This window comes from Paenibacillus sp. CR_12 (assembly GCF_041953985.1).
Taxonomy (GTDB): Bacteria; Bacillota; Bacilli; order Paenibacillales; family Paenibacillaceae; genus Paenibacillus_AQ; species Paenibacillus_AQ lautus_A.
In genome coordinates, this window is record NZ_JAVFHO010000009.1 from 1 (window position 1) to 115343 (window position 115343).

Annotated in this window: 105 protein-coding genes and 1 riboswitch (1 of these 106 running past the window's edge); of the genes, 21 read left to right on the forward strand and 84 right to left on the reverse strand. The window is 52.7% G+C overall.

Annotation, left to right across the window (positions count from 1 at the left end; genetic code table 11):
* Window positions 1-412: 412 nt before the first annotated feature.
* Window positions 413-1294: a nucleotidyltransferase-like protein gene (locus RB297_RS25775; RefSeq protein ID WP_375121775.1), complete on the reverse strand. Its 882-nt coding sequence runs from the start codon at window positions 1292-1294 to the stop codon at window positions 413-415.
* Between the two features lie 185 nt (window positions 1295-1479).
* Between RB297_RS25775 and RB297_RS25780 the strand changes: the two genes are divergently transcribed.
* The gene (locus RB297_RS25780) at window positions 1480-1845 is read left to right on the forward strand and encodes a YgzB family protein (protein ID WP_009594056.1); all 366 of its coding nucleotides are present in this window, start codon (window positions 1480-1482) and stop codon (window positions 1843-1845) included.
* A 130-nt stretch (window positions 1846-1975) separates the two neighbouring features.
* On the opposite strand, the gene RB297_RS25785 is transcribed toward RB297_RS25780, so the two are convergent.
* The 20 genes from RB297_RS25785 to uptA all read right to left on the reverse strand — a co-directional run bounded on the left by RB297_RS25785 (window position 1976) and on the right by uptA (window position 17392).
* Entirely contained in the window at window positions 1976-3625 is a 1650-nt protein-coding gene (locus tag RB297_RS25785; protein WP_375121834.1) for a glycosyl hydrolase family 18 protein, read from the reverse strand.
* A 188-nt stretch (window positions 3626-3813) separates the two neighbouring features.
* Window positions 3814-4233, reverse strand: coding sequence for a peroxide-responsive transcriptional repressor PerR (gene perR, locus RB297_RS25790; RefSeq protein ID WP_009594041.1), 420 nt, complete (start codon window positions 4231-4233; stop codon window positions 3814-3816).
* An 87-nt stretch (window positions 4234-4320) separates the two neighbouring features.
* Window positions 4321-5640: a DUF4097 family beta strand repeat-containing protein gene (locus RB297_RS25795; RefSeq protein ID WP_375121776.1), complete on the reverse strand. Its 1320-nt coding sequence runs from the start codon at window positions 5638-5640 to the stop codon at window positions 4321-4323.
* A gap of 57 nt (window positions 5641-5697) precedes the next feature.
* Window positions 5698-6315 (reverse strand): hypothetical protein, encoded by a 618-nt coding sequence (locus RB297_RS25800; RefSeq protein ID WP_375121777.1) that lies wholly within the window; start codon window positions 6313-6315, stop codon window positions 5698-5700.
* Between the two features lie 196 nt (window positions 6316-6511).
* Window positions 6512-7225 (reverse strand): MgtC/SapB family protein, encoded by a 714-nt coding sequence (locus RB297_RS25805; protein ID WP_375121778.1) that lies wholly within the window; start codon window positions 7223-7225, stop codon window positions 6512-6514.
* Window positions 7226-7273: 48 nt separating this feature from the next.
* Complete coding sequence (locus tag RB297_RS25810) at window positions 7274-7732, reverse strand: GNAT family N-acetyltransferase (RefSeq protein WP_096776969.1); 459 nt, start codon at window positions 7730-7732, stop codon at window positions 7274-7276.
* 216 nt (window positions 7733-7948) lie between these two features.
* The gene (gene gatB, locus RB297_RS25815; protein WP_192570574.1) at window positions 7949-9388 is read right to left on the reverse strand and encodes an Asp-tRNA(Asn)/Glu-tRNA(Gln) amidotransferase subunit GatB; all 1440 of its coding nucleotides are present in this window, start codon (window positions 9386-9388) and stop codon (window positions 7949-7951) included.
* Window positions 9389-9418: 30 nt separating this feature from the next.
* Window positions 9419-10876 (reverse strand): Asp-tRNA(Asn)/Glu-tRNA(Gln) amidotransferase subunit GatA, encoded by a 1458-nt coding sequence (gene gatA, locus RB297_RS25820; protein ID WP_009594131.1) that lies wholly within the window; start codon window positions 10874-10876, stop codon window positions 9419-9421.
* 20 nt (window positions 10877-10896) lie between these two features.
* Complete coding sequence (gene gatC, locus RB297_RS25825; RefSeq protein ID WP_009594109.1) at window positions 10897-11184, reverse strand: Asp-tRNA(Asn)/Glu-tRNA(Gln) amidotransferase subunit GatC; 288 nt, start codon at window positions 11182-11184, stop codon at window positions 10897-10899.
* 174 nt (window positions 11185-11358) lie between these two features.
* Window positions 11359-11739, reverse strand: coding sequence for an ATPase (locus RB297_RS25830; protein ID WP_096776966.1), 381 nt, complete (start codon window positions 11737-11739; stop codon window positions 11359-11361).
* A gap of 211 nt (window positions 11740-11950) precedes the next feature.
* Window positions 11951-12727 (reverse strand): hypothetical protein, encoded by a 777-nt coding sequence (locus tag RB297_RS25835; RefSeq protein WP_096776965.1) that lies wholly within the window; start codon window positions 12725-12727, stop codon window positions 11951-11953.
* Complete coding sequence (locus tag RB297_RS25840; protein ID WP_375121779.1) at window positions 12724-13647, reverse strand: ABC transporter ATP-binding protein; 924 nt, start codon at window positions 13645-13647, stop codon at window positions 12724-12726. Before RB297_RS25840 ends, RB297_RS25835 begins: the two co-directional genes overlap by 4 nt.
* Window positions 13644-13838 carry a PLDc N-terminal domain-containing protein gene (locus RB297_RS25845; protein WP_015737460.1) on the reverse strand — a complete coding sequence of 65 codons (195 nt, stop codon included), beginning with the start codon at window positions 13836-13838 and terminating at the stop codon, window positions 13644-13646. Before RB297_RS25845 ends, RB297_RS25840 begins: the two co-directional genes overlap by 4 nt.
* A 36-nt stretch (window positions 13839-13874) precedes the next feature.
* On the reverse strand, window positions 13875-14084 hold the full coding sequence (locus tag RB297_RS25850) for a hypothetical protein (protein ID WP_009594077.1): 210 nt from the start codon (window positions 14082-14084) through the stop codon (window positions 13875-13877).
* Window positions 14081-14419 (reverse strand): YxlC family protein, encoded by a 339-nt coding sequence (locus RB297_RS25855; protein ID WP_096776963.1) that lies wholly within the window; start codon window positions 14417-14419, stop codon window positions 14081-14083. The genes RB297_RS25850 and RB297_RS25855 overlap by 4 nt, the downstream gene beginning before the upstream one ends.
* Entirely contained in the window at window positions 14403-14960 is a 558-nt protein-coding gene (gene sigY / locus RB297_RS25860; protein WP_096776962.1) for an RNA polymerase sigma factor SigY, read from the reverse strand. The genes RB297_RS25855 and sigY overlap by 17 nt, the downstream gene beginning before the upstream one ends.
* Before the next feature lie 237 nt (window positions 14961-15197).
* Window positions 15198-15389, reverse strand: coding sequence for a hypothetical protein (locus RB297_RS25865; protein ID WP_009594128.1), 192 nt, complete (start codon window positions 15387-15389; stop codon window positions 15198-15200).
* Between the two features lie 180 nt (window positions 15390-15569).
* Window positions 15570-16208 carry an MBL fold metallo-hydrolase gene (locus tag RB297_RS25870; RefSeq protein ID WP_015737464.1) on the reverse strand — a complete coding sequence of 213 codons (639 nt, stop codon included), beginning with the start codon at window positions 16206-16208 and terminating at the stop codon, window positions 15570-15572.
* 2 nt (window positions 16209-16210) lie between these two features.
* Entirely contained in the window at window positions 16211-16777 is a 567-nt protein-coding gene (locus tag RB297_RS25875) for a thioredoxin family protein (RefSeq protein WP_096776960.1), read from the reverse strand.
* Window positions 16778-16780: 3 nt separating this feature from the next.
* Window positions 16781-17392 carry an undecaprenyl phosphate transporter UptA gene (uptA, locus tag RB297_RS25880; protein ID WP_096776959.1) on the reverse strand — a complete coding sequence of 204 codons (612 nt, stop codon included), beginning with the start codon at window positions 17390-17392 and terminating at the stop codon, window positions 16781-16783.
* Between the two features lie 163 nt (window positions 17393-17555).
* Here uptA and RB297_RS25885 point away from each other — a divergent pair, with 163 nt between their 5' ends.
* Entirely contained in the window at window positions 17556-17870 is a 315-nt protein-coding gene (locus RB297_RS25885) for a hypothetical protein (RefSeq protein ID WP_009594078.1), read from the forward strand.
* A 238-nt stretch (window positions 17871-18108) separates the two neighbouring features.
* Here RB297_RS25885 and RB297_RS25890 read toward each other — a convergent pair whose 3' ends face one another.
* From RB297_RS25890 to yyaC, 5 genes are all read right to left on the reverse strand, one after another.
* Complete coding sequence (locus RB297_RS25890; protein ID WP_375121780.1) at window positions 18109-20268, reverse strand: O-antigen ligase family protein; 2160 nt, start codon at window positions 20266-20268, stop codon at window positions 18109-18111.
* 364 nt (window positions 20269-20632) lie between these two features.
* Window positions 20633-21823, reverse strand: a complete 1191-nt coding sequence (locus RB297_RS25895; protein ID WP_176502548.1) for a class I SAM-dependent methyltransferase — start codon at window positions 21821-21823, stop codon at window positions 20633-20635.
* A gap of 27 nt (window positions 21824-21850) precedes the next feature.
* On the reverse strand, window positions 21851-22543 hold the full coding sequence (locus RB297_RS25900; protein WP_375121781.1) for a DUF6483 family protein: 693 nt from the start codon (window positions 22541-22543) through the stop codon (window positions 21851-21853).
* Window positions 22544-22883: 340 nt separating this feature from the next.
* A complete protein-coding gene (locus RB297_RS25905; protein ID WP_192570566.1) occupies window positions 22884-23675 on the reverse strand; it encodes an alpha/beta fold hydrolase in 792 nt (263 codons plus the stop codon).
* A 106-nt stretch (window positions 23676-23781) separates the two neighbouring features.
* Entirely contained in the window at window positions 23782-24321 is a 540-nt protein-coding gene (yyaC, locus tag RB297_RS25910) for a spore protease YyaC (protein ID WP_192570565.1), read from the reverse strand.
* 178 nt (window positions 24322-24499) lie between these two features.
* Between yyaC and RB297_RS25915 the strand changes: the two genes are divergently transcribed.
* On the forward strand, window positions 24500-24727 hold the full coding sequence (locus RB297_RS25915; protein ID WP_015737472.1) for a DUF1128 domain-containing protein: 228 nt from the start codon (window positions 24500-24502) through the stop codon (window positions 24725-24727).
* Between the two features lie 106 nt (window positions 24728-24833).
* Here the strand turns inward: RB297_RS25915 and RB297_RS25920 are convergent, their stop codons facing one another.
* On the reverse strand, window positions 24834-25553 hold the full coding sequence (locus RB297_RS25920; protein WP_213580976.1) for a pirin family protein: 720 nt from the start codon (window positions 25551-25553) through the stop codon (window positions 24834-24836).
* 65 nt (window positions 25554-25618) lie between these two features.
* Complete coding sequence (locus tag RB297_RS25925) at window positions 25619-26623, reverse strand: asparaginase (RefSeq protein ID WP_096776952.1); 1005 nt, start codon at window positions 26621-26623, stop codon at window positions 25619-25621.
* 281 nt (window positions 26624-26904) lie between these two features.
* Here RB297_RS25925 and RB297_RS25930 point away from each other — a divergent pair, with 281 nt between their 5' ends.
* From RB297_RS25930 to RB297_RS25940, 3 genes are all read left to right on the forward strand, one after another.
* Entirely contained in the window at window positions 26905-27162 is a 258-nt protein-coding gene (locus tag RB297_RS25930; protein WP_015737475.1) for a GlsB/YeaQ/YmgE family stress response membrane protein, read from the forward strand.
* A gap of 48 nt (window positions 27163-27210) precedes the next feature.
* On the forward strand, window positions 27211-27621 hold the full coding sequence (locus RB297_RS25935; RefSeq protein ID WP_009594054.1) for a YtxH domain-containing protein: 411 nt from the start codon (window positions 27211-27213) through the stop codon (window positions 27619-27621).
* Between the two features lie 134 nt (window positions 27622-27755).
* Window positions 27756-28187, forward strand: coding sequence for a DUF5665 domain-containing protein (locus tag RB297_RS25940; protein WP_036663874.1), 432 nt, complete (start codon window positions 27756-27758; stop codon window positions 28185-28187).
* A gap of 99 nt (window positions 28188-28286) precedes the next feature.
* Here the strand turns inward: RB297_RS25940 and RB297_RS25945 are convergent, their stop codons facing one another.
* From RB297_RS25945 to RB297_RS25995, 11 genes are all read right to left on the reverse strand, one after another.
* Window positions 28287-29264 carry a magnesium transporter CorA family protein gene (locus RB297_RS25945; protein ID WP_375121782.1) on the reverse strand — a complete coding sequence of 326 codons (978 nt, stop codon included), beginning with the start codon at window positions 29262-29264 and terminating at the stop codon, window positions 28287-28289.
* 122 nt (window positions 29265-29386) lie between these two features.
* Complete coding sequence (locus tag RB297_RS25950) at window positions 29387-30157, reverse strand: sigma-70 family RNA polymerase sigma factor (RefSeq protein ID WP_375121783.1); 771 nt, start codon at window positions 30155-30157, stop codon at window positions 29387-29389.
* Entirely contained in the window at window positions 30154-30603 is a 450-nt protein-coding gene (gene rsbW, locus RB297_RS25955) for an anti-sigma B factor RsbW (RefSeq protein ID WP_015737478.1), read from the reverse strand. Before rsbW ends, RB297_RS25950 begins: the two co-directional genes overlap by 4 nt.
* A gap of 32 nt (window positions 30604-30635) precedes the next feature.
* Entirely contained in the window at window positions 30636-30959 is a 324-nt protein-coding gene (locus tag RB297_RS25960) for an STAS domain-containing protein (RefSeq protein WP_009594079.1), read from the reverse strand.
* A gap of 112 nt (window positions 30960-31071) precedes the next feature.
* The gene (locus RB297_RS25965; RefSeq protein ID WP_036663869.1) at window positions 31072-32751 is read right to left on the reverse strand and encodes a response regulator; all 1680 of its coding nucleotides are present in this window, start codon (window positions 32749-32751) and stop codon (window positions 31072-31074) included.
* A gap of 20 nt (window positions 32752-32771) precedes the next feature.
* Window positions 32772-33626, reverse strand: a complete 855-nt coding sequence (locus RB297_RS25970; RefSeq protein ID WP_374705909.1) for a CheR family methyltransferase — start codon at window positions 33624-33626, stop codon at window positions 32772-32774.
* A 78-nt stretch (window positions 33627-33704) separates the two neighbouring features.
* Window positions 33705-37364: a response regulator gene (locus tag RB297_RS25975; RefSeq protein ID WP_096776949.1), complete on the reverse strand. Its 3660-nt coding sequence runs from the start codon at window positions 37362-37364 to the stop codon at window positions 33705-33707.
* On the reverse strand, window positions 37361-38536 hold the full coding sequence (locus RB297_RS25980; protein WP_096776948.1) for a SpoIIE family protein phosphatase: 1176 nt from the start codon (window positions 38534-38536) through the stop codon (window positions 37361-37363). Before RB297_RS25980 ends, RB297_RS25975 begins: the two co-directional genes overlap by 4 nt.
* Window positions 38537-38787: 251 nt before the next feature.
* Window positions 38788-39129 (reverse strand): YflT domain-containing protein, encoded by a 342-nt coding sequence (locus tag RB297_RS25985; protein ID WP_009594092.1) that lies wholly within the window; start codon window positions 39127-39129, stop codon window positions 38788-38790.
* A gap of 87 nt (window positions 39130-39216) precedes the next feature.
* Window positions 39217-39750, reverse strand: a complete 534-nt coding sequence (locus RB297_RS25990) for a hypothetical protein (RefSeq protein ID WP_096776947.1) — start codon at window positions 39748-39750, stop codon at window positions 39217-39219.
* A gap of 56 nt (window positions 39751-39806) precedes the next feature.
* Window positions 39807-40328 carry a DUF948 domain-containing protein gene (locus tag RB297_RS25995; protein WP_036663863.1) on the reverse strand — a complete coding sequence of 174 codons (522 nt, stop codon included), beginning with the start codon at window positions 40326-40328 and terminating at the stop codon, window positions 39807-39809.
* 278 nt (window positions 40329-40606) lie between these two features.
* Between RB297_RS25995 and RB297_RS26000 the strand changes: the two genes are divergently transcribed.
* Complete coding sequence (locus RB297_RS26000; protein WP_036663891.1) at window positions 40607-40771, forward strand: DUF1328 domain-containing protein; 165 nt, start codon at window positions 40607-40609, stop codon at window positions 40769-40771.
* Window positions 40772-40894: 123 nt separating this feature from the next.
* Here the strand turns inward: RB297_RS26000 and RB297_RS26005 are convergent, their stop codons facing one another.
* The 3 genes from RB297_RS26005 to RB297_RS26015 all read right to left on the reverse strand — a co-directional run bounded on the left by RB297_RS26005 (window position 40895) and on the right by RB297_RS26015 (window position 43742).
* A complete protein-coding gene (locus tag RB297_RS26005) occupies window positions 40895-42400 on the reverse strand; it encodes a DHA2 family efflux MFS transporter permease subunit (protein ID WP_096776946.1) in 1506 nt (501 codons plus the stop codon).
* A 56-nt stretch (window positions 42401-42456) separates the two neighbouring features.
* Window positions 42457-42906 (reverse strand): MarR family transcriptional regulator, encoded by a 450-nt coding sequence (locus RB297_RS26010; protein WP_096776945.1) that lies wholly within the window; start codon window positions 42904-42906, stop codon window positions 42457-42459.
* A gap of 257 nt (window positions 42907-43163) precedes the next feature.
* Window positions 43164-43742 carry a hypothetical protein gene (locus tag RB297_RS26015; protein WP_096776944.1) on the reverse strand — a complete coding sequence of 193 codons (579 nt, stop codon included), beginning with the start codon at window positions 43740-43742 and terminating at the stop codon, window positions 43164-43166.
* Window positions 43743-43929: 187 nt separating this feature from the next.
* Here RB297_RS26015 and RB297_RS26020 point away from each other — a divergent pair, with 187 nt between their 5' ends.
* Entirely contained in the window at window positions 43930-44274 is a 345-nt protein-coding gene (locus RB297_RS26020; protein ID WP_096776943.1) for a hypothetical protein, read from the forward strand.
* A 108-nt stretch (window positions 44275-44382) separates the two neighbouring features.
* Here RB297_RS26020 and RB297_RS26025 read toward each other — a convergent pair whose 3' ends face one another.
* The gene (locus RB297_RS26025) at window positions 44383-45258 is read right to left on the reverse strand and encodes a cation diffusion facilitator family transporter (RefSeq protein WP_036663860.1); all 876 of its coding nucleotides are present in this window, start codon (window positions 45256-45258) and stop codon (window positions 44383-44385) included.
* Between the two features lie 222 nt (window positions 45259-45480).
* Between RB297_RS26025 and RB297_RS26030 the strand changes: the two genes are divergently transcribed.
* Window positions 45481-45669: a hypothetical protein gene (locus RB297_RS26030; protein WP_009594046.1), complete on the forward strand. Its 189-nt coding sequence runs from the start codon at window positions 45481-45483 to the stop codon at window positions 45667-45669.
* A 116-nt stretch (window positions 45670-45785) separates the two neighbouring features.
* On the opposite strand, the gene RB297_RS26035 is transcribed toward RB297_RS26030, so the two are convergent.
* From RB297_RS26035 to RB297_RS26050, 5 genes are all read right to left on the reverse strand, one after another.
* A complete protein-coding gene (locus RB297_RS26035) occupies window positions 45786-47411 on the reverse strand; it encodes an ABC-F family ATP-binding cassette domain-containing protein (protein WP_090913202.1) in 1626 nt (541 codons plus the stop codon).
* Window positions 47412-47855: 444 nt separating this feature from the next.
* Window positions 47856-48887: an MBL fold metallo-hydrolase gene (locus RB297_RS26040; RefSeq protein WP_096776941.1), complete on the reverse strand. Its 1032-nt coding sequence runs from the start codon at window positions 48885-48887 to the stop codon at window positions 47856-47858.
* 127 nt (window positions 48888-49014) lie between these two features.
* Entirely contained in the window at window positions 49015-49116 is a 102-nt protein-coding gene (gene cydS / locus RB297_RS31070) for a cytochrome bd oxidase small subunit CydS family protein (RefSeq protein ID WP_015737491.1), read from the reverse strand.
* Between the two features lie 5 nt (window positions 49117-49121).
* Window positions 49122-50153 (reverse strand): cytochrome d ubiquinol oxidase subunit II, encoded by a 1032-nt coding sequence (locus tag RB297_RS26045; RefSeq protein ID WP_375121784.1) that lies wholly within the window; start codon window positions 50151-50153, stop codon window positions 49122-49124.
* Window positions 50150-51502, reverse strand: coding sequence for a cytochrome ubiquinol oxidase subunit I (locus RB297_RS26050; protein WP_119846374.1), 1353 nt, complete (start codon window positions 51500-51502; stop codon window positions 50150-50152). The genes RB297_RS26045 and RB297_RS26050 overlap by 4 nt, the downstream gene beginning before the upstream one ends.
* 357 nt (window positions 51503-51859) lie before the next feature.
* Here RB297_RS26050 and RB297_RS26055 point away from each other — a divergent pair, with 357 nt between their 5' ends.
* Together RB297_RS26055 and RB297_RS26060 are read left to right on the forward strand one after the other, a co-directional pair.
* Entirely contained in the window at window positions 51860-52990 is a 1131-nt protein-coding gene (locus RB297_RS26055; RefSeq protein WP_192570554.1) for a virulence factor, read from the forward strand.
* A gap of 118 nt (window positions 52991-53108) precedes the next feature.
* Window positions 53109-53289, forward strand: a riboswitch (Lysine riboswitch).
* Between the two features lie 113 nt (window positions 53290-53402).
* Window positions 53403-54854 carry an amino acid permease gene (locus RB297_RS26060; RefSeq protein ID WP_015737496.1) on the forward strand — a complete coding sequence of 484 codons (1452 nt, stop codon included), beginning with the start codon at window positions 53403-53405 and terminating at the stop codon, window positions 54852-54854.
* Window positions 54855-54929: 75 nt separating this feature from the next.
* Here the strand turns inward: RB297_RS26060 and RB297_RS26065 are convergent, their stop codons facing one another.
* From RB297_RS26065 to xylA, 5 genes are all read right to left on the reverse strand, one after another.
* Window positions 54930-56072 (reverse strand): transglutaminase domain-containing protein, encoded by a 1143-nt coding sequence (locus tag RB297_RS26065; protein ID WP_375121785.1) that lies wholly within the window; start codon window positions 56070-56072, stop codon window positions 54930-54932.
* A gap of 107 nt (window positions 56073-56179) precedes the next feature.
* The gene (locus tag RB297_RS26070; protein ID WP_213580968.1) at window positions 56180-58531 is read right to left on the reverse strand and encodes a YcdB/YcdC domain-containing protein; all 2352 of its coding nucleotides are present in this window, start codon (window positions 58529-58531) and stop codon (window positions 56180-56182) included.
* 193 nt (window positions 58532-58724) lie between these two features.
* Complete coding sequence (locus RB297_RS26075) at window positions 58725-59348, reverse strand: bifunctional 4-hydroxy-2-oxoglutarate aldolase/2-dehydro-3-deoxy-phosphogluconate aldolase (protein WP_090913217.1); 624 nt, start codon at window positions 59346-59348, stop codon at window positions 58725-58727.
* A 272-nt stretch (window positions 59349-59620) separates the two neighbouring features.
* Window positions 59621-61117: a xylulokinase gene (xylB, locus tag RB297_RS26080; RefSeq protein ID WP_375121786.1), complete on the reverse strand. Its 1497-nt coding sequence runs from the start codon at window positions 61115-61117 to the stop codon at window positions 59621-59623.
* A 217-nt stretch (window positions 61118-61334) separates the two neighbouring features.
* Window positions 61335-62651, reverse strand: coding sequence for a xylose isomerase (gene xylA, locus RB297_RS26085; protein ID WP_015737501.1), 1317 nt, complete (start codon window positions 62649-62651; stop codon window positions 61335-61337).
* 368 nt (window positions 62652-63019) lie between these two features.
* Here xylA and RB297_RS26090 point away from each other — a divergent pair, with 368 nt between their 5' ends.
* Window positions 63020-64192, forward strand: coding sequence for an ROK family protein (locus RB297_RS26090; RefSeq protein ID WP_375121787.1), 1173 nt, complete (start codon window positions 63020-63022; stop codon window positions 64190-64192).
* 152 nt (window positions 64193-64344) lie between these two features.
* Window positions 64345-64548, forward strand: a complete 204-nt coding sequence (locus RB297_RS26095) for a hypothetical protein (RefSeq protein WP_375121788.1) — start codon at window positions 64345-64347, stop codon at window positions 64546-64548.
* Between the two features lie 118 nt (window positions 64549-64666).
* Here the strand turns inward: RB297_RS26095 and RB297_RS26100 are convergent, their stop codons facing one another.
* The 5 genes from RB297_RS26100 to RB297_RS26120 all read right to left on the reverse strand — a co-directional run bounded on the left by RB297_RS26100 (window position 64667) and on the right by RB297_RS26120 (window position 71000).
* Window positions 64667-64903 (reverse strand): glutaredoxin family protein, encoded by a 237-nt coding sequence (locus RB297_RS26100; RefSeq protein WP_006212730.1) that lies wholly within the window; start codon window positions 64901-64903, stop codon window positions 64667-64669.
* A gap of 67 nt (window positions 64904-64970) precedes the next feature.
* Complete coding sequence (gene trxB / locus RB297_RS26105; protein ID WP_015737504.1) at window positions 64971-65912, reverse strand: thioredoxin-disulfide reductase; 942 nt, start codon at window positions 65910-65912, stop codon at window positions 64971-64973.
* 418 nt (window positions 65913-66330) lie between these two features.
* A complete protein-coding gene (locus tag RB297_RS26110) occupies window positions 66331-67395 on the reverse strand; it encodes a leucine-rich repeat domain-containing protein (RefSeq protein ID WP_375121789.1) in 1065 nt (354 codons plus the stop codon).
* 130 nt (window positions 67396-67525) lie between these two features.
* Window positions 67526-69550, reverse strand: coding sequence for a heavy metal translocating P-type ATPase (locus RB297_RS26115; protein ID WP_375121790.1), 2025 nt, complete (start codon window positions 69548-69550; stop codon window positions 67526-67528).
* Between the two features lie 340 nt (window positions 69551-69890).
* Window positions 69891-71000, reverse strand: coding sequence for a PEP-utilizing enzyme, TIM barrel domain protein (locus RB297_RS26120; RefSeq protein WP_375121791.1), 1110 nt, complete (start codon window positions 70998-71000; stop codon window positions 69891-69893).
* A 187-nt stretch (window positions 71001-71187) separates the two neighbouring features.
* Between RB297_RS26120 and RB297_RS26125 the strand changes: the two genes are divergently transcribed.
* A complete protein-coding gene (locus RB297_RS26125) occupies window positions 71188-71802 on the forward strand; it encodes a nucleotidyltransferase domain-containing protein (RefSeq protein ID WP_375121792.1) in 615 nt (204 codons plus the stop codon).
* An 86-nt stretch (window positions 71803-71888) separates the two neighbouring features.
* Here the strand turns inward: RB297_RS26125 and RB297_RS26130 are convergent, their stop codons facing one another.
* Both RB297_RS26130 and RB297_RS26135 read right to left on the reverse strand, forming a co-directional pair.
* Window positions 71889-73181 carry a homocysteine synthase gene (locus RB297_RS26130; RefSeq protein WP_096776927.1) on the reverse strand — a complete coding sequence of 431 codons (1293 nt, stop codon included), beginning with the start codon at window positions 73179-73181 and terminating at the stop codon, window positions 71889-71891.
* A 150-nt stretch (window positions 73182-73331) separates the two neighbouring features.
* Window positions 73332-74159: an SDR family NAD(P)-dependent oxidoreductase gene (locus RB297_RS26135; RefSeq protein ID WP_375121835.1), complete on the reverse strand. Its 828-nt coding sequence runs from the start codon at window positions 74157-74159 to the stop codon at window positions 73332-73334.
* Window positions 74160-74400: 241 nt separating this feature from the next.
* Between RB297_RS26135 and RB297_RS26140 the strand changes: the two genes are divergently transcribed.
* The gene (locus tag RB297_RS26140; protein ID WP_277747071.1) at window positions 74401-74658 is read left to right on the forward strand and encodes a DUF3949 domain-containing protein; all 258 of its coding nucleotides are present in this window, start codon (window positions 74401-74403) and stop codon (window positions 74656-74658) included.
* 75 nt (window positions 74659-74733) lie between these two features.
* On the opposite strand, the gene RB297_RS26145 is transcribed toward RB297_RS26140, so the two are convergent.
* From RB297_RS26145 to RB297_RS26175, 7 genes are all read right to left on the reverse strand, one after another.
* Entirely contained in the window at window positions 74734-75591 is an 858-nt protein-coding gene (locus tag RB297_RS26145) for an ATP-binding cassette domain-containing protein (RefSeq protein ID WP_036663839.1), read from the reverse strand.
* Entirely contained in the window at window positions 75584-76426 is an 843-nt protein-coding gene (locus RB297_RS26150; RefSeq protein WP_015737511.1) for a hypothetical protein, read from the reverse strand. Before RB297_RS26150 ends, RB297_RS26145 begins: the two co-directional genes overlap by 8 nt.
* Window positions 76407-77096 carry an RNA polymerase sigma factor gene (locus tag RB297_RS26155; RefSeq protein WP_009594062.1) on the reverse strand — a complete coding sequence of 230 codons (690 nt, stop codon included), beginning with the start codon at window positions 77094-77096 and terminating at the stop codon, window positions 76407-76409. Before RB297_RS26155 ends, RB297_RS26150 begins: the two co-directional genes overlap by 20 nt.
* A gap of 87 nt (window positions 77097-77183) precedes the next feature.
* Entirely contained in the window at window positions 77184-79385 is a 2202-nt protein-coding gene (locus tag RB297_RS26160) for an ABC transporter permease (protein ID WP_375121793.1), read from the reverse strand.
* Window positions 79378-80247: an ABC transporter ATP-binding protein gene (locus tag RB297_RS26165; protein WP_375121794.1), complete on the reverse strand. Its 870-nt coding sequence runs from the start codon at window positions 80245-80247 to the stop codon at window positions 79378-79380. Before RB297_RS26165 ends, RB297_RS26160 begins: the two co-directional genes overlap by 8 nt.
* Window positions 80248-80564: 317 nt before the next feature.
* Entirely contained in the window at window positions 80565-81470 is a 906-nt protein-coding gene (locus tag RB297_RS26170) for an aldo/keto reductase (RefSeq protein ID WP_375121795.1), read from the reverse strand.
* Window positions 81471-81520: 50 nt separating this feature from the next.
* Window positions 81521-82315, reverse strand: a complete 795-nt coding sequence (locus RB297_RS26175; protein WP_375121796.1) for a sulfite exporter TauE/SafE family protein — start codon at window positions 82313-82315, stop codon at window positions 81521-81523.
* 121 nt (window positions 82316-82436) lie between these two features.
* On the opposite strand from RB297_RS26175, the gene RB297_RS26180 reads away from it, so the two are divergent.
* Window positions 82437-82622: a hypothetical protein gene (locus RB297_RS26180; RefSeq protein WP_015737517.1), complete on the forward strand. Its 186-nt coding sequence runs from the start codon at window positions 82437-82439 to the stop codon at window positions 82620-82622.
* A 43-nt stretch (window positions 82623-82665) separates the two neighbouring features.
* On the opposite strand, the gene RB297_RS26185 is transcribed toward RB297_RS26180, so the two are convergent.
* Window positions 82666-83184 (reverse strand): hypothetical protein, encoded by a 519-nt coding sequence (locus tag RB297_RS26185; RefSeq protein WP_375121797.1) that lies wholly within the window; start codon window positions 83182-83184, stop codon window positions 82666-82668.
* A gap of 28 nt (window positions 83185-83212) precedes the next feature.
* On the reverse strand, window positions 83213-84118 hold the full coding sequence (locus RB297_RS26190; RefSeq protein ID WP_375121798.1) for a hypothetical protein: 906 nt from the start codon (window positions 84116-84118) through the stop codon (window positions 83213-83215).
* 193 nt (window positions 84119-84311) lie between these two features.
* Here RB297_RS26190 and ymzB point away from each other — a divergent pair, with 193 nt between their 5' ends.
* Window positions 84312-84653, forward strand: coding sequence for a protein YmzB (gene ymzB, locus RB297_RS26195; protein WP_096776919.1), 342 nt, complete (start codon window positions 84312-84314; stop codon window positions 84651-84653).
* Window positions 84654-84807: 154 nt separating this feature from the next.
* Here ymzB and RB297_RS26200 read toward each other — a convergent pair whose 3' ends face one another.
* The 5 genes from RB297_RS26200 to RB297_RS26220 form a co-directional block, all read right to left on the reverse strand.
* On the reverse strand, window positions 84808-86997 hold the full coding sequence (locus tag RB297_RS26200) for an alpha-galactosidase (protein ID WP_375121799.1): 2190 nt from the start codon (window positions 86995-86997) through the stop codon (window positions 84808-84810).
* Window positions 86998-87044: 47 nt separating this feature from the next.
* Window positions 87045-89087 (reverse strand): beta-galactosidase, encoded by a 2043-nt coding sequence (locus RB297_RS26205; RefSeq protein ID WP_096776917.1) that lies wholly within the window; start codon window positions 89085-89087, stop codon window positions 87045-87047.
* Window positions 89088-89202: 115 nt separating this feature from the next.
* Window positions 89203-90489 carry an ABC transporter substrate-binding protein gene (locus RB297_RS26210; RefSeq protein WP_096776916.1) on the reverse strand — a complete coding sequence of 429 codons (1287 nt, stop codon included), beginning with the start codon at window positions 90487-90489 and terminating at the stop codon, window positions 89203-89205.
* Window positions 90490-90560: 71 nt separating this feature from the next.
* Window positions 90561-91400, reverse strand: coding sequence for a carbohydrate ABC transporter permease (locus tag RB297_RS26215; protein ID WP_015737524.1), 840 nt, complete (start codon window positions 91398-91400; stop codon window positions 90561-90563).
* On the reverse strand, window positions 91400-92281 hold the full coding sequence (locus tag RB297_RS26220) for a carbohydrate ABC transporter permease (protein ID WP_009594044.1): 882 nt from the start codon (window positions 92279-92281) through the stop codon (window positions 91400-91402). Before RB297_RS26220 ends, RB297_RS26215 begins: the two co-directional genes overlap by 1 nt.
* 124 nt (window positions 92282-92405) lie before the next feature.
* Here RB297_RS26220 and RB297_RS26225 point away from each other — a divergent pair, with 124 nt between their 5' ends.
* Both RB297_RS26225 and RB297_RS26230 read left to right on the forward strand, forming a co-directional pair.
* Window positions 92406-94250, forward strand: coding sequence for a cache domain-containing sensor histidine kinase (locus RB297_RS26225; RefSeq protein WP_249732910.1), 1845 nt, complete (start codon window positions 92406-92408; stop codon window positions 94248-94250).
* A complete protein-coding gene (locus RB297_RS26230) occupies window positions 94228-95865 on the forward strand; it encodes a response regulator transcription factor (protein WP_096776915.1) in 1638 nt (545 codons plus the stop codon). The genes RB297_RS26225 and RB297_RS26230 overlap by 23 nt, the downstream gene beginning before the upstream one ends.
* A gap of 127 nt (window positions 95866-95992) precedes the next feature.
* Here RB297_RS26230 and RB297_RS26235 read toward each other — a convergent pair whose 3' ends face one another.
* The 8 genes from RB297_RS26235 to yicI form a co-directional block, all read right to left on the reverse strand.
* The gene (locus RB297_RS26235) at window positions 95993-98026 is read right to left on the reverse strand and encodes a beta-galactosidase (RefSeq protein ID WP_096776914.1); all 2034 of its coding nucleotides are present in this window, start codon (window positions 98024-98026) and stop codon (window positions 95993-95995) included.
* A 78-nt stretch (window positions 98027-98104) separates the two neighbouring features.
* Window positions 98105-100504: a glycoside hydrolase family 95 protein gene (locus RB297_RS26240; protein ID WP_096776913.1), complete on the reverse strand. Its 2400-nt coding sequence runs from the start codon at window positions 100502-100504 to the stop codon at window positions 98105-98107.
* Window positions 100505-100674: 170 nt separating this feature from the next.
* On the reverse strand, window positions 100675-102387 hold the full coding sequence (locus RB297_RS26245) for an ABC transporter substrate-binding protein (protein WP_096776912.1): 1713 nt from the start codon (window positions 102385-102387) through the stop codon (window positions 100675-100677).
* Window positions 102388-102464: 77 nt separating this feature from the next.
* Window positions 102465-103373 (reverse strand): carbohydrate ABC transporter permease, encoded by a 909-nt coding sequence (locus RB297_RS26250; protein ID WP_009592812.1) that lies wholly within the window; start codon window positions 103371-103373, stop codon window positions 102465-102467.
* A gap of 15 nt (window positions 103374-103388) precedes the next feature.
* The gene (locus tag RB297_RS26255; protein ID WP_096776911.1) at window positions 103389-104351 is read right to left on the reverse strand and encodes an ABC transporter permease; all 963 of its coding nucleotides are present in this window, start codon (window positions 104349-104351) and stop codon (window positions 103389-103391) included.
* Window positions 104352-104935: 584 nt separating this feature from the next.
* Window positions 104936-106492, reverse strand: a complete 1557-nt coding sequence (locus RB297_RS26260) for a response regulator (protein ID WP_375121800.1) — start codon at window positions 106490-106492, stop codon at window positions 104936-104938.
* Window positions 106467-108275, reverse strand: a complete 1809-nt coding sequence (locus RB297_RS26265; RefSeq protein WP_096776909.1) for a cache domain-containing sensor histidine kinase — start codon at window positions 108273-108275, stop codon at window positions 106467-106469. Before RB297_RS26265 ends, RB297_RS26260 begins: the two co-directional genes overlap by 26 nt.
* A gap of 213 nt (window positions 108276-108488) precedes the next feature.
* Window positions 108489-110816, reverse strand: a complete 2328-nt coding sequence (gene yicI, locus RB297_RS26270; RefSeq protein WP_375121801.1) for an alpha-xylosidase — start codon at window positions 110814-110816, stop codon at window positions 108489-108491.
* Window positions 110817-110988: 172 nt separating this feature from the next.
* Here yicI and RB297_RS26275 point away from each other — a divergent pair, with 172 nt between their 5' ends.
* Window positions 110989-111867, forward strand: coding sequence for a helix-turn-helix transcriptional regulator (locus tag RB297_RS26275; protein WP_192570532.1), 879 nt, complete (start codon window positions 110989-110991; stop codon window positions 111865-111867).
* Here the strand turns inward: RB297_RS26275 and RB297_RS26280 are convergent.
* Entirely contained in the window at window positions 111862-113265 is a 1404-nt protein-coding gene (locus RB297_RS26280; RefSeq protein WP_375121802.1) for a glycosyl hydrolase family 18 protein, read from the reverse strand. The genes RB297_RS26275 and RB297_RS26280 overlap by 6 nt on opposite strands.
* A 322-nt stretch (window positions 113266-113587) precedes the next feature.
* Window positions 113588-114340: a YqcI/YcgG family protein gene (locus RB297_RS26285; RefSeq protein ID WP_277747082.1), complete on the reverse strand. Its 753-nt coding sequence runs from the start codon at window positions 114338-114340 to the stop codon at window positions 113588-113590.
* 183 nt (window positions 114341-114523) lie between these two features.
* On the opposite strand from RB297_RS26285, the gene rnjA reads away from it, so the two are divergent.
* A protein-coding gene (rnjA, locus tag RB297_RS26290; protein WP_015737537.1) for a ribonuclease J1 crosses the window boundary here: on the forward strand, window positions 114524-115343 show its start. It continues 899 nt past the right edge of the window; 820 of the gene's 1719 nt are visible here — the first part of the coding sequence; its start codon is at window positions 114524-114526; its stop codon lies beyond the right edge, outside the window.

Genomic DNA, 115343 nt, shown 5'->3' on the forward strand with positions numbered 1-115343 from the left:
CCCCACCGAAGTGGTTCGTTTTACTCACTCGTTGTTCAGTTTTCAAAGATCAACTTCTTTGTCTTTCGCCGAAAACTCATTTTCAGCGGCGACCTTTATAATATATCATGCTGCCCATCATTTCGTCAAGAACTTTTTTTTGAAAACTTTTTAATTCGACATCTTCTTAACCGAATTATCAAAGTCCCTTTCGAAGGGGCGAGTTATAATGTATCACAGAAACAGCTGGCTCGTCAACATGATTCGGCAAATTATTTTTCGACTTCATGTAACAAAGTAATCGACACATTATTCGCTAAGCCTTCCCCCTATCTTGATGTCACTCTCGTTAGATACTGTTTCCTGAGACGCGGTTTCATAAACGTTAGATTAACTTCTTCTGCACAAAAAAAAGAAGGACTCCCGTCCTTCCTCATAAGTCGGTGTAGTACCGGATGGCTTCAGACCCGTAGGATCTGGATTCCCTCCATAACGGAACTTCCTTCACCAGCGACCGATACACCAATTGGCGCATCACGATCGGCAGCTCCTTGCATACTGGTGCCAGCTCAGGGTGGAGCACCAGCTCCTGTATCGTCCAAGGATTCCGACGGCTTCTTAATATGCGGAGCACTAGCGCCGAAGAGCTCTCCAGCTTGGATATCATGGAGAATTCATAGGCAAGCAAGGCCAGCTCTACCCGTTGTCCCAGCGTTTCCGTGCTGACCGTAAGCTCTTCATATAACTTGCGTACAGGCGTGTTTAATCCTGTAATCTGCTCCCAGACCGCCGATTCCGGATGAATCCCCCGCTCGATCAGCTCCAGCTCGCCCCAATGGTGCAGACCTTCCAATAGAGTATGGTAAGCATCCAGCACCCGCTCCTCCTTCAAAAGCATCTTGGCATCCATGTACTTTTGCAGGAAGTGGGCAAAGCCTATAAACAATTTTTGCTCCCGGAACGGTTCTGCGAACCTGAGGAAATCTCGCCGCAGATTGGAAAGGCGATCTTGATTGTCTTTTATGACATCCCCTTCCAGGAGGCATTTGATCAATACTTTGTGCGTGCCCCTCAGTAGCTCCCGATGCAATTCGTCCAAGTCGATGCTTAACACCTGACAGCGTTCCCCGCCTACGATAGAATGCTGGATGGGAGGCTCATCAGGCGTTCCGTCATACACGACAACAATATTGACCTCAAAATCGTGAACTAGTGATCCTCGCTGCATTTTGTCCGAATTACGGTATGCTATCGCTCCTACAGCTTCCTCATCAACCGTATTTCCATAATAAAAAGAAAAGTTGGTTAATTCCACGTTTCCCTCCATACATTCCTTGGCGAATTTCAGCCATTTCAGTTATAATGTAATTCTACATGTCCATGTAAGTTCCTTCTTTTAGGAGATAAGATCTTATAAGATGACAAACGGAATTCAAGATTTCATTTCTTGTTTCGCCTTATTCCATAAACAACTATTTGAATGGACAGGAGTTTTCGAGCATGATCTTTAAGAATGCAAAAATCAACGCCTTCCGCACATGGGGATTGCTGCTGACAATGCTCGGCATGGGCCTTATGGTGCTTGGCACGGCCGGTATCGTATTCTTTGGACAAGCAGGCAAAATATTTGCCGGTATCGGATTGGTGTTTGGCCTGATTATGATGCTGGGAAGTCTCGGCATTTACTTTTGGGCAGGCATGCTGTCCACGAGCGCCGTCCAAATCCAGTGTCCGGAATGCAATAAACTGACCAAAATGCTGGGCAAAACCGACCGCTGCATGTTCTGCCATACGATTTTGACGCTGGATCCAAGCCAAGCCAACATCACAGCAGAAGAGCTTGAAGCCCAGCAGATCAAATCCTGACAAGGATTTGCAGAACCTGCCTATATGTAGGATTCGCAACGCTTAAGACGAATAAACACAAAGAACCCGGTTATCGCGAGGATAACCGGGTTCTTTGTGTTTAGGATAAGAATGATAAGTTCATGGATTCCTAATCGTGTATCGTCTTAAGAACATGCCAGGTTTCCGGGACGGCAAAGCTTCGATTCCAGGAAGCAATGCCGCCAAGCTCCAGCTTTTTGGCCATTTTGACCCGGGATTGCAATGAAGTGCCGTCTTCCATCCATATCTTCTTAATGGACTCTCCCTCCGTGAATTGGACATAATTCTGTCCGGTCCCGGCATCCAGCGAGCCTTTCACCTTCTGCTCCTTCAGCAGGGCTTGCAGCTTCTCCATACCAATCGCTTTGGAGGAAACCTTCGTCTCTCCCGCTTCGCTCGTTTCCGTCCAGACTCTTGTATATAACGGTACGCCCAACACCAGCTTGGATGGCGGTACTGCATCCTCTTCCAGGATTCGCCTTACCGACTGCTCTGCCCATGGCAATGAGGAGACCGATCCCGCTTTCGGACTGGTGGCCCAGTGCTCGTCGTAGGCCATCACCATCATGTAATCAACGGTTTCGCCAAGTCGTTTCCGGTCGAGAAAGAGCGACCACATCTCGCTGTTCGATTTGGGCGTAACGTCGATGGACACAATCAAACCTCTGGCTTTGGCCAGCGGCTTCATTTCCCGCACGAATTGTACGACATGATCTTTATCCTTGGTGTAGACATTTTCAAAGTCGATATTGATACCGTCAAGATTGTATTGCTTGGCATAAGCCAGCATCTGTTCGATGATATGGGATCTTCTATCGAACGTAGACAGCGCTTCGGTCGTCAGGTCAGGGTCGAAGCTGTTGTCCATAAGACCCCAAACTTCCTTGTTCCTGTTATGCGCCCAACTCACATACTGCTTAACCGCTTTGGACTTGACCGTTCCTTCTCCGTCCACGATGCTGAACCAGGTCGGACTGACCACGTTGACCCCGGGCAGTTCGCCAATGCTATCCGTGCTTGGATTCTTGGTGTAAACGGCTTCCCATACCAGGTTGACCGACTTGTCCTTCCATTCCTGCTCAGCCCGCGAAGGGGTCTGCTTCAGAGCCGGAATTTCTTTCAGTTCCCCAAGCTCGATCTGCTCTTTAAGAACATATCCCGTATACCCGTTATACGCCTGAACGAATAACCATCCCTCCTCTTCGCGCCATACCCGAAGCCGCTCGCTAGCCGGCATGTCCAGTACGATCGGGGACTTCTTCTCCCCGCTCTCGCGCAGAGCCACGGTGTCCTCAGGTTTACCGGGAGCCGCCTTCGCAAGCTGAATCGCATCCCCGGCGCGCATCAAAATGACCGCGCCTGTTGCCGAGTCTTCGTGAACGGCCACCCCATAATGCTGTTTGAGCGGCTTCAGCGGAACGTAAGCAATGCCGTTAACCAGTTCAGGCGCATAAGGCAGGGTCACCGTTTTGCCGTTCAGTTCCCCCTTCGTGCTATCCATCTTCATGCGAAAAACCGATTCGGAAGTCGTGATAATAATCGATTCCGTTTCCTGCTCGTAACGGATGTCGGCATCCACGTTCTCCTGAATCACCGTGATCGGCAGCAGCAGCTCTTCGCCAGACCCCAGAGCAGGATGCTCCTTCAATTCGCCCTGAACGAAAATCGGCTTGTCCATTCCGCGCCAGTCCGGTACGGTATAGGTCTGGTTCGGAAACAACGTGGTGACAACCCACCAGACCCCCGCCGCAATCAGCATCAGCCCCAGATAAAAAGAGCTTCTGTTTGTACGCCTCTTTTTTCCCCGATATCTTCTTCTTGCCAAACTGCTCCCCCATTTCACTTTCGCCAAATTGCCCCAATGCCGTCGCGAAAAAATAAGCCCTTAAAAATAAAAACGTGTGGAATGGTTCATTCCGCACGTTCATCATCTATAACAACCGGCGTCTATTGACAGGACTTGCAGAGCCCATACAGCTCCATTCTCAGTCCCTTTACTTCAAATCCGGTGCTTTTCTCAGCCTGCACTCCCACATCTTCGAGGGACGGATAGCTGAAATCTTCGATTTTGCCGCAACTTTGACAGATGACATGATGATGGTCGGAGACGTTGGCGTCAAAGCGACTCGAATTGTCTCCGTACGTCAGCTCACGCACCATGCCGGCTTCAATAAACATTTTTAAATTGTTATATACTGTGGCTACGCTCATACTAGGAAAATTAGGTTCCAGAGCCCGATAAATATCATCCGCTGTCGGATGGCCCATAGATTCCACCAAATACGTTAAAATCGCATGACGTTGCGGCGTGATTCGGACACCGGTCGTTTTCAGTTGTTCCAGCGCATGCTGCACGGACGTTCCCATGGTTGCCCACCGCCTTCAAGTTTAACTGGTTTTTACAAAGCTTAGATCGCTCTTACGCTTTATTGTACGGCGTTTCTTGGATTGTTGTCAATCCGGCAGAGGCGTCCAGCCCCCGCTGTTCCGGCCTTCCTCCTGTTCCGGGTAGCTCCGGTAAATGTTCAGGTTACTGTTGCCTTCAATGCGAATGGAATGCTCGCCGGTGCCGGATTCCCCGGAAATGGTTTTCTGCTCGATCTTAAGATTAGGCAGCGTGGTCAAAATTCTTCCGTAACTAATCGTCCCTTCAAGCTTGTAATCGCCCTCGAGAGGAACGTGAAGATTCATCTCTCCAACCGCGCTATATACATTCCAATCGCCTCCGATCCGAGGGGAACGAATGGCTACTCCGCCATTAAGGGACTCGGCGCTTAATTGCGACTCCGCGCCGCTGATCAGAATATTGCCGTTCCTCGTCTGGACCCGGATATGATCCGTCGTTCGTTTGACCGTCATGTTTCCTACTTGCGTGGTCAAGTCGGTCTCGCCCGTGATGTCGACGGCCAGCATATTCCCGCGGTTGGTGGACATTTTAATATTACCGATAACGCCGCGCGCGGTCGTTTCGCCGTTCAGCGTTTTGCCTGTGACATTCCCGTAGACCCGATCCATCGTGATGGGTCCATTCCCGCTCTCCAGCAAAATATTCTCAATCGCCTCCACGCGGTTTAAGGTAATCGCTCCGTTCATCGTCCGTATCTCAAAATTGAACCGTCGATCATCCGGGACCGCGATATTCAAATTCATTCGGGGCTGCCGTTTACCCGATTCTCCATAGGCTTTTCCCTTGGACCGAATCGTGATCGTCTTGCCTTCCCCGACCTCGATCGTCGACTGCTCGGCGATCGCCTCCGCTACACCGGGCTGCTCTCGGTCGACCCACACTACCGCTTCGACCCGGATATCGTCGACATCCTGCCGCGTGATGGAGATATCTCCGTTCAAGTGATCGACGATGATCTTCTCGGTGTCGAGCTCCACCGGTATATCCAGTGCCGGCTTCTGGAACCGGTTATCTTCCGCTTCGCTGTAATCCACGCCCGCTGCCGTCAAATTCAGGCTCACCCGGTTCCAGAGATGAAGGAAATGCTCCTGCTGGGAAATCACGAATACGGACGCCGTAACGGCGACTGCCAGAAGAATTCCCCGAATATCCGGCCGAAACCGAAATTCCCTGCGCCGGCCCAGGGCGCGGGAAAGCGTATACCTGACTATATATTCAACGCCGAGCAGGATAAACAGCAGCGGCCACCAACGCTGGAGCATGAATATATAATCCGTCCCTCTCCACTCGTCAAGCAGCAGCAAAGCGCCCGTACTGACAAGCAGCAAGGCGGCCGTATATCGCCCAACTCTGATTTTGTGTTTCATCCGTCTCCTCCCCTCGTCTGATTACGCGGCTTTCACCCAAGTGCCGCTGTACGTGTACTATAGGGATTTTCTCTTGTCTTTATGATGCCTGAGAGCTTCCCGGATCCCGGCCCAAATCCCGACAACGATGAGCACGACGGCGGAGGCCTCCGCACCGTAGTCGCGAATCCCCTGCTGCAGCCAAGGCGGCTTCTGGTGAAACAAAATGAGCAGGGACCCGGTAACAACCAGCATCAAGCCAAAGGCGATTCCCCGTTCGCCGCGGAACAGATGATTAGCCCCGTTCCCTCTTCCGTCACCTCCGGAAGCAGCGGCTGCCTCGCCGCGTCTTTTTCGGGAAATAATATATTCGGCTGCCTGCAGCACGTCATACACGTTATAGAAATAACCGACCGGAATCAGAAGCCCCAGCACGACAAGCAGCGGAACGTTGATCTGCATGCCGATGGAAGAGAAATATAGAAGCGCCGATATATCCAGCAGCAGCAGCATGATGAACGTGATTCCCTTACGGTACATGCCGAGGTACAGATGACCCAAACCTGGAATGAGAGCGGCTAATAAAAGCGCGTAGAGTTTCCGTCTTTTTCGCTGAAGTCCGGGATGCCGCTTCATCCGAATCGAGCGCCTTTTTTTCTTACGGACTGCGGATTGCGTTTCGGTGGTTGGATTCATAACCTTCTCGCCTCCTTCCATACATCAAGGGACTGGCGTTGTTTACCGATGTTTTTCTTTGATAGTACCCCAATGCCAAGCCGAAGTAACTGGCAAAAAACTGGATAGGCCGTTCAGGAGAAGCTGATAAGCCTACAAAAAAACGGCCCTGCCGGTAATTCAGCAGATGCCGTTTGGTTATGATGATGGAAGCCGGTTATTCAGCCGTTACCATCGTTACGTGGCCGATTCCCCGCAATTGCCGGGTAATCTCCATCGGTTCGAATTTACGGTCGGTCAAGACTTGCAGCGAAATTTCGAGTCCTAGTACCGCAGGCTGCAATTCCCCGTATGCCGCATTGCTCCGCTCGTTTACGACGAGCTTCTTGATCACGAATTCCTGCTCCTCCAGAACCGCCGATATGTCATCCAAAATATTCGGCGTATTCGCCGCATGCAGGGTGATCAAATGCAGTTTGCTGCCGCGGATGTACCGCTGCTCCAGTTTATTAAAGACCACCAGGTTCAGAAGGATCAGCACCGTGGATACAATCGACGCAAAATAAAACCCGGCCCCTACGGCAAGCCCCACGGCGCCCACAACCCAGATGGACGCGGCGGTCGTTAATCCGGTAATGGATTTGCCTGTAAACAAAATGGTGCCGGCGCCCAGGAAACCGATCCCTGTAATGACGGCCGTGGCCAAGCGCGCAGGGTCAATCCGAACGTTAATCTCGTCTACGAAATCGGAGAAACCGTAAATGGATAACAGCATAATAAGTGTAGAACCCAAGCATACCAATATATGCGTGCGAAGTCCTGCAGCATGGTTGGAACGCTCCCGTTCAAAACCGATCAAGCCGCCAAGCAGCATAGCCAGCAGCAATCGTAATAATATGGATACATTATCTATCACCCAAGGATTAGTCAAAAGAACGATACTCCCCTCACGTCACGTCTGTCGAATATGCGATATCATTCATTGTTGATGAAGATGGAACTCGGTCAATTCCACGCCCGGAGCAACCTCGAATGCATGGTCCCTCACGAACCCGAATTTCTCGTACAAGGTCACCGCCGGCGTATTGCGCGTCCCTGTCGAGACCGTGAACATCGGCGCCTCCTTGTAGCATTCCAATACATGGCGAATTAAACTCCCCGCAATACCCTTGCGAAAATGACCGGGATGGACCATCATCCGCGATATGGTAACCTGATCCTCTTCGGGCTCCACCGCTATGGCTCCGATGAGATCCCCTTCTTCATTTATATAACCAAAAAAGGTTTCCCCGCTCGCACGGATCGTCTCAAAGGTGTCCAGCAGCGGAGGAATTTCGGAGAATCCGATCAATTCGGCTTCCAAAGGGTACGCCATGTGCTGCAGGCTCCATATCTGCTGCACGGTATCCCGATCCTCCAAGGATAGTTCCTTAATCATCTGTTCATCCCCTAACCGAGTTATTGTAAGAAAAAAATCATCGGCGTGCTCTCAAAGAAGACAGACCGCGTTTAACGGTATCTTTTCTGGCGATATCAGGCTGCAGCCCCTCCGAAGTTCATACTTTCTGATATCTTAAAAAGGAACTTGCCCCGATTTCGGGACAAGCTCCACATCTTCTAAAAACATGATTCGAGGAAACCCCGGATCGTTTAATTATCCGTTCAGCACCTCAACCAGCAGTTTGTTGGCGAGGGCCGGGTTGGCTTTCCCTTTGCTCTCTTTCATCACTTGACCAACCAGGAAGCCGATCGCCTTCTGTTTGCCTGCCTTGTAATCCTCCACGGATTGCGGATTGTTCGCGACCACCTGCTCGACGATGCCCTTGATCGCACCTTCATCGCTGATTTGGACAAGTCCTTTTTCCTCAACGATTTGCGCAGGCAGCTTGCCGCTTTCCAGCATCTCCTTAAAGACGGTTTTCGCGATTTTGCTGCTGATGGTCCCCTTTTCGATCAAGCCGATCATCTCGCCCAAGCCTTGACCCGTAATCTTCACTTCAGACAGCTCCAGATTGTTCGAGTTCAAATAACCCAGCAGATCGCCCATGATCCAGTTGGATACGGATTTGGCATCCTTCGTGTAGTTCAAGCTGTCCTCAAAAAAGTCGGCGAGCAGCTTGGATGACGTAATGACCGCAGCATCATAGTCCGGCAGGCCGTACTCGGAAGCATAGCGGGCCTTGCGAGCATCCGGAAGCTCGGGGATCGTCGCGCGAACCGCCTCTTTCCACTCTTCGCTGATATGCACCGATACCAGATCCGGGTCCGGGAAATAGCGGTAGTCGTGCGCCTGCTCCTTGCCTCGCATGGAGAAGGTCTTTGCCTGGGCTTCGTCCCAGCGCCGCGTTTCCTGTACGATCACGCCGCCTTCATCAAGGATTTCCGCTTGACGGAACTGCTCATATTCCAATCCGCGCTGCACGCCGCGGAAGGAGTTCATGTTCTTCAGCTCGGCTTTCGTTCCGAATTCCTTCTGTCCCCATGGACGAAGGCTGATGTTGGCGTCGCAGCGAAGCGAGCCCTCTTCCATCTTCACGTCGGATACGTCGCAATACTGCATAATCGCGCGCATTTTCTCCAAGTAAGCCTTGGCTTCCTCCGGCGTTGAGATCTCCGGTTCGGACACGATCTCAACGAGCGGCGTTCCGACCCGGTTAAAGTCGACCAGCGATGCATAACCTCCGTCGACATGCGTGAGCTTGCCGGCATCTTCCTCCAGGTGCAGGCGGGTAATGCCGATCCGCTTCGTCTTCCCGTCCACCTCAATATCGATCCAGCCGTTTTCGCCGATCGGCTGATCGTACTGGGAAATCTGGTATGCTTTCGGGGAATCCGGGTAGAAATAGTTTTTGCGGTCGAATTTGCTGACATCGCCGATGGTGCAGTTCAGCGCCATGGCAGCCTTTATGGCATATTCCACAGCCTGGCGGTTCAATACGGGCAGAACGCCGGGATGGCCAAGGCAGATGGGACATGTATGCGTGTTCGGCGGAGCTCCGAACGCAGTGGAGCAGCCGCAAAAAATTTTGGAATGGGTATGCAGCTCTACGTGAACTTCCAATCCGATAACCGTTTCATATTTAGATGTAGACATCGATTGTTTCCCTCCTTCTCTGCCGCCGGTTTACAGTTCAGGGCGCCGTTTATGATGATCTGTATTTTGCTCGTAGGCATGCGCGACGCGCAGCACGGTCGACTCATCAAAAGCTTTCCCGATAATTTGCATTCCTACGGGCAGTCCGTCCGCGAATCCGCAAGGGACGCTTACTGCCGGCACTCCCGCCAGGCTGACAGGAATCGTCAGGATATCGTTCAAATACATCGTCAGCGGATCATCGACTTGCGTCCCCAGCTTGAAGGCCGTAGTCGGAGCCGTAGGTCCGATGATGACATCATATTGCTCGAATACTTTATCGAAGTCCTGCTTGATGAGGGTGCGGGCTTTCTGCGCCTTCAAATAATAGGCATCGTAATAGCCCGAGCTGAGCGCGTAAGTCCCCAGCATGATGCGGCGTTTCACCTCATCCCCGAAGCCTTGGCTGCGGGATTCGTGATACAGATCGATCAGGCTGCCTGCATTGTCGGAACGAACGCCGTAACGCACGCCGTCAAAGCGGGCCAGATTCGAGGAAGCCTCCGAAGAAGCAAGCAGATAATACGTAGCGACCGCATAATCGGTATGCGGCAGGGAAACTTCGTCCCAGGTAGCGCCCAGCGATTCAAGCACCTTCAGCGCATTCAGGACGGTTTCCTTCACTTCGGCATCAACGCCCTCGCCCAGATATTCTTTAGGCACGGCGATGCGCAGACCGGCAACGTCTCCGGACAATGCGCTCAGATAGTCGGGCACGTCCACTTTGGCGGATGTCGAATCCATCGGGTCATAACCGGCGATGGCTTGCAGGACATAGGCAGAATCTTCTACGTTTTTCGTCAAAGGCCCGATCTGGTCCAGCGATGAAGCGAAGGCGACAAGGCCAAACCGGGATACGAGTCCGTAGGTCGGCTTAAGTCCCACGACGCCGCAATAAGAAGCCGGCTGCCGAATGGAGCCGCCGGTATCCGAGCCCAGCGCGAAGTAAGCTTCGCCGGCAGCTACGGCCGCAGCCGAGCCGCCGCTCGATCCGCCTGGTACCCGGTCCAGGTCCCAGGGGTTGCGCACGGGATAAAAGCTGGAGTTCTCATTGGAGCCTCCCATTGCAAATTCATCCATGTTCAGCTTACCGATCGTTACGGTGTCCGCCGCGCGCAATTTGCCGACAACCGTCGCATCGTAAACCGGCGTGAAGTTAGACAGAAACTGACTTGCGCATGTGGTGCGAAGCCCTTCCGTTACGATATTGTCCTTAATTCCGACAGGAAGTCCGAACAACAGTCCGCGCGTCTCCCCAGCAGCCAGCTTGTCGTCCAAAGCCTTGGCCGATGTACGCGCGCCTTCCTCGTCCAGCGTAATAAATGCCTTTACCCGATCCTCACGTTCGGAAATACGGGTAAACGCTTGGTCGACCAGATCGGTTACGGAAAGCTCCTTATTCTGCAGCTTATTATGTATCTCCGATAACTTGTAATCAAACAGACTCAAGTGTGTATCCTCCCTCCAGGCTATTCCAAAACAGCAGGTACTTTAATTTGATCGTCTTCTTCATCCGGTGCGTTGAGCAGCACTTTCTCGATCGGCAGGCTCTCGCGCACTTCGTCTTCCCGCATGACATTGCTGAGGTGCAGCACGTGCGTAGTCGGCTCAACGCCGTCCGTATCCAATTCGTTTAATTTCTCGGCATATTGTAAAATCGCATTCAGTTGGCCGGTAAACATCTGCTCTTCTTCAGGCGTCAAATTTAATCGGGCCAGCTTCGCTACATGCTGAACATCCTTATCGGTAATGCTCATGGCTTTGCGTCCTCCTTCATGCCCCCATCCAGTTAAAGGGGTAAAGTCTGTCTCGATAACTTTTCTCATTATATTGTAGAAGCATGGAAGATTCAATCCAATGGCTTGAAGCGCGGAGCTCTCAGGAACTGCTTGCCCGTCACTTCAAAAAAGAGTCGGCCTCAGCCGACTCTCCTAGATCCAAGCGCGAAGATTCACCTGTTTGATGAAGTCCGCCTGGGACATTGCTTCCTTGGTTTCCTCTTCCTCTTCAACACTTTCCATCTCGCCGTTCATCACTTGACGAAACAGCTTCTCATTATATGTCGACAGGGCGAAATCGATGAGCGCTTCCCGCTCGACCCGCTCGGCTTCCTGTTTCAACACGATTGATTCCAGCTCTACATCATCCGCCGGAACAAAAAAATTACGGTTGAGGCTCGGAATCCGAATGACGTAATCGAACGCATTGTCCGGATTTCGGTCATACGCGATGATATAGCCGTATTGACCGATTGGAAGATTCTGCTCAAAGGCATCCGCAACGATTGTGATCTTTTCCCCTAAACGCAGCATCGTCTACCTCCTGAGTTGTCTATCCTTTTTCAAACGATAAGAAAGTATAAACTTCTATGGCTAATCATCCTTATTTCCCAAGAAAACTTCCGCTATATGCGGTCTGTCTTCCGAAAAGTAAGTCGATTGCCGTTTTCTTATCTTCATAGTCTACTAAAAAAAGATAGAGATGTCCATGTGATTCAGATAAAACCTGAATCTCCCATGGAAACTAGGATTGCGGGGACAATGGGCTCCGTCTGAGCAGCCTCGCGGCAACGATAATCGACAGCACCATGAGCAGTATCGCCACGATGATCGGAGACCAGACGCTGCTCACTTCGCCGACAATCCGCTCCGCGGCCATGCTGCTTAATCGGCCCGGGTTCCATTGAAGGCGGGAGGGCAGCAAACCGGACAAGAGCGAAAGCGCGCCGGCCACCGCCAAGCTGATGAAAGCAGCGGCAGGGCCGCGGAGGACGGCGCCGAGCGGCAGGGCAAGCGTTACGATCCAAGCCAGCCATACGACATACAATCCCCCGCCGCTGGCCACCGCTCCCCATTCCAAGGGACCGATGAGCAGATGCGTATAATACGCTGCGCCGCCAAGCCCAAGCGCAAAGGATGCGGCTACCAAAGTCATCATGGCGGCCCATTTGGCAGCCATCATGGGAATCGTGGATACCGAGCGGGCAAGAACAAGCTCAGCCGTGCCGGTGGCCCTTTCCCCAGCTACCGTGTTCATCCCCGCAAGCACAAGCACCAGCAGGCCGATGACGCTGAACTGGCTTAAGGCTGACGCCATCACGCTCTCGGCGGACGGGACGGTAAATAACGCCGCCGCTTCCGGCGGCACTTCTCCGGCCATGGTCAGGATTTCCGGCAAATAATAGGTCGATACCGGCTGCATAATGCCAAGCAGCAGAAAAACGGCGGGGACCCAAATCCATTTATAGGTCCGGCCGGACTCAAGCATCTCTTTTTGATAATAGATCCAGAACGGCTTCATGAGCCCACCACCTTCATAAACATATCCTCGAGCGTAGACGTGCCGGCTTCAAAACGAAGCAGCTCGATTCCGCCGTCGGCAAGCTCTTGGATCAAAGCGGCACGCGCCACCTCCATATCCGTCACCATCAGCTTGGCGCCGCGTTTGCCGAGCTCGATCTCTTGCACATAAGGACGGTTCGCGAGACTGTCGAGCCAAGCAACTTCCCGCTCCCCCGGTTCAACATCAATCGATAAGACCGGCTGGCGGTATTTCGTGCGTAGTTCGCTAAGCGCGCCCTTCTCCGCAATCTCCCCGTCTACCATCAGTATCATGTCATCGCAAATTTCCTCCGCATCATGAAGCACATGGGTCGAGAACAGGACGGTGACTTCCCCCCGCAGGCGGTCGAGCAGGTCCATAACCTCCCGGCGTCCGATCGGGTCCAGCGCCGATACCGGCTCGTCCAGCATGATCAGCTCCGGCTCGTGCACAAGCGCCTGTGCGATGCCAAGCCGCTGCTTCATTCCGCCGGAATAACCGGATATCCGGCGTTTGGCAGCCTGCTGCAGGCCCACCATCTCGATCACTTCCCGACTTCGCCGAAGGGCCTCTTTTCCGGATAATCCCGACAGCTTGGCGCTAAACGACAAATATTCCATACCTGACATCCAGCCATAAAACTTCGGATACTGCGGCAAGTAACCAATCCGGCGACGCCAACTGTCCGTATGGCCATCTCCCGATCCATATCGGATCTCGCCCCGGGTCGGAGGAATCAATCCTGCCAGCATTCGCAGCGTTGTCGTCTTCCCTGCGCCGTTCGGTCCCAGCAGTGCCGTACAGCCTCCGCGCTTCAATTCAAACGAGATGCCTTTAACCGGCATGATGCTTCCGATGCTTTTGGTCAGTTCGTGAATGCTAAGAAGTTTCTCCGTCAAGCCTCTCGCCTCCCCGCAATAAAATAAGCAATGCTGCCAAGAATGTTACCCAGCAATATAATCAACACCCACATCCATCTCGGCCCACGTATGTTTGCCGGCTCTGCCCGAAACAAAGATATAAGACCCGTGACCGCAAGAATCGCTTGCAGTGCAAGAATCGGCCAGATCAATCCCCAGTTAATATCCATAACAATCCCCCATGTTCCATATTTTAATAAAGAAGCTTAAGACTCACTGCCGTCTTTGCGAATGACGAATATCCAGTAAAAGAGCAGCGGCAACGGCATCGTCGTAGACCCCCATATCCCCCAGAACCAAGCCATCTTGCCAAGCCCCCGCTTCCTTGCATCCAGGAAAAGCCATGTCCCTTGGATCAGCACCAGCACAACGGCAAGGACGATCACTACCAGCGGGCTCTCGTTCACTTCATTCATCGGATTCCCTTCTTTCCGGCAGATCTCAGACTCTTGGAAAATACAAGAACGGAAATCCCCGCGACCATGCCGAACCCGTGAATAAACAGCAGGATCATCGGCGCTGCCAAGGCAGCCATCAATCCCCCGCCGACGATAAAGAGCGCAACCAGAAGAAAGAGAAGCAACTCGTATTTCATCCGCTTCCGTTTGCGTTCCAAGGTATGAACGGCCAACGCATGCAGCCCTTCCAGGGATGGGGATGGCGCATCTTCAAACAATTGATCCACCCGCTTCATTTCCTGGTTCAATCCTTCAATCCATTTTTCATCCTCATGTTCAGGTCCTCTGACCATCGTCACCCATCTCCTTTCGCAGCTGTTTAACGCCGTAGGCGGTCCGCGATTTCACCGTTCCTTCGGGGATGCCGAGCATCGTTCCGATTTCCTCGTAGCTGTAGCCGTAATAGTGCTTCAGCAGGATGGCAATCCGATGATCCTCGGATAATCGGGACAATCCATCCAGCATATCCGTCCAGTCTTCTCCCCGCCGCTCCATCTGCCAGCGCATCCGCCTTGCCGACTGAACCGCCTCCTGCTCCAGCCATTTCTTCTCCCGTTTCTTTCGCCGGGTATTATCGATGAACAAACGGGTAGCAATGGTAATCATCCAAGAGGAGAAGGACGAAGTCCCGTTGTAACGGTTCATGTTCTCCATGCATCGAACGATGGTATCCTGCGCGGTATCTTCGGCAAGCATCGGGTCCATCGTCACTTTCAGCAAATATTTATAAAGGAAGGAGTAATGCTGCTTGAACAGCAGCGCCATGGCAGCAGCATCTCCTAACTGCGCTTGTCGTATCAAATCCTCTTCGCCAGGGATCATGATTGAAATCATCACCTTCTTTCGCCTTCGCCTGTAATACGAATAACTGCAGCCAATCGTTCAAACGGTTATTATATTTATCGTGTGCCAAATGATGTAATTTATATAGATACCTCCGGATGCTTCAGAAATTTCTTATGGTATCCGTAAAAAAACAAAAAAAAGCAGCCGGTGGACCCGGCTGCAGTCTCCAATCGGAGGGATCATTGTTTCTCACTTCATGATGAGGGTGTCATGTTAGCGGTCCACCTATTGATTCAATCTGATAACCTGCAGCCGATGATGCCATGGCTGCTGCGCGATCCCTTCATCCTTCACCAGCCTGTCCCAGACAACGGATGAAATATCCGTCTGGCCCCGCCGGCGGAACTCCGGTTGCCGATCAATCGCTTCGCTTCTTGTAACATTCCCGTTCAGCAGCGATAGATGATCTTTTCTCACTGGCGCTTCCCCCTAATCACGTCCATGCCAAAAAAACTCCCCATAAAATAAAAGAACGCAAACCGGGATGAATTCCACAGTCTGCGTGCTTCGCAATGGGTAACATTTAATTAACCGTATTGTATCAATCTTGTCTATATTTGTCCAGACAAAGTTTCCCGATTTATGTCGGATGTAATCCTACCTGCTCGCAGGAACATAAGGATTCCGCTGCTTTTCATAGCCAATGGTTGTCCGAGGCCCGTGGCCGGAGTACACAACGACCTCATCCGCAAACGTATACAGCGTGTTCTGAATGGAATCAACCAAATCGCGCTCACGGCCGCCCGGAAGATCCGTTCGCCCAACGCCTAGACGGAACAGCACATCGCCGGAAAACAGGTCATTTCCGCACTTGAAGCTCACGCTTCCCGGCGAATGGCCCGGTGTATGAAAGACCTTGAAGGTATGCCCGATCAGTTGCAGCTCCAGTCCATCGGCCAAATCGTACTCCGCCGGCTCGGTGGACAGCGGTCCGGTGACCTGAGGCCACATCAGCGAACCGTTAAGCTTTGGACTGGCCAGCCATTCGCTCTCCAAGGTGTGGAGATAGACAGGACAGTCCTTCAGCTTGCGGATCTCCTCGACGCCCCCCATGTGGTCAAAATGCGCGTGGGTCAGCAGGATCGCTTCAATCTCCAAATCCGCTATTCGCTTCACGAGCGGCCCCGGGTTCATGCCAGGATCGATAATGATCGCTTTGCCTTCTACAGGCCCTGTCAGTAAATATGCATTCGTCTGAAGCGGTCCTAAATTAAAGGTCTCAATATGAAGTGTCATGATTAAAACCCTGACATCAGTTCACGCAATTCCTTAATGATGGCAGCGTGAAACTCATACCCTTCCCCGTAGGCTTGAATGATGCTTTGCCGCGTGACGGCAAGGTTGTCCTGATAGTCCGTTGCTTCACGATCCGGATTGTTCTGCTTGAACTCAATCATAAACTTCTGAACGTGCGCCGGACGCGGTCCCCATGTGCCGAGGACATGTCCCCCGGTATCCGAAATGATCACAACCGGAATGGAACGGGCGCCCATGGTCAGGAACTGATCCATGACGTCCAGATTCTCTTCCATAATCAGCACTTCCGTCTCAATCCCCGCGGTCTCCATCGCACGGAATACGACAGGGATATTGCGCGCAACATCGCCGCACCAATCCGCTGCCAGAATGAGGACCCGCAGATCATCCCTGAAATTGAGGCTTTCAAAAAACTCTTGATCCTCTTCATTCTCCCATTTAAACTGCTCGTAGCCTGCCTTGAACGTATCCTGGTTCTTCTGCATGCCGTCCATGAATTGCTGCGGAGATATGCCCGTACCCAAATGATTTGCCATATTCATACTCATTCGTTATTTCGACCTCGCCTTCGCTGATTTTATCCATTTTATCAAAAAATAAAGAATCATGACGGCTAATGCGCCCAGCAGAATTTCCCGAACGTAAGGCCCTGCCTTCTCGTCGATATGCTCCCACTGGTCGCCCAGAAGCAATCCGAGGTATAAGAATAATGCCGTCCACGGAATAATCGCAAGGGTGGTCAACAGCGTAAACCTGCCCACATGCATTTTGGATATGCCCGCCGGGATGGAAATCGCATGTCTTACCACCGGTACAAACCGAGCCGTAAATATAACGCCGGTACCATACTTGCCGAACCATTCCTCGGCGTAGTCGATATGCTTCTTCTTAATCAGTATGTACTTCCCGTACTTCTCCAGGAAGGGTCTGCCCCCGTAACGGCCGATCCAATAAATGAATAACTGGGCGAGCACGCCGCCAACGGTACCAAAAATCATGGCACCGATAAAATGAACCTCACCCATGGAAACCAGATAACCGCCATAGGCGAGTACGATCTCGCTTGGGATGACCTCCACCATTAATCCGAGCATGATTCCGAAATAGCCCAGCTGCTGGATCCATTCAAACAGTCGGCCCACAGCCTCGTAAAAGAATTCCACGCTTGTCCCCCGCCTTCCTACTGCGTTGATTTCTAGTACTAGCCTATTCTAACACAGCCCGGGACATGCCTTCTACATGCCTTATAATGCGCCCAATTATGGGCGGCGCAGTGACTTTCGCCCGTTTCGGGACATATGGTGAAGCAAAGGAGTGAGTTAAAGCATGCATTCTCCCCATGCCAAACGACCGGGCAGCAAGCCCCCCTCCCCGCGCGGGATACGGCGGGCCTGCAGCAAAGAATTATACCGTACGACCAAGCGGCTCAAGCTGTACCTTCCTCCGGAAACCTTGAAGCAAGGAGAAGAATTGTATTATCGGAAGGTCATCGGAAATCTGATCTGGATTCACGAAAACTACAGCAATAAAAAACTGCTGTGCGACTGGTGGGAAAAAGACGTCTGCGGCGAGCTTGCCGAGCTCTGGCAGGTTCCGGAGCGCCAGCTGGCCTCCGCCTTTCGGGATGCCTTCGGGGGATGACATGCCCCCCTCTTCCCCCGTCACACCGTGAGAAATTACGACAAAAGGCTGCATTTGGATCGTCAACCGTAGATTGATAGGTCGTCCATTCTACACCGTTCGTTCTAAGGCGAACCAGCAGAGCGTCGCCAACGCCATGCCGCCCTTCATGGTACCGCGTAATGTGGGGCAAGGTAAGTCGCCGCAAACGGTTGCGATTCGGCATGATTCGCCGTAGGCAGTGCGGGGATAACGGATATCAGGGCTGCCTTGCGGCATGCTCCCGTTCTCCCCATGTCATCGTGTTATCGAAGCGGTTGGCCTGCCGAGCCGCAAGCACGGACAGATGAAAGCCACGGTCATTTCGAAAAGGATCAAGCTCATGAAGGGCAGCCGCAAGGAAGCGATAGCGCTTCAAGGTATCCCATCCGGCCCGGGCCGCCTCAACCGCTCCGGCGGAATCTCCCGCCCTGCGGTGCCAGTCCGCAAGGGCGGCCAGCTTCAGCACGGCCCGGGTTTGCTTGACCGGATTGAAACGATCCAGTTCGATGCCCCTTTTGAACCATGCCGCCGCTTCCTCCGATTCGCCTTTTAGGGAATAACCTTCTGCCAGCTTCCAGCTTAAACCCGGGTGATTCGGCGCATGCACCATGCTTCGTTTCAGCAGCGGAATCTGCTCGCTTGGGGGAAGCCATGCCGAGAGCTTTATGGCCGCATCCGTATTGGCGGGGTTCCACTTTAACGAGGATCGGAGGAGCAGGATCTGCCGGCCTGGCGTCTCCGATGCGGCCCATCGCTCTTGAAGCTCGCTGATGCCCAGCGCCGCGGCGAGGAAAGTCCAAGCCGCGAGCGGGAGAATGGCCACAACCCTGAGCCGTCGCAGCAGGGAAGGGGCCCGCTCCCCTTCATAGCCGGCTTGCAGTTGATTCCATCGTTTGAACGGCCGGGTTAGCCGAGTTGCCATAGATCCATGCTGAGGCGCCTCATCGGGGGAACCCCCGGCCAAGCCCATTACCGTAAGCCACAATAGGAGCAGCCATACTAGCCCGAAGCCCCAATCGAAATCCACGGACGCATGTCCGATCAGCACGAGGGCGGGGGGCATGAATCGGGAGCTTGCCGCGATGAGCCTTGCAACCATAAAGATAACCAAAATAAGGACAAGCAGCAGCCCAATGATTCCCGTATTCAACAGGATATCCATATATCCATTATGCACCTCGGCACCCACATAGGGCTGGGACTGAATGGCAAGGTAGGATTGCCGCCACGTCTCCCCTCCCCGTCCCAGCCACGGCGACGACCGGGCCAGCTGCCAGGCGTCGCTGTACATGAGGCGGCGCGCGCTGAGCGTTGCCGCGCCGCCTAAGGTCCGATCCTGCACCTGGAGCAGGATCACGACAATCGCTGCGGCTGCCAGCAAGGCCGCAGCTCCCAGGGCCCCGGGCGCGGCATAACGCCGCCCGGGCCCCCCGCTGTGCCGCCAGCGGCACAGCAGCAGGCCGGCGAGGACGCCGCCGGCCCACAGCCCGGCCAGCCACAGCAAGCCGGGCAGCACGGCTGGCGCCAGCCTGGCATCCGCCAGCTGGCGGTACAGCAGCGCCGCGCTCGCCACAGGCGCGGCGGCAGCCACCAGGAGCGGCGCCAAGGCACGCCGCTCCTTGGCGAAGCCGGCCGCGCACGCAAGAGCGGCCGCGAGCCAGGCGCCGCGCGACTCCGTCAGGAGCAGCGCGGCGGTATAGGGCGCAAGCGGCAGCAGCGCAGCCGCTGCGCGGAGCGTGCCCGTCCGGTTCCGCAGGACGGACGGCAGCGCGAACAGCCGCTCCAGCAAAAAGGCGGCCATCACCGCCCCGAACGTGTTCGGGTATTGAAGCAGGCCGCCAAGCCTCGCGCCGGTCGCGCTAATGTCCGCATCCGCCGTATGATAGATCCCATACGGCAGCTCCATAAGCCCGTATACGGCAAGCAAGGCGCTGCCGCACAGCACGGCGCCCAGCAGATGCCAGCCGGCATGCATGATGCGTAAGCCGGGGCCTGTACGGCACGCGCGCCAAGCAGCAATGGCAAAAGAACCATAGCTTCCCCACAGGATGATTTCCTTCATCGTGCCTTCCAGAGAGAGGGGGCGCCCTATCCCGTGAAAGACGTAGATGAGAAGGATTGCGCAGATGCAGCCAAGAACCACCCGCAATTCTCTGTCCGAAGGAACCGCCTCCGGCAGTTTTCCCATGCCATGATTCTTTCGGCCTTGAACGGCACCATGCCAATCGGCTCCCGTCATGAGCAGCAGAAGCACGCCGAAACCCGCTCCGATCCAATATATATCCTCGTCAAAAAACATTCCGCTCCGGATACTGGCCGCAAGCCCCAGCCCGATCAGCATCATCCCGCAAACACGATGCAGGGTATTCGATGCCATTACACCACGCCCCGTTCAAGAAAGAATGCGTAACCCTTCTCCGTTTCTGCCACTTGCACGCTCCCGCTCCTCCGCGTGCCGAACATGAAACCCGCCTAATAGCCATTGTGGACCAGGACGGTCGGCGTTATTCTTGATTCAATGTTGGCGATCACATCTGGTGCGGTAAGGGCCGCACGATTCCCTGGATCAAGGCTTTGATTGCCATCGCAAGAAAAACGTCCATCGACGTACATTCTTTAGAAGAATGACCGCGTTTGGATGTTGATTACCTTGCGATAACTGGAAGACCGGCTTCAAAGTTCCTATTTCCCATCAAAAAAGCGATGAACGTGCGCGCTCGCACGTTCATCGCCAATCCGGTTCAACGCGATTCCATTTCCGTATTCGGGAGCAGGTCCTTGCAAGCCCGTTCAAGGTACGGCGAGGCGCTTAAAAAATCGCGAAACGCGGTATACTCCTGCCATAGTTTATTCCGGTCTCCGGCAGAACCGCTGACCGCACGGATCAAAATATTCTTGGGCGTATGTTCCATATCGATAAACTCCAGCAGCTGCGTCTTGTATCCCATCAGGTCGAGAAGCTTGGCCCGAATGGCGTCCGTGGCCAGCGCCGAGAAGCGTTCCTTCAGTATGCCGTGGGACAGCAGCGGCTCCATGACTGGGCTCTGGACTTGGGCGAACAGCTCGTGCTGGCAGCAAGGCACCGACAGAATCACCGAAGCCCCCCAGCGGACCGCTTTTTCCAGCGCCGCATCGGTTGCGGTGTCGCATGCATGCAGCGTGACCACCATATCCACCTGCTCCAGTTCGTCATAATCCGCAATGTCGCCGACAAGAAACCGCAATTGGGTATAATTCAGTTTTTTCGCCAGCATACTGCAGTGTTCGATGACATCCGCCTTGAGATCCAATCCGACAATATTCAGCTTTCTGCGCGCGGTTACCGCCAAATAGTGATACAAAGCGAAGGTCAGATAGGATTTGCCGCAGCCGAAATCGACGATCGTAAGCGGACGGTCCTCCGGCAGATGAGGAAGGACATCCTCCACCATCTCCAAGAAGCGGTTGATCTGTTTAAATTTATCGTATCTGCGGGCAAATACTTTGCCATCCTCGCTCATGATGCCCAGCTCCACCAGAAACGGAACCGGCTCTCCCTCTTCAAGAATGTAGGTCTTTTTCCGGTTATGCGACAAATCCGTTTTGGTCTTCGAAGCGGATTTGGTCAGAATCGAAACCTTGTATTTCTTCGAAATCAGAACCTGATAGTCCGCTTCCGGCGTATAGATCATCGCTTGCCGGAATACATTTTCGAACATATCCAACAGTACGGCCTCCGCCTCATCCGCCGGCACATTCTGATGGGTGACCTTGGTTGCGGAATAATAGGCGAACTGATAGTGCAGCTTGTTCTTGAGCTCTACGGGCTTAACCGTTACTTTGCTGTAGGTCATGCCTTCCCGCTTGCGAAGCTGGCTTAGCGTAGCCGTAATCAATGATGCTTCTTCCATGATGTTATGAATCAATTTTCTTAATGCATCCAAAAGGTACATCTCGCTTTCTTTTATGTTATAGACAGGTTAATCGAGGCCGGGAAACGGTTTGTCTCCGTCCACCGCCGCATGCGGAAAACGGCGGCGGAGCTCGTCCATTCCTTCCTCGACTTCCTCCAGCGGAAGCCCGCCTTTTGCCAAATCCTCGGGCCGTTTCTGCTGCAATCTTTGATAGAACCTTACGCCTTCGTCATATTCGATCTTACCGCTATCCAGCAGTTGGTACAGGGTATTCTCCGCTTCCGCGAACATCCCCTGCTGCTCCGTATACGCATAATAATCCAGCATCGCCGTTTCGGGCCACGCGTAAGCCCTTAAACGTTCTTTCAGCAGAGCGATCCGTTCCGTCAACCCGATCAGTTTCGGATCCGCCCCTTGCAGGGCTGACTTCAAATATAACTGAAAGACCTTGGTATAGAGCATAACGGCTTCTTCTTCGCGCTCAAGCTCGAGCAGCAGCGACGCTTCCTCTTCCATCAGCCTTGCGGCACTCTGCAGCTTGTCCGCTTCCAGATAACCATGATTGCGAAAAAGCTGCTCGATATCGGCTGCGGACAAGGAGCGAAGCAGCCCTGAATTCAGTCGGAACTGCCGTTTAAAAAGCTCATCCAGCTCCCATAAAGCTTCGGTGTGCTTGCGCTCCTGCTTGAGCGAAAACACTTTGGCTATCATCTGTGTCATATCCTCAATAAGCCGCACAAGATAATCCCTGCGAAACATGCACTCGCCCCCAACCTGCATCCGTGCCGGATGCAGCGAATTGTTGACCTCATCTTTAACCTTCCGGCAATTCCCGCTGCCGAGGAACTTAGGACCGGCATGCCAGGCAGCTTCGGTGAATCCCCTGCAGGCGCATTCATGCCGAGTCTATTCCAATCCGGATCACGATTAAATTGTAGGCTATCCGGGACCAGAATTCCAGTAGCCGCCCTTCTGCCTCGTTCACGCTTTGTTCAATCGGGGTCCGGAAACGATGGAGGGGCCACTGCAACTGCAGCCCACAATGCAACAAACGGATACCCCGCAATAGGAGTATCCGTTTATTATAAACGATATGGATTTATTCTTGCTCCAGCCGTCCCATGAAAGAGGAAATGACTTCGCCGAGCTTCTCGGGCGTCTCCATCATACTCATATGACCCGCGCCCTCGATCACGATCCGGGTTACGTTGTCATGGTCTGTGGTAAAGGTGCGCTCCGCCGGAATCAAGCCGTCCTTCTCTCCTGCTACAAGCAGGATCGGCAGCGTGGAAGCCGAGAGCACATCGCGCCGGTCCGGACGCTCGCGCATGGCCAGCGCCGCCCCTATCGCACCTTGCGGCGGCGTAAGGTAACCGATCTCCTTCGCCCGCTGAATGCATTCCGGCTTGGTTTCCTTCGTATCCGGAGCAAACAGGCCCGGCACCAATCCGTCAACAAAAGCCGTAATGCCCTCCCCTTGGATGGCGCTGACCGCTTTCACCCGTTTCTCCTTCGCTTCATCCGAATCCGGATAGCCCGTAGAATGGATCAGGCCAAAGCCGTTCAATCGAGAAGCGTAGCGCTGGGCGAAGGAGAGCGCTATATATCCTCCGAGGGAATGACCGAGCAACGCCGCCTTCGGAATATCGAGCTCATCCATCAATAGCAGGACGTCGTCCGCCATTTGTTCGATGGTATACGATCCCATCGGTGCATCAGACCGCCCGTGACCCCGGAGATCCGGTACAATGACTCTGAAACCTTGAAGATATGGCAGTACCTGTTCCCAATAGGCGGAGCTTCCGCAGAAACCGTGAAGCAGAATGACCGGCTCACCTTGTCCCTGATCCACGTAGCAAATCGTGCTGCCGTTGCATTGTACTTTTTCCATAGCGATACCCTTCTTTCTATTCAGCGATGCCCTTGGATAGACACCCATTATTTTATAAAGAATGAACTATTATTAAACTAAAACAACCCCGGTTGAAACGCGTGTCTTACGGCCTAAGGCCAAAGGCCGCAGCGGCTTGCTTCGCTATCTGCTCCGCCATTCCCATGACCTGGTAAAGGGACGTCACTTGGAGGGTCCAATACGGCTTCGGTCCATGAACGTTCACGACCGCTGCCACGCTGTAGTCTCCCACTGCCGGCAGCTTCCCGCCGACGGATTGGGCCGGCGCCAGCGGACCTTCGCTTGTAAAGAAATAACCGACGGAAGAGGATTGTCCCAAGCAAGCATCAATGGCAATAACCACCTGATCCTCGGGTATGCCTTGAAGCTTTGCCTCAAGATTGAAAGCATCACATGGTTCGGGCAGCGTGCCGATCACCTGCGGAAAACCGTATTCCACAAGCCGGCTTCCAGTCAACGGACCGAGCGCGTCACCTGTGGAACGGTCGGTGCCAATACATAAAAATACGATGCTGCCCAGCGCATGGCGCCGCGAAATCCCCTGAAAAAAACCGGCCAGTTCATGGCCCGACATCTTGGCTTTGGCAGCATGCGCGCTTGGCGTCTTGCCGGCTTGTTCGCTCATGACGGACCTCCTTGATTAAATGGTTCGATGATTAGCATCGCTGACGGTGAAGCGTTTTTTTCTGATTTTAACCTATCTTCCTCACCGATGGCAAAAACATTGGTCGAGCCGCACGCTAACATGTTACAATACAGGGATGAAAATCGTAAATCCGCCTAAGAGAGGATGGTGTTATTCCATGGATTTGAGTGAAAAATCCCAAGCCAATGTCGAGTATATGATCGAACAGATTAAAACGAAGCTACGGATGGCTACAGGCGCTGCCATGCAGGCCTCTGCCTTCTCGGTTAACCAATATGATGATATTTATGATCTGTACGATATGGTCATGAATAAACAGAATCTTAGTATTTCGGAAGTGGAAGCCGTTGTATCCGAGCTTGGACAGCTCCGCGGAAACCAGTAGGACGGTATCTTCGCGTACTTTGAGTGTATTCTTAAGAAGCGCTTTTGTCATGACAAAAGCCCCGGGCACTTGCGAATCTCGCAAATCCCGGGGCTTTCTGTTTACGTTATGGCATATCGATAAGAACCATTTCCGAGCTTCCCTCACTGGAGTTCCCCCGGAAGGTCAGCTCATGACGACGCTGTATCCTTGCCGCATCGCCCGCCTTAATATCGAATACGCCGTCTTCCGATGATATTTCGACATGACCGCTTATGACGTATAGATGCATTCTACGATCCCCGGCCAGACTGTACGTCAGTTCTTGTCCGGTCTCCAGTATGCTGCTGTACATCACAACATCCAGCGACTGGGGCAGGCTCGACTCACCATTGCCTGAACCGATGATCGGAAGCATCTGGTTCAATTGCTGTTCTTTTGTGAAATTGCTTTGATGGTGACTGGTCTCAAGGCCCGGCTCCGCAGGAAGAAACCACATTTCCAGATAGCGTACGTCCTCCGAAGATGAGGCATTCCTCTCGGCATGGTACACGCCGGAGCCTGTATTCACGACATGAATCGTACCGGGTGTAAGCTCCATGACCTTCCCTGTATCATCCTCATACGTCAACGTGCCTTCCAGCACCAAATGCACAATCACCAAATCATGATGAAACCTTCGATCAAACCCCTCCATCGGTTGGAGCACGTATTCATTATGCGCCAGAAGGCTTCCAAAGTGCTCGTTATGCGGGTCTGTATAATCACCAAAAGAAAAGCTGAATTCGCTGTGAATACCGTCTTCATGGGTAGTATGTCTTTCCGCTGCCGTCATGATTTTAATCATGGCCGGTCACCTCCGCCTTTTTTACTATTCAATACCCCGGCGGTTTCCGGTCTAATCAGTCGCCTTTAAGCGCGGAGCAGCTTAAATCCGGTTTCTACCCTGCCTACTCGAAGACCCTCATCATTATATAAATCCTTAGGATATGCAGCTTTCAGCCGTTCGATGGTCGCTTTGCTGCCATAGCCGATTTGTTCCAATATGGACTCCGCGATCCAGCCCCATTCTTCCTCGGAGCCGTCCGAAATTTTGAAAGAGATGCCGAGCCGCTCCTTCTTAAGGCCGAAACAGTACACTCCCTTGAAGCCGCCCTTGGCCACAATATTAGGATCTTCCAGAAGAAGGGTATCCACTTTGTGTTTACCCGCCACCATATAAGGGGCTGCATGCATGGCCTTTGTGATTTGCATGACCGCCTTTCGCGTCGGCTCGTCCTCTATGAGGTCCGGGCATGCAAGCTTCATGTAGGCTGTTGCCAAAGCGCGGAGCGGCATGGCGAATACCGGCAGTCCGCATCCATCGGTTCCCAGTTTCACATCGCCGGGAGCCAATCCCGCCAAATAGGCGACCGTCCGAAGGATTTCTTGCTGCAGCGGATGTTCCGGCTGATCGTATCCCGTCAACGGATATCCCGCCATCTGGCAGTAGGCCAGCATGCCATAATGCTTGCCGGAGCAGTTATGGTACCATTTACTTTTCTCGCCGCCGCCTCGCAAAAGTGTTTCTTTGCTTCCTTCGTCCAGCGGCCAGCTGGATGCGCACACCATGTGGGTTTCGCTGATGCCCGCCTTGCGTGCAAAACGCTCCAACACTTCCACATGAGCCTGCTCCGCACGATGCGAAGCCGTCATGATCGCAATTTCCTCATCGGACAGTCCGTAATGATCGACCAGCCCGCCGCGAATGGAAGGAATCGCCTGCATCGGCTTGGCCGAAGAACGCGTAAATGCGACATAATCCGGATCTCCCGCATAAGCCTCGACCTTACCTTGTTCATTCACAATACATATATGTCCATTGTGGACGCACTCCAAGATGTCCGCCCGATATTCCTTCACCAATACAGTGTCCATGTTGAATAACTCCTTCTATATACCGTCTGTTACGTATGATGCCTTGAGAAGCCTGTATGCTTGCATCTCCCCGAGATCACGCTTATTCGAGAATGATTGCGAATCTGTATTCAGTATAGTACAAAAAAGGGCAATTGACAGCAGGATACGTTCCATAGAGGACGGACATTTCATTTATCTCCCGTTTTGCACGTCTCCTGTTTCATGGTGTGGCCTTGCGTTTAATTACGAGATAAGCAAGCCCACTCGAAACACATTGCTCTGAAAAAGGAGGCGATCGTATGTGGGGAATCATCATCAGCATCGTGATGGCAATCATCATCGGGATAATCGGGGATGCGCTGGTTGGTCATGAAATGCCGGGCGGAATTATCGGTTCCATGATCGCAGGTTTCATAGGCGCATGGCTCGGACCGTGGCTCTTCGGAGCTTGGGGTCCTGTCATAGGCGGATTTGCCATTGTGCCCGCAATCATCGGTACGGCCATCTTTGTATTCCTGCTCGGTCTTGTTGCCAAGTTGTTTAGACGCACAGCCTGATCCTCGTGTTTATATTCATTTTTATATTAACTAAAAGGAGTGAAAGTTATGAATAACGCAGAACAAGAATATCCAGTACAAAGCGGTTCCACATTCTTCAAAGGTGCTTTTATCGGTGCCTTGGTCGGAGCGGCGGCAGCTCTGTTGTTCGCTCCAAAGCCAGGCCGCGAGCTTCGCGGGGATTTATCCGAGAAGCTGAGCATGGTGTCGGATAAAACCAAAGAAGTCGCTTATACCGTAGGCGATAAAGCTTCTGAACTGGCAAAAACGGTAGGAAGCAAAGCCTCCGATGTCATGGCCACCGTGAACGAAGGCCGCCAAAGCATTATGTCCAGCGTCAAGGAAGCATCGGCAGACGTGTCGAGCGAGGTTTCAAGTGCTTCCAAAGATGTGAAGGATAAAGCGATGGACACCTCTTCCGAAGTCAGCCGTGAAATGAAAACGACAACGAATTATTAATTCGTAGGGTCACGAATAGCCAGCTGACGCAGCTGGCTATTTTTGTGCCAGATCCGGCACGTTGTCTTATCCACATAGTATGGATTCCGAAGTGAAATGAAACGGCGCATCTGCCTGGAAAGCGGGGATATTTCATGAGTAAAGCAAACCCATATCATGGCGGCTCCGGCTTCTCAACCCGAAGCGGCAGTCGTTCGACACGAAACGAGGAACAACGAGTGCAATCCGAATCGTCCAGGGAAAGACACTCGAAAGAGGCGGATGAGGTGCAAGAGCATCCCTTTGAGCTTAGGCACGAAGTGAAGAAATTGAACACGCGACTGGACAAAATCGCCGCCACGCTGGAGAAGTCCGAAATGAAAGACATGATCGATAATTACATGAATCCCAAGAAACGCATCATTGCCAACCTCACTGCCGGCCTGGCCCGGGGGTTGGGCTTAACCCTTGGCACGGCTCTCGTGCTGGGTCTTCTGGGTTATATTCTCAGCTTCTTTGTCAATGTGCCGATGATAGGGGATTTCATCTCGAACCTGCAGGGATATATTGAACAATCCAAATCCTAATTCGTCTCTATTACCTGAACAAGCCCGGTACCTTTAACGGTTACCGGGCGATTGTGATGAGTTATTGCTGCACTTCTTATGCAATCGTGTACTTCGCACTCAAATATTCCTGTTTTTGGACTTTACTTGAAGCAGGTCCCCCGTCCATCCCTTCGCACGCATCCAAAGGTACATCCCTCCGGTCCAGAGCAGGGTGAAGCCAATGACTGCCGTGAAGCCCCAGAACGTCTTAATGCCGGGCAAGTTTTCGAAATTCATGCCCCATACGGCTCCGATCACGGTTGCCGGTGTGAATACGACCGTAAAGATGGTCAAGGTCTTCATGATTTCATTGCCGCGGAACGCCGAGATGGCATCATCTATGGATACCAGCGTATCGATTTCGCGCTCATAGTGATAAATCAGCCTTTCCATTCTTTCTACTCGATGCAGGAGCTGTTGAAACGAGCGGCTGGCATCCAGCTCGCCGTGATACCCCTCCTTCGCCGCAGCGATCAGCTCCTGAAAAGGAATAAACAGGTTGCTCCATTCCAGCAGCTCAAACCTTGACGAGAGAATGTTATCCATTAAAGATCTTCGGTTGCGTGTACGCATATCCTTTTCGACAAGACGCAGGTTATGTTCGAATTGATCCATTCCTGCATGGTAATAATGCAGAATGGCCCGGGCCAATACAAACAGGCCGTCTACGGGCCGCTCGCATTGATGAAGCATCGAGGCTCTATCGGCCTTGGCCATCACGCTGCGGGTATGCTCATCCAAATTAATGGTGATCAGCACTTGAGCATCCACATAGAAATAGAACTGTTCCGACTTATGATGCTCGTGTTCATTCGTAACCTTATAAAGCATGGACCCCATAATGACCGCCTCCACCCCATCCTTGAAACGAACGGATAAGTAATTCCGCTCCTTTAACGACGGTGCCAGATTAAACCATTCGGCTGTATAAGGATAGCGTGACCGAAGCTCGCCGATCCAGGAGGATTGCCAGTTATCCGTTCGGACATCGTGCCATTGCCACCTCCCCGCAAAATCATAAATATCCTGACCTTCTGTCGTATCCGGCCCAAGCATGATTTCCTTGCCACTCCCTTCGATAAATACGGATATTAGGTTTCAAAAAAGGCACGCATTCCCGTGATGGAGGAAGCGTGCCTTATGTTGCTATACGTCTGTCTCTACGAAGCTTGTCCATATCAATACGAAGAATTGGACATGATTTGCTTCAGTTTTTCCGTTGCCCGCTTCTGGATACGCGAGACACTCATTTGCGACACACCTAACCTTTGAGCGATCGCTCGTTGGGACTGCCCCTCCTGAAATGCCAGCAGCAGCACCTTCTGCTCCTGCTCCTTCAGCTGGCTCATCGCCTGTTGAAGATCCATGCGCTTCTCGACGGAATCAAAGTCGTTCACGTCCGAACTGATCAGCTCTCCAAGCGTGGCCCCGGTTTCTTCCTGAGACAATGGGGAATCCAATGATACATAATGATAGCATTCCCTTCCCGCCAACACTTCAACGGTTTCCTCAACGGAAAGATCCAGGTAGGATGCAATCTCATTCACATCAGGAGATCGTTCAAGCTTCACCATTAATTCATCAATCGCTTGCTGGACCAAGGCCCCCTTCTCCTTGATTCGTCTTGGCACTTGAATGTACCATGATTTATCGCGGAGGAAGTTTTTCATATGCCCGATCATACTCTTCATGGCGTAGGGCTCAAACGGAATCCCCAGGCTAATGTCGTATTGCTGAAGCAAACGGATTAATGCCATTTGACCAACCTGATATAAATCCTCATACAGATCGGGCCGATTCCGGGCAATTTTGCCTGCTGCCATCTTGACCATCGGTTCATATTTTTTAATCAGCACCGTTGCGATATCGTTATCCTTCATCTGCTGATACTGTTCTATTAAATGAACTGCTTCATCTCTGGACTCTTGGGGAGTCGCCTTATCACTCATACTGGCTCCTCGCTTCTTGCGAGCCGCTTCGTCAGCGTAACCTCGGTTCCCTTTCCAGCCTGGTTTGTCACGCTCACCTCGTCCATAAGCGCCTCCATCAGGTAGAAGCCAAGTCCTCCGATTTGGACCTCGCTGAGATCTTTATCATGAAGTGTACGATCGCCAACCGCCCCCACACTGTCGAAACTCTCCCCTTCGTCTCTGACCGTAATGGATAGCGACTCGCCGGTCACTTGAAATAAAACCTCTACCATTCCGCCTTCCTGGCTATAAGCATATAAAACCGAGTTGTTACAGGCCTCCGACACCGCAACCTTCATATCTTCGATCTCTTCATAGGAAAAGCCCATCTTGGAAGCTATCCCGTATAGATTCAACCTTACAATATCCACGTATTCAGCACTGGCAGGCAAATTAAGTGTTATTCTTTGTACATCTGAATTCATTCTTTTCGATCCTTTCCTATTGGGAATTCTTCTTACGACTGAAAGAACTTCGCAATACCCGTCATATCGAACAGCTTTTGAATTTGCGGCGGAACTTCCTCAACTGCAAAGCGTGCTTCCATGCCATGTCTGGCTTTCAGTATCGACAGAAGAATACCAATGCCCGTACTATCAATATATGTCATGTCCTTCATGTTGACGATCAAGTCTACTTCGGAATTGCCGACAAGAGGCTCCATTACCAATCGAAAATCCGGAGCGACGGACAAATCAAGTTCACCGCTCAAAAATACAGTGCATACGCCCTCGTTCATTTGGGTTTTGGCATTGAACTTATCATTCGTTTTTGTATTCATAGACACTCTCTCCCAATCATTTGTTTTCCCTTTACATAACCCGTTATCTCGCTTGTTGAAACAGGTTAACGAGGGATCAAGGCGCGCTAATATATGGAAAACGATTCATTCACTAGCCGTTGATGATTCGAACTTGGCTTGGGCTGATGTCCCATCCGTCCGGCTCTACCGGCATATAACGGGATATCAGGTGCTTTACACAGCTGATTTTGACCGGTTTGCTGATATATTCATTCATGCCGGCATCAAAGCAGCGCTTCTGAATCCCGTCCATGACATTGGCTGTCATCGCAACGAGTACGGGAGCGTCCGCTTCCGGCTTCATCTGGCGGATGAGGCGAGCGGCCTCCAAACCGTCCATGACCGGCATTTGCAAATCCATAAAGATCATGTCGTAAGCTTTAGGCCCGGCAGCCATCTCAACGGCCTGCCTGCCGTCTTCGGCCATATCCGCAATCATTCCCATCTTTTCAAGCATGCTCTCCATCAGCTTTCGATTAATCGGATGGTCGTCCACGATCAGAATGTTCGGCTGTCTTCCCCCGTGCACCCGATATTTGTCCGAATGTTCCTCTTCCCGTAGCCGAGGATGCTCCTCCTCATGCGTGTGAACGCAGATCGTGAATACGAAGGTGGCTCCCTCCCCTTCCTTGGAGTCAACCTCGATCTCTCCGCCCATCATCTGCACAAGCGATTTACAGATCGCTAGCCCCAGACCTGTTCCGCCGTAGCGTCTGGTCATCGAGGAATCCAGTTGAGAGAACGGCTTGAACAGCCGGTCAAGCTTCTTCGATGAGATACCGATTCCCGTATCTTTTACCGTGAATTCAAGCGTTAACCGATTCTCTTCAGCCTTGGCAAGCGAAACAACCAAATACACGCCGCCCTCATTCGTAAATTTCACGGCATTGGATACCAAATTCACCAACACTTGACGCAGGCGCCCCATATCGCCGAATACCATCGAAGGGATTTGATCCTCGATATAATACGTAAGCTCCAGGTTTTTCTTGGAGGCTTCTCCGGAGAACAAACCGAACACTTCCTGAACGCAGGACTTAAGATCAAACGGATATTCCTCCAGCTCCATTTTGCCGGATTCCATCTTGGAGAAATCCAGAATGTCATTAATGATGTTAACCAAGGCATCCGCACTGTTGCGGATAATCGTGGCATATTCACGCTGTTCATCCTGAAGCTCGCTGTCCATCAGCAAATCAATCATCCCGATAACGCCATTCATCGGCGTTCGGATCTCATGACTCATCATCGCCAGAAACTCGGTTTTGGCTTTGGCGGCAATCTCGGCTTCTTCCTTGGCCAGCACTAGCTCTTGATTAATCTTTTCCAGTTCCTGAGTCTTCTGGTGCAATTGCGCGGACTGGATCTTCAGCCTGTTATTGGTCCGATACATATCGACAAAACCCTCGATCTTGGATTTCAAGATTTGAGGGATGAAGGGTTTAACCATATAGTCGATTGCACCGGCGGAGTATCCCGCAAAAAGATGCTCCGCGTCCTTGCTGTTTGCGGAAATGAATATTATCGGAATATCCTTTGTCTTGTCTCTCGCCTTGATCAGCCTTGCCGTTTCAATGCCGTCCATGCCGGGCATTTGGACATCGAGAACAATCACGGCAAAATCATACTTCAAGAGATATCGCAAAGCCTCTTCGCCTGAAGTAGCTTTAATGAGCGTGTATTGTTCGCTGTCCAGAACAGCTTCGAGTGCAAGTAAGTTTTCAGGGCGGTCATCTACCAACAGAATATGAATCGGTTCGTGAAACCCCATGAGATCCTCCTACAAAACTTCTATTTAATCTTTCGATAGATTTTCTCGACGCGGTCCAATGTCTCATAAGCTTCGCTATAATTCGTAAAGTGTATGGACTCTTTGGCGCCCAGGACGAGAATACCGAAATGGCTTAGACTCTCGTGAAACAATCCGTGCACGTGATCCCGCAGCTGGTCATTAAAATAGATCATGACATTCCGGCAAAAAATCACGTTAAACTCGTTAAAGGAACGGTCCGTTGCCAAATTGTGCTCGGCAAATATCATGTTTTTCTTCAAGAACGGCTGAAAAATAACCGAGTTGTACTTCGCGGTATAGTATTCGGAGAACGAGCGGGTACCGCCCGCCTCCAAGTAATTCTTCGTATATTGCTTCATGCGTTTGATGTCGAATACGCCTTCCTTGGCCTGCTGGAGCGAACGCGAATTCATGTCCGTCGCATAAATCCGGGATTTTTCATACAGTCCCTCTTCATGAAGCAAAATGGCCATGGAATACACTTCTTCTCCGGTTGAGCAGCCTGCATGCCAAATCCGTATATACGGATACGTACGAAGCAATGGAACCACCGACTGCCTGAATGTCAAGAATAGTGTCGGATCCCTGAACATTTCCGTAACAGGAATCGACAAATTATATATGAGCCGCTCAAAACATGAACGATCGTGCAGTACTTTGTCTTGGAGGGCAGAAATCGTGGAAACACCCTCTGCATGAACATGATGCCAGATTCTCCGCCTCAACGAAGGAATGGCGTAATTTCGAAAATCGTAACCATAGAATCGATGAATGCCATCCAAAAGAAGTTCGATCTCGATCTGTTCCAGTTCACGCTCGCTATTCTCTGTCAACAACAGTTGTTCTGATTCCATATGGTCACTAGATGACATTACGCTTGCACCGCTTTCCGAGTGTTTATTTGCTACTTGTACTTTACCCACAAAAGCGGCTTACGAATACAACCAAACCCTCATTAGGGAAAGAAGTTGCTCTGTCTGAATCGGCTTCTTCATATAATCGGAAGCACCCGCTTCAATGCATTTCGCGCGGTCCTCTTTCATGGCTTTGGCCGTCAGGGCAATAATCGGCAATTTGTCGAATTCCGGCATTTCGCGTAAACGGCGCATCGCCTCATAACCGTCCATCTCCGGCATCATCATATCCATTAACACCAGATCGAAATCCGGATTCTGCTGAAGGAGCTCGATCGCTTCCCGGCCGTTCTCGGCAAAGGTCACTTCCATATTGTATCCCTCCAGCACGCTGGAGAGGGCAAACACGTTGCGGATATCGTCATCCACAAGCAGAATTTTCTTACCTTCAAACAGTTCTTCCTTGTTGTGCAGCTTCTGCAGAATTTTACGTTTGTCCTCCGGCAAATCGGCCTCAACCCGATGCAGGAACAGCGTCGTTTCATCCAAAAGCCGTTCCGGGGACTTCACGTCCTTAATGATGATCGACTCCGCATATTTGCGAAGCTGCATCTCTTCCTTCGAATCCAAATCCTTGCCGGTGTAAATAATAATAGGCAGATCCACCAGGTTCTCGTCATCGCGAATCTGGTCAAGCAGTTCAAAGCCTGTCATATCCGTCAGCATCAGATCAAGCACCATGCAATCATAGCGCTGCTTACGCAGCTCGCTGAGCGCCTCGGCGCCTGTGGATGCCGCCGTAATCGACACATCGTCATGGCCGATCAATTCGATAATGGAATTCCGCTGAATATCGTCATCCTCGACAATCAAGAGATGTTTCATCGATTTTTCCGCATAGGATTGGATATGCGTAAACGCGTCCTCCAGCGCTTCCCGGCTTGAAGGTTTCTTCAGGTAAGCGATCGCTCCCATCATTAAGCCTTGCTTCACTTCATCCACAACGGAGATGACATGCACCGGAATATGGCGGGTAACCGCAGAGCTCTTCAGCTCGCCCATGACGGACCAGCCGTCGATTACCGGGAGCTGGATATCCAGAATGATGGCATCCGGTCTGTACGACTTGGCCATCTCCAGTCCGATGTCACCCTGCAGTGCGACCAAAGCCTTGAAGCCGCGGCCTCTGGCCATATCGAGCAGGATTCTGGCAAACTTCACGTCATCCTCAATGATGAGCAGCACTTTATCCGTCGGCCCGAGCTGGTTGCGATCATCGTCTACCTGTATGGCAGGCTGAACCTCTTTCGTAACCATCTTGGCTTTCGGTACGATCAGAGCGCTCTCCGGCGGTGCCTCCATCGCTGCGGCCGCTTCCTTCGCACCGTCTGCCACTTCTGGATGGCTTGCCGGCAGGAAGAGGGTGAAGCAGCTTCCTTTGCCTTCCTCCGATTCAACCGTAATCCCCCCGCCCAACAGGCGGGATAGCTCGCGGCTGATGGAAAGGCCAAGCCCGGTCCCGCCGTATTTGCGGCTAGTGGTACCGTCCACCTGCTGGAAGGCTTCAAAGATCAGATCCGTTTTGTCTGCCGGAATGCCGATTCCGGTATCTTTGACAGCGAAGGCCACATAGTCCGATTCGGCATTTAGGTAAACCGGAAGCTTGTCCTTGTCGGCCTTCTCCACCTGCAGCTCGACAGAGCCGCTATTCGTAAACTTGAAAGCATTCGATAACAGGTTGCGCAGAATTTGCTTCACGCGATGACTGTCCGTCACGATGCTTTGCGGGATATCCTCTTCAATATGCACGCCCAAATTAATATGCTTGCGCGATGCCACCGCGGCGAAATTCTGCTCCACGAAGGCTTCGATATCCGGAAGCTGGACGTCTTCATAGTTAATTTCCATTTTCCCGGCGTCCACTTTCGATAAGTCGAGAATTTCATCAATCATTTTGAGCAGGTCGGAGCCCGACATGTAAATCGTCTGTGCATATTCAATCTGCTTGGAGCTTAGGTTCCCATCCTTGTTCTCAGACAGCAGCTGCGACAATATCAGCAGGCTGTTAAGAGGGGTGCGCAGCTCGTGGGACATGTTCGCCATGAACTCCGACTTGTATTTGGTTGTAATCGAGAGCTGCTTCGCTTGCTGCTCGAGCTGTACTCGCGCCTTCTCGATTTCATCGTTCTTCTCTTCCACTTCCTGCACTTGTTCCTCAAGCGCACGCGTCTTGGCAACAAGCTCGGTATTGTAGTGCTCCAGCTCTTCCTGCTGGCGCTGCAGCAGGTCCTCGGAACGCTTGAGGGCATTGGTCTGCTCCTCCAGATTCTCGTTGGTACGGCGAAGCTCTTCCTGCTGCGTCTGGAGCTCTTCCGATTGAACCTGAAGCTCTTCGGTCATGGCCTGGGATTCGCGCAGCAGCTGCTCGACCCGCAGTCGGCCTGTGATGTTGTTCAGAATGATGCCGAGGGACTGGCTTAGCTGAGACATCAGCTGCTCCTGCAAAGATGTCGTTTCCTCGAACGAAGCCAACTCGACGACGCCCAGCACTTCATTCTCGAACAGAATCGGGTAGATCATGATAGACACCGGCTTGGATGAACCCCACGCGGATTCCACCTTCATATAGTCCTCAGGAGCGCCTTTCAGGACGACCGGCTTCTTATCGAGCGCCGCCTGGCCTACAAGCCCTTCCCCGATCATGAACGCAACCTTCGGCTCTTCTCCGCCTTCATGGGCATAGGAGCCCTTCATCTCCAATTTGTTCGGATGTTTGTCTTCCTGACGGATATAGATGGCTCCGTAATGAGCTCCCAAGATCGGCGTGAATTCGCTGATAAATCGCTGGCCGACCTCTTCCAGGGAATTGATTCCTTCCAGCAGCTCGGTGACTCTGGCCATATTCGAGTTCAGCCAGGATTGATCACGCTGCGCCTGGAGATAAGTCTCCTCGATGCGCTGCTTCTCGATGATGTCTTCGGACAAGTCTTTGAATACTCGAGCTACGTCCCCAAACTCGTCCTTGGACGTAACCTTGATACGGCGGATGGCCTTCAGCCTGCCTTCGCCGAAGCTCTTCAGCATCATGGAAACCACGTTGATGCCCCGGGTTATGCTTGGGAGAATCCATAGAATGACCAGCATTCCGATAAGAAGCCCGCCGGCCATGATGTAGATGAATATTTGCACGGAGCGGTCGTAAGCGGCTTGCGCTGCGGCTATATCATCGTTGATCTTCTGATTCTCGTAGCTGCTAAGCTCGTTCAGGCTCATCAGAATCTCATCCTGAACCGCTTGCCCGGTGGAATTACGGAGTGCGTTGGCCCCATCTGCGTCGCTGGTAGAGAGCAGTTCCAGCGTCTTGTTCTGATACACGATATATTCGTTACCCGCACGCTCGATCCGGACCAGCAATTGCTGTTCCTCTGCGGTATTTACGCTTTCCTTGATGGCCTTGAAATACTCCTCCGCCTGTGCCGTCATCGTCTCGATTTCCTGTTTGGACACCGCATACGTAGACGGATCGTTGCTCAGGATCATATTCGTAAGCTCTCGCGCCATATTGTTGACTTCTCCGCGCATGCCGCTGGAGTTTCGCACCTTCTGGTATCGCTCCTGGAAGATCTGGTCCATCTGGTTGTTCATATAACTGATCCGGTCGTACCCGATCAGGGTTAAAACCAGCATAAGCGCCAGTAATGTTGTAAAACCAATGACTAACTTGCTCTTAAGCTTCATTGATGGGTTCCCTCTCCTTTTTTAAGAGATATCCAAACCAGGCATTTATCGTCCTCTCGCTCCTGCGATGGATCATCCACAAAATACTGTTCCTTCATTTCGTCCTCTCTCCAATGGTGAGGGCCACCCAGATGCGTCTTCAGGTGATCCAGCTTCTCGTCATGTCCGCCCTCTACCAGTTCGAGCAAGCCATCCGTATACATAACCAAATGACCTTCGCCTTCATAATGAAAGCTTCGTGGCTCCATGTCCTCGATCCGGTCGAACAAGCCAACCGGGCAGCAGCCTTGATCCAGCGTCATGACCTCGCCGTCCTCCTTGAAGAACAGAGCCGGGGGATGTCCAGCGTTGACATAGTCCACCCGCTTCAAACGAGTGTCCACGACAAGATAGATGGCCGTAAAATAGTACTGAATCAGCTGTTCGCCCAGGTTCAACTGATTGAATCTGCGATTCAATTCTTGAACCACCTTCTCCGGTTCGACATAAGTCGTCACCGTATCCTTCAGCACCGAAGCGATGAACATGCAAAACAGGGACGAAGTAATCCCGTGTCCCATCATATCCAGCAGAATCACGCCATAACGTCCGTCGCCTAGCGGAAACCATGCATACAAATCTCCCGCAAGCTCTGCCGAGGGCTGGTACAGCGCATGAATCTCCAGCTGTTCATCTTCGATGGGTGAGCTTAACACGGCATTCTGAACCATGGCCGCAAGCTTCAATTCCGCCTGGACCCGCTGTTCCCTTTCAATATGCCAGTCTTTCTCATGCTTCAACCGAAGCGCGAGGCGTATCCGCGCCATCAGCTCCACCTTGTTGATCGGTTTCGTGACGTAATCGACGGCACCGGCATCCAGCGCTTCCGCCAGCTTCTTCGAATCTCCGACGGCGGTGACCATAATGATCGGTATATCTTTCAAATGCTCGTATTGCTGAACAATACGGCAAGCTTCTATTCCATCCATCTCAGGCATCATCATATCGAGCAGCACCAAATCGATATCCGCCCTACGGGGTTTCGGATCATGGCTGCGATCGCCGATCCCCAGGTGTTCCAGCATTTCCAGGGCCGAAGATGCAGATAGTGTATTTTGATAATTTTCCTTCTTCAAGATTTCTCGAATAATAATGACGTTAGTCGGATTGTCATCTACGATTAATATTCTCATTGCCCTCTCCTTTAACGTTACGGCTTATGCGGCAGAAATCCTTTTCCTACTATTATACTATAATAACCCTTTGATCATTTGCCATAGAAAAAGGTTCTCAAGCTTGAATCTTCCACTTTTAATAGATATATGGAACATTCTTTTAAAACATAGATAAGGAATGAGACGTCAATAGTCTCATTCCTTATCTATGTTTTAAGTCCTATAACTCCTATGTCGAATCAGCGCCAGGCTGAACGTTCAATGCTTCCTCAATCCTTCTTAGCTATCACGAGCACTTTGCCAAGGTCCAATTGTTTCTCGTAAAATCCCGCCTCGGCTTCGGTAAAGCCAAGCGATACGATTTTGGCACGCAGCTCATCCCCGCGGGACCGGAACAGATTCGCCAGGGCATCAAACACGCCTTCTTCCTTAATGCCTACATTATTGGCATCGGCTGCTTCCACAATCCGGCTCGTCTTGTCCGAATCATGGGCCAATACATAAATGTGATCCAGATCGTAACCGGACTGCCGTAGATTCTGAACCTCCTGAACCGCTTGCGTCCCGTTTTCCACGACTTTGGCATATGACTTCGTATTGGTGAATTCCATTGTGAAAACCTCCCCTAATAGTGTTAAACCTCAATTTAGGTTATAGTCCATTGGTTATTAACCGTAATTCTCAAGGTTGAAACAAATTTATTCACTATAATCGAAAAATAAATCGACGCCTTCGATTTCACCGGTATCCCGGTCAATGTATACCTTAAGCGCATGATGGTTCTCAAGGTATACATCTCCGTCCTCCGCCTTAAAATACGGCTTACCCAGGGATGACCGGACATGATCGGTTGACATGCCTATATGCTGGCCTTCAACCTGAAAGGACTCGGCAGAGGGCTTGACATGAACATATTCCGTGTAGCCGTTGCGGACTCCAACTTCCATATTTTTATAAAGAAGCTTAGTGGTTCCGCTCAGCCCGTCCTGCTCGATTCGTGCAGGCGTTCCCAGCTTGCGGACGATATCACGCTTGGTATCCGCAAGCGATATCCCGTTTAACGTCCCGTAGCCCTCTGAAGAGTTGTCGCCGGTGTGTGCTTGTCCAACATCCGCAGCGGCATGAACTACAGGCGCTTGCCATATCTCGGCAGCAGGCTGCTGCGCTGCCGCAGCACCCCCACCTCCGGAGTAAACCATGAGCCCGACCATCAACAGTGCGACATTCCACATGCGACCTCCTCCTTTCATCATCTTGCCGTGTTATACCCTGGCTTGGCTTAAACCTGTTATCTGGCTTTTTGACGACGGAAACTGTTCCACAGGCCAACTGCCGTGTCCACGTAGGACAGCCAGTTCCGGCTGCGGGACTTTTCTTCCGCTTCCGTCTTCTGATAGACGGCGTCATACGACTGGAACGTGCGATCTTGTGCCGTCAAAGGCACTTCCATGCGGGCGGGCTGCTCTTTCTTCTGCTCTATCCGGGATTGCTTAAAGCGGCTAACCATGCCGGCGGATATTTGCTTCACCGCATAAGTGACTTCGCTTAAAGCTTCTCCCAGGTTTTTGACGGTATCCATAACCGGATCAATTTGTTTCATCTTATGCTGAACATCCACCGTAATATCGTTCGTATTTCGAATGGTCTGCTTCACTTCATAACTCAATTCGTCGACCGTCTTTTGTACTTCCTGAAGCGTTTGTGTTACCTTTTCGAGCGATTGCGTGGCCGCCTTCAATGTCTTGATCAAGAAGAATACGAGAACCGCAAATGCCACGGCAATAATGGCAACACTGATTTGAGTTAGCATACGTTGTCCCTCGCTTTCAAGTTATGTTTGGTTTCGGATACGCAATAGTTACCCTATCCCCCACCTCACGAAACAAAGGGTTCCTTGCCATCCATGCCACTGTTCTCCAGCTTGTTTCATCCCCTGCCGCCCCGGTTAAAGAACACTACGAAGGGCGCTGCGGCAACGCCGATGGCCCCTACCGATCTTCAAATTGGATAAGAGCTCCTTACTTGGAGCAGCATGCGATGACATGCCATATATCCAATAAAATCGATGAAGAAAGCAGGGTGAATATGATGTTAAAATGGTCCGTAATTTTTCTGGTGGTTGCACTGATTGCAGGGATCTTCGGCTTCTTCGGCATCGTTGAGGCTGCAGCCAGTATCGCGAAGGTTCTGTTCTTCGTCTTCGTTGTCCTGTTTGTGATCTCTCTCTTTACCGGACGCAGACGAAGTATGTGACGGCGTCACATGTTGTTAAAGCCCGTGCATTGAATATACACATAGGAACGTGAAAAAGGGTGTCCCTCCGTTGTTAAACGGATGGGACACCCTTTTTTGTGGCGTGCTTGAATTTGAGGCGGATTAAGCGTTCGTTGCTGCAGCCTCCCGGCTTCCGGCTGCCTTCGGCTCTTCCGCCGGCTTCGTCTTCTTGATGAAGAAAGCCAGAATCAAGGAAACCACGCTGATCCAGGTGGCAATAACAAAGGCATAGTTAATGCCATAAATCGTTGCTTCGTTGCCCAGCTTAAGCAGGTCGGCCTGATTCTTCGGATCAAACAGGCCCGACTGCATCAAGGCTTCTCCTCGGCTCTCCGCCTGGGTGGACATGACGGTAACGAGAATCGCGGTTCCGATCGAGCCGGAAACCATGCGGAGTGTATTCGACATGGCCGTACCATGGGCGTTCAAGCTCCGCGGCAGCTGATTCAGTCCCGCGGTCTGAATCGGCATCATGAGCATCGACATACCGAACATGCGGGCCGTATAGATAATCATGATCTGGCCGTAAGACATCGTTTCGGTCAGATTACTGAACTCCCATGTCGTAATGACCGTAATCGCCAGACCGATAACAGCCAGCCATCTTGCGCCAACCTTATCGAATATCGCGCCCGTGATGGGTGACATAATCCCCATCAGAATCGCGCCGGGAAGCATGAGCAGACCGGATTCCACCGGCGTAAACCCGCGAATCTGCTGCAGATAAATCGGCAGCAGGATCATCCCGGCATACATCGCCATCGTGACGATGACATTGATCAAGGTCGTTAACGTAAACATGTTGTACTTAAATATACGGAATTCCAGCATCGGATTGTCAGCCTTCATTTCCCGCCATACAAACAGGATGAGGGCAACCGTGCCGACCGCAAGGGTCGTCACGACCGGCGTGCTGGACCAGCCGTCGTTCCCGGCGTCACTGAAGCCGTAGAGCAAGCCGCCGAAGCCGAGCGTCGACAAAATGACAGCGATCATGTCCAGCTTGGGCCGGCTGACCTCGGTCACGTTTTTAAGGAAGAAGACCCCGATTAACGTAGCGATAACGGAGAAAGGCAGGATCATGTAGAACAGCACCCGCCAATCGTAATGCTCCACGATATATCCGGAAAGCGTAGGACCGATCGCAGGAGCAAAGATCATGGCGATCCCCATCATGCCCATGGCTTTACCGCGGTTCTCGATAGGGAAAATGTTCAGAAATACGACGGTCATAAGCGGCATGAGAATTCCTGCACCCGCTGCCTGAACGAGGCGTCCGGTTAGAAGGAATGCGAAGTTAGGGCTGATGGCACACAGCAAGGTGCCGATCGTAAACAGCGTCATGGCGCTGATGAACAGCTGCCTGGTCGAGAATCGCGCTATCAGGTAGGCGGTAACGGGAATCAGCACTCCGTTCACCAGCATAAAGCCTGTGGTCAGCCACTGGGCTACCGTCGGTTTGATGCTTAAATTTTCCATGATGCTCGGCAGAGCAACATTCATCAAAGTCTGGTTAAGAATGGCGACAAAAGCGCCAATCATTAATGCGGCAATGATGGGGCCTTTCTTGACAGGCTCGCCGGGGCGAGCAGCAGTATGGGTATTCATCGGAAGCTTTCACTCTCTTTCTAAGTAAGTTCGTTCATATCAATAGCATGTTTGTTCTATGTGGACAGCTGACCTTGGATATACTCAACATTCGTCAAAATTTTGCGGTACAGGGAACTCAACTGCCTAACCTCTTCATCTGTTAGAAAACCATATAACAAATCGCTCAGTTCGGCGCGTTTATTGGCCAACTGCTCGATCAGCTCCCGCCCGAGCGGCGTAATCTCCAGATGGATGACCCTGCGGTCGGTTGTATCCCTTACGCGGCGCGCGAATCCGCCTTCGATCAATTTATCGGATATGCCCGTGACCGCGCCGCACGTCACATGAATGGAATCCGCCAAGTCAGACAATCTCAAAGCACCCTGTTCGTGGAGCTTCTCCAAGGCGGTGTACTGAGTTCTCCCCAGCTTAGGGAACCCCTCCTTCTGCCATTCATTCTGCACAGTCCGAAGCATCTTCTTAAATAGCATCTCCAACTCCAGAATTTCATTCCGCATGGACATGTATTTTTTTACACTCCTTTAATGGTCCAGCACTCCTTCAATAGAGACACCCTCTCCTTCGCCTCTAAATACTTTAGTACTAAAACATTTATTTCTAAACATTTACTGATTATAGTAGGGGATCATTTCAGTGTCAATGTTTACATATATATTTTTTCCATAATTATTTTCTGAAAATAATGCTTTATCATGAAAGAAAATGCAAAAAAGACCCAGACATCGTTTCCTTGTCTGAGTCTTTAGCCGATTCTCTTGCTTTACTTAAACAACGAAGGAATCGACATCCAATCCATCGTAAAGTTCAATTCCAGGCCATCGGACAGAAACTTAACATTCTTCACGGTTACCAAATCCGGCAAATAGTCCTTCAGCGAAATTTGAATGGGGTCAAGCCGGAACACATTCAGCGGAATTTCAACGCCACGAATCGTTGTCGATTCATGCGTCAGGTGAAGATAGCTTCCCTCGGCTGACATCTGGAAGCGCAGGACGGCTCCAAACGGCAATACGCCCCATTTTCCGTTCATGCGGGCGGTCATGGTGGTACCGTTCATTACGAAATCGGCACCGGTTATATCGACGCCAAGGTCATGCGTGCTCATATATTTTACCATGTTCTTCTTGCTGAGTTCCCCGACTTCCTCCGTGCTTAGTTTCATGCGGGTATCCCGGTTCGACACCATGGTCATCAATTTGTCCTTGAAATCAACGGATCGATAGCGCATGTCCAGGGATTGCGTAGGATAAACAAACCAGACTGCCGCACCGATGATCACAAGCAACAAGACAAGTATTCCCAATAGGAATCGCCCGGTTCGTTTCTTTCGGCGTACCATCCAAAGATCCTCCTCCCAAAGGATTTCCCTGCTGGAGCAGGGCTTTTCCCATCCCCAAAGTATATAGGAATCCTGGAAACTTGTCACGATTTGAGAATTGTACCCAACTTTCTTGGTTCAAAACATCCAAATGGTGGTTATTACGATATTGTCAAATACTACTTCGGTCCCAAGGAGGAATCATTCCATGAAAAAAACGCTAAGCATTACTGCAGCCCTAGCACTCACCCTGTCCCTAACCGCCGTAGCAAGCGCGGATCCGATTAACGGTACGGTATCCAACACTTCAGGACCGGCTCCGATCTCGGTGGAAGACCCGCTCATCAAGCCTGAAGAAGTCGTGATCGTACCGACGCCGATGATTGAGCTTACAAGCAAAACTTACTTCTACAACGCTCCAAACGGCGAAAAGCTTGGTGCCTTGGCTCCGCAAAAGCTCGACACCACCGGCAATCGTTACGATGTCATGCTTGGCGGGGAATGGGTTGAAGTATATACATGGCTCGGTAAAGCTTGGATTTATGTAGAGTAATCGTGTATGGCTATCGGGCTTCATGATCCTTCATGCACCCCGGCATGTTAAATGGCAGGTCAAGAGAATCTTGGCCTGCCATTTGTATACCTGCACATTCGGTATCCCTTAGGAGGATCCCTTAGGCTCCACATGAATATGGACGCTCATAATATTATGAATCTTCTCCATCTGCTCTTCGATTCGGTCACTGATCTGATGCCCCTCCAAAACGCTGATATCCGGGTCTACCTCGATGACGACGTCCACCAATACATGATTGCCGTGGATTCGGGCTTTCATATCCTTGATTCCCTCGACACCGGGCGTACGGGCAATCGTGCTGCGCAAATCCGACAAACGGTTTTCATCAAAGCCGTCGGTGAGGCTATAGGTACAATCCCTGAATATTTCCCAAGCCGTTTTGCAAATAATGACGCCAACCGCTACGGCCGCCACGGTATCCAGCCAGGGCAGGCCGAATTGTGCGCCGATGATGCCGACAGCGGCCCCAACGCTGACGAGCGCATCGGACAAGTTATCCTTGGCCGCTGCCATCAGCGCCTGGTTATCGATGCGCCGCGCAAGGTTCCGATTGTAACGATATACGCCCAGCATCGCAACGGCACAGATGCCGGCTACGCCGGCAGACCATAAATTCGGCACTTCCTTGGAGCCTTCAAAAAAAGAACGGACGGCTTCAACCAGCACTTGGATGCCCACGACCGCCATGATGAAGGAGGCCACCAGCGCCGCGATCGTCTCCGCCCTCAAGTGTCCGTACGCATGATCGGAATCCGGCGGCTTCTGGGAAATCCGCAGCCCGATCAATACGGCGAGCGATGCCACGATATCCGTCAGGTTGTTGAAACCGTCGGCGAGCAAAGCACTGGATGCAAACAAGTATCCGCAGAATATTTTAAACGATGACAATACGAGGTAGGCCGCAATGCTGATCCAGGCCCCTCGCTCCCCTTGTTTGATGTTATCATAGGCATTCACTATACGCGTCTCTCCTTTGCTTGCTCCGTGCAGACTTCAAGCGATATCCATCATTATCCATATTTAATCCTAGCAAAGGTCTTTCGTGTGGGTCTAGAGAAACATAATTGCTTCGGTCAAAGAACCATGGACGTAGAAAATGGTATTAATCATTGTTACCCTTGCCGGACGATTTAAAAACGAATAAAATGAGGACAAGCGAACACGAAGAGGAGGGTGATTTCTATGCCCGAGAATAATGAGCCACGCAAAGTGAATTTGGCTGATGCGATCAAGCAAAAGCTGGAACAAAAGAAACAGCAAAATACATCCGCGAACAAGCCGGGACAATTCCAAGCCGGTTCAGCGCAAAAAATGAAAAGCCAAAACAACAAAAAGCCAAACAACCAGCGTCGTCGTACCGGCGGTTCGTAAAGAGCCGATCCGTACCGCACGCCAAAAAATGCTGCATCTCCCATACCCGGGAGGTGCAGCATTTTTAATGAAAAGGCGGGATGACAGCTTATCGCCATCATCCCGCCGCTTAATTTTTAAACTTCAACCGGGTACATGCTTTCGCGAAGCCCCTTGATCTCTTCACTCTCCAGATACTCGTCATAACTCATGCTGCGGTCGATGATGCCGTTAGGCGTAATCTCGATAATCCGGTTGGCAATCGTCTGAATGAACTGATGGTCATGCGAGGTGAACAGAATCGTTCCGTCGAAATCGATCAAGCCGTTGTTGAGCGCCGTGATGGACTCCAGATCCAAGTGGTTCGTCGGCTCATCGAAGATCAGCACGTTCGCGCCGTTCAGCATCATTTTGGCCAGCATGCAGCGAACCTTCTCGCCTCCGGACAATACGCTCGCTTTCTTCAGCGCTTCCTCGCCCGAGAACAGCATGCGGCCAAGGAATCCGCGCAGGAACGTTTCGTCCTGATCCTTGGAATATTGGCGCAGCCATTCCACGAGATTCAGGTCGACTCCGTCGAAATAAGCCGAATTGTCTTTCGGGAAATATGCTTGGGTCGTGGTTACGCCCCAACTGTATTCGCCGGCTTCCGCTTCGGTTTCGCCGGTGATGACCTGGAACAAGGTCGTTTTCGGCAAGCCGTTTGGCCCGACAAACGCAATTTTGTCACCTTTATTCACGACAAAACTCACGTTGTCCAGCACTTTCTCGCCTTCCACGCTCTTCGTCAAGCTGTCCACGGTCAGCAATTGTTTGCCGGCTTCGCGTTCAGGCTTGAAGTTGAGGAACGGATATTTACGGTTGGATGGACGGATATCGTCCAGCGTAATTTTATCGAGCTGCTTCTTCCGGGATGTCGCTTGCTTCGATTTCGAAGCATTCGCGGAGAAGCGCTGAATGAAGGCTTGAAGCTCCTTGATCTTCTCTTCCTTCTTCTTGTTGGATTCGCGCTGGAGCGCGAGGGCCAGCTGGCTGGATTCATACCAGAAGTCGTAGTTGCCGACATACAGCTGGATTTTACCGAAATCGATATCCGCAATATGCGTACATACCTTGTTCAGGAAGTGACGGTCATGGGATACCACGATAACGGTGCCTTCATAATCCATCAGAAAGTTCTCGAGCCACTGAATCGATTCGAGGTCCAAATGGTTGGTAGGCTCATCGAGCAGCAGGTTATGCGGCCGGCCGAACAATGCTTGGGCCAAGAGAACGCGGACCTTCTCGTTGCCGCTCAGCTCCGACATTTTCTTGTCGTGCAGCTCGCGTGGAATGCCGAGGCCGATCAGGAGCGCAGCCGCATCCGGCTCGGCATCCCATCCGTTCAGCTCGGCGAATTCGCCTTCCAGCTCACCCGCACGCATGCCGTCTTCTTCGGAGAAGTCGGCTTTTGCATACAGCGCATCCTTCTCTTTCATGATGGTATACAGTCTGGCATGACCCATGATGACCGTCTCCAGAACCGGATACTGGTCATATTCATAGTGGTTCTGCTTCAGAACCGCCATCCGTTCGTTGGGAGTCATATGAACCTCGCCTGAGTTCGGTTCGATCTCGCCGGAGAGGATTTTTAGAAATGTAGACTTACCCGCCCCGTTAGCGCCGATGAGGCCGTAGCAGTTGCCCGGGGTGAATTTTATATTGACATCTTCAAATAGTGCTCGTTTGCCATAGCGGAGCGTTACGCCGCTTGTACTGATCATTAAGCATTACCATCCTTTATCACTATTGGTTTCAGCACATTATAGCATAAGTACGGCGGTTATCGAAGCTTCTGGACGATATAAAACGGTTTTAAACAAATAAAACCTCCTGCATGGGCCATTTCATGCTGACCAGCCACAGGAGGCCGACGATCAAAGATTGCTTTTTTCCAAGTTTCATAGAACCGAGGCGTTTCTATTAATTAGAAGAAACCAGTCGGACCGGATCCGCTGCCTTACCATAGACTTCACCGGGAATCGATTTGACGATCCCGTGCAGTTGGCAAAAAAAACGCTGCTGCCGCAAGAGCGGTCGGCATTTGGCCCAAAACGATGACGATTAGAAGCAGCTAATAAATGGGCCCGAAAGGTTATACGACCTTTCGGGCCTTTTTAGGCAGTCTGTAGTGTGTATGCCGATCGGAATCGCTTCTTGGGTTTCCGTTACGAAGTCACGCTTCTTCGTTCCGGCTGAACCTTGAAGGTTTCCCCGTACTTCAAGACGCGAATCCGCTCCTTGGCAATACCGAGCCGCTTTCGTTCCGCTTCCATCCGGTCCAGCGCTTCCCTGGCCGTATCATCGGCCAGCTTGAAGGTCCCGTAATGCATCGGAATCATCGTCTCCGCCTTCACGTCCTGAAACGCCTGCAGCGCCTCTTCCGGATTGACGTGCTGCGACGTCATGAACCACTCCGGCTCGTATGCCCCGATCGGCATTAAAGCGAGGTGAATGTTGAACCGTTCGCCGATCAGCTTAAAACCCTCGAAATAACCGCTGTCTCCGGCAAAATACAAATTCGGCGGAAGCAGTCGGGTACCGTCCTCTGCGACGGGTTCGTTATTGCATGGCGATTCATCGGAAGAACTCGAATCCGTCTTTCCATCCTGCAGCACGGGCTCCATCACGAATCCTCCCCAATGGGACGTATTCGTATCAAACGGTGTCCGCCGCGTCCAATGCTGTGTCGGCACGAAGGAGAATTTCACGCCTTTTATGGCGACCGATTCCCACCACTGCAGTTCGATCACGCGGCGAAAGCCTTTATTGATCATTTTCCGACGCAAACCAACCGGTACAATGATGGTGGTATCCGCACGGTACAGCTTACGGATCGAGGAAACATGCATATGGTCATAGTGGGAATGCGATATCAAAATGACATCGATCGGGGGGATCTCATGAATGGGAAGTCCAGGTTCCCCAAGGCGCTTATTAAACCCCATTCTCCGCGCCCATACGGGATCAGTCACAATATTCATGCCTTCGTATTGAATGAAGAACGTGGCGTGCCCGATCCAGGTAACGGAGGTTTCGTGCCGGTTGCTATGCAAATACTGAAGATCCGGCGTCAGGTTCGGAATGCAGTAGGAATAATCCTTCTTCTTCTGACGACGTTCGTCGCGCCACTGCTTGAACTGTTTAAGCGTTTTGTCCGTGCTGACGTTATCGATATTGTTATAGCGAATTCTTGGCATGCAGCCTCCTCCTTCCATTACCCTGTATTTTACCCGTATTGAGCTATCCGCTCAACTTTGCGCTTTGTTGTTCTTTTTACACCGAATGATTCTTGGCGAAACAGCCCGGATTTATTTTGTCCATCCCTCAATCCGAAGGGTCTTTATACTTGACGACGTAAATCGCCATAAAGGCTACGGCAGCCAGTACCGTGAGCAGCGGTGCTATGAAAATGCCGAAGTCCTCCACTTGCCTCACCCCTTCTTCGCGGATTTGCCGCGAATGTAGTTCGCATCGAACAGAAACAATCGCATCAGCAGGATCAGGGAAGGCACCAGCACGCAGAAGCCGAGAATAAACGCGGTAATCAAAGCGATGGCCATCGTATCGTTGGTGATGCTCTCATCAATGTGGATGTAATCATAGAGAATGTACGGCAGATGCGAGCGACCATATCCGTACCAGGCAAAAGCGAATTGAAGCATGACCATGATAAATGCGATGCCAAGGCGGGTGCGTTTCCACACGAGGTATACCGCGATCACAAAGCAGACGAACGACGCGATAAACATCCAGGCGATATCCAGCATTTGCCCAAAATGGACCGGATTCTGATGGTTGATCTGGAAAAACGCGAAAACCGAAGCCAGGATCGTCGGTCCGCTCCACCCCAGTGCATAACCCCGTACCACGCCGAACGCCACCTCATCCCCGGCACGCTGCGCGTAATAGGACAGGAACATCGCCGAGATGTACAGAACGCTGACAAGGGCAAGCAGAATGACCGACCACGTGTACGGATTCGTGAAGAACGTGTACCAGTGAAGCTCCACCTTCCCGCCGTCCATATAGATGATGCCGCCTTCGGAGATGGCCAATATCGTCGACAAGGCGGCAGGAATGAGCAGCCCCGTCGCTCCGTATAGTCCCATGTATACGATATTGTTGCCCGTCTGGCTGCCATACGTATGATAAGCGTAGTAAGCGCCTCGGATGGCAAGCAGCACTAGCGCCAAGCTGCCCGGGACAAGCAGCGCGGTACCATAATAATAAGCGGCATCGGGAAAGAATCCGACGAGCCCGACCACAAAAAAGATCAGGAACACGTTGGTCACTTCCCAAACGGGGGACAGATATCGCTGGATGATATTGTGGATCTTGTTCTCATGTCCGGTAAGCACGCTATAGAAGCTGAAGAATCCGGCACCGAAATCAATCGAGGCCACCAGCAAATAGCCGAACAGGAACGTCCATAGAACGGTTATGGCTACCATGGCATAGCTCACTTGCGGTCTCCTCCTTCGATTTCGAGTCCCAGCAGCCGGATTTCCTCTTCCGCGCTTTTATTCCGGAACAATTGGCTCAGCACGCGGATTGCGGATACGGACAAGACCAAATACAGTAGAATAAACAGCACCAGCATCCAGCCGACGCTCGATGAAGTGGTCGCCGCATCCGATACCTTCATATAGCCCCGCACAATCCACGGCTGCCTTCCGATTTCGGCAAGGAACCAGCCCAGCCATATGGCTGACATCGATAAAGGCCCTAAAGCCAATATACTGAGCAGCAGCCACTTTGGGTAAGGCTTTTTGCCAGGAAGTTTCCTTCGGAACATATACAGGAGAGGAATCAGAACGATCACGGCGCCGCTGGTCACCTTCAAATCAAAAAAATAATGCACGGACATCGGCGGTCTCTCGTTCTCCGGAAATTCATTCAGGCCGATGACCTCCGTACTGGGGCTGTTCCCTGCCAGTATGCTAAGCGCGTACGGAATCTTTAACGCATACTTGATTTCGTTATTCTCATCCAGAAAGCCGCCGTAAATGAGCGGGGCTTCGGTCATCGTTTCAAAATGCCACTCGGCGGCCGCCAGTTTCTCGGGCTGGTATTTGGCCAGGAATTTGCCGGAAAAGTCTCCGATCATCACGGTGGCCACGGCAAACACAAAGGTGGAAACGACGGTAAGCTTCAGCGCTTTCTTAAAATAGACGTGCCTGCTTCCCCGAAGTAAGCTGAAAGCCGCGATACTGGCCAGCGCCGCTGCGCTTGTCGTAAACGCCGACGCCAGCACATGGCTCACCTTGGTCGGCGTCGCCGGATTGAACATGGCCACGAACGGATTCACGTTCGTAAACACCCCGTCCACCAGCTCAAAGCCCTGCGGCTGGTTCATAAATGCATTCATGCTCGTGATAAAGAATGCAGAAGCGGAGGAGCCGATCGCCACGGGAATTAGCAGCAGCAAGTGGGTCCATTTGTTTTTGAACCGATCCCACGTATAGAGATAAATGCCAAGAAAGATCGCCTCCACAAAAAAAGCGAAGGTTTCCATGAACAGCGGCAGCGCAATGGCCTTACCGGCTACGCGCATAAAGGTGGGCCACAGCAGGCTGAGCTGCAAGCCGATGGCGGTTCCTGTCACGACGCCGACAGCTACGGTAATCACGTATCCCCGCGCCCAGCGCCTGGCGAGCAAGGTATAATGGTCGTCCCCCGTCCGGATCCCCCTCCACTCCGCCAGAGCCAGCATAATGGGAATCCCGACGCCGATGGTTGCCAGAACAATATGTACAAACAGGGTCAGTCCGGTCAGTATCCGGCTCATCAGTACTGGATCCAGTGATGACATCAGGTTCACTCCTCGGGTGTGTTATCCAAAATGATGCATGTAGCGCAAATATCCTTTCACGGCCCCGTACAGCATAATGGCCGCCACGATAAAACATAGAATCGCAAGCTTTTTCTCCTGCTTCCTGTACATCGACAGCCTAGCCTCCCTTATGTATTTCGGACTTCCTGCAAGGGGTGCCGCCCTTCGCCGTAATTCTTTGAAAAACATGAATGAATTCCATCCAACATTATCAGTTTTACAAACCCTTCCTCTTTTTATCCAAAAGTCCGGTCAATTTGTTGGAATCCTGTGCATGATGTTTTTTCCGGCATGGAAAAGAGGTACAATAAGAGGATAAGGAGGCGATAAAAACCCATGAAAATTACATTCATTGAACCAACCCCGAGCCCGAACTCCATGATGCTTCATCTTGACGAAACCCTGGAGTCCGGAATTCGCAGAACATATACACTAGACAACGAACGGTCGGCTCCTCCCTGGATCAGGCAGCTGCTCCATATCCCTGGCGTAAAGAGCGTGTTCCACACCCTCGATTTCATCGCGCTCGACCGTAAAGGCAACGCCGATTGGCCTTCCATTCTGGGCGCCGTTCAGGAAATATTCGGCCAGGAGGGACTCGCCGCCGGACTCAAGGAAGACGCTGATGATATCGCATTCGGGGAAGCCCAGGTGTTCGTGCAATATTTCCGCAATATTCCGATGCAAATTCGTGTCAAAAGCGGGAATCAGGAAGAACGTATCGGTCTGTCGGAGCGCTTCTCCCAAGCCGTAGCCGCGGTAGGGACTTCCTCGCTTATCAAGGAACGCAAGCTCAAGGAGTACGGCGTACGCTACGGCCAGCTGGAAGACATCGCCCGTGACGTGGAGCAGGAGCTGGAAGCCGCATTCCCGCAGGAGCGCCTCGATAAGGTCATTGCCCAGGCGATTGCCCACGGTGCCAGCGACGAGGATTTCGTCGAGCAGCGCCGGAAGCTGACGGACGAGGAAACCGAGGCCGCGATGCAGGATGAGGACTGGCGCGTACGTTATGCCGCGCTGGATGCGCTGGAGCCGACGGAGAAACACATTCCGCTGCTTCGCAAAGCGCTTCGGGATCCGAAGATGCAGATCCGACGGCTCGTCGTTGTGTACTTGGGCGACCTTCGGACGCCTGAAGCGATGGAGCTCCTGTATGAAGCCATGCGCGACGAAACGCCGGCCGTTCGCCGTACCGCTGGAGATACCTTGTCCGATATCGGCGATGCCGCCGCTACCCCGGTCATGGTCGAATCGCTCAAAGACAGCAGCAAGATCGTTCGCTGGCGTGCAGCCCGCTTCCTATACGAAGTCGGTACGGAGGAAGCGCGTTCCGCCCTTGAAGAAGCCGCCAACGATCCGGAATTCGAAGTAAGCCTGCAGGCGCGAATGGCGCTGGAGCGCATCGAATCCGGCGAAGAAGCTGCCGGAACCGTCTGGCAGCAAATGGCTAAACGGAATCAATCGTAATCGCTCGGCGGAAACCGGCTTGAACCGTAAAAATTAACCATTGCTTCTGACATGGAATGTGATTTATACTTAGGACTCTCTTGTTAGAATTGAATATACAGATAGCCTCATCATTCCAAGATGAGGTAGAGGTTGCAGACATGATCAGTAGTTGTGCCGAGGCAAAGAGAAGCCGGTGAAGCACAGTGAAAGGCATGAATGCCGAAGTGCAGGGTATCCTCTTGTATCCTGTGCTGGGGCCGTTGTCGAAAGAGACGGAACTGTCACGGGGGATTTCCTCGTGTTGTGCTATCTTCATGGAGGGTATGATGCGGATACGATCAAGACCGCAGGTATAGGACCTGCGGTCTTTTTGTTCTAACAGGGTATATTTTAAATATCATTTCTTAATGTATAGAAGGAGTGTTCGACCTTGAATCGCAAAAAAGCACCGGCTGCTTCGCTTAAGCAGAGCTTTAAAGCCCGTCATATGACGATGATCGCCCTTGGCGGATCAATCGGTACGGGCCTGTTCCTGGCAAGCGGAACGGCCATCGCCTCTGCCGGTCCGGGCGGAGCGCTTATCGCGTATGCCGCCGTAGGCCTCATGGTTTACTTTCTGATGACCAGCCTGGGCGAACTCGCTACGTATCTTCCGGATTCCGGCTCATTCAGCACCTACGCCTCCCGGTTTGTCAGTCCCGCCTTCGGATTTGCCGTCGGCTGGAACTTCTGGTACAACTGGGCCGTTACCATTGCCGCCGAGCTCGCGGCGGCGACGGTTATAATCAAGTTCTGGTTCCCGGACAGCCCGTCATTTCTGTGGAGCCTTTTGTTCCTGGCGATTATGTTCGGCTTAAACATTCTATCCGCCAAAGGATACGGCGAATCGGAATATTGGTTTGCTATCATTAAAGTAGCGACCGTCATTGTATTCCTTATCATCGGCGTCATGATGATTTTCGGCATTCTTGGCGGCGAAGCGGTCGGATTCAGCAACTTTAGCCTAGGCGACGGGCCGGTACACGGCGGATTCTTCGCGCTGGTCGGCGTGTTTATGGCTGCAGGCTTCTCCTTTCAGGGAACCGAGCTGATCGGGGTAGCCGCAGGCGAAAGCGAGAATCCGAGAAAACATGTGCCCAAAGCTATTCGCCAGGTTTTCTGGCGCATCCTGATCTTCTACATTTTCGCCATTTTTGTTATCGGCATGCTGATCCCTTACACCCATCCGAGCTTGCTTCAATCCGGGGTCGACAATATCGGTGTCAGCCCATTCACCTTGGTGTTCGAGAAAGCCGGCCTTGCGTTTGCGGCCTCCGTGATGAATGCGGTCATTCTCAGCTCCGTGCTGTCGGCCGGCAACTCCGGGATGTATGCCTCGACCCGCGTCCTGTATGCCATGGCGAAGCAGGGCATGGCTCCGAAATGGCTGAGCCGCCTGAATAGCCGCGGCGTGCCGGTTGCAGCCCTGATCGTAACCTCCGCCGTGGGCATGCTGGCGTTCCTGGCCTCCTTCTTCGGCGATGGCGTCGTTTACGTGTGGCTTCTGAACGCCTCCGGGATGTGCGGATTCATTAACTGGCTGGCGATTGCGGTGAGTCATTACCGCTTCCGCAAAGCCTACGTTGCCCAAGGCAAGGACCTGAAGGATCTTCCGTTCCGTGCGCGCTGGTTCCCCTTCGGCCCCATCTTCGCTTTCCTGCTCTGTCTCGTGGCCATTATCGGTCAAGGCAATTTCAGCGGGGAGATCGACTGGTTAACGATCATTGCCACGTATGTCAGCATTCCGTTGTTCCTCTCCATCTGGTTCGGCTACCGCTTGATTAAGAAGAGCCGCATCGTGCCATTGGATGAGTGCGATTTGAGCACGGATGCCAAATCATAATAAAGACGAACATGCAAAAAAAAACAGCTTCCTCCCGTTGTTGGGAGGAAGCTGTTTTTCATTTGGCACGGACGTCTACCATATGATCTGCACTCTAAGATCACCCGTGTTTTCAAAAGCATTGTGATAATATTTGATGGACCCCAGATTGTTCTTTAACTGCAGCTGCTGGAGCACGCTCACAAGCTCTCGCTCGCTCCCGTCAAACCGGAATACCAGCTTACGGCTGCCTTCCGCCTTCGCTGCCTTCACCAGCGGCTGAAGCTGAAGGTGGGAGCTGACGATGGCGCGGGCATCGTATAACTGATACTCCAGATCCTTCTTAATCGCTTCATATGATCCCGCTTTCGAACGATCCTTCGCGGCCAGCCCGGCCAGCGTGTTGCGGTAAAGCGTATTCGCCTTCGGATAGGATTTCACCCAGGTATGATCCCGGCCCATCTGCTCATCCGTTAGGAGGTAATACGTGTAGGATACCTCGTTGTCACGATCAGGAACGGGATCGTTCCACGTCGTGTCCAGGTGGTACCATTTGCCGTCCAAAAGGACCAGATTCCAGGCATGGAGCTGGCCTTGTGGATTGTCGGAGGCGTAAGCCGTACCCTCCACGATTTTGTTCTGAATCCCGGCTTCCTTCAGCAGCTTATGCGTTAATAGAGAATAACCCTGGCATACCGTGCTCCCCGTGTAAAGCCCGTCATAGGCCGTATATTTCGTAAGCGTCGTATCGTATTTCAAGTTGCGGACAACCCAATCATGGATGGCTTTCACCTTCTCATGATCATTCATGCCCGGCTTGATGATCTGCTTCAAAATGCGGTCGGTATGCTGGTTCACGTAGTTCGTCTGCTCCGCGGTCTCGCGATAGCTCAACCGGACGGTAACATTGGCGGAACTGGATGTTCCACGATAGTCGTAGCTATAGCTGGCAATGGTGTAATGGATATAAGGATCACTGGCCATCGCCTGATCAAGTGCGTCTTTTAGCTGCGATTTCAGCGATTTGGTCTCGCCCTGGTAAACAAAACGCACCGTCGATTGCCTGTCGCTCATCGCTGTCAGCAGTTTTTGCTGTATCGCATGGACCGACTTCACGACCGCTTTGTTGGAAGTGGCATAGACATCACTGAGATTAGCTGGTTCTGGTACTGCTGCAACGGTTACCGCCAAAGTCCCTATGAACAGTAATTTAACGATCGTTCCTCGGCTTCGTTTCATCGGTACACCCGCCCTTCATCTTCCTCATCCGTATGCACCATCATTGTAACACATAACATCAGGGCTTAAGGGTTCTAGTTTTGTCGACCGGGCACGAATATTAAATACTACCAATAAAATGAGGACAAGAAGGAATCGCTTCGCCCCGCCAGCTTCGACATGCGGACCAGAACCTCAGCCGCTTCCGCGCGCGTCACTTCGCGATTAGGCAGGAACTTGCCATCCACCGCCGGAAGAAGTCCCAGCTTGAGCGCGATCAGGGCTGCGCCTTTGTTCGTCACGGCGTCGGCATCGGATATCCCCTGCACATCGGTTGGAAGAATAAAGGCTTTGGACAGCTTCTCGTAATTCAAAATCCGGGTCAGCGAGCTTGCCAGCTCATCCCTGGTCAGCTTACGGTCCAGCTGCAGCGGGCTGTCCGGGTCATACGGAATCCAGTTCTGCCCGATCAGCACTTGGATGGCCTGGTAATACGGATGGTCCGGCTGCAGGCCCGCGTACGGATCCATGGTGGATCTTCCGTACACCTGCTCGTAGGACGGGCTAACCGAAGCCGCTACCAGCTGATACCATTCGCCAAGGGTGATCTGACGATCCGGGTACACCTTGCCGTCCTTGTCCGGAACCAATACCCGATATTTCACCAGCTCCTTGAGAGCCGCTTCGGCTGAATGCCCTGCCGCGTCAGTCACTGGCGGAATATCCTTGCGGTTCATTTCCGGCATGATATCGCGCCATTCTCCGCTCTTGGCATCGAGCGGTACCTGCATGCCGCCTAAAGCCTGCTGTTTATGTGTCGGATAATAAATCAGCTTGATGAAAGGCTTGGTGATTTCATTATTGGCAGACAGGTAACCGCCGTAATAGCCGTATTTCAGCTTCAGGTCGATCTCCTTCAAATACTGCGCTCTTGCCTGCTCCTCGGTAATGGCCGGCTTTACGTCCGTTGGCAGCTTGGAGAGGACGCCTTCCGAATTCACGCTAAAGCCCTGGATTTGCCCGTTGGCCTCAATCGTGAGGTTCAGGGAATCGCCCATGACGCGAATATCGCCGACATAGCGCTGGAATGAAAATTGATAGTTGAGGGTTTTCGTGTCCTTACCCATTTTATCAACCGATGTCAGCTTCCATTCCTCGGAAGCGTTGGGCACCAGCTTGCTTACCGTCTTGAAAGCAAGATCCTGCGCAGCCTGCTGCGAAATCGGGTTCTTCACTTCCGCAGTTTCGGTCCGGTCATAACGATATCGGTTGTACGAGTAGATCTGTCCGGTCTTGGCGTCCACCTCTGCGGATACCATCTCTCCTCCGCCCATGGCGGAGATCGCATGTTCGCCCCATCTGATGTTCCACGTCTTAACCTCTTTGTTGTTCCATCTTGTACCTAGACTCTTGGATTCTGTCTTCAAGCCTGACGGCAGCTTGATCTGCGACTCCACCCATCGGGCTGCCGCATCACCGCCGGCGAATGGACCCGCGATCGGCTTAAAGGTTTCTTCGGTTGCCGGAATCGTGCCGTCCTCAACGGAGACAAGCCCGCTCTCTTCCCCCGTGAAACTGATGAATTTGCCGGTATTGGCATCCATTGAATAACCTGACAGATCATTAGGTATGTAACCTAAAAAATATTCGCCTTTGGCATTGTTATATAAATTTTCCGGCACATAGGCCAAGGATACTTGGAATTGATCTTCAAACAATTTGCGGATCGAGGCCTCGTTCAATTTCGGCGTAGATGAAGGAAACTCCTCACTGACTTGATTGCGGGAATATTGAATCGTATTGCCCTGTCCATCCAGCGTGATCGTAATGCTGTTCACATCCGATTCAATTCCGTTCACCGATGTCTGGAAATAGAAATCAAACCGGGGCGGACTGAACAAAGCAGCTTGCATACCGAGATACGCTTCATTCTCCTTAAGCTCGCTTGCCTTCACGTCCGACACGTGGGTGCTGATCCATTTCAGCGCCTTCTCCTTGGCTGCTTCCCGGGTTAACGCCGGTTTGTCGCTATCCTGCTTCAACAAAGAGTTAGGGAGATAGATATGAATAAGTTCACCCGTAACCGCATTGACCTGGGCATTGAAGCCGGAGCTTGAGTTCCCTTTGGTCAGCACCAATTGCAGATCCCATGCAAGCGCACTTGATCTCATGTCGTCATTCTCCAGGAACTGCACGTTCGACACCTTTACATTCTTGAGTTCAGGAAAAGCCTTCTTCACGATTTCTTCCGCCTGTTTGGACGAAATTTTTGCACCCTTCGGTATTTCGTTATCCGTAACGCTTTCGGAACCGGCTTGACCACTGCTGTCGACGGAAGTTACCGTTTCGGATACAGCGACTCCGCTGCCCGGAACGGAATTATCCCCCCATACCGGCTGCGCCAAACAAAGCATGGCCGTAGCCGTAACCGCACAAACGGTCTTTTTTACCCTTACTTTCTTCTTCCCCGATGGATTCACTTGATTCGCTCCCTTCCATTTCTTGAACCTAACCATGCATTACTTACACACGATGCTATCCTCAACAAGTGCCTGTACACGGCAGCAATGACATAACCAAGCTACCTAAATAATACCATAACTTGTCTATATATTCCTTATGTAGTAAGCTTCCAAAACATAACCTGCGTGGTTAAGGATGAACAAAGTGTAACTATTTCGCCGCTTCCACGAAAGCCGCTGCACGGCGCTGGATCTCGTCCGAATTCCCGGACGCAAGCGCATCCTTCGGAAGCAGCGCGCTCCCTAAACCCACCGCTGCCGCGCCTGCGTTAAAATAATCCGGAAGATTGCCCAGCGTAACTCCGCCCGTGGCAAGCAGCGGAATGTGATTCAGCGGGCCCTGAAGCTCCCGGATAAACGACAAGCCGAGGCTTGCCATAGGAAACAGCTTCACGATCTCCGCCCCGGCGGCGTACGCCGCAACGATCTCCGTTGGCGTCATCGCCCCGGGCCATACGTCGATTCCCTGCTCCAGGGCAAATTCGATGACGGAAAGATCCGTGTTCGGCGAGATCAGGAATTGGGCTCCGGCAGAGACCGCTTCCTTGGCCATCTCCACATCTAGGACGGTACCCGCGCCGACATACACGTCACCGTCATAGCGGGCGCGCCAATCCTGAATCATATGTAAAGCGCCCTTCGTATTCATCGTCACTTCCATAAACCGGATTCCGCCCCGGGCCAACCCTTCCCCCACGAAGCCCGCTTGTTCTTTTGTAATGCCGCGCACGATAGCAACGATTTTCTCGCGTTTCAGTTCGGCTGTCAGTTTCATTGACGTCCCCCCCATCTCTTTTTTTACACTTTCCGCGCCATCCTTAATCGGATTGGCCGCAGATGTTACACAATGATCACAGGCCATCCTTATAAAGGGAACCTGAAATTCGATATCCAAACCGGTTCTCATCGAATAGGGTCGACCCTCATTCCCCGGCGTAACCTGCTTATGACTTCAACCTGCTTCAAGTATATGCGGTCCGGAGCGTTCACGCAAAAAAAAGCAGGCCGGGAGAATGTCTTCCCGACCTGCTCTTCAACATCTGTAGGTTATCCGCGGAATTCGGACAGCTCCGCGCCAAGTTCACGCGTGGCTCCGTATACGCTTTGATAGAGTCCAAACAATTTGTCATAGGCCTGAACCGCTTGCGGGTTTGGAGAATACGAGCGTGCCGGCCGCAAAAACGCCTTCGCGCAGTCCTGAAGGCTTGGGAACCAGCCGCAGCCGTAAGCTGCAAGCATCGCCGCGCCCATGGCCGGGCCCTGCTCGCTTTCCAGCTTCACGATTTCCGCGTTGAACACATCCGCCTGCATCTGCAGCCAGGTCTCGTTCTTGGCTCCGCCGCCAATGGAAATCACGCGGTCGATCTGCTTGCCCGATGCCCGTAGGATATCGATGGATTCGCGGAGAGAGAACGTGATCCCCTCGAGTACCGAACGCGCAAAGTGAGGCAGCTTATGCCCGGCGTCCATGCCAATGAAGCTGCCGCGGATGGTGGCGTCCGGATGGGGCGTGCGTTCGCCGACAATATACGGCGTGAACAGCAGCCCGCCGCTGCCTACCGGGATATTCCCGATATCGCTTAACAGCGCGTCAAAGGAAACATCCGGAGCAAAGGTATCCTTGAACCAGGTCAGGCTGTATCCCGCTGCGAGGGTTACCCCCATGATATAATAAGCGTCTTTCTCGCTATGGTTAAAGAAATGGACCTTTCCTTCAAAATCCACCTCACGGCGCTCCTCATAGGACAGCACCACGCCCGATGTACCAATGCTGCACATCGTCTGCCCTTCTTCGAGAATGCCGGCGCCGATAGCGCCGCAGGCGTTGTCCGCCCCGCCGGCAAATACCTTCGTCTCCGGCAGCAGAGAGGCTTGCTCGGCAATCTCGGGGAGCAACGTGCCGCATTCGTCGAAGGATTCGACCAACGGCGGGCATAAGGTGTGCGGCAGCTGGAAAGCATCCAGAATGTCGGTGCTCCAGGATTTCCCGGCCACGTCCAGCAGCAGCGTGCCGGCTGCATCGGAGTAGTCCATCGCGTATTGTCCGGTCAAGCGGAAACGCACGTAATCCTTAGGCAGCAGGAACAGGGCAGCCCGTTCGAGCACTTCCGGCTCAAACTCCTGAACCCAGAGAATCTTCGGCAGAGTGAAGCCTTCCAGCGCGCGATTGCGTGCAATGCCGAGCAGCTTCTCCTGCAAGGTCTCCTCGATGCGGCGGCATTGCGCCGTTGTCCGGGTGTCGTTCCACAGGATCGCCGGCCGCAGCACGGCGCCCTCTCCGTCTACCAGGACCAAACCATGCATTTGGCCGGAGAAGCTCAATCCCTCAACCTCGGATGGATGTATGTTGTTTCCTTTCATTAATTGTCGTAACGACAATACCGTTTTGTCCACCCAGTCCTCCGGCCGCTGTTCGCTGTAACCGGGCTTCGGCTGGCTCAGCGGGTATGACTCCGAATGCTCGGCAACCACCGTGCCGCTGCGGTCCACCAGCACGGTCTTCACGGCACTGGTCCCCAAATCAACTCCGATAACGTAACTCATCTATATCCTCCTTCGTCTCCTCATGAACCGAACATGAAAACATCGTTGGCATTCTCCCCTAGACGCATCGTCTGGTCCGGGACATGCCTCCAATGACTGCCGACCATCGATCGCGCCATCGTTTCCGGTTTGAAATAAGTACACCGGCATCCCTGGAGGGAGCCGGTGAAGGTTTTGGATTTCATGGAACAAGCTTAAACAGCCGTACCGTTATGAATTAATTCGCAAGAATGTACTGATTCAGAATCGCCTTCAGCATTTCTTGGCGTCCGGACTCGTTTTTGCGAGGGGACTCGTTGTTCAGCGCGTATTCCGCAAGGGAAGCCAGCGTAGCCTTACCGGATACGACGTCAGCGCCGATGCCTTCATTAAAGCTGCTGTAGCGCTTCGCGATGAAGTCCTCGAATACGCGGTCTTCGATCAGCTTCGCTGCCACTTTCAAGCCTTTTGCGTAAGTATCCATACCAGCGATGTGCGCATGGAACAGATCTTCCGGCTCGAAGGATGGACGGCGAACCTTCGCGTCGAAGTTCACGCCGCCGCGGCCGAGGCCGCCGTTCATCAGCACTTCGTACAGCGTCAATGTAGCGTCATAGATGTTAACCGGGAATTCGTCCGTATCCCATCCGATAAGCATATCGCCTTGGTTCGCGTCGAGGGAACCGAGCATGCCGTTGATGCGTGCTACGCGAAGCTCATGTTCGAAGGTATGACCGGCCAGCGTGGCGTGGTTTGCTTCGAGATTCAATTTAAAATGCTTGTCGAGACCGTATTTCTGCAGGAATGCAATCGTAGTAGCCGCATCGAAGTCATATTGGTGCTTGGTCGGCTCCTTCGGTTTAGGCTCGATCAGGAACTGAGCGTCAAAGCCGATTTCCTTCGCGTAATCCACCGCCATATGGAACAGGCGCGCCAGATTATCCAGTTCAAGGCCCATATCCGTGTTCAGCAGGGTCTCGTAGCCTTCACGGCCTCCCCAGAACACGTAGTTCTCGGCGCCGAGGCGTTTGCCGACTTCGAGGCCCTTCTTGATTTGCGCTGCCGCATGAGCGTATACATCGGCGTTGCACGTAGTGCCCGCACCATGCATGAAACGAGGATTCGTGAACATGTTGGCCGTGTTCCACAGCAATTTTTTGCCGGTGGACTTCATGTGGTCTTCAATCGAGTCCACGATCGTATCGATGTTGCTGTAGAACTCGCGCAGGCTGCTGCCTTCGGGCGCAATGTCCACGTCGTGGAAGCAGAAATACGGAAGGTTCATCTTCTCCATGAATTCAAAGCCTGCCTCAACGCGTGCTTTGGCAAGGTCCATGCCGGAGTAGTTGCCCCAAGGACGAACCGCCGTGTCGGCACCGAACGGATCGGAGCCGCCTGCAGTCAATGTATGCCAGTAAGCCATCGCGAAACGGAGATGCTCTTCCATCGTTTTGCCGGCTACGACTTCTGTCGGATTATAAAATTTAAAAGCATAAGGGTTGGTCGATTTGCTGCCTTCGTACTCGACTTTGCTAATGTTGTTAAAATAGGCCATGAATAAATCCTCCTATACCTTGTTAAGGTGTGGTTAACGCTTACAAGGTTATCCTATCACAGCTCCTCCACTTTGTCTATTGGTTAAACAAAGTTATTCCTTTACAAGTTTTTCAAAAGCGATTCCGCCTGCCGTTGTGACGGTTTCGCTCTGCGGCAAAGGACATGTTCCCCATCTAATCCAGGGTACACTCTTCCTCCACATTCGAATGAAGACATCGCCCATCGGACCCGGCTCATTAATGATTCCGTGACTTAAGCGGCGTTACGGGCTGTTGCATTTTCCCGTCTTTGCCCCTAGACTATGAGCATATCAAGTCTCACAAGCCTAACTGGATTAGGAAAGCAAGACTAAAAGGATGAATACACATGACGAATATTACCGGTGACCAGGCTCTGGTCAAAAAAATAAACACTTCCATCATTCTCGATACGATACGTCAACACGCGCCGGTCTCCCGGGCGAAGGTGTCCAAGCTGACAGGCCTGAACAAGGCTACCGTCTCCAATCTTGTGCAGGAGCTGTGCAGCAACCACCTGGTCCAGGAAATCGGGCCCGGCGAATCCAGCGGCGGCAGGAAGCCGCAGCTGCTGCTGTTTAACGGACAAGCCGGGTATGCCATCGGCGTCGAGCTGCGCGTGAAGCAGATAACCGCCGTGCTTACCGATCTGGAAGGACGGATCCTTGCCGAAGAGGACACGGCGCTTGAAGGGCACGACGTTGAATCGGTGACGAGGCTGATGGTGGGCATGGTTCACGGCCTGATGCGTCAAGCCCCTCCCTCCCCGTACGGCATCATCGGGATCGGCGTGGGCGTCCCGGGGATGGTCGACGGCGACGGCACCGTCCTCTTTGCCCCCAACCTGGGGTGGGATACGGTGCCGCTGCAGGAGCAGCTTGAGCTTGAGCTCGGACTCCCCGTCACCATCGACAATGAAGCGAACGCGGGTGCCCAGGGCGAGCTGCGCTTCGGAGCCGGCCGGGACGCCCGCCATCTCCTCTATATCAGTGCCGGCAGCGGTATCGGCTCCGGCATCATCATCAATGGCGAGCTCTATAAGGGAGCCCGCGGATATGCCGGCGAAAGCGGCCATATGTCCATCGAAGCCGAGGGTCGGGAATGCAGCTGCGGCAACCGCGGCTGCTGGGAGCTGTACGCCTCGGAGAAATCCTACGACGGCAAAGATGCCGTTCTTCCGTCCAGGCGGACGTCCGAGCTTGTTCATCATGCCGAGCTCGGCCATGAGGAGACCATCCGGCATTTCGAGGAGCTTGGACGCTATCTCGGCATTGGCATAACCAATCTTGTCAACGGATTCAATCCGCAATCGGTCATCATCGGCGGTCCGCTGTCCGACGCCCGGGCTTGGATCGAAGAAACGCTCCAGCAGGTCGTTGCCCAGCGCACGCTGCCTTACCACCGTGAGCGGATGGAGATCCGGTTTGCCGAGCTGGGCAGCCGTTCTACCATGATCGGTGCGGCCTACTCTGCCATTTCGCAGTTTCTCGTTCCGGTACGGGTCTCCATGCCGGTTCATTAAAATTGACGATATTTTGTCGTAATTAGAGCCCAGCATCTTAAGGAAAATCTCGCGATTTTCCGCTATAATTAATCTCATCCTATAATTTAAATCACGTTTCTCCTCGCGGAGATACGTGTGATCGTTATACTAAAGGGAGAGGAAACGCTCAAATGACCTATGTAAGCACTGCGGAAATATCGCCGGAAATGTTTGTGACCGTATTGCTATGTCTCCTAGTTATCGCACCTTTGTTCAGTCTCGCCATCATGCGTTTTTTTCAAGGCAAGAAAAAAGCCGGCTTCATTCTCCTCGGCTCCGGCGTGGCCGCATACGTCGTATTCCAGATCATCATGAGTCTGTTTTTCAACAAGTGAACATGATTTGTATGAACGTATTGCAGCATAGCTCGGCAACAAAAAAGCTCCTTCCCGAACCTCGGGAAGGAGCTTTTTATCATAAGCAAGCGATTGGCTTGCCATCATGCTGATGAGATTAAGCTTCCGGATTCAACGCTTTGTTGAACTGGAGCTTGTTCATGCCAAGAATACGGTGCTCACCGATGATGGTGAGAGGTACCGCGCGAACGCCCATATCCCATACTTGCTGCGCGAATTCGTCGTTCTGCTCGATGTTGCGCTCTTCAAACTCAATGCCTTGATCGGACAAGAAGCCTTTTACTTGTTTGCAGTGCGGGCAGTTGTTCGAAGTGTATACAATCACGTTTTCCATGGTCGGTCAGTCTCCTCTACTCATGATTTTGGGCTGCTTACAGCCGGTTCGATCTCTATCTATCAGTTTACAACACGACAGCGCTGTGTTCCAAGCTCTCGATGTATTTCTCCGCGTCCATAGCCGCCATACAGCCGCTTCCCGCTGCCGTGATCGCTTGTCTGTAACGGGTATCCTGCACGTCGCCGCAAGCAAATACGCCCTGGATATTCGTCTCGGATGTTCCCGGAGTCGTTACGATATAACCGTTCGGGTCGGTCGTAATGCTTCCGCCAAGGAAACCGGTGTTCGGATGGTGGCCGATCGCCACGAACACGCCGCTGACCGCAATCGTCTCTTCTTCGCCGGTCTCATTATTGAGCACTTTGATGCCTTTTACGCCTGTCTCGTCCGCAATGACTTCTTGCGGCGTGCGGTTCAATGCCCATTCGATTTTCTCGTTGGCGCGGGCGCGATCCTGCATGATTTTCGATGCACGAAGCTCTTCCCGACGGTGAACCAGCGTTACTTTGGATGCAAAGCGAGTCAGGAAGTTGGCTTCCTCCAACGCGGAATCGCCGCCGCCGACAACAACGATCTCTTTCCCGCGGAAGAAGAATCCGTCGCAGGTTGCGCAAGTGCTAACGCCGCGTCCCACATTGTCCTGCTCTCCCGGAATGCCGAGATATTTGGCCGTTGCGCCCGTAGAGATGATCAGCGTTTCGGCAACCACCTCGCCCATTCCATCAACGTCCAGCTTGAACGGACGCTCTCCGAATTCCACGCTGTTTACCCAGCCTGTACGAAATTCCGCGCCAAAACGTTCCGCCTGCTGGCGCATATTGTCCATCAGCTCAGGACCCATGATGCCTTCGGGAAACCCCGGGAAATTTTCAACTTCGGTCGTGGTTGTCAGCTGTCCGCCAGGTTGCGGACCTTCAATGACGAGCGGGCTCAAATTCGCGCGAGCCAGATAAATGGCAGCCGTAAGCCCGGCAGGGCCTGTGCCTATAATAACGGATTTGTACATATCGTTTCCCTCCTATATATGGAACACTTAATTATAATCATTATAAATTAATATTAATTATGGTTATATCGGAGCCGTCTGTCAATATGTCACATCACACCCCAACAGCAAATATTGTTAATCCATTCTTCATAAACCGCTGGGGAATTTACTATTTTGAAAAAATGAATCTCCTGCTCGAAAGAACACCTCGTTGTAAAACGTTTACTTCGAGGTCAGGAGTGCGCTGAGATCAGGTTAGAAGAATTTTGGGTTACGAAAAGACTTCAACCACACGATTAACGGTGCGAAGATGAATGTTTGATGAAGTTCCGAAGCGAAACGCGATACCTGCACAAATCCCCCTGTACTCGCCATGCGAGCTCAGAGGGATTCTTAGCTAGGTCATGATTTTCCAGATGCTCAGATTATTCTCCGATTATTCAATGTAATCATCCCAATGCTGATTTTGAGGACTAGGGTTATACCGGTTATCCGACAGATTAACATACGAAAGTCCCGTCAGTTTCTCTATGAATTCCGGCTCGCTCTGGAGTTGGTTTCGGCTTAGGTCAAGGAAACTCAGATTCTGCAGCTGCCCCATCTCCATGGGAAGTTCCAAAATCCCCGTGTAATTCATACTAAGCTGCTCCAGCAACCTCAATCGTCCGATCTCCGGAGGGACCCTTGTTAACGATACTTCCTCTCTCCGGATCACATGATCTGTAGGTCCATGATAACTCCCGCACGCGATATTCAAGCGTTTTAACTGGATCAACTCACCGATCTCCGCCGGAATCTCCACCAGATCCTCCGTATATACCGTCAAATCCTCTAATTCCGTAAGACCGAACAAGGCCGCAGGAAGTCTGGTGACGTAACTTTCATGGATCATAAGTTCCTTCAGCTCCTTCAGCTCTCCGATGCTTTCAGGAATCTCCCGGATGCCAAAACCGAAAATTTCAAGCTTGCGCGGTTTGTGAAACAATACATCCTGCCAAAATACTTCAAACTTCTTATGTTCCGGACGGCTTAGAAACAGGCCTGGAACCATGGCCGATATGTTCTCGGCTTCTTCTTGGCCGATCTGAAGCCCGCCCATTCGTTCATGAGCTACATGATGTAAGAGGTCTTGTCCATCATGATCCCAAAAGTTCAAATCCTCCGGAAGATGGGGATGCTGCCATGCAAACAGATCATCCGCCGCCTGCTTCAACACAACGGCGGCTTCCTCGCAGCATTTATAAATATAGTAAGTGCCCGCTCCGTATTCAATCCCGTTGCCACGCACGGTCTCCTCATCCAATCGCTTCATGATATCGCGCTCGCTAATCTTGCGTTTTTCGATCAGATAAGGCTCAAGCAGCGAAAACACACGCTCGGCTTCCTCCATGATCTGGAATTCTCCACGTCTTGCTAACACGAATACCGCCGACCGCTCCATCGCATAATCAATCAGCCAGGAATAAGCAGCTCCCCTTGGAGAGTCGTAAAAGAATGCCATATTGCTGATCACCTCTCATCTTCCACGATTTCAAGCAGCCTGTTTATTTCGCTGCCCACAGTAAAATCCCCTTCTTCTCCAGCAAGGAAAAGAAGGGGACGCTTTGTCATTGCAGATGATACTCAGTCCATTAACGGCTGCTGCGCAGGAGGCGCAGCCCGTTCAGGATGACCAGAATCGTGCTTCCTTCGTGGCCGATGACCCCGAGCGGCAGCGCTACGCCTTCGATGAAATTGGCTGCAATCAGTGTCAAGATGACGGTTATGGCAAATATCATGTTTTGCTTTACGATGCGTTGAACCTTGCGTGCCACTTTGACGGTACCGGCGATCTCATCGATGTTGTCGTTCATCAGCACCGCATCCGCTACCTCCAGCGCGGTTCCGCTTCCCGAAACGCCCATGCCGATGCCGACGGTTGCCGTGGCCAGCGCCGGTGCATCGTTCACGCCATCCCCTACCATGACCACATGGCCGTAACGGGCACGCAGTTCCTTAATATGGGTAACCTTATCTTCCGGCAGCAGGTCGGAGAACACCATGTCGACGCCGCTTTGCTTGGCGATGACTTCTGCCGTCGCCTTGCGGTCCCCCGTCAGCATCGCTACCTTGATGCCCAGCTGTTGGAGCCGCTTAACGGCCATGGCCGCCTGAGGACGGACCGCGTCCTGCAGCGCGATCATGCCCACGATGCTGTCCCCTTTCAGGATAACGGATACCGTTTTGCCTTCGGATTCCAGCGTGTTCCGAATGGACAGCCAGTGCTGGCGATTCTCTTGAACGGCGCCCAAGCTTTCATCTTGATCCGAAATCGCACCCGAACGCGGATCTCCGGTCCCTTCATCCAGAATATCGCTTTTGCCTATTTTCCAGGTGACTCCCGCAACTTCGGCCTGCATGCCCCAGCCAGTGATGGACTGACCGTTCTCTACCTGCTGCAGCGGAGCTCCCTCTTTCTCGGCCGATTGGACAATCGCCAGAGCCAGCGGGTGCTTCGACATCCGTTCGATGGAAGCGCTGATGCCAAGCAGTTCGTGCCGATCCCATCCCTCACCTGCGATAAAATCCGTAACCACGGGTGAGCCGAGCGTCAAGGTACCGGTCTTATCAAATGCGACAACGGCCGTGCGCGCCATATTCTCGATGTGGGCACCGCCCTTGAACAAGACACCCTTTCGGGCGCGATTGGAAATCGCCGACAGCATCGCTGGCATAATGGAAGACACCAGCGCGCAAGGGGATGCCACAACGAGAAACACCATCGCTTTATAGAAGGTAGTATCCCAATCCCATCCCAGAACGGGAGTGGCCAGAACGATCAGCGCCACGGTCGCAATGACTACGACGCGGGCATAAATCGATTCGAACCGCTTGATGAACCGCTGCGATTCCGGCACCTCGTTCTCCGCTTCTTCCACCAGCCGGACGATCTTGGCGAACAGCGTAGATTCCGCCGATTGGGTAACCTCAATGTACAGGACCCCTTCCCCGTTTAAGGTGCCTGTGAACACTTCATCGCCTACGGACTTATCGACCGGCACGGATTCGCCGGTAATGGAGGCCTGGTTAACGGAGGAGCTGCCGCGATAGATTTTGCCGTCTGCCGGAATCAGCTCGCCCGGCTTCACCAGGATGAGATCGCCGATCTCCAGCTTGTTGATGGATACCGACACCATTTCCCCCTTCTCGATGCGAAGGGCCGTCTCCGGCTGCAGCTCCATCAAGGACGAGATGTCCTTGCGGCTTCTTTCCATCGTATAACTCTCAAGCGCTCCGCTGAGGGCAAAGATGAAGATCAGCATCGCGCCTTCGTTCCAATATCCGATCGCCGCAGCCCCCATAGCGGCAGCGATCATCAGCAGGTTCACATCCAGATCGCGTTCCTTGAGAAGGGTCTCGACGCCTTCTTTGGCTTTCACCCATCCGCCGACGGCGTAGGATATCACGTACAGCACAACGGAGAGCGGCTCAGACCATTGGCTGGTCAGCCAGGCCACCAGCATCAGCAAACCGCTGCCCAGCGCAGCCACTACCTCCGCATTGCTCAGCAGGCTGCGGATATCCCATTTCCCCGGTTGCCTCGGCTCACGCGGATCAGCTCCATTTTCTATTGTCGATATGCGTCCAGTTGTCGTTTGATTTTGTATCCATTGCATAACCAATCACCTTCCTAGTTGAGAATGAAATCCATTATTACTACCCTTAAAATGACACATGCTGCCCCGGCTAGGCCGGAGCAGCATGCTAAATGAGAATGAGAATCATTTTTGAACTTATACAATTTATTTTCCTTCGTACAACTTTATATGTATCATACTCACTTTGCTTTCATTTGTAAACCATATTTTTCACGTCATCTTAATTTCTGAAGAGCACTATCGGAGTTGTTGTCCACACATATGAGGCGGATGAGCTTCCAAACGAAAAAAAGGTCCTAGCGATTTCTTCGCAAGGACCTCTCTTATGAACCAAACCGTATAAAGCGCTCTCATTCCCTCAATCGACGATCGTGGAGCATCTGCGCCGCATTTCCAATCTTGCGCCGGTTATCCGTATGGCCGCAAGTTCCGAAGGATGACAGCATACCTCGTGTATGCCCTGCCGGTACACCATCCGCAAATCCGCAGTGCCCACGCCATTGATCCGGAGCGTCAACTGCGGCTTCGTTCGTCTGATTCGACTGATCATCTCCGAGAACGCCGAGACCTTCTGACCTGCTTCATCCGACGATTCGTAATTCCCTATGCCTTCGCAATCGAATACCAGCACATCGGCCAAACGGGCAATCTCCGCCGCAACCGACGGGCTCATTCCTTCGCCAAGCAGCGCCCCGTAGCGGATTCGGACAAAACGCTTCTGATCCATCAAGGTCTGCTCCGCCACTTCTTCGATAAAATTATGGATCAATATAAACTCATCCGCATGTGCAGGACGCACAGCCAACAGCTCTAAATGACAGTCTATCCCTTCCGCCCCGCACTGCTCCATCGCCCGGAACAAGGACTCGAGCTGAGCATCCTGCGCCTCGCGCAAATCCATCGTATTGGAAAGCCGGGCATCTTGCAGCAAACTGATCGCGCATCGGGCTCCGGCTGCCGCTTGAAACACCGACACCCAATACGTCACCCATAACATAATGAGTCTCCGTCTCAACAAAGCGCTCTTCTCCGCGCTCCGTGAATTCAGCCATGCCGAATATACCTCCTGCAGCAGGCCATGCTGCAAAGCATCCTCACCGCGTATCAGTCCGATTCCCTGAGCACCCTGCTCGAGATCACGTGTTATGGATTCAGGATCCGCGGATCGGCTCATGACTTTCAGTCTTCGGTTCCTGTCACTCCACCCCAGCAGTCGGGTCAAGGAAGGTCTGTCCGTGCCGTTATGACGAATCCCCGAAACCCTGAGGGCTTCTTCAATGTCGTCGGGCGATGCCAGTAACAGCAATACCTCCTCATGGGTGACTCCTCCTGCCATAGCAAAATGCTTCAGCAGATCCGTCTCGGGAGAAAAATCGTTTGCCGTGATGTCCTCTGCTCCGATAAACTTCTTATCTTCCCATAAACGCTCTCCCAATTCACTGCCTGCTCCCCAATGCCTTTCCGTCATGGTTATCCTTCTACTCCCTTTCACCTTGAATTGGATAAACGCTTCTTTACAGGTTATTATGAAACATTTGGAAATATACAGCGCACGGAATAAACACCAATCGAAAAAATATCCACCCCCGACCATTTCCCGACCATTTATAATGGAGGAACGGACCGAAGCGAGAGAACAAAGAGGAGGAAGAGACATGCGAACCGATTATGACCATTGGGAACCCGTCAGCGTATCGGAGGCTGCCGGGATTTTTACGGAAATCCCCGTTCATTGGTATATCGCAGGAGGATGGGCGTTAGATTTGCATTTGGGAGAGCAGACCAGAGAACACAGCGATACCGATATCCTGATCCATCGCGAAGAACAGGCCGATGTTTATGCCGCCTTAACCAAAGAATGGACGCTGTACAAAGCCGATCAAGGAACCTTGTCGTTATGGGAAGAAGGCGAGTATCTGCATTCCGTCGGGGATGTGTGGGTCAGTAAGGATGCCAAAGCTCCATTTGCATTCCAGCTCATGTTGACGGAAACCGAACAGGATTGCTGGGTCTATCACCGGCAACCGTCGATCCGAAGACCGCTTCGCGATATCTTGTTGAAGACAGACCAAGGAATCCCCTACCTGAAGCCGGAAATACAACTCCTGTGTAAAGGAGGCAGCAGGAACATCCGCGACAAAGACGAGCGGGATTTCAGGACGGTCCTCCCCACCCTGGACCATGAGGCTATAGAGTGGCTGGCCCAATCGCTCCGCACGCAATTTCCGGAAGGTCATCCCTGGATCGACTACATCGAATCAACGGGTTAACTGCCGTGTGGCATCACAAAAATAGGGCGCCTTCCCCCAAGAGGGAAAGCGCCCTTTGTCTTACCTATCGATATAGCAGGATTGTCTTACTTCTGGCTGGCCGCAATCGCTTGTTCCAGATCGTACAAAATATCGTCGATGGACTCGGTCCCGATCGACAGACGCAGCAGTTCCGGATTGACGCCTGCCGTAAGCTGCTCGTCTTCGGACAGCTGCTGATGCGTCGTGCTGGCCGGATGAATGATAAGCGACTTGGAATCGCCAACATTGGCAAGGTGGGAGAACAGCTTCACGTTCTCGATCACCTTCTGCCCTGCTGCTGCCCCGCCTTTAATGCCAAAGGTCAGAATGGCGCCTTGGCCCTTCGGCAGGTACTTTTGCGCCAGCTCATACGAAGGGTGGCTCGGCAGCCCTGCATAGCTGACCCATTCCACGGCTTCGTGATCCTCCAGATACTTGGCAACCTTCAGCGCATTCTCGCTATGGCGCTCCACCCGGAGATGCAGCGTCTCCAGCCCTTGGAGAAGCAGCCAGGAATTGAACGGGGACAGCGACGCGCCGATATCCCGCAGCAGTTGCACACGCGCTTTGATAATGTAAGCGATCGGGCCTACGGCTTCTGTATACACGACGCCATGATAGCTTGGATCCGGCTGCGTCAAACCCGGGAACTTGTCATTAGCCGTCCAATCGAATTTACCGCTATCGACAATGACCCCGCCGATGGAAGTGCCGTGGCCGCCGATGAATTTGGTCGCGGAATGAACGACGATATCCGCTCCATATTCAATCGGGCGCAGCAGATACGGGCTAGGGAACGTATTGTCGACGATCAGCGGAATGCCGTTCTCATGCGCGATTGCTGCAACGGCTTCCACGTCCAGCACATTCCCCTGCGGGTTGCCGATCGTTTCGGCGAACAGCGCCTTCGTCTTGCCGTTGATCGCTTGGCGGAAATTTTCCGGATCCGTGGAATCCACGAAATGGACCTTGATGCCCAGCTTCGCCAGCGTATTGGAAAATAAATTATAAGTGCCGCCATACAAACTCGAGGAGGAAACGATTTCATCACCTGCACCCGCGATGTTCAGAATGGAGAAGGTGATGGCTGCCTGCCCGGAAGATGTCGCCAGTGCTCCGGCCCCGCCTTCAAGCGCTGCAATCCGTTTCTCGAATACATCCGTGGTCGGGTTCATGATACGCGTATAGATGTTGCCGAATTCTTTAAGCGCAAACAGATTGGCTGCGTGCTCGCTGTCTTTAAACCCGTAGGAAGTGGTCTGGTAAAGAGGGACCGCGCGGGATAATGTGGTCGGGTCAAGCTCCTGACCGGCGTGAACCGCTAACGTTTCAATGGAAAATTGGCGTTCTTCTGACATGGGTATTTCCTCCCTTTTCTTCATATGGAAAGTATGATCATTTCATAATTTCTCCCATTCTCTCATACTTTCCTTCGTTTGAAAAGAGTGATACCCAACTAATTTCATCGGAATATAATATTTTATTTTGCATGAGGTTTGAAAACCTCTTCATTCCTTCTCCTGTTGATAAACTTTCCCCCATCCATAACCGGCTTCGGGGGACGTATCCTCGGGCATGCCCGGCAAGATCAGGCCGCCGTCAATACGAAGGTTAATGCCGGTAATATAGGAAGCCGCGTCCGAGCACAGCCAAGCGATGGCTTCCCCGATGTCCGACGGCGTCCCCAATCGCCCCAGTGGGATTTTGCTGCCAAGCGGCTCTTCCTCCGCCGATTGCTCCGGCTTGTGAACCGTCGCACCCGGAGCGACGCAGTTCACCCGGATGCCATGCGGTGCCCATTCCAGCGCCAGCGATTGCGCCGCGCGGATCAGCGCTGCCTTCATGCCGCCGTAGATACTGTCCTTCGGATAGGCTCTTTCTCCCCGGGAGGACGTAATGAAAATGACGTTTCCCGGAATTCCTTGGGCGATCATCTCCCGAACCGCATATTTGCTGAGCAGCATCGGCGCCCGGAAATCAAGATGCATCGTCATGTCCAGCGCATCCTCTTCAAGCTCCGTCAACTCGTCGTATAGACCGATACCGGCATTGTTCACCAGCAAATCGATCCGGCCGAATTCCTCCAGCGTCTTTCGTATCGTATTCTCCGCTTCGCTGCGAACGGTTAAATCGCTCTGAATAATAAGCGGCTCCTTGCCATAGGTATGGCCGATGTCCTCCGCTACATCCACGATCCCTTCTTTGCTGGAATTGTAGGTCATCGCCAGCCGGTAGCCTTTTTCAGCCAGCACCTTGGCAATGCCTCGTCCGATTCCCGCGCCAGCGCCCGTTACCAGTGCCACCTTCTCCGTTCCCTGTTTACTTACGGTTCCCATGATTTCTCGCTCCCTTCCGAATTCATCCTTCCATGCCACAGTCGCTTGCCGCCGTTCAACGATGACGCGCACCGTGCCTACCCTTCCTTACCCTGTTCTGAAACGGATGATTGGCTTTCGATAGATAAAGTCGGCATGGCGGGCGTTCAAATGGTACATATTTGAATCCATTCCGATATTTATACGTAGTGTATATTAATATGGCTTTCCATATACGATAAACAAAAAGGAGCGTGACCTTATGAGCTCTATGATCTGGATCTTTGCAGGCGTTCTGCTAGCCGTATTCCTGATCATGATTCCCGTACAGTACCGGTATATTGCAGCGTTAAAGGAAGATCCCCGAAGGCAGGGGACCAATCAGGAAACGTATTACAACAATATGTCCTTTCAGGAAGAACAGCTCCACTACAATACGCAAGTCTTGTTTTTGCCTTCCACCATGGTTGCCTCGTGGATTTATAATTGGAGACATAAGAGCGGAAAAACGACCAAGTAGGCGAATTTAAACGAATGAAAACGCAAAAATCATCGCCCGAATGAAGGCGATGATTTTTCATGATCCAAGCTATACTCACCCGCGTCTGGCTAAGGCGTTCATATGTAGGAAAAAGGTGTCCTCCAGTGTAGGCGCCTTCTCCATGAACTCGGGACCCGGCTGCTTTTTCCCCATCAGCCTGACTCTCATCCGATGCTCCGTCATTTGAAAATGAATCAGCAGCTCCTGCGGTATCCGCTCGAAGTCTTCCAAATCGATCTCGCCTTCCCAGACGCTGGAGGCCACATTCAGCTTCCATTGGGTCGGCGAACCGATAAACCGGAGGCGGCCGCGGTGTATCCAGATCACGGTATCCGCAGCCTCTTCCCATTCGTTCAGCTCGTGGGCCGCAACGATCACCATACGGCCCCGGGCGTATTTGGTCAGATACGTGATGAGAAATTTGCGCTCCTCCGCGTCCATGCCGTTCAAAGGCTCATCCAAGAACAGAAAAGACGGCGAGGCCAACAGCGCTTGTACGACGGCAATGCGCCGCTGCACCCCTTGCGACAAATTCTTGACCTTGCTCTTGCGGAAAGGCTCCAGCCGAAAGTCCGCCATCAGCCTGTCAATAGCCTCTGGGTTAAACACGCCCTTCAATTCGGCCATATAGGTCAGCAGCTTGCCGACCTTCATATCTCCATACAGCTCGATATCCGCCGGAACATACCCGATTTGACTGCGGATCAGCGGCAAATGATCCCCTGCCCTGCGCCCGCTGTACAGGATCTCGCCTGCATCGGGTGCCTGCAGCGTGGTCAGCAGCTCGATCAGGGTTGTTTTTCCGGCGCCGTTCGCCCCCACGATGAGGTTCAGGCCGGATTGAATCTCCGCTTTCTCGATTTCAAGCCGGTACGTGCCTGCCTGCCGTTCCAGTCCTTCCAGCCTAATCATTCGCCAATCTCCAGGCTCCGTTCAGCTTCAAGCTGCGTCCGTAGGAAGAAATCAGCAGAATCAAGCCGATCACAAGCAGGGACATGTCCGTCAGCATCTTGCCGCTCATGGAAACGCCGTGGTCCACGATTTGGCCCTGTATCACGATCCACATGCCGTACACCAACACCGCCGAGATCAGCGAATAGACCATGCCTTTGCGAAACAGCATATACATCGCGGCCCCTCCCGTCACCAGCAGAATGCCCATCCACTCCAGAATAAACGGTCCGAATAAAAAGCGGGAGGATTCTGCTTGGATGGATCGAAGCCCGAGCGCAAGGGTACTGAGCAAGGCCATTCCGACGACGATGCCTGTCACGAGAAGCAGGCGGGTATACAAGACCAGTGCCGGCGGGTAAGGGGTCAGCGTCTCCACGGCCCGCATCCCTTTATCCCAGGTTCGGCTGCTGAACAGCATCGATACGATCAGCAGCAAAGGGGTAATCAATGGAAAAATGCCGCCGGGCAATCCAGCAAATTGATCAAGCGGATATTCCGGATCGATCAGCATGACCAGCATGCAGAATACCGCGCCTGCCGTGAGCAGAATGGATCTTTGATTCAATCGAATCTGGCTCCGAAGGATCTGTTTCAATGAGGGCGGGTCGACCTGCGGATTAAAATCCAGCTTGGGCGACTCGGGCTCAATCCGGAGCTGATTGAACTCCCCCTGAAGGGACGCGATGAGCTGGGCCGTCTCATCCGGCGTCGGCGACGGAAGAGCCGCGCGTCTGAGCGGGCCGCGAAGCTCGTCTTCAAGTCTTCTCAATTCATTATCGAATGGATGATCCATGGAGATACACCTCACTTTCTTTTACTTTGCTCTGCGAATCAGACTCTTCCGACTTGGAGCGGTTCCGTACCTGTTCCTGAGGACTTTTCTCCCGCGTCCTTCGGGACGAATGGACGGGAACCAAATCGGAATGCTCCATGGACAATGTTTTCTTCAGCTTTCTCAAGCCGTTATATAAATGCGTTTTGACCGTACTCAAGGGGAGGTCGACCAGGTCGGCGATTTCCTGCAGCTTCAGGTCATGAAAGAACCGAAGCGATATGACTTCCTGTTGTATATCGGGCAAGGTCTCGAGCGACGCCGCAATTTCGAGGGAAGTTTCCTGTCTTTCCACAAGCTCTTCCGCGCCCGGTTCAGGGTCGTATGCATCCGGCATCTCCTCACCCGCAAGACCTTCGGACCTGTAGGATGCGCTTTTCCAATAATCCTTGCACATATTCAGAGCGACGCGGTACAGCCAGGAGCGAACATGCTCGAGCGTCCCGTGCTGCTTCAGATGCCGGATGAGCCGGATAAAGGTTTCCTGAACGATATCCTGGGCCTTTTGCCTGTCGGCCAGCCTCTGGGTCGTATAACTGAGCAGCGGACCATGGTACCTCGTCACCAGCATTTCAAACGCTTCCTGGTCGCCGGCAGCCATGCGTTCGGACAGCTGCTGATCGGAAATCATGCCTTCCCCCCTTTCTACATGCATTCTCATCTTCCGTTATAACTATTTCTCAATTATAACCGACCGCGTGCAGGTGCATAGTCGTCATTATTTGACATTCATCATGGCATCCCATTTCTGCTGCCACTCTTTGTACGTGATCGGGTTCTCCGGTCGTAAGGCCGGGTTGCGTTCGGTGTCGGGAAGCATCAGCCCCCGCCCATAAAACTGCACCAGCAGCTCTTTGACCTGATTCCCTCTACCTTCCTCCAGCGCCTTTCTAACCTGTCTGGCCATACTTATGCCTATTTGGTTTTGGGGATCCTCCCCGCTTCCGTTTTTGAACAACAGCTGCTGTACCGACCGGAGATTTCCGTAAGCCGATCTTAATTGTTTATCGCTAAGCCCTTTCTCCTCTACGTAGTATACATACCAGAAAAGACTGCTGATCTTTCCGCGCACGTCTCGTTCCGGATGCTCAAAATTATAATGGAACGCACCCTGGTTGCCGAACAGAATCGAGTTCATCCATTCGCCGGGCAAGTTCGCGAAGTTATAGGTGTAGTGGTTCGAGGACAGAATCAGGCGATGATTCACCTGAGGGTAATCAAAGCCTTGGCCCAAATACAAGATCTTCTCGACGCTGCTGTTGAACTCGGGTATCCACTCGGAAAAATAGTCATATTTCTTTTTCATATCCCTCAGCAGCGATACGGATGCCTTCTCCAGATAAGGCGTTGTCACGATGGTAATCGGGAGATCATTCCGGTGGATTTCCTTCCAAAATTGTCCCCCGTACAGAGAGATATTCTGCTCGATCTCCCTGTCCTCAAACCGCTGGTAGCCCGGCTTCCGCTCCAGCTCTTTCATTCCCGTATACAAGGGTTGCGGATAACCCTCCACCACCAGCTTCATCTCTCCGGCAGAGTAGCGCAGCTTGCCGAATTCCCAGCCCAGATAAACGTATTTCGACGAAAGATCTCCGTTGTCACTCTTTAAATATACCTCCTGATGACCGGGAAGCGGATACCAGGCCATATGCCCCTCCAGTTTAACTTCAGGCCCCACGCTATAGGCCGCAAATTCTTCATTGGAGTACCCGGCCATAAAATCCATTACCTTGCCCCTATATTCCAGCTCGGCTTGAAGGTCCCCTCCCTTGGCATCGCCAACCATCCTGATCGATATCCGCTCTCCCTGTCTGCGATAAGGAGCGTCGATGCCCTGGAGTTGGACACGTTCAAGCTTGAACATCCGGTTCAAGGTTAACGGCAGCTGCCTCATGCCCGATATTTCGGAGGCCGGTATCGTTAGCTTCGCCGTTACGCGTAGCTCGTCGTTTGGCAGCCGTTTCAGCTTGATGTCATAGGAAGACACATGATAGAAGGCTATATTTTCAGGATCATCGACATAAGAAATCGTCGGGTCCTCCAGCTTCGCATCAATTTGGGCATACCGTTCCGCCCAAAGCGTGCCATAAGGCACGGCAGCGGCTGCCGTCAACACGACAGCCCCCAGCACGCCCAGCCACCCTGCCTTTTTCAGCATCGTGGGGCGCTTCGAGTTTAACAAGAACAAACACACCGTCAGCAGCAGGAAGGTGAAAGCCAGCACGAACCAACGGGACAGCTGGATATCCTTGGATAGCAGGCCGTACCCCCAATTCTCATATTCAAACCGATTGGATTGAAGGAAGAATTGGTTAAGGTGAAACACTTGGGCCGGCATCCATCTTAATTCGCTGATAAAATAAATTTCCATAAAAAACGTTCCAAACATCCATGCACAGAAACCGATCAAATACACGATCCGGTTCGGAATGCTTGCCCCGAGGAGCATCGCTAGCGCGAGCGTCACCATATAGGAAACCTCATACTGCACCGCGAATTGCATCGTATGCACCATCGCGATATCACCGGCTATCCCCTGGCTGACCGACAGGATATAGAATATAACCGACGTCGAGAGGGTAAACAGGGAAAAGTACAGCAAGCTGACCGCATATTTCGACGACAGCAGGGTCAAGAAGGACACAGGCAGGCTGTGGTTCCATTCAAACGACCGACGGCGGACATCCCGCCGGATGGACAAGATGCCGATTAACATCGCCGGACCCAGCGTCATCGTATGACCCAGCATGTGAAAGGAATACGCAGCCGAATACAGGTTATGATTCGGTCCGTTTCCGCTTGCCGCCTGCAGCATGATGACGATGAACAGGATCGCGTAGAGGACCGGAAGCGAGGCAAACAAGGGATTGCCGAACAAAAGCCGCAGCTCCAACAGACTGTGCCTCCACCACTTATGCATGGCGATCCCTCCGCAGCAGAGCCAGATAGCCGTCCTCCAGGGTCGGATCCGCCGGAAACGCGCCGGTCACGGGGGGTGCTGCACTGATAAACCGGCAAAGCACGCCTTCCGGTACCGTTCGAGTGGACACGACGGACATGGGATCCATCAAGGCAAATTCTTCATGGCCCATCACCGCTTCCCACACTTGTCCCTTCCCGCAGGCCTGCAGTTCGGGCAAGCTGCCGTTCATGGCCAATCTCCCCTTGTTCATTACGGCGATGCGACGGCAGTTGCTCTCGATATCCGCTACGATATGGGTGGACAACAGGACCGTCCGGTCGATGCTGAAACGGGTTAACACATTCCGGAACCGGACACGCTCCTGGGGATCCAGCCCCGACGTCGGCTCGTCTACGATCAAAATATCCGGGGAACCGAGCAGCGCTTGGGCTATGCCCAATCTTTGCTTCATGCCCCCCGAGTACGTACGCACTTTTTTGTCCGCCTTCTCCTGAAGATTGACCATCTCAAGCAGCCTGGAGATCTCCTTCAGCTTGGCGCTCCGGTCCGTGATCCCCTTCATGGCCGCCACATAATCCAGATAATCTCTGCCGGTCAGCTGCGGGTAAATGTGAAAATGCTGCGGCAAATAACCGATCATCTGCCGAATCTCCTCCGGCCGTCCAAGGGATATTCCGTTCACCCTCACCTGCCCGGAGGTCGGCGTCAATAAGGTTGCCAGGATGCGCATTAAGGTAGTTTTGCCGGCGCCATTGGGTCCTAGCAGACCCGTCATGCCTTTATCCAATTGTAATGAAACATCCAAGAGCGCCCAAGCGCCCTTGCGATAGGTTTTTGATAGATGCTCAATGGTAATCATTCTAGAATCCTTTCACCATGTACGATTATGGCATAAGCCGCGCGGTTTACGTTCCTTGGAACGAACCATCGCTTCAAAAAGTTTGACATTCCCCAAGGTTTGACGCCAATTTATTGATAAAGTACAAATAAGGTACAAAAAAGCCCGTGATCCTAAAAGCGGATTGCGGGCATGAACTATTTCGCCTGACGTCAGGCTCTTATCCAGTTATTATAACATGCGGGAATGCGGTTCATCCCTAAATCTTCAGGCCATAAATATTTCATGCCCCAAAAGATTAACGGGATAGACCATTCACACGCTTATCGCTCCCGGTGTTACCGATGCGCCTCATATTGGTTGGCGCGGCTGATCGCCTGGATCGATTGGATGTCCTGAGGCGATAAAGCTTCCATATCCCCTGCAGCCAGGTTATGCAGCAGCTGTTCAAGCGAGCTCGCCCCGGGAATGGTGCAGGCCACAGCGGCATGGGCCAAAGCATAACGAATCGCCAGCTGGGACAAATCCCGGCCTTTTCCAAACGCTTCAAGCCTCTTGAGCGCGTCGAGCAGCTCTTGTTTGCTGTAATCCAGGTATCCCTTCTCCGCTTTGGCTTGTCCTCGGTCCGACAAGATGCCGCGGGCAACGGGACCCCGGGCAATCGCGGATATTCCGTTCTCCTCAAGCAGATCAAAAACCGTTTCCTCCGGTCTCCGGTCCAGGATGCTGTACTGGCTCATGACGCTGACGATATGGGATTTAGCGACATATTCGCGGATGACGTTCGGCCGGATGGACGATATGCCGTAATATCGAATCCACCCTTCCCGCTTCAGTTCTTCAAAAGCTTCAATCGTCTCTTCGATCGGATCATCCAGCGTCCCCCCGTGAAGCTGGTACAGATCGATATAATCCGTACCCAGCCTGCGCAGACTGTCCTTAACGGCTGATTTGATGTAGTCCTTCGAAGGATCCCATACCCAGCCCTCCTGTCCCGGCACGCGGCGGTTGCCCACTTTGGTGGCGATGATGACGTCCTCGCGCCGGCCCTGAATCGCTTTGCCTACCAGTTCCTCGTTGCGGCCTTCATCATATAGGTCCGCCGTATCCAGAAAATTCACGCCCCGATCCAACGCTTCATGAATAAGCTTCACCGCTTGTCCTTCGTCCGTACCCAGCGACATGCAGCCCAGCCCGATTTCGCTTACATACAATTCCGAAGAGCCCAGCCGGTTGGTTTTCATCGTTCATCTCCTCCTCTTCCATCATGATGAATAAGGTTCTACCTCTTTACTTACCCTAAAATATCGATCCAGATCTTGACCGCCGTCACTGCAATGAGAAGAGCCAAGGCGTACCTCAGCAGGCGGACGTTCATCTTGCGGCTGATAATCGCGCCGATGGGGGCACCCATCAGGCTTCCGGCAACGGCAAACAGGGACGGCCAAATCGGAATGTCGCCCGAGGCGATTTTGCCGATAACGCCCCCGACCGCGGACAGAAAGACGATCGCGAGCGAGGATGCGATGGTGATCCGCGTCGGGATCTTAAGAACCGTCAGCATAATGGGGATCAGGATAAAGGCGCCGCCGGCCCCGACGATTCCGGCAATGCCGCCGACAATAAAGGCAGCTCCCATTGCAATCCATGCATGGTAAGTCACCTCGCTAACCGATCTGTTCTCCATGGATGCCCGGGTCGGCACGATCATCAATAACACCGCGATTACCGCCAGTAATCCATAAACCACGTTAATCGTTCCGCTCGTCATGAGCATCGAGGACAGGCTCCCGATCAGACTGCCAATCAGGGTACTGGCCCCCATCTGGATGACCAATCGCTTGTGAACGTACGACTCACCGCCGCGCGAACTCATCCGATTGGTTAGCATGCCTGACAAGGAAGCAAAAAATACCTGCAGCATACTGATGGACGCGACCTCCTTGGAGGTGAAAGCCTCCAGTCCAAACCAGGAAGGTACATATAAAAGCAGGGGGAAATTAATGATCGCTCCGCCTATTCCCAGCAGCCCTGAGAAAAAAGAACCGATGATACCTATAAAGACCATGACTACAAGTTGCACTATCAAGGTGATCGATCTCCGTTCATTTGATATCGTTGCCGGGCACATTGCTATTGAATGTGCCTCGCTGTTGATTTATAATAAACCCAAGTATTTGTATCGGAAATTAAGGAGGTGTGTGGTGATCATGTTGAATAAGCTGAAATTTCTTTTCCAGGACCGCTGTCCCGACTGCGAGCAGAAGCTGATCTCCAGGCAAGAAGACATGGCAACGATCAAGCACTGCCCGGATCACCACTACACCGAAGAAATATATAACCAGCTGGGCGTTACGATCGTGTATCATCCCAGCAAAGACAATGGTTCAACATGATTATTTCATAATCGTTAACAAACCTGGGTACAGCGCTTTATTCCTAAATCTCGGTCGATTCCCGTACGGCAAGCCTGACCAGGAGCAGAACCGCGATCTCGGCCGCCATTACGATGAGCGAGCACAGTAAGAACACAAGGAACATATCGCCTGAATCCAGATTTAAAACGAATGGGTACACGATCAGCCACAGGAGCTGTCCCGCCATAAATAAGCCCAGCCGGAAGCTTGCCTTGTGATCCAGTCCGGACGCGTTACCCGCGAAATGCGCCTGGACGCCTTTGCAAATTCCGTAAATCAATACGGTATGCAAGCAGAGGGCAGGCAGCTGGATCCATACATCCTTCGCGGATTGCACGGGTAAGCCGTCTATCCCCGCTTCGGTAAACCAAAACAATTGTAACACCGACCAGGCCATCAGCAGCCAAGCCGACAGATGCCCTGCCTTAAAATATCCGTTCAACTTCTGGAGCCGCCATAGTCCCGAAGCGATCAGCAGGTACCCGAGCATATCGGGCAACATATCCACCGAGTCCAGCTTAAAGTCGACAAGTACAATCAACAGGCCCCAGCCCATACGCCCGTAAGCCCTACTCTGGTGTCCTCCTGCTATCCCGGACAAATTCCGACAATTCTTGATCCGTCGGTCTCGGGTGATAGGGAATTACCGTTTCTCCATGCCACTGGCGACCGCTTTCCTCCATAAAGGTCGTTTTCAATAGGAGCTGGTAAACCTGCAAGCTCTTCTCAAGCGACGGCATATCAAATTGGTGGCTGATTCTAATGGAATCCCCTTTATGAATGTTAAGTGGAAGCTGAATCTCATCGATGGGCTCGCCTCTTAACTCGATGTGCGCTTCCGAAGGCTGCGACCGGTAGCTGGTACCTGGTATTTGACTTGAAATGTCGGCATAGATTCGGAGATGCCCCTCTAGAGCGATATCCAGCAGTTTCGAGGAGAACGCCGTTAACTGTACCGGACGCTTCACGACAGCGGAGTCGTATCCCGAATGATCGGAGGAAGATCCGCCGGATGTCCACGATATCGGATCGTGCTCTTCCTGACGATATACGCCGGGCCAAACGTATATTTCCCCGACATTCACTTGCTCCGAGCTTCCGTCGGAATACTGCGCGGTAACTTCCCGAATAAGAATCGGCTCCTCCAGCTTCTCTCCCGTCCCTTTTTGCTCGGGGGCATTTAAGTTCACCATCATTTTTCCTAAGTACTGCCTCTGATACTCCGCATATCGGGGATAGGGCGTGACGATCTGTCCAGGGTAACCTTCGATCCGGATGGAGCTCAGCCTCTTATCCGCTTGTTTGTCCTCCACATAATACAAGTCGAATACGCGGCCTCCCCCTTCCCTTGTCTCCACATGATGCTCGAGAAATACGGTTCTTCCCAGTTGGTTGGCTTCGTAATACCAGACATTCCCGATCCAGCTGCAGGCTGCGAGCAGGATGGCGAGCACGTAATACCATTTCTTGCCCATTGACCCTCCATATGTAGCATGCGTTTGTTCCATATTCTTTAACTATCTTAACACGTAATATCGAAGAAGAGGGTTTGAACTGCGTTAATTTTTCCGTCGACTTCCTGCGGGAGAAACCCGGCCCGAATTGAAATAACGAACCCCCTTCGTGGACAGACTAGTTGAAGCCACCCTAAAATCAAGGAAGGTGTCCATGATGAATCCATCGATCGAAGAGGTTACGAACTGGCTTCAATCCAATAGCAACCGCACGCTGCACATATCCAAGCAAGAAGAGAAGGATCAAGACCAGGTTGAATTACGGCTGGAACGATTTGAACATCAGCAGCAGCAAGCGCAGTCCATCGACGGGTACGGAGATCGCCACGCTCTTCTGTTGCACGGTCCCGGCGTGGTCATCACGGCAGGCCACGAAGCCCCCCTGCCAAGCAATGCCTTCGTCATCGGGCTGGACGGGTTGACGGCCGCGGAGGTTCAAGACCGTCAAGTGGTGCTCACAACGGAACGCGGCATTTATTCCATCACGGCGACCTGAAAGCAGCCGGTTATAGAAACAGCAAGAACCGCCAGAGAGTGCTTCTCTGGCGGTTCTTTTGGCTTCTCCCGCAGCTTGACTTGATGCCGGATCAACCTTGATATTATGTCGCGCTCGGGACGCGGATGGGTTCCGCAGGCTTTTAGTAAACAGCTTATACCCGTTCGAATCTCCAGATAAAGCTTTGGAAATCGCCGTGCATCGGCGGAACGGCCAAGCCGGCGTTCATCAGCCGGTCTCCGCCGTAGATGTTCCCGTCCTCCAGGCACTTGTAATCCCCTTCCGGATCCAGCCCCATCGTACGCAGCCACCGAATCGGTTCATTCGCCTCGCTTAAGATGCGGAAATAATACAGCACCGCTTCCGATCGATCCTCGGAGACGATCGTCCAGGCCGCTTCATTCCCTTCGAACGGGTTCCGAAGGCGGTAGAAATCCCCGAACTGCACGAGATGCCGAATCTCTTTGTACAGCTTTACCTGCTCGCGGACCTCCTCCTTCTCCTGTTCGCTGAAGGCAGTCAGGTCCAGCTCATAACCGAAATTGCCCGACATTGCCGCGTGTCCTCTCGTCCGCAGCGAAGTATTCCGGTGCACCTGATGGTTCGGAACGGCGGACACATGCGCTCCCATGGAGCTGAGCGGATAAACCAGGCTCGTTCCGTATTGAATCTTCAATCGGCTGACGGCATCGGAGTTATCGCTTGTCCACGTCTGCGGCATGTAATACAGCATTCCCGGATCGTAGCGTCCGCCGCCCCCGGAGCAGCTCTCGAACAAAATATGCGGGAACTCCGTCGTCAGCTGTTCCATCACCCTGTACAGACCCAGCATATAGCGATGGGCCGTTTCCCGCTGGCGCTCAGGCGGCAGCGCAGCCGATCCGATCTCCGTCATGTTCCGGTTCATGTCCCATTTCACGTAGGTGATCGGCGCGCTTCTCAGGATGCCGCGAACCATATCGGCCACCGCGTCGCCTACTTCCTGGCGGGAGAAATCCAGGATCAGCTGCTGTCTCCCTTCCGTCCGCCGGCGCCCTTCCACGTGCAGGCACCAGTCGGGATGCTGACGGTACAGATCGCTGTCCGGCGATATCATTTCCGGCTCAAACCACAAGCCGAACTGCATATCCAGACCGCGTACCCTCTTCACGAGATCCTCGAGGCCGTCGGGCAGCTTGTTCTTGTCAACGACCCAATCCCCGAGGGAAGTCGTATCGTCGTTGCGCTTGCCGAACCATCCGTCGTCCAGCACGAACAGCTCGATGCCGAGATCCCGTCCCGCGCTTGCAATCTGCTCGATTTTATCGGCATTGAAGTTGAAGTAGGTTGCTTCCCAATTGTTCACCAGCACCGGGCGCGTGACATCCCGGAATTGCCCCCGGCACAGCCTGGTGCGGTACATTTTATGATAGCGTCTGGACATGCCGCCGAGGCCCTCCGCCGAGAAGACCATCACCGCTTCCGGCGTCTGGAACGACTGTCCCGGCTCCAGCAGCCACGTGAAGTCGAACGGATTCAATCCCATCGTGACCCGGGTCGTATCGTATTGGTCCACCTCGACCTGTGCGGAGAAGCTGCCGCTGTATACCAGACTGAAGCCGTACACTTCGCCGAACTCTTCGCCTGCCCCCTCGGACAGCAGCGCTAGGAACGGATTGTGGTTATGGCTGCTTGACCCCCTGCGGCTCTCGATGCCCTGCATGCCCGGGGATAGTCTTCTGCGCTGCACATGGCGCTCTCTCGCCCATGCCCCATGGAGATGCAGCAGGTCATAACGGCTGTGATCCATATCCACGCTAGCGCTCATGGCACGCAGCAGCGTCATGTTCTCCTTGCTGTCGTTGCGGAAGGTTACGGAGCGGGAAATAGCGTCAAACGCCTTCATGACCGTATAAGACAAATAAATCGTCAAACCGCTTACCCGATCAAACAGTTCCAGCTCCAGCGTATCCGCCTCGTCATCCTGTTCCGTGTATACGGCAGGCAAGCCCTCAAGCTTCGGCTTGCCGCTGTAGATCCGGTGACGGACATATTCCGCCTCGGTGACCGTGGTCCCGTTAGCCAGCTGTACCTGATATGCAGGCTGCCGAAAATCGCCGCTGCCATAGCCCGGGTATTCCTGAGGCAAACTGTCCAGGGAGAAGGAAGCATCCTCGCGAAACGGCGTCGGCGAAAAGGATGCTCTTCCCCTCCGTTCCAGCAATCCTAGGACGCGGTTATCGCGAATCCGGCGTCCCCAATAGGCATGCGCAGGATAAACGCCGCGCACCAGCTCAATCACATAACTTGACCGATCGCTCTGGAGATGGAATATCCCCAGATCTTCATGGAAATGTATACTCACTGCTTTTGCCCCCTAACCAAGGTCCGAGTAAGATCTCCTTGCTCTCTTTAAGACCGGGCGGCGGCAGCCCGTTCCAGAATCATGACGTCCCTTCCCGGAATCGTGACATGGCCCGTAACCTGCCGGCTGCCCAGGAGATCGAATGAATTGGCAGAACCTGCATCAAACGTCATCTCTTCGGCATTGTGGTTCAATATGAACAGATAGGAGTTTCCGTCCTTCACCCGTTCCACCACCTCTACTCCTTGTGGTGTATCCAGCAGCGGCTTCACGCCTTGTTCTTCGCACAGATTGGCAAGAAACCCTTGCAGGAACTGCGCATCCGGACTGCTGGCCACATAATAGGCCTGCCCTTCGCCAAACGCATTCTTCGTTAAAACAGGCGTGCCTTTGTAGAAGTCGGATCCGTACTCAGCCAAAACCTCCGCCGTCTCCGCATGGATGACATCGCACAAAATTCCACATGGATAACTTCCACGCAGCGATCCCCAATCCTGCTTCATGTCGATCTGATTTTGCATTCCGGGCAGCAATGCATCGATTTCCTCAGCCCAAATGCCGGTCACGCTGCGCAGCTCGCCCGGATGACCTCCGAGGGTCACCAGATCGTTCTCATTGACGATGCCGCTGAAGAAGGTGGTCACGAAGGTTCCGCCCTGCGCTACGAACCGCTCCACGCGCTGGGCAACGCCCGGCTTCACCATGTACATCACGGGGGCAATCACGATATCATACTTGCTTAGATCCTCTTCGACGCTGATGATATCGGTCTGGATATTCTGCTGATACAGCGCGTCATAATATTTATGAACCTCATCCACGTAGTTCAGTGCTTTGGAAGGCCCGCTTGACAGCTCCAGCGCCCAGCGGTTCTCCCAGTCATACATGATCGCCACCTTGGCGTCCGAACGGGAGTCGAGCAGCTTGTCTCCGAGCTGCTGCAGCTCATGCCCCAGCTCCGCGCACTCCCGGAAGACCCGGGTATGCTCATGTCCCACATGCTCGATCAATGCGCCGTGGAATTTCTCGCACGCCCCCACGGAACGGCGGAGCTGGAAGAACATGACCGTATCCGCGCCGTGCGCTACGGCCTGATAACTCCACAGCCGCATGACGCCGGGACGCTTCGCGGAGTTGTAGGGCGACCAGTTCTGAACGCTCGGAGTCTGCTCCATCAGCATGAACGGCTGTCCGCTTCTCAGCCCGCGCATCAGGTTATGCGACATCGCCGTAAAGCTCACCGGCGTATCGATCGCGGGATAGTTGTCCCAGGACACCACATCCATATGCTTCGCCCACTCGAAGTAATCCAGCTCCGGATAAAAGCCCATCAGATTGGTGGTGACCGGAATATCCGGCGTGACCTTCTTCAGCTCATCTCTTTCCAGTCGGTAACATTGCAGCAGGCTGTCGGACTGAAAACGGCGGTAATCCAGCGATATTCCCTGGAAGAACGACCGGTTTCCGCCGAATTCCTCGCTGAGCGCATTCGGTACCACGATCTCGTCCCACTCGTAGAAGGTATGGCCCCAAAACCCGGTATTCCATGCGGCGTTCAGCTTATCCAGCGACCCGTAACGCTCTTTCAGCCAGACGCGGAACTGACGCTCGCAGTTGTCGCAATAACAATACCCGCCATACTCATTGGAGACGTGCCAGATGACCAGCGCCGGGTGATCCTTGTACCGTTCAGCCAGCTTGCGCGCCATCAGCACGGAGTATTTGCGATAGGTCGGGCTGTTCGGACATGAATTATGGCGGCCGCCGAATTTGCGTTTGCGTCCATCGTAATCGACGCGCAGGATGTCCGGGTATTTCTTGGCCATCCAAGCAGGGTGCGCTCCCGTACTGGTTGCCAAACAGACGTGAACCTGCTCCTCCGCCAGGCGGTCCATAATTTCATCAAGCCACCCGAAATCATAGCTTTCCTCATCGCGCTGCGTTTTGGCCCAGGAGAATACATTGAGGGTCGCCACGTCGACGCCCGCCAGCTCGAACATTCGCAGGTCCTCTTCCATCGTTGCCTTATCCCATTGCTCGGGGTTATAGTCCCCGCCATACCATATCTTAGGAAAACGTTGATTAATCATAGAATTGCCTCCTTCGTAGACTCTGCTATAGAAAAGAGGTACCATCCCCTATCTTGTCGGACAAGGGATCATACCTCTTATGAACGGTCTGCTAACTTAAATTTTGCATGGCTCTTTACTTGCTCAAGCTATCCCAGGATGTCTGCATATCTTCAAGCATTTTGTTCGTATCGGATTTGCCGGCGAAGAATGCCTGCATCGCGCCGGAGAACTCCTGTGCCGCGCCGTCAGGGAACTTCGCGGATTGTCTTGGCAGCACTTTGCCTGCCTGCACGTACTCCCATACGGCCGAACCCAAGTCGCCCATATCCTCAGGCGTTGCTTCGATGGTCTTCAAGGCCGGGATGAATTTGAATTTTTTCACGATGTACTCTTTGCCGATATCGGATGTGACAAACCAGTTCAGGAAGATCTTCGCTTCTTCCTTCGACGCGGAATCTTTGTTAATGACCAGGTTCGCAGGTACGCCGACGTTCAGCTTGTCATTTTGCTCCGCATTGTCGCCAAGCGGCATCGGCAGGTAGCCGAGATTCAGATCCGGATTGATGGCATCGATCTCGGTTTGAGCCCAGTTCCCGTTCTGCATCATGGCCGCTTTACCTGTAGCCAGCAGGGAAATGGCCGTATTGTAGTCGGTGGTCAGCGGGTTCTTGTTGCCGTGGTCCAATGTCAGCTGCATCAGCTTGGTCCACTCTTCGAACTTCCCATTGCCCACGAATTTTTGCGTGCCGTCGTTCAAGCCCTGGATAAACGCATTCGGGTCATCCTGCTGGGCGAATGCCGGGTTAATGCCCTGGTTGCCGATCAACCACCATTCCTGGTAAGCGTTCGCAAAAGGAGTTATGCCTGCGGCTTCCAGCTTCTTCGCGGCATCCGCCAGCTGGGTATACGTTTTAGGAAGCTCGGTAATGCCGGCCTGCTCAAACAAATCCTTATTGTAGATGTAACCCCATCCTTCAAGGTTCATCGGCATGCCGTATACTTTACCGTCTTTGGTCATCGGCTCTTTCGCCATGTCGACCAGATCGTTCACCCAAGGCTGATCGGACAGATCCTCTAGACGGTCGATCCACATCTCCATCTCGGCGTCGCCGCCATTGGAGAAAATATCCGGCGCATCGTTGGATGCGAATTTGGTTTTCAATGCAGCACCATAGTCAGCGCCGCCGCCTACCGTTTGAATATCCAGCTTGATGTTCGGGTATTCCTTCTCGAATTCGACTTTAAGCTCATTCAAGCCGTCCACGATCTCGGTTTTGAATTGAAAAATCTTGACCGTTTTGATATCGCCGGAAGCTCCATTCGAGCTTCCGCCCTGGCCTTCTTCCGACTTGCCGCCGCAAGCTGCAAGCAGCAGCGAGAAAGCCAGCAGCATAACGAGTGATAATTTCATTTTGTTCATCTTTACTACCCCCTGATAATGATTATATATAAAGATGGAAAAACCGGTAATGGGCGAGGCGCCCGCTGCCCTTACCCCTTAACGGAGCCGGCAGCGACGCCCTCAACGATGTACTTCTGCAGTGACAGGAAGAAGATGATGATCGGCGTAATGCCCAGCACGAGCGCCGGCAGCGCCATATCCCACTGCTTCGAATACTGCCCGAAGAAAGCAAAGGTCGCAAGCGGAATCGTCCGCAGTTCAGGACTTTGCAGGATCAAGGATGGCAGCAGATAGTCGTTCCAGACCCACAGGCAGTTCAGGATGATGACCGTTACCATCATAGGTTTCAGCATCGGCATAACGATGCGGGCAAATACCCTGAACGGAGAAGCGCCGTCGACCGTGGCAGCCTCTTCGATCTCCAGCGGAATGCCTTTCACGAAACCGTGGAACAGGAAGACCGACAGCGGGATGCCGAGTCCGAGATAACTGAGAATCAGACCCACGATGCTGTTGTTGACGCCGAGAAAGTTAATGACCTGCAGCAATGGAATCATAATGGATTGGAACGGAATGACCATGGCCGATACGAACAGCATGAACACGATTCGATTGAATCTCGTATTGGACCGGACCATCCGGTAAGCTGCCATCGCGCTCAGCAGGGCAATGATCAGATTGCTGATGACCGTAATGATGATGGAGTTCGTGAATGCTTCCGGAAAGCGGGTCATTTCCCAAGCCTTGCTGTAGTTGTCAAAGTGAAAGGCCGTTGGCCAGTTGGCCGCGTCGACCATAATATCGCCAAGCGATTTGACCGAGTTCACCAGCAGGAAGTAGAACGGTGCCAAGAAGATCAAGGCAACAATGACCATCACGATCTGCAGTACGATCGTGGAGGCCGACATGGGAGGTTTCTTCGATCTCATTAAGCTTCAACCTCCTTCTGCTTCGTTAAACGGACTTGAATGAGCGTAATGACGGCGACGACCAGGAAGAAGATCAAGGACTTGGCCGTGCCGAGACCGTACCGGTTGTTCAGGAACGCCTCGTTGTACACGTTCATCGCCAGCGATTCCGTGGAGCGGTAAGGTCCGCCCTTGGTCAGCGACAGGTTCAGGTCGAACATTTTGAAGGACCAGGAAATCGCCAGGAACAAACATACGGTAACCGCCGGCATAATAAGCGGAACGATGATGCTCTTAAGCACTTGGAACCGGTTGGCCCCATCAATCTCGGCAGCTTCCATGACTTCCTTGGACACGTTCGTAATGGAGGCGATGTAGATGACCATCAGATAGCCTGACGACTGCCATACGAATACCATGATGATGCCCCAGAAGCCGGTTACTTCGTCGCCCAGCCACGGAAGATTAAAAAACGGAATTCCCGTCGCTTCGCCAACGGTTGCAAAGCCTTTTATGAAGATAAACTGCCAGATGAAGCCGAGCAGCAATCCGCCGATCACGTTCGGCATGAAGAATATCGTCCGCAGCCAGTTGCGCGCCCGAATGTTTTTCGTTAAGAAGTAGGCCAGGAAGAATCCGACCAAATTCGTGAGAAGCACCCCGACGATCGTAAATTTGGTGGTGAACCAGAAGGATTGGGCGAATGCGCTGTCATTTGTGAAAATCTGTTTGAAATTGTCCAGCCCGACCCATTCGACGTTCCCGGAAACGCCGTTCCAGTCGGTAAACGAGTAATACATCCCCATCACAAATGGGATAATGATCGTAATACCGAAAAACAGCAGCGCGGGTCCGATATAAACCAACTGCTGCGTCAAAGCAGCCGTTCTCTTGCTGTTCATGTTAATCCCCCTCCGCTTGTCCTATCGTTTCTCTATCCATTTCTCTATGATTTAATTATGCTAAGATGAAGACCTTGGGACTACCATAGGATGTGAACTAATTGGTATAGAAAATTGATCGGCGGTGAATTTATTGAACTGGAACTGGAACAGCATCCGCACCAAACTGATTACCTTCATGATCATGGCGACCATCATTCCGACCACCATTTCCATGATCATCAGTTACGTCATGACAACCAACTCGCTCAAGGAACGGGCCGTTGTTGAGAATATGAACCTTCTCTATCAGGGACGGTTGAATTTGGAGAGCTATTTGGAAGAGATGAACCGTAGTTCCCTTACGGTCTACTCGGATCCGGATTTTTTCCGCAGCCTCTATTACAGTCATGAGAACATCAACGCCAGCGGCAGGCAATCCGCCACGCTGCAATCCATTCAAAAAGCCATCAGCGGCTCCAGGCAGGTCTATCTTTACGTCGACGGCAAACGGGAAGCCACGTTATTCGCGCAGGATATCGCCAGAAAAACAAGCGAGGTCAACCTCTATCCCGAGATTCCCGATCTTCGTAACGATACGGTGGTCCTTCAGCCGCCGCATCCCCTTCATACGTACGGGTTTCAGTTAGCTTATCCCTATGAAGCCGATCAACAAGTATTCACGATGTACCGGGTCATTGAACGGGTCCCTTCAACCGAACGATTAGGCATTCTCGCCATCGATTTGGACATGGATTTCCTGAGCCGGATCAGCGGCCAGCTGTTCCAGCCTGATCATGAGCAGCTGTACATTGCCAATGAAGACGGGTATATCATGTATTCCGGCGATGACGAAATGCTGGGACAACAAGTCCAGGCGGACTGGTACGCCAGCATCAAGCAATCCGGCAAGAAGGAAGGCCATTTCGAGTATAACAACAAAATCTATTTATATAACAATATCAAGACGTCGGTCAGCGACTGGACGATGATCAAGGAGATTCCTTCCTCGTATATTTTAAGCAGCGCGGACAAAGCTGCCTTCGTCAATATTTTGCTGATCGGCGTGTCCCTTATTCTCATCATCGCGGCCACGATCTGGATATCGGTCTATATCACGGCCCCGATCCGCGAATTGGTAGGCCTCATGAGCCAGGTCAAAAGCGGACGAATGACCGTGGATATCTCGTCCAATCGCAAAGACGAAATCGGAGCCCTCCATCGCAGGTTCGGCAGCATGATGGATACGATCAACAACCTCATCCTGCAGGAATACAAGCTGAAGCTGGCGAACCGGACCAACCAGCTCCGGGCGCTGCAGGCGCAGGTGAATCCGCATTTCATGAACAATGCGCTGCAGACCATCGGCACCCTTGCGCTGGAGCATGGCATGAAGAGGATCTACTCCCTGATCTCCGCTCTGGCCCGGATGATGAGATACAGCATGTACAATACGGACAAGCCGGTCACGCTGGCCACGGAGCTCGATCATATCAAGGATTACGTGGAACTGCAGAAGGAACGATTTGAGAATCAGTTCGACTTCCGTTACGATGTGGATGAGTCGACTCTGCAGGTGTTGATTCCGAAGATGCTGATTCAGCCGCTGATCGAGAACTTTTTCAAGCATGGCATGAACCCCTTGGAGCAAGACAATTTCATTGCGCTCACAAGCCGGCGCCTATCGGCCTCGATCGTGCAGATCACGGTCGAAGATAACGGAAACGGGATGCAGGAGGAGCCGTTCCAAGCCCTTCAGGAGCATTTGCTTCGGATGGAAGAGTTGGATCTGGAACAGCTTCAGGTTGTGTCCGAGCTGGAGACGGAAGACAGCAGCGGAATCGGACTCATCAACATCATGACGAGGCTGAGGCTGTACTATCGTGGAAAATCCAAATTCAACATCGAAAACAACCAGCCGCACGGCTTTCGTGTAGTGCTGACTATAAATGTGGAAGGTGAAACGGATGAAGGCATTGATCGTGGATGACGAGTCTCGCGTGCGCAAAGCCATCCGCCTGCTGGTCCAGTGGGAAGCGCACGGGATTACCGATATAGAGGAAGCGGCCAACGGGCTGGAGGCGATGGAGCTGATCCCGGCGTTTCGGCCCCATCTTGTGCTGATGGACATGCTGATGCCCCTCAAAAGCGGCGTGGATCTCATGGAATGGATTCATAAGCATTACCCGGACATCAAATTCATCGTCATCAGCGGGCATGACGATTTCGAATTCGTGCGCAACACCATCTGGTACAGCGGCACGGATTATATCCTGAAACCCATCGAGGAGGACGTCATCAACCAAGCGGTCGCCAAGGCGACCGCGGCCTGGAAGGCGGAGGAACAAGAACGCCTTGCGGCGCGGCAGCAGCATGTTCAGGTGAACGAGTACCGGCCGGTCTATTCGGAGAAGCTGTTATCCAGCCTTATTGATGACAGAAGCGCCCATTCCCAGGTGGTCAACCGCCTCAGGGATGAAGGCATCGTGCCGGCGCAGACCAACGCAATACGCCTGGCCGTCATGCAAATCGACAAGTCAGATCATGCGCTGTACGGCCGCTTCGGCCACCATCAGGATCTGCTGATGTTCGCCTTGTTGAATATTTGCAATGAATTTCTGCAAAAGGACCGGATCGGGATTGCTTTCCGTCCATTCGGATCGCCGCATCAACTGGTTCTCTTATTGTGGGAACAGCTCGCCACCGTCCCTACGCTGCTTCAAGAGATCAATAGCGGGATGTTTCGGACGCTGTCGCGCCAGATGCATTTTGGCATAAGTCCGGAAGGTCAATATCCGGTAGACGTTCCCGAGCTCTATGCCCAATGCTCGAATGCCCTGCGTTCGCGTGATTTAACGGTCCTGAACCATTTCATCCACGATGCCGAGCAGCTGCGACGATCCGGAATGGATCATCATCGGGGCGTCCAGTTCAGCGGGTTCGAGGATACCTGGAAGCTCGCTGTGCTTAGCGGTCAGCCTGCTCCCATTGGCGAGGCCGTCGATTCGTTCCTTGCCGCCATCCGAAAAAGCGGCGTTCTCACGCCCGAGCTTCTGGAGCGATGGGACCGCGAAATTGATCGGTTCGCCAATCACGTCATTCATGAAACCGCGAACCCGTCGTCTGAGGCCTTGTTGAAATTGTACAAAGAGGAAAGCGCCACCATCGAACGGCCAAGCCCGGACAAATATGTATGCTCCCTGGCAGAATGGCAGCAGTATTGGGATCAATTAATGAGCCTGCTGGCCTCGGCGCTGCAGTCCCAGAAGCAGACGGGGCAGGACCTGATCCACGACATCACGGCATTTATCGAGCAAAACTATCAGAACGACGTATCACTGTACGATATTGCAAACCGGTTTCACGTAAGCCGGGAGTACATCTCCCGCAAATTCAAGCAGAAGCACGGGATTAATATCCCCGAGCATCTGAACCGGATCCGCATCTCGAAGGCCAAAATCCTGCTGCAAAATCCGGGGCTGAAAATGGCCGCGATTTCCGAAATGGTCGGCTTTAAGAACGAGAAATATTTCAGTCTTGTTTTTAAGAAACAAGAGGGCATTTCGCCCAAGGAATTCCGAAAGCTGCACGAGAAGGATGCCTAGAATGGGCAGCGGTCGATAAGCTTCAGAGATAAAATAAAGCAGAGGAGGCGGGAGTCCCCGCCTTCTCTGCTTTTTGTTAAGAGCGCTTCAAGCTGTCCACTCTTCTTGGAAAGCCCTTATGTTATCTCTATCCCAACCGCTTCTCTAATATCAACACGCCTCGTGCCGGCACTTCGCAGATATCCCGAAGCTCCTCCCCTGTCAGCAGGTCAACATAGGCTTCCCCATCCAAGGACACGGATTTGCGCTCGGGCATGTGATTGAGCACAAAGATAAACTCCGCGCCCTCCTTCACCCGCTTTGTCACCTCAATGCCTTCGGGAGCGTTCAGGACAGGCTTAATGCCATGGTCGCTGCATATCGTTTGCATCAAATCTCGCAGGAATTTAGGCTCCGGGCTTGTGGCCACATACCAGGCCTTCCCTTGTCCGAAAGCGTTCACGGTCAACGATGGCATGCCTTGATAGTAGTCCGAGCCGTATTCGGCAACGACCTCAGCTCCCTCGGCTTGGATCACGTCGCACAGAATGCCGCAGTCGTAGGTGCCTTCCAGCTGGCCTTTCCGGCCCCGCATTACCACCTGATTCTGCTGGCCCGGAAGCAGCGCATCAATCTCCTCGGCCCAAATTCCCATGACCTTGCGCAGTTCGCCCGGGTAACCGCCCAGCGTCACCAGATCATTCTCGTTCACGATGCCGCTGAAGAAGGTCGTCACAAAGGTGCCGCCTTGCGATACAAAGGCCTCCACGCGTTCTGCAAATCCCAGTTTGGCCATATACATCACCGGCGCGATGACAACGTCATACTTCCGGAAGTCCTCTTCCACGCTGATCATATCGGTCTGAATATGCAGCTGGTGCAGGGCATCGTAATATTTATGGACCTCGTTCACGTAATTGAGGGCGACGGTCGGACCGCTCGACAGGTCAATGCCCCACCGGTTCTCCCAGTCGTAGATGATCGCGACTTTGGCATCGGAACGGGCATCCAGGATCCGGTCTCCCAGCTGCTGCAGCTCCTTGCCCAGCTCGGCGCACTCGCGGAATACGCGGGTATGTTCATGTCCGACATGCTCGATGACCGCGCCGTGATACTTCTCGCAGGCTCCGATCGAACGGCGCAGCTGGAAGAACATCACCGTATCCGCGCCGTGGGCGACCGCTTGATAGCTCCACAATCGCATTACCCCTGGGCGCTTGGCCGAGTTATACGGCTGCCAGTTCTGAACGCTCGGCGTCTGCTCCATCAGCATAAAGGGCTGACCGCCCTTAAGCCCCCGCATCAGGGCATGCGCCATGGCGGTATAGCTGTACGGGGTATCCAGCGACGGATAGTTGTCCCAGGATACGACATCCATCTCCTTGGCCCATTTGAAATAGTCCAGCTCCGGATAAAAACCCATAAGATTCGTGGTCACCGGTATATCCGGCGTGAGCCGCTTCAATTCATCCCGCTCCAGCTTGTAGCAGTCCAGCAGGCTGTCGGACTGGAAACGGCGGTAATCCAGGGATATGCCTTGGAAATTCGTCCGGTTGCCGGACCACTCCTCGCTTAAAGCGTTAGGAACGACGATGTCTTCCCAGTCATAGAAGGTGTGGCCCCAGAAGCGGGTATTCCATGCCTTGTTTACGGCATCCAGCGTGCCATATCGCTGCTCGAGCCAAGTCCGGAATGCCGCGGCGCAATTGTCGCAGTAGCAGTACCCGCCATATTCGTTCGATACGTGCCAGATCAGGACGGCCGGATGATCCTTATAGCGTTCCGCCAGCTTGCCTGCCATGATTGTGGCGTATTTTCGGTAGGTGGGGCTGTTCGGACAGGAGTTATGGCGTCCGCCGAATTTGCGTTTGCGGCCCTCGTAGTCGACGCGCAGCACATCCGGGTATTTGCGCGCCATCCAGGCCGGATGGGCTCCCGTGCTCGTTGCCAAACAGATATACACCCCGTTCCGGTACAGCCGGTCAATCGTCTCGTCCAGCCAAGCAAAATCGTACGTATCCTCATTCGGCTGACTCAAAGCCCAGGAGAATACATTTATGGTGGCTACGTCGATGCCCGCCAGCTTAAACATGCGGTCATCTTCCTTCCACGCTTCCGCATCCCACTGCTCGGGATTATAATCCCCGCCGTACCACATTTTCGGCAGCTTTTCGTTAATCATCAGTATTCAGCTCCTTTAGCCTTCATCAATTCGTATCCGGTTATCGTTCATCCAGCCATGCTCGAGATTAGCCCTTATTCACAATGCCTCCATGGCAGCCAATGCGATCTGGTAGGTCATGCCGCTCACCGTCTCAAAAGAAAGCCGATCTCCCGTCGTCACAACGCTCCCGTCTTCCCTTCGAACGGCGAGAGGTTGGGAATATTGAATTCTGCAGATCCGGCCATGCGTAGAGGTTATGCTTGCGGACGCAAGAATGCCGCCCTTCCATTCCATGTCCACGATAAATCCTCCGCGGGCCTTCAATCCTCGCACGGAGCCTTCTGCCCACGCTTTCGGCAGCGCCGGCAGCAGCTGAATGGCATCCAAATGGCTCTGGAGCAGCATTTCCACAAGTCCGGCGCTGCCTCCAAAATTCGCATCGATCTGGAACGGGGGATGGTCCCCGAGCAGATTGGGGTGCATGGAGCGGGAAATCAGGGTTCGGACATAATCATAAGCCTTCTCCGGCTGCTGCAGTCGGGCAAACAGGTTAATCAGCCATACGCAGCTCCAGCCCGTATGCCCCCCTCCGTGATCGATGCGCGACATCAGCGTACGATAAGCAGCTTCTGCAAGCTGCGGCGTATCTTGGAGGGTAATATCGGAGCCGGGGTACAATCCGTACAAATGGGATACGTGCCGATGTCCGGGCTCCGCTTCCGGATACGGCTTGCTCCATTCCATGAGCCTGCCCTCGTCATCGATGGCGTAAGGGAGCAGGCGCGCGACCGCAGCTTTCCATTCCTCCCGCAGTTCATCATCTTGCTCCAACAGCTGCGAAGCTTCGATGCAGTTATGGAATAAATCACGAATGATGGCCATATCCATGGTCGAACCTGCCGACACGCTGCAAGGCAGGCCTTCCGCGGTAAGAAACTGATTCTCCGGCGATGTCGACGGGCTGGTCACCAGATGCCCTTTCCCGTCTTCAATCAGCCAATCCAGGCAAAACAAAGCGGCTCCACGCATCAGCGGATACGCCGTTTCCCGCAAGTATTCAAGATCCGGGTGGAATTGATAACGCTCCCATAGATGCCGGCACAGCCAAGCACCGCCCATTGGCCAGAAGGCCCACATGGCTCTGCCGTCGCTCGGACTGGCCATTCGCCATAAATCCACGTTATGATGGGCGACCCATCCACGGGCGCCATAGTGAATCTTCGCAATCCGGGCACCGCTTACGCTAAGCTCCCGGATCATTTGGATGAGCGGCTCGTGGCACTCGCTCAGACGCGTCGTTTCCGCCGGCCAATAATTCATCTCGGTATTGATATTCGTTGTGTAATCGCTGTTCCATGGCGGCTGGACATGGGGATTCCATATGCCCTGCAGATGGGCGGGCTGTGTACCCGGCCGGGAGCTGGCAATGAGCAAATATCTTCCGAATTGGAACATCAGCGCTTCGAGCGCAGCATCCTCCCGTCCTTCCCGGTACGCTTCCATCCGCTCGTCGGTGGCTAAAGCTGCTATGGAACGCTCATTCTCTGGACGGCCAAGCTGAAGCTCCACGCGTCTGAACAAGGCTTGATGGTCTTGGACATGCCGTGAGCGCAATTGTTCAACACCATGCCGCATGGCGCCCTGAAGTCTCTCCCTGCATATGCCGGACGGATCGGTACCGCCAGAACCCGGAGAACGATCGAAGCCTTCAAAATTCGTAGCAGCCGCAACCAGCAGCGTAACCGAGCCTGCCGCGCAAATGCGCATGCCGCTGTCATCGACCGTCACCTGACCGCTGTCCGTCAAGGCCAGCAGCCTCATTTCGTACCGAATGCCCAGCCCATCCTCATAAAGCACCGACCCGGGATGATCGCCCCTGTAATTATCAGCAATATGAGTCGGAGCATGGCCATGCAACACCAGCGTCCCGTCTTCCTCTGTACGCGTACGATGCTGCAGCGGTGAACGTAACCCGATCTCCAATTGGATGGATCCGCTCCCCGAGCATTCATAATGGATAACCCCGACCTGGTCAACCGCACTGATGAACATATCCCTGCTGAAAATATGATCGGAGCCGCCACCTTGAAAACGAGTGGAAGCAATCCCCGTATCCAGGTTCAGTTCGCGCCTGTATTCCGAGCATGAATCCCCTATTCCCGACTGTCGGATCAACAGATCTCCTAACGGCAAAAAGGACTCCGTATTTCTGCCAACCATCCTGCCCTCGATCAACTGTTCGGCTTCGGCATTCTTGCCGGACGCAATCAGTTCCCTCGCCTTTGCCAGATACCGGAGAGCCTCGTAATTATTCGTGTCCCGGGGAAAGCCGGACCAGAGCGTATCTTCGTTCCATTGAATGCATTCTTCCTGCACGCCTCCGAACACCATGGCGCCAAGGCGGCCGTTTCCAAGCGGAAGCGCTTCTTCCCACTTGGCCGCAGGCTTCCGGTACCACAGGGTTGTGTTCTTATGCTCTGCTGAATACAGCGTAATCCCCCCTTATGTCCAATGATTTATAAAGGTCTTCTCGAAGAGCGCCTGAAATCCTTCATCTATGGTTGTATTTCTTCTAATAAATTGAGGTCCGCGATTATAACAGCAGCCTGCCTTGAATAGCGGCAAAAGGGACCGCATATTGCCGGCCCCTTCGATTCGCCTCTACCTTAATTATTCCAGAGTTCCACCCGTTCGCGTACCAATTGGGTGTATTCCTGCTCCATTTTCTCGGCGCCGGCATCATTCAGTTCTTTGATGAACTGGTCATACAGTGCATCGAATTTCGCCGGATCGGCAAGAATGACTTCCGGAATCCGCTTCCGGGTAATCTCTTCCACCTTTTTGTACGTGATATTGATATTGGAGTCGCTCGGTACCGGAATGTTGTATGCAACGCCCCACGGCTTCACATCAAATTCCTCTTGTTTCGGCCACAGGTCTTTCCACATCTCCGCGCCGTACGCTTTCAGCGTTTCCTTCGCGGCCGGCGTATAATTCTCGATGATCGTCTCCGGGAAGTTCGTTGTGTAATAGTTATCCGTCGAATCCTTCACGCCGTCGCCGTAACGAGGGAACATCGCATTGTACAAGCCGATTCCTGTTTCCTTCGTGAAGTTGGCGTTGTCATAGGTTTTGCGCTCTTGGACGTCTTCAGGAATAACTCGCTTGCCGTCCACCACGTTGTAATGCTCGCCTTCAATACCCCAATTCATCAAAACTTGCCCTTCTTCGGAAGCCAGATAATCCAGGAACTTGATGATTCGAACCGGATCCTTGGCGGATGTCGTAATGCCTACGCCCCATCCGGCGACGTAACCCGTGTCTTGGAACGTTGCATCCTTCGTGGACTCATCCAGCTGGATCGGGAATCTCGCATAGGTGCGGTTTTCCTTGCCGGAAGTTCTCAGTGCGTTCGTTGCATTGCCGAAGCCCCACTCCTGATCAATGACGCCAAGGACGCGGCCGGAGGAAATTTTCGCTTCGTATTGGTCCGTCTTCTGCACGAACGTTTCTTTATCCAACAAGCCCTCGGCGTTCATATGATTCAGCCAGCGGAAGTATTCCTTCTCTTCCGGCCGCTTGTAATGAAGCTTCGCCTCGGTTGTTTCCGGGTCGATATAGTATTCGCCGTCATCCGATACGCCTGTCGCGATAAACGCCGGGTTCGTTACCGAGATCATGATTCTCCATCCGTCCGCATTCAACGTCAGCGGAATCGTCGGCTGGCCGTCAATGGTCGGGTGTTTCTCGGCATAGTCTTTCAGCGCTTTCTCATAATCCTTCACCGTTTTCAGTTCAGGGTATCCGAGTTCTTTCAGCACCTCATGCTGGATCTGGAACGTGCCGCCGGCATCGAGTGCCTGATGATCCACTGCCGCAAGCGTCGGAAGGACATAGATGGCCTCATCCTCGTTGCTCCATTTCAGGCGGCTCATATATTCTCCGTACACCTTCTTGATGTTTGGCGCATGCTCTTCGATCAGATCCGTCAGATCGATAAACGCCCCGGAATCCACGAACAGATTGGCGTCCCCCTTGGCAAATACCAAGTCAGGGTATTCCCCGCTCGCCACCATCAGCGGAAGCTTCTGATTGGAGCCGTCCACCGCATATTCGGCTTGGATCGTAATGCCGGTCTTCTCGGTCAGCTTCTTCCCGACCGCATCCTGCATGTTGGCCCAGTTTGCATTGGAATCCGCGCTGTAATACGTCATGGTCATCGGCTCGAGCTTCTCTTCCTGCTGCGTATCGCTTCCGCCGCTGCCCTCATCGCCGCCGTTTGCGCTATTGTTGCTGTCGCCGTTGCCGCACGCCGCCAGAACGAATGTAGCCATCATCATGATCGCGAGCAGGAGCGACAATCTCTTCTTATGTTTCATTGCTATACCCCCTAAATCGATTTTTGATCATTTATCGTATAACAGGACGTTGTGCCTGCTGATACCGTTACATGCGCCTAGCTTTTTACCGCTCCAAGCGTCATACCTTTCACAAAATACCGCTGCAGGAACGGATACACGAGCAGTATCGGAACGGTTACCACGATCGTGATTGCCATTTTGATCGACTCCGGCGACACCTGCTTCACGATCTCGGCCATATTCTGCCCGGTCATCATGCCGCTGGTTTGCCCCTGGGTGCTCTGCAGCACCTTCATCAGCTCGAATTGGAGCGTGGTGAGATGGGGTGCATTACCGTTGTAAAGATACGTATCGAGCCAAGAGTTCCACTGCCCGACAGCCAGGAACAAGGCGATGGTAGCCAACACGGGCTTACAGAGCGGAAGAATGATTTTGTAATAGATCGTAAAATCGTTGGCACCGTCAAGCTTTGCCGATTCCTGCAGCGAGTACGGCAGGCTGTCGATGAAAGACCGGATGACGAATACGTTAAACGCGCTCACCATGCCCGGAATGATGTAGACCAGAAACGAATTCATCATGTTCAGGTCGCGGATCAGGATGAACACCGGAATCATTCCGCCGGAGAAGTACATCGTCAGCGCAAGAAAGGTCGACATGAACTTTCTTCCCTGAAAGTCTACCCTGCTGAGGACGTAGCCCAGCATCGTGCCGCTGAGCAAGCCCAGAAAGGTCCCTGCAAGCGTACGGAGAATCGTGTTTTTGGCCCCGGTGACCAAGCCGTCGTATTTAAAAATCTGCACGTAGTTATCCAGCGTGAACTCTCTCGGCCAGATGTAGATTCCCCCTCGCACCGTATCAACGGAATCGTTCAGCGATATCGCCAGAACGTTCAGGAACGGGTAGAGTGTGACAATCATGACCAGTGCCATGATGGTAAAATTCGCGATATCAAACACCCGATCGGAGAGCGAGGGCTTGAATGCTGCTTTGGTTCGTGCCATGCTGTTTCCCTCCCCTTACATAATCGATTGCTTCGTGAATTTTTTGAACACGCCGTTGGCAAGCAGCAGCAGGATGATGCTTACGACCGAGTTGAACATTCCGATGGCCGTACCGAATGAAAAACGTCCCATGCCAAGTCCATAATTCAGCGCATACAGGTCAAGCACCTCTGAATAATCTACCACTAGCGGATTACCCAGCAGGAACTGCTTCTCGAAACCGATGCTGATCAAATGACCGATGGACATGATCAGCAGGATAGCAATCGTAGGGGCGATGCTCGGCAGCGTAATGTGCCATATTTGGCGAATCCGGCTTGCGCCGTCAACCTTGGCTGCTTCGAACTGCTCCTGATCAATCCCTGTAATCGCTGCCAAATAAATGATCGCGCTCCAGCCCATTTCCTTCCATATATCAGAGCCCGTTACGATGTACCAGAACAGGTTCCCCTGAGCCATGAACTGTATCGGCTGATCGATGAGCCCCAGCCACATCAGCAGCTGATTGACAGCGCCTCCATCCGTGGACAGCATTTTGGTCACGATACCGGCAACTACGACCCAGGACACAAAATGCGGCAGATAAGATATCGTCTGTACGGTCCTCTTGAATACGCTTCCACGAAGCTCATTCAACAAGACTGCGAATAGGATCGGAATCGTGAATCCAACGATCAATCCCATGAAACTCATGGCGAGTGTATTTCGCAACACCAGATAAAACTTATCGTCCGCGAAAAGTGCTGCGAAATGGTCCAGGCCCACCCATTTTTGCTCGAATATCCCTTTGCCCGGCTTGTAATTCTGGAATGCCATCAGCCAGCCCCACACCGGCAAATAACTAAAGATGAATACAATGACGATGAATGGAAGCGACATTCCGTACAGTACTTTCTGTTCTTTGAAAGTGGTCCAAAAGCCTTTCTTTTTCTTTGCGGCAGGTTGGATGCTGCTTTTTGTCTTTGTTACCGCTTTCAAACCAACCCCTCCTCTCTTGTATATCCTGATGATAAACCAAGCTGGGGCGGGGAAGTACCCGAAGGATTGGCTTAAAAATCATATAAAAATTAGACATTAACGGTGGGAGGGAAAATGCGAAAGACCTTTATGCCGCTCCGTGTCCGGATCGTATCTCCGATCGCTGTTAAACCCGGGAAACTTCGATTGATACGGGGAGGTGGTTTCCCGGCTTTAAAGGCGACCGCTGGCGCTTCTCCGATACGATTCCGGCCCCTCCGCTCGGAGCTTCGCAGCATTTGGCTCCCCAGTCATGTCTTGGGGGGTAGGAGGAAATAAAAAAAGACGCGTACCTTTGTCGCGTCTTTTAGGGCAGCGATATGAAAGTACTTATGTTTAGTCTGGTTGTATGGTAAGTGAACGCTATTGGAGAACAATCATAAACCATTTAGAATACGGCATCAGACGACGCGGAGCTGCTTGCAGCCTATTTGTCGTGCGCTAGCTCCTGTGTGTGATGCTCAGGTCATGATAGGCTTTATGACCTCGGAGCCGCATCCATGGCTCGATCACGTTGTGCGAATCCGCGTTACGGCACGGCTAAATTACAGGTCCAGCTCCTTGCGGAAATTGGACGGAGACGTGCCGACGTATTTTTTGAATTTGCTATGAAAATAATCGACGTTCGTATAACCGACCTTCTCCGCGACCTGATACACCTTCATGCCCTGCTTCAAAAAATCTTTGGCTTTGTCGATCCGGACCTTATCGAGATACGTATTGAAATATTCCCCGGTCGTATTCTTGAACATTTTTCCGAGGTAAGCGCTGTTGTAATTAAATATCGACGCCAGCGTTTCCAGCTTAATGTTCTCGTTGTAATTGCGCTGAATCAGATCCATGATCCGCTTCATCTCCTGATCCCGTCCGCCATTGCCCGCCTGCCATATCAGCTCCTCCAGGAATTGGGACGAATGGCGGCACAGATCATAGGCCGTTCGCTGTCGGAATATTGCCGCAATCCGATCCGAGTATTCCTTCGTGCGGGACTGCAGCTCCGTATGATGCTGCATCAGTTTGTTGTGCACCCCGGTCAGGAGCTCCACGAAGGCGCGTTTCATCCTCTCCTCCGTGTATTCTTCATTCACCATGGCTGAGGCTGCCGTATATAGCAGCTTCTGCTGCACCTCCACGTTGCCCACATCCACCGCATAATAGAGCTGTTCCATCAGCTGCTCCGGATCATAGGGCTGCCGTTCTTCATCCGTGTTGCCGCCGGCAAACCGCTCGGATTCAGGAAACAGCATCTCCCCGGGAGCATAGAAGAACCGTTCGCGAATCCGTTCTTTGGCACAACGGTACGAATCCGCTACATCCTCCAGACGGTGGACCTGACGTCCCAAAGAGGCCGTTATCGCCGTGCCGGCCCGGCTTGCGGCTTCCTCCACCAACTGCAGCAATTCCTTACGTCCACCTGCCGTCAAGACAGGCGTGGGCATTAGGATACCGAGCTGTCCATGCATGGAAAACACCGCGCCGCGGCCGTTATCTTCAAAAGCTTCGATCAGCTGGTTTTTCAACCGGTCGTCGGTTTCCTCACCGGATTCATCGCTGCCGTTATGATGAACAAGCAGCACTTGGTAATGGTTCCATAACAGTCCCGACCTCTCGGCCATATGCCGCAAAGCGGCCGGATCGGGCTTGCTCTCCGGGTTGAACCATGTCTGAATGAACTGCTCGCGGCTCATATCGGAGGCTGCCCTGTTCAGTGCAATCCTCTCCTGTTCCTGCTCGATGGCTTCTTTAATCTGCAGCAAATACTTGCTCAGCTCGTCCTCATCCACCGGCTTTAGAAGGTATCCGTCCACACGGTGGGAAATCGCCCGCTTGGCATAATCAAAATCGGCATATCCGCTCAAGATGAGCAGATGAATCTCGGAATCCACGTTTCGGATGGCTTCGATCAGCTGCAATCCGTCCATTCCCGGCATCCGGATATCAATCAGCATCAAATCCGGGTCGTACTTCCCGTGCTTCTCCAGCGCTTCGTTCCCGTTCGCTGCGGTATCAACAACCTGATACCCAAGCTCGGTCCATGGCACAATGCTCTTCAGCCCTTCGCGCAGTTTGGGTTCGTCATCCACGATCAACACTTTCATCATCGCTCTCTCCTCCTGTCGGAATACTGAATTCAATACGCGTTCCTATGCCCGGTTCGCTATAAATGATCAGACCCGCTTCAGGGCCGTACGTGAGCTGCAGACGGACATGTACGTTACGGAGCCCGATCCGTCCGCCATCCTTCTCGTCGGTATCGTTCAAATAACCGTAGATCATCTGCAATTTGTCCAGGGATATGCCTGCACCATTGTCCTCGGTCATGACGTGCAGTTTCCCTTCGCTGGCCGAGACCCTGACCCTTATGGAGGTTCCCTCTTCTTTGTGATCCATCCCGTGTATAACCGCATTCTCCACAAGCGGCTGGATGATCAAGGGCGGGATTCTTACCCGGTTCGCTTCAGGGTCCACCTGAAGTTCATATTTCAGGCGGTCCTCATATCGGAACTTCTGAATGTCGAGATAGCACTGTACCATCTCGATTTCGTCCTTGATTGTGGTTTTTCCGCTGCCCACCTCGAGATTGCTCCGCATCATTTTGCCGAGCAGCCGCACGATCCGGGCAATTTCGGTCTCGCCCTTGAGATGGGCCTCCATGCGAATGGACTCCAGGGCATTAAAGAGAAAATGCGGATTGATCTGGCTGGCCATCATTTTGAACTTGATTTCGTTTTGCTTCTGTTCCATTAACCGCTTCTGTTCGTTGGACTCCTGCACTTCGTTCATCAGGTCGTTAACGTTGCCCACCATGGAGTTGAATTGACGGGACAGCTGGCCGATCTCATCCTTGCCGTCGATCTCCATGGCAACGCCAAGATTACCGGTACCTACCTTCGTAATATGTTTGCTGAGGCGCAGCAGCCGATTGGAGATCAGTGAAGAGAAGCTGTAGATCAGAAGAACGGCCAGCAGCAGGCTGATGATGATGACGGTCATCGCCAGCTTGCTGATCCGGTTGGCATCCGCCACGATGCTATCGATCGAGAATATCGAAATAATGCGCAAGCCGTTCACTCCGGACTCTGTATTCAGCGGTTCGATCAGCACCTTGGAGGCTTCGTCATGGATGACCGACTCGTAGCTGCCGCTCGCGTGGTAAACGGCCCCGCTGGCATCTTCAATCTCGGCTAACGTTTTCCCGTACAGCTCCGGGCGGTTAGCCGCGACAATATTGTTGCTGCTGTCCACGATAATCGTGTCGAACGCTTCCTGGCTCAGGATCGTATTGAGCATGCCGGTGTTGACATTGATCACCAGCACGCCGCGGTTGTCCTTGCTTCCAAGATCAACCCCCTTGATCAAGCTGAGGTATACCTTCTGATCACGCTCATCCTCAATGTAGTCCCAATAGATGACCCCGATATCGTCCTCCGCCCGCCGATACCATTCCGTGCTTCTGATTTCATCCTCGGGATATAGAAACTCCCAATTGTTCAGCATGGTCGGATTGTCGCTGTAGAATCGGATATTCGATATTTCCTTGTACATTCTTATCGCCTGCTGCAAATCGGGATACTCCCTGTATGCCACGAACACGTCGTATACGCTTTCATATTGCCGGTTGGCCAGATTCCTCAGACGCTCGTCGTAGGACAAGCGGTACGATAAATCATCCGCCACGTTGATGACTTCGGTCGACCGTTTCTTGACCCGGTCCACGTTCTGATAGGCTTGTTCCAAAGCATTGTCGAATGCAAATTTACGGAGCTCTCCCGTAAGGAATATCCCTACGATGGCTACCGGTACAAAGACCACGACCACAAATGACAATATCAATTTATTGCGGATTTTCATGTCATTCATAAGCTGAATGAAATTCGATAACATCGGACCGTCGACGCTCCTGTCCTTTTAATCTTCGGCAAGCGAAAGAAAACGGTTACATTCCATCGTGAATAGCCTGCCTCAGGCCTATTATATCAGCACAGCCTCCCTTTCAAGGCCAGCTAAAATATGGAAGAAGCCCGACTCCAGCACACAGCTGGTCCGGGCTCATCTTCACTATGCTTTTACCCGCTTAACAGCAGGGGGAACCCGAGCTTATCCTTCCAGCGCAACGCTGAAGGCCATCGCTTGTTGACCGGCTTCCACTTGAATTTTCCCTTCCTGCAGGCTCACTCCCGAGCCCTCCACGGAAGAAACGTTTCCTGTGTCATGCAGCTTCACCGAAAATGGCTTGCCGCTGCCTTCCACCGTAAAATTGATCCGGCTGCCTGCACGCACAGCCCGTACAACCAGCTCGCTCTCTCCGTTCATGTTGCGAACGATGGCGGAAGCTTCGCTGCCGTCTTCCAGTGCATACAAGCCAAGCTCTACTCCGTCTGCATAGTCATATTCCGGAAGGGCGTCGCTCGAACCCAAGGCGAGGAACGAGTTGCCGCGTACGAACAACGGCAGTCCGAGGAAACCGTACGTTTCCTTGCGCCAGGTTCCGCCATCCACCGTTTCTCCGGTTAACAGATGCGTCCAGCGGCCCTTCGGCAGATAATACTTCACGTCGCCTTTCTCGCTGAACACCGGTGCAACGAGCAGGGAATCGCCCAACATGTACTGACGATCCAGCATTTCGACGGCCGGATCCTCCGGGAATTCCAAGAACATGGCGCGCATGCTCGGCACGCCTTGCTCCGATGCCTGTACGGCGGTATGGAACAGATACGGCATCAGACGGCTCTTCAGCTTCGTGAAGAAGCGCGTAACGTCTACGGCCTCTTCGTCGTAAGACCATGGCACCCGGTAAGAGCTGCTGCCATGGAGACGGCTGTGGCTGGACAGCAAGCCGAATGCCAGCCAGCGCTTGAACACATGCGCCGGAGCCGTGTTTTCGAAGCCGCCGATGTCATGGCTCCAGAAGCCGAAGCCCCCGAGACCGAGGGACAAGCCGCCGCGCAGGCTCTCCGCCATCGATTCATAATCCGCATAACAATCGCCGCCCCAGTGAACAGGGAACTGCTGTCCGCCAACGGTTGCGGAGCGTGCGAATACCGCTGCCTGATTCTTGCCGAATTTCTCGACCAGCACGTCAAAGACCACTTTGTTGTACAGCTGGGTGTAATAGTTGTGCATTTTATGAGGATCGGAACCGTCAAAATACACAACGTCCGTAGGAATGCGCTCGCCAAAGTCCGTTTTGAAGCTGTCCACGCCCATATCAGCCAGCTCGCGCAGGTACCCTGCGTACCATTCGCAAGCATCCGGATTGGTGAAGTCCACCAGCGCCATGCCCGGCTGCCACAAATTCCACTGCCAAACATCGCCATTGGCTTTCTTCACGAGATAGCCCTTCTCACGGCCTTCCTCGAAGAGGCGCGAACGCTGCGCGATATACGGATTGATCCATACGCAGATTTTCAAGCCTTTTTCTTTCAGTCGCTTCAGCATGCCTTCAGGATCCGGAAATACCTCTTCATCCCATTGGAAGTCCGTCCAGTTGAGGCCCTTCATCCAGAAGCAGTCAAAATGGAACACTTGCAGCGGAATGTCGCGCTCCAGCATACCGTCCACGAAGGAGTTTACGGTCGCTTCGTCATATTGTGTCGTAAAGGAGGTCGATAGCCACAACCCGAAGGTCCAAGCCGGCGGCAGCGCCGGTTTGCCTGTCAGGCTTGTATATTTGTCCAGAACGCCTTTCGGGTCGGGCCCGTCAATCACGAAATACTCCAGCGACTCGCCCGGCACGCTGAACTGAACCTTCTTCACTTTCTCAGAAGCTACTTCAAAGGATACGAGGTCCGGCTGGTTGACAAACACGCCGTAGCCTTTGTTGGTCACGTAGAACGGAATATTTTTATAGGCTTGCTCGGAGCTTGTGCCGCCATCCTGGTTCCAAATATCCACAACCTGGCCGTTCTTCACAAACGAAGTGAATCGCTCGCCAAGGCCGTACACCCACTCGCCCACGCCAAGATCGAGCTCTTCGCGCATGTAGGTCTGCCCGCCGTCCTCCACGATATGCGCCATGGATTTGGCTCTGCTGCCGGTGATGCGCTCTTCTCCTCTATAGAAGTGGACCGACCATTCCGGGCCTTTCTTGATCACGACGCTCAGATTGCCGCTCCGAAGAACAGCCTGTTGATCGTTCTCTTCGATGACCGTATGGTCACCCTCCTGTTTGTACAATTCGAATGCAGGTCCACGATCTCTTACGCCCGCATAGTGGACCAGCTTCACGCCGATGACGCCGGGTGCCGGGGAATGAAATTGCACGGTGATCAGCTGCGCATTGATGGTCGCTCCTCTGCCCGGAATCGGTGCCGTGGAAGCATAAGCCGTCAACGTATCTCCTTTTACCGCAAAATCATATGCCTGAACCGCTCCCGAAACGGAATATCCTTCCCGGATTAGCCAGTTGCCGTCTGTAAATTTCATCGTTACTTCCGCCCTTCTATATTTTTAAAATTGAACTTTCAGATGTAAGCGTTATAATATCATTATACTGATCCGTTTTTACCTATTCTAACAATATCCGATTGTTTTATAGCACAATTTTGATATCAGATAACAGTGTTCAGGAACACATCACATCCCAAGGAGGTGCAGCATGGATCAATCCATCCGCCAGTCGTTAAAAGAAAGCACCGTCCACGGGAATGAGCGTTTCCCCTTCGGTGCCTATTGGTATCAATTTGCCCCCGGAGCCCATGTGGTAGACTCCCATTGGCATAAGGAAGCGGAGATTTTTTACGTGCTGGAAGGCGAGGTGCTGTTTCAGATCGATTCGGAATATATCCCCGTCCGTGCGGGCGAAGCGATATTTATCGATGGGGGAGATCTGCACACCGGCCACGCCCAGGGCAATGAAGGGTGCAGCTTCTGCGCCATGGTGTTCGATGTCGGCATGCTCGCCAGCAGCAGCTATGATCTTGTGCAGGAAGGGATGATCGTTCCCTTCCAGGAGCGGAGAGCCGCTTTTCCAAGACGGATGACAGCCGGGACCGATGGGCGCCTGCTTGAACATATAAAAGAAATGATGCTGCTGTCCAAGCACAAACCGGCTGGATATGAGGCTGCCATTAAGGGGCATCTGTTTCTCATGCTGTTTCAGGCCGCAGCCTCCGGCAGGCTTGCCAACCGCAGCCGGAGCGAAGCGGCGGACATGACGAGAACGGAACGCTTGAAGAAGGTCATTCTCTACATCCAGAGTCATTACCATCGACCTATCCGTTTGAGTGAGCTGGCTGACCTGATCCCGATGAGCGAAGGCCAATTTTGCCGCTTCTTCAAATCCATGACCGGGCAAACGCCCGTCGACTATATGAATTCCTATCGCGTTCGCCAGGCGGCGGAGCTCCTTCGTTCGCCGGACAATAAAATATCCGACATCGCACTCGATGTCGGATTTGGACACATCAGTTATTTTGTTCGGGTATTCCGCAAAATCATGAACTGCACGCCTTCGGAATATCGGAAGAAATTATAATTTCGGCAGGCTTGGTATGACCTGATTGCAGTCCCCCTGAAGCGGCAGGTTCCGGCATACGTATTGGCCGGCGCTGTTTTCGTTCGCCGCGCCGGGCGGGGCCGGCTGATGAACCCGCTGTTTCCAGAGCTGCCACAGCATGAATCCATCATTCGCTCTTCCTTTATTCTTGATGTAGTTTACCATCGTTTCTACATTATAATAAGCCGTCGCGATGTTATTCTGACCGTTCATCATTTCGGCATCGTATACCGTACCCGGCGCGGCATTCAATTGCAGGACGGCCCCGCCGGATCCCTCCGGCGCAATCTGCATGCCCATATTGATGGGTCCGTTGTATATCGCCTTGTAGGATTCATAGCCTTCGCGCGGGTCGTAATAAATACCGCCGTCGTAGGACATCAGATTGATAAAGTCGATCTTGCTGCCATGATCCTTAACCACGCGGTACATGGTACCGCCAAAAGGAGAACCCCATTGGACCTTGCCTTCCTCAAACGGCGTCCCCTTCACATAATAGGCGCCCGTGGACCAGCCGGCGATGGAAATCTGTAAATTCGCGTTCCTGGCTTGGATTTCATTGTAGAGGCTCGTTATAATGCCTGCGATCTCGCCATCCTTGGTACAGCTGAACTGGGCAGCCGTTCCTTTGTTGCAGCTGCTGCCGCTGGATTCCCAGTCAATGTCGACGCCGGCTGCGCCAAGATCCAGGGCCAAATCGACGATGTTCTTAGCATTGAATCTGGACCACTGCGATCCTTGGCTGTACGACCAGCCTCCTACCGAGAGGAACGCTTTCGTTCCGCGGGCTCTCAGTGCGGCGATGTTGTTGCGCAGATCCTGCGACTGCTGGGCCGTAAATTTACGCTGCCCATTCGGCGTCGTGGCTCCTTCCACGAATTCCAAGCCCGCTACGGCTTGATCAAACGCATACGACCCTTGCGTATACGTGGTGTCCGGCCTTACGAATGCTAGATTGAGATGCGTGATGTAATTGGGAATGTTCGCAGTCGTCAAATCGTAGATACTGGTGTTCCATGAGCTGGCGTAAGCGACGTACATCCGATCAGCAGTCCCAGGAGGATCTACCGGCGGGTCTACTGGCGGATCCACCGGGGGATCTACCGGCGGTGTCCCTGGATTGCACGCTCCCAGGTCCTCCCATACTCCCCACTGTCCCGTCGTTCCGGGCATCTCACCCTGAGTCCACCATTTTGCTTTCCAGGCCTTACCCCCGTGGGATACGATATTGCCCCCGCCATATACGGCAGAACTGCTCCAAGCAGGCTCAGCGCAGGCCTCGGCGGCTTGAACCTGGGACGTAGGAAAGACACTGAACACCAGGACGGCGATAAGTCCGAGAATCCATCCTTTCATCGTTCTGGACTGCCTTGTCATTCATTAAACAACTCCTTCTCCATGGGTATTCGGCTTGTTAAAGCGTTTTCAAATCTGGTGAAAGCTCCGTACCTTATACACCTCCTGACGCATTGGGATGAAATCGAATGAAACACTTTAAGTGTAACTTGGTAATTTTTTTGTACAACAAGGATAAGATTTACTAATTCAGGGGCAAAATCCTATACCTTGTCACAGCAGCGCATCTTCGCAAAAAAAGCCGACACCCTGCGGATGATCGCATACGTGGCAGCTTTTGAAATGGAATGCCTGTTAACCCTTACTCCAATTTAGGGTATGATGATAGAAGCATGTTATTTTTCTATTTATGAGTCTCTTTGTGCAGCCTTGCAAATGGACATTTCGACAGAGACTCCTCGTTATCCCGCAGGAAATATTGCTTCCATTCATAATTGTCCTCCGCCCCGTAGAACTTCAAGTCCGGGTGCGGGGGGATTGGATCATATTCGGTCAACCGCTTGCGTATCAGCACTTTGGTATGTTCAGCTTGCCTGGCCCGGGCATTGAACTGCTTCAGAACCCAACGAGGCGTAAAAGCAAGCATCATGTAGGGGAAATATCTGCTCTGGCGAAGCTCATGTGCCGGCGTTCCGCAATATACGAAATAAGGCTCGCCTGCATAACAAAATTCCCACAGATGATCGTCTGGTTCCCCCGGCAGGTCCGCCGGCCAGGGCTCCGTATCGTATTCGGTGGTCCGGCTCAGCAGCTGCCAGAACAAACGCTCATAATACTCCACGCCCTCGAGGCTATCTCGGCCATGTTCCGTATTTATAAATACGACAAGGGAAGTATACGGGCCGAAGCCCCTGGAGCCGAGCCCGAACTCATGCAGCAGTGCGGCCAATTGCCCCGCCGCCTCCTGCGATTCGCCGCGGTTGATAAAACCGTATCTAAAATGATTCAGCGCATGTCCTTGCACTGCCGGAATGCAGGGGAATTTGGCGGAACGATCCGTCATTTTCTCAGTCAGCTTAACGATCGCTTCCCGCTGCCATTCCTCCGGCAATCCATAGGCTGCATCCATATCGTCCAACCTCATTAAACCGCTCATCACCAGTCCTCCTCTTCTACAGCATATAAGAGTGGGCAAAAATAGGTGACTGTCACGGACGAAATGCACATGAATTTTGAAAAGCGTTTCCCAAAAGCTTGAACTTTCTGATATCTTAAGTAGAGAAGAAATTAAAATACCAGGCTTATGCCTTAATTACCATAGAGAGGATTCTTTCACATTATGTCTAAACCCCTGCTAACCGATAAGATTCAAACTGCCAAACCGGCCAAAAAACCGAGGCCTTCCGCTCCGCCCGTGCGCATCTTTGCGCTGGGGGGGCTTGGCGAGATCGGAAAGAACATGTACGGCGTCGAATTCAAAAACGAGATCATTATCATCGATGCCGGACTGAAATTCCCGGATGCCGAAATGAGCGGCGTCGATTACATTATTCCGGATATCCGTTACTTGCTCGATAATAAGCACAAAGTAAAGGGTATGTTCCTGACCCATGGCCATGAAGACCATATCGGGGCCATTCCTTACGTGCTTCGTCAAATTCAGATGCCGATTTATGGCGGAGCCCTGACCATCGGCTTGGTTCGTGCCAAGCTGGAAGAGCATCGCCTGCTGGATCAGAGTGATCTGCGCATATTCCATGAAGACGAGACGATTGCATTCCGTCATCTTTCCGTTCATTTTTTCAGAACCACCCACAGCATTCCGGATGCCTTCGGGGTCGTTGTCGAAACCCCGTATGGACCGATCGTACATACCGGGGACTTTAAATTTGATTTTACGCCGGAGGACAAGCCTGCCAATCTGCACAAAATTCTGCATATCGGCGGACGGGGCGTCCTCGCCCTGATGGCCGACAGCACCAATAGCGAACGCGACGGGTTTACCCCTTCGGAGCGCACCGTCGGCGATTCCATTCTGCGCCTGTTCCAGGAATGTCCCGGGCGGATCCTGTTTGCGACATTTGCATCCAACGTTCATCGTCTGCAGCAAGTCGTCGAAGCCGCCATTCGAACCGGCCGCAAAATCGCCATCGTCGGCC

Bases quoted from the DNA above. Each gene is read 5' to 3' on its own strand.
- RB297_RS25780 (WP_009594056.1), top strand. From the start codon at position 1,480: ATGATCTTTAAGAATGCAAAAATCAACGCCTTCCGCACATGGGGATTG.
- RB297_RS25785 (WP_375121834.1), bottom strand. From the start codon at position 3,625: ATGCTGATTGCGGCGGGGGTCTGGTGGGTTGTCACCACGTTGTTTCCG.
- perR (WP_009594041.1), bottom strand. From the start codon at position 4,233: ATGGGAACGTCCGTGCAGCATGCGCTGGAACAACTGAAAACGACCGGT.
- RB297_RS25795 (WP_375121776.1), bottom strand. From the start codon at position 5,640: ATGAAACACAAAATCAGAGTTGGGCGATATACGGCCGCCTTGCTGCTT.
- RB297_RS25800 (WP_375121777.1), bottom strand. From the start codon at position 6,315: ATGAATCCAACCACCGAAACGCAATCCGCAGTCCGTAAGAAAAAAAGG.
- RB297_RS25810 (WP_096776969.1), bottom strand. From the start codon at position 7,732: ATGATTAAGGAACTATCCTTGGAGGATCGGGATACCGTGCAGCAGATA.
- gatB (WP_192570574.1), bottom strand. From the start codon at position 9,388: ATGTCTACATCTAAATATGAAACGGTTATCGGATTGGAAGTTCACGTA.
- gatC (WP_009594109.1), bottom strand. From the start codon at position 11,184: ATGAGCATTACCGATAAGGATGTTCAGCATGTAGCGAAGCTGGCCCGA.
- RB297_RS25830 (WP_096776966.1), bottom strand. From the start codon at position 11,739: ATGCTGCGTTTAGGGGAAAAGATCACAATCGTTGCGGATGCCTTTGAG.
- RB297_RS25835 (WP_096776965.1), bottom strand. From the start codon at position 12,727: ATGAAGCCGTTCTGGATCTATTATCAAAAAGAGATGCTTGAGTCCGGC.
- RB297_RS25845 (WP_015737460.1), bottom strand. From the start codon at position 13,838: ATGGATATTAACTGGGGATTGATCTGGCCGATTCTTGCACTGCAAGCG.
- RB297_RS25850 (WP_009594077.1), bottom strand. From the start codon at position 14,084: ATGAATGAAGTGAACGAGAGCCCGCTGGTAGTGATCGTCCTTGCCGTT.
- RB297_RS25855 (WP_096776963.1), bottom strand. From the start codon at position 14,419: ATGGTCAGAGGACCTGAACATGAGGATGAAAAATGGATTGAAGGATTG.
- sigY (WP_096776962.1), bottom strand. From the start codon at position 14,960: ATGATTTCAATCATGATCCCTGGCGAAGAGGATTTGATACGACAAGCG.
- RB297_RS25870 (WP_015737464.1), bottom strand. From the start codon at position 16,208: ATGACACTTCATATTGAGACCTTTAATTTAGGACCGCTTCAGACGAAT.
- RB297_RS25875 (WP_096776960.1), bottom strand. From the start codon at position 16,777: ATGAGTATGAATATGGCAAATCATTTGGGTACGGGCATATCTCCGCAG.
- RB297_RS25885 (WP_009594078.1), top strand. From the start codon at position 17,556: ATGCATTCTCCCCATGCCAAACGACCGGGCAGCAAGCCCCCCTCCCCG.
- RB297_RS25890 (WP_375121780.1), bottom strand. From the start codon at position 20,268: ATGGCATCGAATACCCTGCATCGTGTTTGCGGGATGATGCTGATCGGG.
- RB297_RS25895 (WP_176502548.1), bottom strand. From the start codon at position 21,823: ATGTACCTTTTGGATGCATTAAGAAAATTGATTCATAACATCATGGAA.
- RB297_RS25900 (WP_375121781.1), bottom strand. From the start codon at position 22,543: ATGTTTCGCAGGGATTATCTTGTGCGGCTTATTGAGGATATGACACAG.
- RB297_RS25905 (WP_192570566.1), bottom strand. From the start codon at position 23,675: ATGGAAAAAGTACAATGCAACGGCAGCACGATTTGCTACGTGGATCAG.
- yyaC (WP_192570565.1), bottom strand. From the start codon at position 24,321: ATGAGCGAACAAGCCGGCAAGACGCCAAGCGCGCATGCTGCCAAAGCC.
- RB297_RS25915 (WP_015737472.1), top strand. From the start codon at position 24,500: ATGGATTTGAGTGAAAAATCCCAAGCCAATGTCGAGTATATGATCGAA.
- RB297_RS25920 (WP_213580976.1), bottom strand. From the start codon at position 25,553: ATGATTAAAATCATGACGGCAGCGGAAAGACATACTACCCATGAAGAC.
- RB297_RS25925 (WP_096776952.1), bottom strand. From the start codon at position 26,623: ATGGACACTGTATTGGTGAAGGAATATCGGGCGGACATCTTGGAGTGC.
- RB297_RS25930 (WP_015737475.1), top strand. From the start codon at position 26,905: ATGTGGGGAATCATCATCAGCATCGTGATGGCAATCATCATCGGGATA.
- RB297_RS25935 (WP_009594054.1), top strand. From the start codon at position 27,211: ATGAATAACGCAGAACAAGAATATCCAGTACAAAGCGGTTCCACATTC.
- RB297_RS25940 (WP_036663874.1), top strand. From the start codon at position 27,756: ATGAGTAAAGCAAACCCATATCATGGCGGCTCCGGCTTCTCAACCCGA.
- RB297_RS25945 (WP_375121782.1), bottom strand. From the start codon at position 29,264: ATGCTTGGGCCGGATACGACAGAAGGTCAGGATATTTATGATTTTGCG.
- RB297_RS25950 (WP_375121783.1), bottom strand. From the start codon at position 30,157: ATGAGTGATAAGGCGACTCCCCAAGAGTCCAGAGATGAAGCAGTTCAT.
- rsbW (WP_015737478.1), bottom strand. From the start codon at position 30,603: ATGAATTCAGATGTACAAAGAATAACACTTAATTTGCCTGCCAGTGCT.
- RB297_RS25960 (WP_009594079.1), bottom strand. From the start codon at position 30,959: ATGAATACAAAAACGAATGATAAGTTCAATGCCAAAACCCAAATGAAC.
- RB297_RS25965 (WP_036663869.1), bottom strand. From the start codon at position 32,751: ATGGGGTTTCACGAACCGATTCATATTCTGTTGGTAGATGACCGCCCT.
- RB297_RS25970 (WP_374705909.1), bottom strand. From the start codon at position 33,626: ATGGAATCAGAACAACTGTTGTTGACAGAGAATAGCGAGCGTGAACTG.
- RB297_RS25975 (WP_096776949.1), bottom strand. From the start codon at position 37,364: ATGAAGCTTAAGAGCAAGTTAGTCATTGGTTTTACAACATTACTGGCG.
- RB297_RS25980 (WP_096776948.1), bottom strand. From the start codon at position 38,536: ATGAGAATATTAATCGTAGATGACAATCCGACTAACGTCATTATTATT.
- RB297_RS25985 (WP_009594092.1), bottom strand. From the start codon at position 39,129: ATGGAATTCACCAATACGAAGTCATATGCCAAAGTCGTGGAAAACGGG.
- RB297_RS25990 (WP_096776947.1), bottom strand. From the start codon at position 39,750: ATGTGGAATGTCGCACTGTTGATGGTCGGGCTCATGGTTTACTCCGGA.
- RB297_RS25995 (WP_036663863.1), bottom strand. From the start codon at position 40,328: ATGCTAACTCAAATCAGTGTTGCCATTATTGCCGTGGCATTTGCGGTT.
- RB297_RS26000 (WP_036663891.1), top strand. From the start codon at position 40,607: ATGTTAAAATGGTCCGTAATTTTTCTGGTGGTTGCACTGATTGCAGGG.
- RB297_RS26005 (WP_096776946.1), bottom strand. From the start codon at position 42,400: ATGAATACCCATACTGCTGCTCGCCCCGGCGAGCCTGTCAAGAAAGGC.
- RB297_RS26010 (WP_096776945.1), bottom strand. From the start codon at position 42,906: ATGTCCATGCGGAATGAAATTCTGGAGTTGGAGATGCTATTTAAGAAG.
- RB297_RS26015 (WP_096776944.1), bottom strand. From the start codon at position 43,742: ATGGTACGCCGAAAGAAACGAACCGGGCGATTCCTATTGGGAATACTT.
- RB297_RS26020 (WP_096776943.1), top strand. From the start codon at position 43,930: ATGAAAAAAACGCTAAGCATTACTGCAGCCCTAGCACTCACCCTGTCC.
- RB297_RS26030 (WP_009594046.1), top strand. From the start codon at position 45,481: ATGCCCGAGAATAATGAGCCACGCAAAGTGAATTTGGCTGATGCGATC.
- RB297_RS26035 (WP_090913202.1), bottom strand. From the start codon at position 47,411: ATGATCAGTACAAGCGGCGTAACGCTCCGCTATGGCAAACGAGCACTA.
- RB297_RS26040 (WP_096776941.1), bottom strand. From the start codon at position 48,887: ATGCCAAGAATTCGCTATAACAATATCGATAACGTCAGCACGGACAAA.
- RB297_RS26050 (WP_119846374.1), bottom strand. From the start codon at position 51,502: ATGTCATCACTGGATCCAGTACTGATGAGCCGGATACTGACCGGACTG.
- RB297_RS26055 (WP_192570554.1), top strand. From the start codon at position 51,860: ATGAAAATTACATTCATTGAACCAACCCCGAGCCCGAACTCCATGATG.
- RB297_RS26065 (WP_375121785.1), bottom strand. From the start codon at position 56,072: ATGAAACGAAGCCGAGGAACGATCGTTAAATTACTGTTCATAGGGACT.
- RB297_RS26075 (WP_090913217.1), bottom strand. From the start codon at position 59,348: ATGAAACTGACAGCCGAACTGAAACGCGAGAAAATCGTTGCTATCGTG.
- xylB (WP_375121786.1), bottom strand. From the start codon at position 61,117: ATGAGTTACGTTATCGGAGTTGATTTGGGGACCAGTGCCGTGAAGACC.
- xylA (WP_015737501.1), bottom strand. From the start codon at position 62,651: ATGGCCTATTTTAACAACATTAGCAAAGTCGAGTACGAAGGCAGCAAA.
- RB297_RS26090 (WP_375121787.1), top strand. From the start codon at position 63,020: ATGACGAATATTACCGGTGACCAGGCTCTGGTCAAAAAAATAAACACT.
- RB297_RS26095 (WP_375121788.1), top strand. From the start codon at position 64,345: ATGACCTATGTAAGCACTGCGGAAATATCGCCGGAAATGTTTGTGACC.
- RB297_RS26100 (WP_006212730.1), bottom strand. From the start codon at position 64,903: ATGGAAAACGTGATTGTATACACTTCGAACAACTGCCCGCACTGCAAA.
- trxB (WP_015737504.1), bottom strand. From the start codon at position 65,912: ATGTACAAATCCGTTATTATAGGCACAGGCCCTGCCGGGCTTACGGCT.
- RB297_RS26110 (WP_375121789.1), bottom strand. From the start codon at position 67,395: ATGGCATTCTTTTACGACTCTCCAAGGGGAGCTGCTTATTCCTGGCTG.
- RB297_RS26115 (WP_375121790.1), bottom strand. From the start codon at position 69,550: ATGCAATGGATACAAAATCAAACGACAACTGGACGCATATCGACAATA.
- RB297_RS26120 (WP_375121791.1), bottom strand. From the start codon at position 71,000: ATGACGGAAAGGCATTGGGGAGCAGGCAGTGAATTGGGAGAGCGTTTA.
- RB297_RS26125 (WP_375121792.1), top strand. From the start codon at position 71,188: ATGCGAACCGATTATGACCATTGGGAACCCGTCAGCGTATCGGAGGCT.
- RB297_RS26130 (WP_096776927.1), bottom strand. From the start codon at position 73,181: ATGTCAGAAGAACGCCAATTTTCCATTGAAACGTTAGCGGTTCACGCC.
- RB297_RS26135 (WP_375121835.1), bottom strand. From the start codon at position 74,159: ATGGGAACCGTAAGTAAACAGGGAACGGAGAAGGTGGCACTGGTAACG.
- RB297_RS26140 (WP_277747071.1), top strand. From the start codon at position 74,401: ATGAGCTCTATGATCTGGATCTTTGCAGGCGTTCTGCTAGCCGTATTC.
- RB297_RS26145 (WP_036663839.1), bottom strand. From the start codon at position 75,591: ATGATTAGGCTGGAAGGACTGGAACGGCAGGCAGGCACGTACCGGCTT.
- RB297_RS26150 (WP_015737511.1), bottom strand. From the start codon at position 76,426: ATGGATCATCCATTCGATAATGAATTGAGAAGACTTGAAGACGAGCTT.
- RB297_RS26155 (WP_009594062.1), bottom strand. From the start codon at position 77,096: ATGATTTCCGATCAGCAGCTGTCCGAACGCATGGCTGCCGGCGACCAG.
- RB297_RS26160 (WP_375121793.1), bottom strand. From the start codon at position 79,385: ATGCATAAGTGGTGGAGGCACAGTCTGTTGGAGCTGCGGCTTTTGTTC.
- RB297_RS26165 (WP_375121794.1), bottom strand. From the start codon at position 80,247: ATGATTACCATTGAGCATCTATCAAAAACCTATCGCAAGGGCGCTTGG.
- RB297_RS26170 (WP_375121795.1), bottom strand. From the start codon at position 81,470: ATGAAAACCAACCGGCTGGGCTCTTCGGAATTGTATGTAAGCGAAATC.
- RB297_RS26180 (WP_015737517.1), top strand. From the start codon at position 82,437: ATGTTGAATAAGCTGAAATTTCTTTTCCAGGACCGCTGTCCCGACTGC.
- RB297_RS26190 (WP_375121798.1), bottom strand. From the start codon at position 84,118: ATGGGCAAGAAATGGTATTACGTGCTCGCCATCCTGCTCGCAGCCTGC.
- ymzB (WP_096776919.1), top strand. From the start codon at position 84,312: ATGATGAATCCATCGATCGAAGAGGTTACGAACTGGCTTCAATCCAAT.
- RB297_RS26205 (WP_096776917.1), bottom strand. From the start codon at position 89,087: ATGATTAATCAACGTTTTCCTAAGATATGGTATGGCGGGGACTATAAC.
- RB297_RS26210 (WP_096776916.1), bottom strand. From the start codon at position 90,489: ATGAACAAAATGAAATTATCACTCGTTATGCTGCTGGCTTTCTCGCTG.
- RB297_RS26215 (WP_015737524.1), bottom strand. From the start codon at position 91,400: ATGAGATCGAAGAAACCTCCCATGTCGGCCTCCACGATCGTACTGCAG.
- RB297_RS26220 (WP_009594044.1), bottom strand. From the start codon at position 92,281: ATGAACAGCAAGAGAACGGCTGCTTTGACGCAGCAGTTGGTTTATATC.
- RB297_RS26230 (WP_096776915.1), top strand. From the start codon at position 94,228: ATGAAGGCATTGATCGTGGATGACGAGTCTCGCGTGCGCAAAGCCATC.
- RB297_RS26235 (WP_096776914.1), bottom strand. From the start codon at position 98,026: ATGATTAACGAAAAGCTGCCGAAAATGTGGTACGGCGGGGATTATAAT.
- RB297_RS26245 (WP_096776912.1), bottom strand. From the start codon at position 102,387: ATGAAACATAAGAAGAGATTGTCGCTCCTGCTCGCGATCATGATGATG.
- RB297_RS26250 (WP_009592812.1), bottom strand. From the start codon at position 103,373: ATGGCACGAACCAAAGCAGCATTCAAGCCCTCGCTCTCCGATCGGGTG.
- RB297_RS26260 (WP_375121800.1), bottom strand. From the start codon at position 106,492: ATGATGAAAGTGTTGATCGTGGATGACGAACCCAAACTGCGCGAAGGG.
- RB297_RS26265 (WP_096776909.1), bottom strand. From the start codon at position 108,275: ATGTTATCGAATTTCATTCAGCTTATGAATGACATGAAAATCCGCAAT.
- yicI (WP_375121801.1), bottom strand. From the start codon at position 110,816: ATGAAATTTACAGACGGCAACTGGCTAATCCGGGAAGGATATTCCGTT.
- RB297_RS26275 (WP_192570532.1), top strand. From the start codon at position 110,989: ATGGATCAATCCATCCGCCAGTCGTTAAAAGAAAGCACCGTCCACGGG.
- RB297_RS26280 (WP_375121802.1), bottom strand. From the start codon at position 113,265: ATGACAAGGCAGTCCAGAACGATGAAAGGATGGATTCTCGGACTTATC.
- RB297_RS26285 (WP_277747082.1), bottom strand. From the start codon at position 114,340: ATGAGCGGTTTAATGAGGTTGGACGATATGGATGCAGCCTATGGATTG.